Genomic DNA, 115,343 nt, shown 5'->3' with positions numbered 1-115,343 from the left:
ATCGGACTCAAAATGATTTTAAGTAATCTATCTGGAAAAAATAAAGAATAAAAGTAATCAGATGAGTTTGCTTTTTTATTCAGAACACATTGCTTGGATATATTTATTCAAGTGGTGTGTTTTTTGTGTTATTAAAAGTGTAAGCTGACTAAAAGCCAATTATTACTTGCTTCTAAGAGTTAAAAAAAGTAAGATAAACAAAATACTCACTCAAGAAGGAGCTGGATGAATGTCAGAAATAAAAACAAATCATCAGACCTTAGCAGAAATTACAGCTGATCGAATTTTCGATTACATTATCAAAAACAACTATGAAGTTGGCAGTAAACTGCCAAATGAATTTATCTTAGCCAAGGAATTAGAGGTTGGTCGTAGTACTTTACGAGAAGCGATTAAAGGTTTAGCTTCACAGGATGTAATTGAAGTGAAACATGGGTCTGGGACCTATGTAAAAAATTTAGTTTCTATGCAAGAAGATCCCTTTGGCTTTAGTAAAGTAGAAGATACACTGAAGTTAACCAAAGATTTATTTGAGATGCGTTTTTTAATTGAACCGAGAATGGCTTCTTTAGCGGCGATTAATGCAACTGAAACAGAAATCTCAGTGATTAATCAAATTGTAAAAGCAATCGAAAAAGAAATTGAGCGCGATGATGCGATGCATTTTCATTTAGATATTCAATTACACAGTGCCATTGCAGAAGCAAGTCGTAATATTGCCATGCAACATTTGCTGCCAATTATTATCGAGTCGATTCAACTGTATAATGATTATTTTACAAGTAAAGAAACCAAAATAGCGACAATTAAATCACATCGCGAAATTGCACTAGCGATTAAAAATCGAGATAGTTGGGCGGCCTATGATGCGATGGCAGTACATATTTCTCAAAATAGATCTGTATTAAATCAAGTTCATTTAGAAAAGAATGATGATTGAGACGGATTGAATAAATCTTTCCAATTCTTCCCACGTATGTTTACTATTTGAACGCATAAAAACTCCCCCAAAAGTAGTTTTACTTTTTCAGCGTCTACTTTAGGGGGAGCATATCAGTGAATCATGCTGGCTTTTTTGTTTCTTTGTCAAATATGATTGATGAATAAAATTAAATACAAAGATATGAATTTATTCTGAAAGGGTATGCTAAAATAGCTATGATGCTTCTTCAGCTTGTTTTAATCTGTCAAGAATTGATAGAGCTATTGAATTAAAAGTGGTCTCAGAAGTCATATTAGAAGGGAGTGATTGATCAATTAGAGTGAAGAAGCGTTATTTTAATAATTATCAATTCTTAAAAAAATCATTTTGTTGTTACTGAATGCACAAAGACATCTGATGTATTCCCTTTTGCATTTGAAGTTTATTAAAGGTGAATGTTAAGGGAAATTTAGTTAAAAAACACAAATATAGAATTATGTAAAGGTTTTACTTGACATTGGGATACTGAAATAAGATAATGAAGTCATCAGATGACTTGTGTCGTATTTTGTAACATAAATATAATAGGAGGCTAATAATTGTGTTAGAAACAATGAAAGTAAATTATATTTTTGCTGTCATTAGAGGGAAAGACGAAGAAGATGGCTACCAAATTTCAAAAGGCGCTATCAAAGGTGGAATTAAGAATATTGAAGTAGCATACACAACTCCAAATGCAACACAAGTTATTAAACGACTTGTAGAAGAATTTGCTGATGACAAGAGTGTTGTGATTGGTGCTGGGACAGTGATGGACGCACAAATGGCAACGAATTCAATTGATGCAGGTGCTAAATTTGTAGTTAGTCCCCACTATTCTCAAGAAGTGATGGATGTTGCTAAAGCTAATAATGTTTATTATTTACCAGGTTGTGGAACTGTAACGGAAATTGTTAATGCCGTTAATCAAGGTGCTCCGATCGTTAAATTATTCCCTGGTGGTTTGTTTGGACCTGGCTTTATCAAAGATATACATGGGCCACTACCAGAAATTGATTTAATGCCTTCAGGTGGTGTATCTCTTGAAAATATTCGTGAATGGCGTGATAAAGGTGCAGTAGCAGTTGGAGTAGGGAGTGCATTAAGCAAAACTGTTTCTGAAAAGGGCTATGATGGTGTGGCGGAAGAAGCGCAAAAATTCGTTCAAGCATTACAGGGGTAATGAAGAATGACTTTTATAGATAAAAACTTTTTGCTGACTAATGAACCGGCAAAAGAACTTTATCCTTATGCTGCGAAAATGCCAATTTTTGATTATCACTGTCATTTAATTCCAAAAGAAATCTATGAGAATAAACCATTTGATAATATCGTATCAGTTTGGTTAGGTGGCGATCATTATAAGTGGCGTTTAATGCGGGCAAACGGTATTCCAGAGCGTTTGGTGACTGGTGATGGTGAGTCTAAAGAAAAGTTTGAAGCTTGGGCTAAAACATTAAGTAAAGCTTTTGGGAATGCATTGTATCATTGGAGTCATTTGGAAATGTAACAAATTTTTGGAATCGATGAAGCTTTAACGATGGATACTTGGGAAGAACTTTATGATGAAATGAATCGTCAAATAAATGAACGCCAATTAAGTCCAAGAGATTTAATTGAAGCTGCGAATGTTAAATTTATTGGTACAACCGATCATCCTTTAGATAGTTTGGAATGGCATAAAAAAATGGCAGAGGATGAGTCAATCTCGTTTGTAGTCGCACCATCCTTTAGACATGATGAAGCTTTTATATCACATGCTAATTTTGCTAGTTTTGTAGAACGCTTAATGGAAGTGACTGGAAGAGATGTTCACGATTTTGCTAGCTTTATTGACGCTATGGGAGATAGAATCCGTTATTTTTGCGAAAATGGTTGTCGTGCTTCAGACCACAGTGTAAGTGAAATTGTTTATGTGCCTGCTGATACTACTGAATTGGATGAGATATTTAGTAAAGCGATGAGAAGAGAAGTTTTAAATCAAAAGGAAATCGATGCTTGGCAAACTGAACTGTTAGCAGAACTGGCTGGTTTATATAAAGAAAATGATATGGTAGCTCAAATTCACTTTGAGCTCGTCGAAATACGAATAGTAAAAAGTTCAATCGTGTGGGTTCTGATGCAGGCTTTGATTCTATTGGCGACCAGAAGGATTTGGCAGCCCATTTAAATCAATTTTTGGATTACTTAAACACCAATGGAAAATTACCAAAGATGATTTTCTATAATTTAAATCCAGCTTATAACCGCTTGGTTGCTAATGCCTTGCAAAATTTCCAAGCAAACGAAGAGAGGATAGAAAATAGATTGCAATTTGGTGCTGCATGGTGGTTTGGTGATACAGAATCCGGAATGTTAGATCAAATGCAAAAGTTGAGTGAAGAAGACTTACTTGCAAATTTCTTAGGCATGTTAACCGATTCCCGTTCGTTTTTATCCTATCAACGCCATGATTATTTCCGTCGTATTTTAGCCAATATGATTGGGCAATGGGTTGTTGATGGCAAAGTTCCTAATGATAAAGCATTGTTAGGTAAATTAATGGAAGATATCGCATTTAATAATGCAAATAAATATTTTGGAGGAATTGTATAATGGAAATGACGTTTAGATGGTATGGACATGATGACCCAGTTACTTTAGAAAATATTCGCCAAATTCCTGGTATGCGTGGTATTGTTTCTGCAATCTATGATATCCCTGTTGGTGAGGCGTGGTCAAGAGAACGTATTCGTCAGTTGAAAGATGATATTGAAAGTAAAGGGCTAAAATTATCAGTTATCGAGAGTGTTCCGGTTCACGAAGATATTAAACTAGGTAAACCTAGTCGCGATCGTTTGATTGAAAATTATGCTGAAACTATTCGTAACTTAGGTGCTGAAGGTGTTAATGTTGTATGTTATAACTTCATGCCTGTATTTGACTGGACACGTACAGACTTAGCTTTTGAATTACCAGATGGCTCAAATGCACTAATTTTTGATGAAGAAGTTGCTGCTAAAATGGATCCTGTAACAGGTGAACTATCGCTTCCAGGTTGGGATTCATCTTATACAAAAGAAGAAATGAAAAATATTATGGATGAGTATGCCCAAATTGATAAAGAGCAATTATGGGATAACTTGAAATATTTCATTGACCGTGTAATTCCGGTAGCTGAAGAAGCAGATGTGAAAATGGCAATTCACCCAGATGATCCTCCTTACGATATCTTTGGATTACCAAGAATTATCACGGGACAAGAATCGGTTGAACGTTTCTTAGACTTATACGATAGTCCAAATAATGGTGTGACATTATGTGTTGGCTCATACGCATCTGATCCTGCTAACGATACAATTGCTATTTTACGTTATGCACTTGGAAGAGAACGTGTAAACTTTATGCATGCACGTAATATTTTATTAACCGGTGAAGGAAAGTCATTCCAAGAGAGTGCACACCCATCAGAATATGGTTCAATCGATATGTACGAAGTAGTCAAAGCACTTGTTGATCATGATTGGGATGGACCAATCCGTCCAGACCACGGTCGTATGATTTGGGGCGAGACAGGTCGTGCTGGTTATGGATTATTTGACCGCGCGTTAGGAGCAACTTATTTACACGGATTGCATGAAGCTATTACGAAAGAAAATAAATAATTACGAAATTATATAGGAGGAATTCCATGACTCAACCTTTTGATTTTACCGATAAAGTTGTTGTCGTAACTGGAGCTGGTGGCGTTATTTGTGGGGAATTAGCAAGAGAATTTGCTAAAAAAGGTGCTAAAGTAGCCCTGCTAGATTTAAATAAAGATGCAGCTCAAAAATATGTTGATGAAATTGAAGCGTTAGGTGGTACAGCTAAAGCTTATGCAACAAACGTTCTAGATAAAGCTGTTTTAGAATCTGTTAGAGAAGAAGTATTTGCTGACTTTGGTCCAACTGATATTTTAATTAATGGTGCAGGTGGAAACAACCCGCGTGCAACAACAGATAATGAATTCCATGAGTTAGATTTAGCAGAAGACACAAAAACATTCTTTGATTTAGATGAAAAAGGAATTGAGTTTGTATTTAACTTAAACTACTTAGGAACATTATTACCTACACAAGTTTTTGCAAAAGATATGGTTGGTCGTGAAGGTGCTAATATTATTAATATTTCATCAATGAACGCATTCACACCATTAACTAAAATTCCTGCTTATTCAGGTGCTAAGTCAGCAGTAAGTAACTTTACGCAATGGTTAGCGGTTCACTTCTCTCACGTAGGAATTCGTTGTAATGCGATCGCGCCTGGTTTCTTAGTAACCAATCAAAACCGTGATTTATTATTTGCTCAAGATGGAACACCAACTGCACGTGCGGAAAAAATCTTACGTAACACCCCTCAAGGCCGTTTTGGAGAATCAGAAGAGTTAGTCGGTGGCGTCTTCTTCTTTGCTGATTCTAATCTTTCAAGTTTTGTTAACGGTGTTGTTATGCCAATTGACGGTGGATTCGCTGCTTATTCAGGTGTTTAAAAATTATTTATTCAAGACAAGAAGCTATTTCGTTTCTTGTCTTTTTTAGAATAAAGATCAATTACTTTATCTAATACAATTGTTGATATGTTTTGTTAAATATTTATGATAAAATAAAGCTGTATGTAATGTTACTCTCGCCAAACGGAAAAAACTAAGTCAACTGTCTATCTAAGAGTTAGTGGATTCTATCGCTAACAAGCAACCATTCGTCCTATTACTTTTAATGTATGTTGTTCATTAATTATTGGAGGTTTTAGAAGTATGAAAAAAAGCTTAGGTACATTTCTATCGTTAGTATTGGCATCTGGGACATTGGCTTCTTATCAAAGTGTTAGCGCACAAGTTAAGCCAGAGGCTTTATTTCCATTTCCAAATATAGAATTAACAAAAGTTCTTGAAGGTCGAGATTTAGAAAAAGATGAGTTTGAGTTTGAATTAACTTTAGTAGCCTATGGTACAGCCGATATGCCAGATCCTATTCCGTTAACTACAGTTATGAATGATGAAGAAGGAAATATCTTGTTTGATTTCTCAGAACTTGAAACGGATTTAGTTGAACATTTAGAAGATGTTGAGTTAGCTGAAGAAGATGTTGTTGAGTTTGAAGTTCGTGAAATCGCAGGTGAAGATGATACGGTTGTATACGATGATCAAGTTATCAATATCGAATTCAAAATTCCAGAAGGGGATTTAGAAGCTTTAACGGATAAAGATTGGGAAGAATTCACAACCGTTTCATCTGAAGAATTTGTGAATGAATTATCTGACGATGCTGTTGTACCGCCTGTAGAATCCGTTGATGAATCCGAAAGTGAGTCGGAATCTGTGGACGAGTCTGAGAGTGAGTCAGAAGCAGAATCTGAAAGCTCGGAAGAATCCGAAAGTGAATCAGAATCCGAAGCAGAATCTGAAAGTGAATCAGAGTCAGAAGCAGAATCTGAAAGCTCGGAAGAATCCGAAAGTGAATCAGAATCCGAAGCAGAATCTGAAAGTGAATCAGAGTCAGAAGCAGAATCTGAAAGCTCAGAAGAATCCGAAAGTGAATCAGAATCAGAAGGCGAATCCGAGAGTGAATCCGAGTCAGAAGCGGAATCCGAAAGTGAGCCAGAGTCAGAAGTAGAATCTGAAAGTGAATCGGAATCTGAAGCAGAATCCGAAAGTGAATCAGAGTCAGAAGAGGAATCTGAAAGTGAGTTAGAGTCCGAAGAAGAATCAGAGAGTGCAGAGGAATCAGAAGACGAGTCTGAAAGCGAAGAAGAATCCGTAGACGAATCCGAAAGTGCCGAAGAATCCGAAGAAACATCGGAAAGTGAATCTGACTCTGAAGAGGCGTCTGAAAGCGAAGAGGAATCCGAAGAAGTTTCAGAGAGCGCAGAAGAGTCTGAAGAAGCAGAATCTGAGAGTGAATCAGAGTCAGAAGCCGAGTCTGAGAGTGAGTCAGAATCAGAAGCCGAATCTGAAAGTGCTGAGGAATCTGAGGTAGAATCCGAGAGTGAGTCAGAGTCAGAAACTGAGTCCGAGAGTGAATCAGAATCAGAAGAGGAATCTGAAAGTGAGTTAGAGTCCGAAGAAGAATCCGAGAGTGAATCAGAGTCTGAAGCAGAATCTGAAAGCACCGAAGAATCCGAATCGGAATCTGAAGAAGAATCCGAGAGCGCAGACGAATCAGAAGAAGAGTCTGAAACTGAATCCGAAGAGGAATCCGAAAGCGAAGTAGCTTCTGAAGAAGAATCTTCAAGTGCATCTGCTTCTGTTTCGGTATCTGTAAGTGAAACAACTGAAGAAAACTTACCAGAAACAGGTGAAGAAAATAATACATGGTTATATGTATTAGGCGTTGCTTTGTTAGCTGCTGGTGGTTGGTTAATCTACAGAAGAAGAAAATAAGCTAAATTATTAATTTAATAAGCATAAGCATTGAGTATCTATTTAATGCCTATGCTTTTTTTATTTATTAAATATCCCTGCAGATGCTCTTAATTAGACGTAAATCCATCTCCCAACCGTCTATTCCCCATCTAAATTGTACTGCACCCCAAACAATCAACAATTTTCGATTTATTTATTTTCCCAGTAACACTTCCCCCAACTATTCAACCAATCCTTTCATTGTTATACTACTTTTATAATATATTTAAGGAGAAATATAAATTGATGCGTGATTTTACTTATCAAGACACTTTAAGAGCCAGTTACTTAGGCTATGTAACGCAAGCTATTGTTAATAATTTCGCCCCGCTATTATTTTTGATTTTTCAAGATCAGTTTAATGTTCCCTTGGAACAAATTACATTATTAATTACAATAAACTTTTTAGTTCAATTAGTGGTTGATTTTTTAGCGATTTATTTTGTAGACCGTATTGGATACAAAACTTCTATTGTTGCTGCACAAATTTTTGCAGCGATTGGTTTGGCATCTTTAGCTATTTTACCTCCATTATTCGAAGAAGGAATTTATGGGCTTGTTATAGCAGTGGTACTATATGCTATTGGAGGGGGTTTATTAGAAGTTTTAGTTAGTCCGATTGTTGAAGCGACACCTACAGAAAACAAAGCAGGGAATATGAGTTTACTGCATTCATTTTATTGTTGGGGTACCATGGCCGTTATTATTATTTCAACATTATTTTTATATGTATTTGGTGAAAACCATTGGCCAATAATGGCGGTTATCTGGTCTGTTTTTGCTTTGCTAAATGGATTTTACTATTATAATGTACCGATTAATGTATTGGTCGAAGAAGATAATCGTCTATCTTTTTCAAAACTTGTCACTTTTAAATCTTTTTGGTTGTTTTGTATTTTAATGTTAACTGCAGGAGCCTCTGAACATGCAGTCATGCAGTGGGCTTCTACATTTGCAGAAAGTGGTCTAGGAATTAGTAAAGCGCTAGGCGACTTATTTGGTCCGACGATGTTTGCATTATTTATGGGAATTGCCCGTTTACTGTATGCCAAGTATAGTGACCGCATTGATATCACCTTCGCCATGATTTGGAGCGCTAGCTTATGTGTGCTTGCTTATCTGTTGATTGTTTTTGCACCACATCCTTCAATTGCGCTACTCGCTTGTGCTTTGACAGGATTTTCCGTTGGGATTTTATGGCCGGGAGTTTTTTCAATGGCGTCGATCCCATTTAGGCAGGCTGGCACGACCATTTTTGCTATTCTTGCCCTATTTGGAGATTTAGGTGCTTCAGCTGGCCCTACACTTGTTGGTTTTGTTTCTTCTTATTACAATAACCAATTAAAATATGGGTTTTTAGTTGCAAGCATCATTCCGCTAACGCTCGCTATATTGAGCGTTATTTATTATAGAAGAAAGACCGCCTAACACCCTATAAATAAATAATTAATATATTATCTAAAAAAATTACAACTAATACTTAAAATTTCATGATTATTTCTGAATCCGTTTACGTTACAATATAAGATAGAAGCTTTTTCGCTAGACCTTTTAAGGTAGAGAAAAAATTTATTTGAAGGTGGGATTAGTTTGACAAAGAAAAAAGGCCGTGTGACGTTACCAAGTGAAAATAATTTTTTATATGAAACAAAAGAATTATTAGAGCGATGGGGTGCCGATGCCATTCGGGATTCTGATGGAACGAAGTTAGATGAAGATGTTAAAGATTTAGATGCAAAAATTTATACAACTTATTTTGTTGCACGAAATCATAATGATTTTATCGAAGAACACATGGAAGAAGTACAACAATTATACTTAATGTCACAGTTTAATACAGCGACATCAAGTGAACTAACCATTGATTTTATGCAAGGTTATTTTACCGAGCAGATAAAACCCGATTATATTCATGATCCAAAAGAATGGTGGGAAGTGATTGATCGAACAACCGCAACTGTCGTTGATCCTAAAGATTGGGAAGTCAACCAAGAAAATGATACGGTAACCATTCATAATGCGGTTGCTTTCCATGAATATACGGTTTCTTTCCTAGTATATAAAATATGGGATCCGACCCAAATGTATAACCATATTACAAATAACTGGGGTGACTCGGTTGCGCATGATATTCCTTTTGATGTGCGTCAACCACACTCCAATAAATTTATGGAAGATACGCTAAGAGAATTTTGTGAAAATAACCCTAAAACAGATGTGGTTCGTTTTACAACCTTCTTCTATCACTTTACTCTAGTTTTTAATGATTTAGCCAAAGAAAAATTTGTTGATTGGTTTGGTTACGGTGCGTCTGTTTCACCTGCAGCTTTAATTGCTTTTGAAAAAGAAAAAGGTTACCGTCTACGTCCAGAAGATATTGTCGATCAAGGTTATTACAATACTGCTTTTCGTGTGCCGACAAAAGCCTATCTAGACTATGTTGATTTTATTAGTAAGTTTGTGGCTCAAGAAGCTAAGAAACTTGTCGATATTGTCCATGAATATGGAAAAGAAGCCATGATGTTCTTAGGTGATAACTGGATTGGGACAGAACCTTATGGAAAATACTTCCATGAAATTGGTTTAGATGCGGTTGTTGGTTCAGTTGGTGGCGGGGCTACATTAAGAATGATTGCAGATATTCCTCATGTGAAGTATACCGAAGGACGTTTTCTACCTTACTTTTTCCCAGATACCTTTTATGAAGGCAATGATCCAACGATCGAAGCCATTGAAAATTGGACAACTGCTCGACGCGCTATTATGCGAAATCCGGTTGATAGAATTGGTTATGGTGGTTATTTAAGTTTGGCATATAAATTCCCTAAATTTGTTGATTATATTGAACAAGTAACCGAAGAGTATCGAACCATATACGATATTGTCAAAGGAACAAAAGCTTATACCGGCTTAAAAGTCGCTATTTTAAACGCTTGGGGTAAGCTGCGTACATGGCAAACACATATGGTAGCTCATGCCTTGCCATACAAACAAATTTATTCTTATCTAGGGACTTTAGAAATTTTAAGTGGGGCTGCCGTTGATGTAGAATTTATTAGTTTTGATGATGTCATCCAAGAGGGAATTCCATCTGATATTGATGTCATTATTAATGCAGGAGATGCAGATACAGCCTTTTCTGGCGGGGAACATTGGAAAAATCCAGCTTTAGTCGCTGCTATTCGACAATTTGTTTATGAAGGCGGTGGCTTTGTCGGCGTAGGTGATCCGTCAGCTTATCAACATCAAGGCCGTTATTTCCAATTAGCGGATGTGCTTGGTGTAGATAAGGAACGGGGTTTTGCTTTATCAACGGATAAATATTTCACACAAGCGGTTGAAACCCACTTTATTACCGAAGATATTAACAATCCAAATGACATTGACTTTGGTGAGTCCATGCAAAATGTTTATGCCTTGAATGAAAAAACAGAAATTATCGAGTATTCAAATGGGGAAATTCATTTATCAGCCCATCCTTATGGTAAAGGTAGAGGTATTTATTTAGCGGGGATTCCTTATTCTGCTGAAAATAGTCGTCTGCTGATGCGTGCTTTATATTATGCTACAGGTAAGGAAGCGGATTTTAATACATGGCAAAGTTCTAATATTAATGTTGAGGTCCATGTTTATCCAGAAAAAGAGCTTTATGCTTTAGTAAATAATACGAATGAACGTCAAGAAACCACTATTTTTGATGGTGATCAAAATGCGCAACAAGTGACCTTGGCAGCAAATGAAATTCGTTGGGAAAAAATTTAAGGAAAGGTTGATTAAATGATGAATGATCAAGCGGTTGTGGCGATTGGTGTGGATATTGGTGGCACAAAAATTGCTGCTGCCTTAATTGATACCTTGGGAAATATTTCTCATCGACAACATCAACCAACACCAACCACTTCAGCAGAAATATTATTAGAGACTGTCGCTGACATGATCCAAGCGATTTTAAAGGATGCCCAATTAAATTTAGCTGATATTACAGGGATTGGCTTAGGAGTACCAGGTAAAGTGGATGCAGAGAACGGTCTTGCGATATATCAAAATAATTTGCCGTGGGCGAATTTCCCTGTAGTTGAAAAATTACAAGCCATCTTCCCAAATACTAAAATTGCGATTGATAATGATGTGAAAGTAGCCGCTTTAGCTGAATATCGCGATGCGGTCTTGAAGCAAGATGAGATATTTACTTATTTGACTATTTCAACGGGGATTGCTAGTACCACCTTGATTAATAACAAAATTTTACGAGGGGCAGGTTTTTCGGGCGAAGTCGGTTTTTTCCCGACGGGGCAAGCAGAACCTTTTAATACCCTTGAAAAATTAGCCGCTGGTCCAGGGATTCAACGCAAAGCTCGTTTAGACTATCAAAATGATACAATAACAACCGCAGAAGTATTTGCGGACTGGCAACAACAAACGGAACCTGGCTTTACAATTGTTGAATCATCGATTAAAGAGCTGGCTCAGGCCATTTATCATATGGTATGCTACTTGGATCCCACAGCCATAACTTTGGGCGGAAGTGTTGTGCTTAAAAACCCTCACTATTTAAATTCCTTAAATAAATATCTCCAGCAATGGTTGCACCCTGAACAAGAACATATTTTAGAGAGAATCGCTCTGTCTAAAATTGGAAGTGACAATGGGCTTCTTGGGTCCGCTTGGCTGGTGATTGATTAATTAATAGGATAATTCTAACATTTACTTAATTCTTCTCCCTCTTTTTCCTAAAAGAGGTAGAATTTGCTATAATAGAGCAAATGAAAATCAAATTAAGTGAGGTGACGGATGACGAAACAAGAGCGAAATAAGCCATTCTGGCTTAAATTTTTGATGATATTTATTTTGTTGGCTTTTATAGGAGAAACCAATGTTAACGCGCAGTTTTTAAGTAAGAGTAATATTGAGCAAGAACTTGAAAATCCGGCATCAGAAGCGAATTTACCACAGAATGAATTAGAGTATCTTGTGAGTAAATTAAGGAAATTAAGTCAACTTGAGCATTACCGGATTGATTATATGTTAATGAATAATCGGAACAATAAACGTATGACTCATATCATTTGGTATGGCGATGCAGAGGAAAATGTTGAAGCGACTTTTAATTTTTATAATAGTAATTTTTATCCTGATCATTATCAATTAAATTTACTCGGCTACAATAATTTTGAATTGGCTTATACTGATCAATTTGCCTTCTTAGATTCCATGGCATTTTTTGATAAGCCCCATTTTTCTTTCGACTTTGATAAGCACATCAATCCATACTTAGACTATTATCTTGAAATAGATACCATTAATCGTAATAATCTGAGCGAACCTTTGTTGGAACAGTTGCTATTATTGCCTGATTTAGAACGGTTGCTTCAAATATCACCTGCAAAAGTTCACCGGATTAAAGATAATTATTTTATTAGTCTTGAACGTTTGGAAATTCCTGATTTGTTAATGCGTCGCAATGATTTGTTAAGGCAAGTCATTACGTCTTCTATTTCAATGAATCCGAGTACGGTTGATCCGGATGTGTTTGAAGTAAACTTAACGAATAGCATAGATTTGAATGTGCATAATCGTGGTTTAGATTTTGAATTGAATTACCAATCCATTCTAGCCGATGAATTATTGCCGAATTACTATAATGCAGAAGAGTATAATGCTATTAACCGCGTTAATTCAGAATTGTATGTTAAAACCTCAGATATTATCGATAAAATAACTAATGTTAGAATTGCCTATAACGATACGACGGGACGTTTTCATATTACACTTTTAGGTATTACAGAAAATTTTCAGTTGAATTTATTTACGTCCAATACAGCTAATTTCAAATCCTATGAGTTTCAAATCGATTTCAGTATTCAACCGACGGACAAAGAGGTTGTCAAATTAGATGATATCCAACGGATGAGTGAAAAAGAATTTAATTATATTATGACAGAATTAATTAATGCCAAATAAATAAAACCGAATTTTTAAATGACATTTTTCGTTAGTCATTTAGAAATTCGGTTTTTTGATTATTTCTCATCTAAATTTGCTTTTAAATAGTTAGCAGGTATGGCTTGTAGATGGCTAGCATCTAGGTCATGAATGGTAAATCGCATGCATAAGTTTGCAATGTCACTGGCTAGTAAATTAAAATCACTGTCGATCCACTCCGTTAGGATATTAAACACACAACCTAACATTGCACGCGTTGAATACCGTAATTGAATGTCGGTGATATGATCACAGAAAGTTTCATTTAAAATATCTAATAGGAAAGTATTATGGGTTGAGCGAATTAGCGTGATGATGACCTTATCATTGTATAAGTATTCAAAGAGAAAATTCCAAAAATTATAAAAATCACCTGTTACTAAGTATTTACCGCCTTTTTCAAAAACTTGCATAAAATATTGATCGAAGACTTCACGGTGTAAATGGTCTAAGGATTCATAATTACGGTAATAAGCCATCCGTGATACACCGGCTTCTTTAGTCAGTTGAGTCACACTTAAGTCTTCGATCGAATGATTTTTTAGTAACTTCAGCAAGGCAAGTTGTAATGCTTCTTTTGTTAATAAATTGGCTTCTTGATTGTAGGAATTCTTAACCAATTTAAACACTCCTTATCAAATAGATGTATCAAACTTTACGATTTTGTCACAGCCTCAAGTTTTTATTTGAATATCTTGAGTTTAGGTGTTACTATTGTAACACTGCATAAATAAAATGCAAGTAGACGACAAAAAGGAAGCTAAAAACATGCCCCAATTATATATCACGGATAAAACGAAAAACCAAATTGAACACGGAAGATATTTACTTAAAGAAGACAATTTTATGCATGAAAATAAGTTGAAGCAAGTCAGTGATGGTACGCAGATGGATTTATTTACCTCAGACCATACATTTGTTGCCAAAGCTTTATTCAGCCGTCAAAATAAAGGAATCGGCTGGGTATTTACGCGCGATGAAGCAGAACAATTTGACGAAGAATGGATTGAATCGAGTATACGGGCTGCCCTTTTACTACGTCAAGATCTATTTAATGAAATAAATACCACTGCCTTTCGTTTGATAAATGGTGAAGGTGATGGCCTGGCAGGCTTAACCGTAGATTGGTATGACCAGTATGTTCAATTCAATTGGTATTCAAAAGGGATTTATAGTTTTAGACAAGCTATATTGGATGAATTAATTCATCAATTACCTCATATCAAAGCTGTATATGAAACAAAACGTTTTAAAGTAGAAGCCGATGAAGAAGCAATCGAATTGACTTACGGTCAAGAAGCACCACAACCGCTTATCATTAAAGAAAATGCCGTCGAATATGCTGTCTATCTTGGATCTGATTGGATGACAGGGATTTTTCTTGATCAGCGCGAAGTGCGACAATATATTAAAACACAAAGTCAGTCTTTAAGAGTGTTGAATTTATTTTCGTATACGGCTGCATTTTCTGTTGCTGCAGCTGTCGGTGGAGCAGAACAAACCGTTAGTGTGGATGTTGCTAAACGTTCTTTAGAAAAATCGCAAGAACAATTTCAGCTAAATGGTATTGAAGCAGTCCAACCACAACATGAAATTCGTGTGATGGATGTGTTTGATTATATCCAATATGCTAAACGTCATGAGCTGCAATTTGATTTGATTGTCTGTGATCCTCCGAGCTTTGCCCGAACGAAAAAGACCCAATTTAAAGTTGAAAATGACTATAAAAATTTAGCTAAGGATTTATTTGCGCTGACGAAGCCAGGTGGTTTATGTATTTTAAGTACAAATCATAGTACATATTTTAAAAATAGTTTTCAACAAGATATTAATCGTGCCATTGAAGAAAATAAGATGAATATTCAATTGATACAACAATTTGGCTTGCCTGAGGATTTTCCAACAACAGCTGATTTGGAAAGTCAATATCTAAAAGTGTTTGTCTACTATCGTAATTAATAAATAATAATGAAGGGAGAAGATGACAATAGCTTACATTGAATTAAATGATGTAGTAAAAGAATACCGTAATGGCGAAGTTGTAACACGTGCTAATGATGGAATTAATTTTGAAATTGAAGAAGGTGAGTTTGTTGTTATTTTAGGCCCTTCAGGTGCTGGGAAATCAACCACTTTAAATATCATTGGCGGGATGGATCAAGCAACTTCCGGAGAAGTGATTTTAGATGGAGAAAATATTGCTGATTATAATGAAAAAGAATTAACCACTTTTAGAAGGAACTCCGTAGGATTTGTTTTCCAAAACTACAACTTAGTTCCTAATTTAACGGCTAGAGAAAATGTCGAATTAATGATTCAAATATCCAATAGTGGTGCTGATGCTGTAGAAGTTTTAGATTCTTGTGGGTTGTCAGAACGCTTAGATAACTTTCCGGCTCAATTATCAGGCGGTGAGCAGCAACGAGTGTCGATTGCAAGAGCAATTGCTGGAAAACCAAAGTTGCTTTTATGTGATGAGCCAACGGGAGCTCTAGACCAAGGTACAGGTCGACAAATTTTAGCTTTATTACAAAAGGAATGTAAAGAAAATAATACAACGGTTGTTGTTATCACCCATAATTCAAATATCGCGGAAATGGCTGATCGGGTCATTAATATTCGAAACGGAAAAGTAGGTTCGGTTGATATCCATGATACACCTAAAAAAGTAGATGAGATCTCATGGTAGAGAGTCTGTTAAAAAGATTAGGCGATGCGTATGAATAAGGTTATATGGAAAGATAATTTAAGAGAAATAAGGAAGTCCTTCCCACGTTTTCTATCAATATTTGCAATCATCGCATTAGGGGTTGCTTTTTTTGTGGGAATTCGTGCGACAGGTCCTTCGATGTTAAATACCGCGAGAATCCATTTTGAAAGCTATCGCTTACCGGATGGGCAGATCTTATCAACATTGGGCTTAGAAGATGAAGATATCGATATATTAATGCAAGAAGAAGGCATTACTGTTTTACCCATGCAGTCGGTACAGGCGACGATTCAACCCAGTAATCAATATGGAAAAATCTTAACTTATAATGGAGAAGAAAAAACGAACTTTTACAAGGTGGTTGAAGGGCGCCTACCAGAAGCTGATAATGAAATTGCCTTAGACCGAAAGTATTTAGATGGGCAAATTGATGTAATGGTTGAAATTGGAGACACGGTTAACTTAGAAGCGGATGAATCGAATTCTGAAGATGATACAACTGCCCCTCATTTCAAAAACTCTAGCTTTGAAGTAGTCGGCTATGTGGAAACACCGATTTATTTTGAAAGAATTTCACGTGGACAAGGCGGTAATAATGTCTTTGCTGTGGTTACTGATACGGCTGTAGCCGGAGATATTTACACAGAGGCTTATTATTGGGTGGATGCTGCGTCTCAATTTGATGCTTATACCGATGAATATAATCAAGAGGTGAATTCTGTACATGAATCATTAGAAGTGGCGTTTGATGGCAGGCCCGAAGTGCGTTTTGCTAGCTTGCAAAATGAAATAAATGAGGCGATTGCTGATGGACAAGCTGAAATCGATGATGGCTATCGACAATTATCTGATGGAGCAGCAGCTTTAACAGAAGCGGAAAAAGAACTGCAACAAGGCTGGCAGGATTATTATGCTGGCTTGGATGAATTAGCCAAAGGAGAAGCTGATTTTAAAGAAGGTTTGATTGCTTATCAAGAAGGTGTAGATGACTATAAGGCTGGCTTAGCAGATCTTGAATCAGCGGAAGCTTTATTAGTAGAAAACCAAGCAAGCTATGATGCGGGTTTTGCTGAATACCAAAATGGATTACAAGCCTATTATAACGGCATTGCCTTAGGCGAAGAAACCTTAATAAATAATCAAGCTCTATTAAATCAAGTGCAGGCTGAACTGGCTTCTGGTTACCAAGAATTAGTGGCTGGGCAAGAAGCACTTGACTTAGGAAGGCAAGAATTAATCAGTGGGCGTCAACAATTTATGAATGAAATCATTGGGTCTGTCTCAAATGGTGACATGACCAGTGAAGAATTAATTGGAGCCATTAGCAGTCAAAGAGAGCAAATTCAAGCGGCACAAGCTGCTTTGCAAACGCAAATTGAGCAAAGTGATAATGCTGAGCTCATTAATCAATTAACACAAGCCCAAAATCAATTAGCTGAACTCGATCAATTTATGGGCCAGTCTGAAGGTCTGTTAACACAGCTTTTAGCAGGTGAAATTTCACTTGAACAAGCCCAGGAAGAATTAGTTGCAGAAAATGAAGAGCTAAAAGCGTTGCTAGAAGGACTCGGTTTATCAACGGATATTTCATTAGCGGATTTATTAGCAGAACTAGGCAGCCAACGTGAAACGATTGTAGCTGAAATTGACCGCTTAGAAAAAGAATTAGCAACTCTTCCGGAACAAATTCAGACTTTAGAGGGAAAAATTGCCAGTTTAGATGCTGAAATCAGTCAACTTGAAATATTAACACTTGATAATCAAACAGCCGTAGATGCGCAACAACAACTAGTGCAAACGGCCGAGTCAGATTGGTATTATCAACAAGAAATTTTGGCAAGTCAACAAAATCAATTGAATGACCAACAAGTTTACCTGGATTCCTTATACAGTCAAAGAGCTGCTTTGTTGGCTGATCCTGAAAACAATCAGGCTCAAATTGATAGTTTAAATGCAGAGATTTCACAAGCGGAAATTGAGTTTGCGAATAGTCAAGCGGCAGTGGAAGCACAAACTAATGTGACTTATCAAGCAGAAAGTAATTTTCAACAAGCATCAGTAGCTTTGGAAAACTTACAGGCTGAAAAAGCAAATAATCAAAGTCGCTTAGAAGATTTACGTGCTGAACGTGATCAAAAGCAGGCTGAATTAAATCAGTTAAGAGAAATCGACCGTAATCTCGATTATGATGCACTACAAGCACAGCTAGATGAATTGCGTGCTCAAGAAAAAGAACTAAATGAACAAATGACACTCTTAACAGAAGCTGTAGACCAATTGAATCAAGCAGAAGCAGAAATCACGCAAGGCCAAGCAGCATTGGATCAAGGTTGGGAAAGTTATTATTCTGGTTTGGCGCAATACCAAGCAGGTCAAGCGGCATTGGACAATGGCTGGTCCGTCTTTGAGACAGAAAGAGCTCAAGGCCTTGCGGCACTCAATCAGGCAGCCAAAGAATTAGAGTCTGGTCGTCAACAACTAGAAGCTGGTTGGGAAGAATTTTACGCGGGTCAAGCAGAACTTGAAGCAGGTTATGAAGAATTACTCGAAGCAAAAGAAGAAATCATTGATGGCTACGCGTCGTTACAGGCTGGTCGCGATGAAGCCATGGATGGTCGGATGGCACTAGAAATCGGCCAAGAAAATCTAAGAGCCAGTCAAATTGCTTTTAACAAAGAAGCCAATAAAGCAATGGTCGATTTACGACAAGGGCAAATCGATCTAAATGATGCGAAAATTGCCTTAGAGGATCTCACGGCACCTATTTATTTTGTTAATCAAAGAGATAGTTTTGACGCCTATCAATCCGTATACGAAAATGCCCAACAAATTACGGTGATCAGTAATATCTTCCCGGTCTTCTTTTTTGGTATTGCGATTCTAGTAACCTTTACGACAATCAAACGAATGGCAAGTGAACAAAGAAATTATATGGGAACCATGAAGCAAATGGGTTATCCTAACCACGTCATTCTATCTAAATTCATTTCTTATGCCGGTTTAGCGAGCATTCTTGGCGTTATTGTGGGAATTATATTAGGCTATGTTATTTTTCCACCAGTGATTGTTAATGCCTATAATTTATTATTCTACTTTGATACACCAATTGTTGAAATTTCAATCCTATTAAATATCTCTGTCGCTATCATTGGGATTGGTTGTGCGCTTATACCCGCAATTACGACTCCTTATGGTATTTTAAAAACCCAAGCGGCACTCTTACTGCAGCCGGAACCACCTAAAGCAGGTAAGAAGACCTTAATCGAGCGTGCTACTTTCTTATGGCGTCGCCTAAGTTACAAAACACAGATGACGATTCGGAACTTATTAAGATACAAAGGCCGAAATTCAATGACCGTCATCGGTGTCGCGGGCTGTACCATGTTAATTGTCACCGGATTTGGTATTTCAACAACCATTTCAAATATTGTTAGTGCACAATTTGATGACTTACATGGTTATGATAGTATCCTAATGTTAGAAGACGACTTAAGCGAATCAGAATTAAGTGACTTCCAAGCCTTGGTCGATCAAAAAGCAGATATTGAATTATACAACCAAGCTTATACTGTTAATTATGACACCAATACGCAAGAAGCAAGTCAATCGGTCAGTGTCATCGTCCCAATGGATGATAACTTTACAGAGATAATAACTATCCGTGAACGAGATGCTGAATCAACACTGGATTTATTCACAACAGGTCCTGTCATCACCGAACGCTTAGCTGAATACTTAAACATCGGTGTAGGGGATACTTTTCATCTACAGGATTCGAAGAATCAACCTTATGAAATAAAAGTAGGCGCCATTACTGAAAACTATATTGGTCATTATCTCTATATGACGCAGGCAGACTTTGAAGAAATATTCGAAGACGAACCAATCACGAATAGTTATTATTTAGCCTATCAAGCCGATACTGACCAAGCTTTATTTGAAGAAGAAATTTCAGAGGAAGCATCTGTTTTAGCCGTTGTGAATGTTGAAACCATTAGTAGTAGTGCGAAAAACTCAATGGAAAGTTTAGACTTAATTACAATTGTTTTGATTATATCAGCGGCCGGTTTAGCCTTTGTTGTTTTATATAATCTAACCAACATTAATGTGGCAGAGCGGATGCGAGAATTATCAACCATTAAAGTCTTAGGTTTTTATAATCGAGAAGTAACGATGTATATTGCATCCGAGGTACTTGTTTTAACCTTCATCGGATCATTGATCGGACTCGGTTTAGGAACAGTTTTAAATCATTATATTATGAAAACCATGCAATTGAATAATCTCCTATTTTATCCAAGGATTACCATAATGGATTATATTTTATCGGTGATTATTACCTTTGTTTTTGCATCCATCGTTATGCTGGCGATGCATTTTAAACTGAAGAAAATCGATATGGTTGAAGCTCTAAAAGCCGTAGAATAAATATCACTGTCAATAAAAAAGTGTAAGGAAAAGTTTCTTGCACTTTTTTTATCTAAAAAAATAGCTTAATAATGTAGGTAATCATATTGTAACTGTAAAATAGAAGTAAATTGTGCTACAATTCAGGAAGTAACATACAAATTTAATTTTGTATTTAAATGACATTTAGGAGGAAATTGCATGCAGTGTCCTAACTGTGGTAGAGAAGTTAGAAGTAAAAATCAATGTGCATATTGTGGACATGTCTTTTCAGAGAAAGAAGTTACTAAAAACCAAAAAGAAGTGCAAGAAGTTGTACCAAGAACAAGAAAAAAGCGTAATGTTGGTGGTTTTGTATGGAATTTAGTAAAAATTTTGCTAGCTGTAGCTGTACTATTTTTACTAATCATGTATGGACCAGGGTTAGCTAGCAGTTTATGGGACCAATTAGGATTTGGTAATGATAATCAAACCCATGTTGTTGAAAGTATCAGTGAAGAATCTGAAAGTTCTAGCGAAGGTGAAAGTACTTCAGTAGCCGTTACAGATTCAGTTGATTCAGAATCAACTGACGATTCTAATACTGAAGAAGATTCTGCTGAAAGTTTGGAATCAACTTCAGAAAGTGAAGAAACTGAAGTTGCAGAAATAACAATTGATAATTCAATGGTCAATACCGATGATTATCCAATCATTAATGTAGAGTTAGAATTCAACAAGCCATTAGGGAATTTAACAGCTGGTGATTTTGAATTTGCTATTAATTCCAATGGTTCAACGACTGACATTGAGGATTTCTCCTTACTACACAAAGATCAAACAATTACAATTTCGTATAATGATCCTAGCTTGCAAGTAGTAGCGGTGGATAACCAAGAACAAGTTTTACAAGTGAAGTCACAAAGACTAGGAATTGATCAAACGGTTGACATTGAACTACCAGATTCAGGCATTAATGCAGAACAGTTTGAACAATTCAATGATACCATCAATACACACTTGAATGATCTAGGTGAAATTTCAGCGGTATTTAATGATACGACAGCCGATGTGCCTTTCGTTTATGATAACCATAGTGTGGAAGCTTCAAACTTGATTTCATGGTTTGTCCTACAAGCAACATATGAAGCGATAGAAGACGGTGACTTTACGCTAGATTCATCCATTACCATTTTAGATGATTTGAAAGCAGGGAACCAAGAAACGCCTGTAGCACAAGCTGAAGATGGGTCACAATTATTAGTGAGCGAAATCATTTTAGCTGTTGTGCAAGATCATGATGTTTCGGCAGTTAATCACCTAATTCAAGCAACCGGTGGTCCAAATAGCTTTAATATGTGGGCTGCACAAGAAGGCTATTTCTCAACTAAAATCAATCAATTATTATCCGTATCAGATAATGGAGCGATTTCTGGTTCGTTTACAAGTGCACAAGATATTGCTTTATTACTTGACCAACTAGCAAATGATGAATTAATTTCGCCAGAAATGGATGAAGCCTTTAAAGAAGTCTTGTTACAAACCCCATTAACAGAAAAATATCCAGTGGGTAATGAACAAGTAACCAGACGCTATGAATTAGCAACATTAGATACAGATACATCAAATCAATATTATTCAGGAATTTTAGAAACCGAAGATGCTGCTTATATTGTGGTAAGTCTAGTAACAGACTTTAGCGATTCTGAAGCGGTAGTAGTTGCTACAGCCGATACGGTTTTAGAGTTAGTTACTTACTTTGAAACAGGTGAAATTGCAGAAGAGACCGAAGAAGAATCAGAATTAGAATCTGAATCAGAGTCGGAATCAGAGTCAGCCGAACAAGTGACGATTATTGATGAAACTGAATCTGAAGAAGTTCCTGTAAGCCAAGAGTCTGAACAAACAGAATCAACACCGACAACAGGTGCTGGATCAGGTGAGTATTATATTCAATATGTTGAGAATACAAATGAGAATATTTATTTACCAGACCGTAGTATTGTGAATGCAAATGGTCAACGTGTTGAACCTACATGGTGGTATGACGAAAGTACACAAACTTATCGCTACCGCTTTGACTAGACAATATTTAATAAAAGTGTAATTAAAGCAATAAAAACCGCACAATCAATTATAGTAATTCACACATGGCGACGATGTCATGGCAACTATAAAGATTGTTCGGTTTTTTATGTAATAAATTGAGGTCATCCTAGTTGCAAATTAACCTAACAGGTGTATAATTAAGTAAAAAATACACGTGGAAGGTGATATAAATGAACTCAGCATTAATTCAAATTGTTGTGTCCGTTATAAAGGAAAAGTATGTGAGTGAAAAAGCCTTTTATTCAGAAAAATTGGGTATTTCACCACAAAGTTGGGATCGTTGGAAAAAAGGGGAACAGGGCTTAAAATATGAAAACATTAAGATTTTAAGTACTTTGTTTACCGATTATGAATGGATGTTAGTTCAAAAAGTTGTCCGTAATGCCGAAATTATTCCAGAAATAATGGCTGATCCAGTGACGGAATATAAATATCTCAAATATCAAATAGCCAAAACATGGGTTAACCATGGAATGGTTCGCCTAGAATGGCATCATTCGGATTTAAATGAAGAAGATAGTAACCGTAAATCGAATATGACAATCTTACAATTGATCGCTGACTATAATTTCTGGGGCTATAATGATATCATTGAGATTCGTTTACCAGGTGTTTTAAGACAACAAATTGCCTATGATGAGGTAAAACTCCTACAATGGTTTGATGACGAAAGTGAGAAATTAAAGGATACTAATAATTAAGCGGTAGTTTTACCGCTTAATATCTCTTAAGTGGTGAAATTATGGCAAGAAATAAGCAAGTTAAAAGAAAAACAAGCAAGTATAAGAAAAAAACGAAATCTTCCTCCTTCCTAAAAACCTTAAAGTCATATTATCATTCGCTGACGAAACGGGTGGGGCAGATGACGATTTTTTTAACCATTCTTGGTATTTTGTTTGTATTGTTAGCAATACAAGTTCGGAATCAAACAGGCTTACAATTTACAGAATTTACATCATTTGAAGATGATAGCCGAATCGAATTTGTCGAGTCAATTGCACCAAAAGCCCAGCAATTACAATCGGAGTATGGGATTTTTGCTTCTGTTTCAATGGCACAGGCCATGCTTGAATCTGAATTTGGTCAAAGTGAATTAGCCAGTGCCCATAATAATTTGTTCGGTGTTAAAACCTCAGCAGCTGACCCCGAGGGAGTCGATTATCTAACCTCAGAGTATGTAGATGATGAATGGATTGAAATTGTTGATCGCTTTAAGGTCTATCCTAGCCGTGAAGCGTCTATGCAGGCTCATGCTGAATTATTATATTATGGAACGAGTTGGGATAGTGACTTTTATGACCCTGTTGTTAATGCCGAAACAGCCTTTGAACAAGCTGAAGGCTTACAAAAAGCTGGCTATGCCACTGACCCAAATTATGCCGATAAGATCATTAATTTAATCAATCAATATGATTTACAGCAATATGATTTAGTAGAATAAACAACTTCAACCCCGACTGCCATTACAAATGATTCGACCGAGTTAGAAACAGAATAAGTCTTAGTTACCGAACTGTAATATACAAAAGCTGAAAAACATTTGAAATAAGAGGCTCAATCGCCTATAGTAACGTTATAGTAGTATTTATTAAGTTTATAAGGAGATGGCTGAATGCCCCAGAGACATTATCCTGGTGAAACAATAGGAATTATTGGCAATTCTATGGCTTCGGCACTACTGGCTCAATCTGCAGGGAAACTAGGTTATCGAGTTGCTAGTTTGGTTACTAATGAAATCAATCCTGTGAGGCAATTTTCGAGTTGGCAAACGGTCACTCAGAGGTTGACGGATGAAGTCTTGCAACAATTTGGTAGTCGTGTCGATCTTGTTGTGACTGAGAAAAGTTTATTAACCAATCGAGATTATTTATTATTAAATGAAGTAACGGATATGCCTTTGTCAGAAGATTTAATTGCGATTACGACAGATCGATTAATTGAAAAGGCCTATTTAGATTCGATTAAAGCTTTAGTTGCACCATTTTCTATGGTGACCAATTTATCAGACATTAAAGAAGCGATTGAATATATTGGGTTTCCATGTATTTTAAAGACAACTCAAAGACATACTAATCACGCGCATGACCATATTGTTTTATATAGTGAAGAAGATTTCCCAGAAGCTGAATTAAAAGTTGAAGAATCAACTTGTATTTTAGAAGCATGGATTCCAGCTGAAAAAAGAGCGTCGTTAACAGTCATTCGTAATGAGCGTGGTGAAATGTTGGTTTATCCTGTTTTTGAAGTGATCCAGACAGAAAATATTGGCACACAGGTTCGCTATCCAGCATCTATTCAACCAATGATCGAGCAAGAACTTAATCGATTAGGCCTGATGATTGCTGAAAGTCTGAATTTAATTGGCCCTTTAACCATTCAATTTCTCATCACCTCAGCCGGAGTTATTTATATTAATAATGCCAGCATTGGATTAAATGAAGAAGCAATATTTACGATTGGTTCAATGTCCGATTCACATTTTGATGTGTCTCTAAGGGCATTAGTTGGTCTGCCTTTACCGGATTTAAGACCTCTTAGCCAAGCGGCCATTGCTATTCCACTGGCTTCATTAAACATTGAAAAAGTTCTAACCCAATATATGTTACGGACAGATTGGAGTTTTGTGCTCTTCAATCCTCTAGGAAATCAACCACAAGATTTAATCGGTCATGTCATTATAAATGGGGATTCAATAGCGAATTGTAAGCGTCAAATTGAATTAACTGAAATTAATCATTTTGATTAATTTTTTATAGCAGTAGGCATTGCTGTTTAGCATCGCTTACTGTTATTTTTTGTTATAATATACAAGGAAATAAAAGTGTGAAATGAATGCTATATAACGGACAAGTTGTCCGTTTTTCACATGATTGGAGGAATGTTTGTGTCGACACAATTAATGAACCAAATAAATACCTTAAATGATCAACAAAAGAAGGCTGTTTTAACGACAGAAGGCCCTTTGTTAATTGCTGCTGGAGCCGGAAGTGGGAAGACCCGTGTCCTAACTTACCGGATGGCTTACCTGATTGCTGAAAAACAAGTCAATCCTTGGAATATATTAGCTATCACCTTTACGAATAAGGCAGCTAATGAAATGAAGGAAAGAATTTCGGCACTCGTACAAGATGCTGCCGATTCTATCTGGGTTTCTACCTTTCACGCCATGTGCGCCCGTATTTTAAGACGTGAAGCAGAGCATGTTGGTTATGAACGTAATTTTACGATCATTGACCAGGACGAGCAAAAGACGCTAATGAAACAAGTTTTAAAAGAGTTAAATTTAGATACCAATCGTTTTAATCCAAAAGATATGCTGTGGATGATTGATGAAGCTAAAAATAATAATCAATTACCTAAAGACTATAAAATGACCCATTCAGGATACATTGACGAGATTAACGGAAATGTCTATTCACTTTACCAAAAGAAACTAAAAGCGGCGAATGCGATGGATTTTAATGATTTAATTTTGCTAACTGTGCGACTCTTGCAAAATAATGAAACAGTTCGCTCTTTTTACCAACACAAGTTTCAATATATTCACGTGGATGAATATCAAGATACTAACCAAAGTCAATATCAGCTTGTTCAGCTATTAGCAGGTATGTTAAAAAATATCTGTGTTGTAGGAGATGCTGATCAAAGTATTTATGGTTGGCGTGGGGCTAATATGGAAAATATTATGAATTTCGAGAAAGATTATCCTAATGCCACCGTAATTTTATTGGAACAAAATTACCGTTCAACGCAAAATATTTTAAATGCTGCGAATAGTGTGATTGAAAACAATATTAACCGTAAAGATAAAAAACTTTGGACGCAAGCAGAAGAAGGAAGCAAAGTTAAATATTATAAAGCTAGTACGGACATTGAAGAGGCTTCTTTTGTTATCCAACAAATCTTATCGGCTAAACAAGACTATCAACTTAAAAATCATGATTTTGCCGTTCTTTATCGTACCCAAGCCCAGTCACGTAACTTAGAAGACCAATTTTTAAAGGCTAATTTGCCTTATAAAATTGTTGGAGGTTTAAGATTCTACTCTAGAAAGGAAATTCAAGACACCTTAGCTTATTTACGTTTAATTGATAATCCCAATGATAATATTAGCTTTAATCGAATTGTGAATGTACCTAAAAGAGGGATTGGCCCCACAACCGTTGAACGTTTGGCAGATTTTGCTGATAGTATGAATCTTTCATGGTTTAATGCCATTGAAGAACTCCCTCATTCTAATTTACCTAAGGCTGCCATTCAAAAGCTATCATCATTTAGACGTTTGATTAAAGCTCTACAACAACAGGCAGAATTTCTAAATATTACAGAGCTTGTGCAACAAGTTTGGGAGCAAACAGGTTATGTCATGGCATTACAAGAAGAAGGATCGCTAGAAGCGCAAAATCGAATTGAAAACTTAGATGAATTTGCGTCGGTTACCCAGCAATTTGATGAATCAGAAACAGTGACGATTCAAGAAACAGATCCTGATTTTATTGAACAAGATGCTGAAAATGATGGCCAAGAAGAAGAAAATATCGCTGCTTTAACCCAATTTCTGACCGATATTTCTTTAGTTAGCGATGTAGCTGATGATACCGAAAGCTCGTCTCAAGTTACTTTAATGACGATGCATGCGGCAAAAGGTTTGGAATTTCCATATGTATTTATTGTGGGGATGGAAGAGGGTCTTTTCCCTCTACGTCGAGCAGCAGAAAGTGATGATGAGTTAGAAGAAGAGCGCCGACTTGCTTATGTTGCGATGACGCGGGCAGAAAAAGTTCTTTATATTCTTTCTGCGCAAAGCCGCTTATTTTATGGACGTTATCAGCAAAATTTACCGAGTCGCTTTATTGAAGAAATTGATCCCCAATATTTAGAGCGCATTGGTCTAAGCTTCCAACATCGATTACAGTCTAATCGTGTGACTGTCACAAGCCGGAATTCTCGACAATCAAGTTCCGCTTCGAATAAAGTGAATTTAAGTAAAAATCGCCCTATCAAAACAACGATCCATCAAAGCGCTGAAAAAATTGATTGGAAAGTGGGCGACACCGTTGAACATAAGGCCTGGGGCTTAGGCACCATTGTGCAAGTGAAAGAAAATAAGCAAGACACGACTTTAAGTATTGCCTTTAAATCTCAAGGAATTAAAGAATTATTAGCCGGTTTTGCTCCAATCAAAAAAGTTTAAAATAATGCGTGGCACAAGCTGATTAGTGCTTATTTAAGCAAACATTAAATGTCGATAATTAGTACGCATATTTAACAGTTTTTTGATATACTAGGATGGATAATGTTCTAATTTTGATGCAAAGGAGTTCGGTTATGGAAGCATCTGAACAATCAAATAGTCTGCAAAGACAAAGACTAGAAGATTTAAAAACACAACTAAATGATTATGCCTATCAATATTATGTACTCGATAAACCTACCATTTCTGATGAACAATATGATCAACTATATCGAGAATTAGAAACGATTGAAAACCAACACCCTGAATGGATTACAACAGATTCACCTACACAAAGAGTGGGCGATGAATTAAGTGAAGGTTTTCAAAAAGTAAGGCATGCCGCTCCTATGTATAGTATGGGAAATGCCTTTAATATGGATGAAGTAGCCGCTTTTATCGAACGTGTAACACGGCAGGTCGGGACAAACGTTAGCTTTATGTGTGAATGTAAAATCGATGGTTTGGCCATCAATTTGACCTATGAAGAAGGTCGCTTTGTTCGTGGCGCTACGCGTGGTGATGGGGAAATTGGCGAGGATATTACGTCGAATCTAAGAACTATCCGTTCGCTACCTTTAAGACTCACGCAAGATATTTCGACAGAAATTCGTGGGGAAGCTTATATGGCAAAAGATGTCTTTGTTAAATTAAACGAAGAACGTGATGAAGCCGGGCAAACACCTTTTGCCAATCCTAGGAATGCTGCTGCAGGTGGTTTAAGACAAATTAATCCTAAAGAAGCAGCCAGTCGACAGCTCAATATCTTTTTATATAGCGCAGTATATAATGATAGTTTTAGACCTGCGTCTCAAGCAGAGTTATTTACTGGATTGGAAGAAGCGGGTTTGAGGACGAACCCACTCCGTAAAGTCTGCCAAAATATTGAAGAAGTTGAAGCCTATATCAAAGAGGTTGAAGCCAGTCGTCAAGACCTTCCTTATGAAATTGATGGGGTTGTCATCAAAGTGAATGAAGTTGCGCATCAAGAGGCGCTAGGTTATACGATTAAAGTGCCACGTTGGGCGATTGCATATAAATTCCAGGCTGAAGTAGCTCAAACCCGTGTGATTGATGTGGATTGGACTGTGGGAAGGACAGGCGTTATTACTCCGACTGCAGTGATGGAGCCGACACAGTTAGCAGGTACGATTGTCCAAAGAGCTAGCTTACATAATATTGATTTGATTAAAGAATTAGATGTCCGTTTAAATGATCAAGTGATGATTCATAAAGCGGGAGATATTATTCCGGAAGTCATAAGTGTTCTGATCGATGAACGTGATGAAAGCAGTGAACCGCTGAAAATACCTAGTCACTGTCCTGAATGTGGTTCGTCTTTAGAACGTTTTGAAGGGGAAGTGGCCTTAAGATGTGTGAATCCTCTATGTCCAGCACAGCGTCTAGCTCAAATGAGTCATTTTGTCTCAAGAAATGCGATGAATATTGTTGGTCTTGGTAGTCAAAAAATTAAAAATATGCTAGCCATTGATTTGGTTAAGGATGTAGCTGATTTATACTATCTCACGATGGATGATTTACTGAAGTTGGATAATACGAAAGAACAATCTGCCAACAAATTATTAAATGCGATTGAAGCCAGCAAAACAAATGAACTTGAACGTTTATTGTTTGGTTTAGGTATCCGACATGTCGGTTTGAATGCTGCTCAATTAATTGCTAGACGATTTAAATCGATGTCAGCGATTATGGCTGCAACTGAAGATGAATTGGAGACAATTGATGGAATTGGCCCAATGATTAGCCAATCAATTGTTTCTTATTTTGAACAAGCAGAAAGCCATACCTTAATTCAAAGATTAGTTGAAGCTGGTATTAATATGGAAAACGAAGACGATGATGAGATAGCGCAAGCAGCTTTAGAAGATTCGTTTTGGCTAGATAAAACTGTTGTTTTGACGGGTAAAATGGAACGTTATTCTCGCCCAGAAGCCAAAGCTATTTTGGAACGTTATGGAGCTAAAGTAACGGGAAGTGTCTCTAAAAAAACTGATATTTTAATCGCAGGTGAGGATGCCGGTAGCAAATTAAGCCAGGCAGAATCTTTAGAGGTGGAAATTTGGGATGAAGCCCAATTTTTAGCTCATATAGAAGAAGGGGAAGAATAAGATGAACAAGTGGTTTAAACCATTAACGCTAGTCATAAGCGCTAGTTTGTTACTTTCGGGGTGTTTGACGAATTTGGATGAAGAAATTTCATCCCAAGAGCCAGTATCTTTAAATCAAGTAACTGTCCAAACAACATCCAATCAAATTTCTGATGACTATTACCGGGCGGTCATTCGTGATGGGCGCTATCAATTAAGTGATGCAGCCAACGCCTCCTATAGTTTATCTTCTAGCGGGAATATGGAAGCATTTGAAGCGGGATTGGTAAGGGTCAGTCAGGATATTTTTCCAACTGATCAATATTTCTTACAAGAAGGTCAACTTATTGACTTAAGTACCATGACTGCTTGGGTGGATAGAGAATCAGCCGACAATCCTGAAGGCTTAAATCCGGCTTTACCAGAAAGCACAGAAGTCGTAGAATCCGTTGAGGAGAGCTCTTCAATTGATCCATCAGAAACCCCTGAAGATCCTACAGCAGAAGAGTCTACTCCAGAAGAAGACCAAGTCATCGTTAATGCCAATGCAACACCCATTTATTTAACGCAAATTATGGAAAAGAATATTATGGTTGAGACTGAAGAAGGCTTTAATATGGCCGGTATCGTTATTGGCCTAGCGATGAACAGTGTTTACCAATATACAGATGCGGATGGCAATCAGTATGAGCAAGAAATATCCATGGGTGAAATGCGTGAGCGGGGTAAAGCTTATGCCAATATTATTGTTGGCCGATTAAGAAATACACCAGAATTAAGAAATATTCCAATCGTAGTGGGGATATTCCGTCAATCACCTAACAATGATATTTCTGGTGGAACTTATGTTGCAGATGGTATTTCGCGTGAAGGTAACTATGTCACTGACTGGACTGATCGTAATGAATATCGGGTAGCCTTACCACAATTAGGTGGTGGGACGAATGATCAATATATGTATTTTGATTTATTCTCAGAAGATATTGTAGGCTTCTTCCCGCATCTCAATGGGATAACTGGAGAAGCTTTGTATATTGATGGTGGCTTAGCTAGCTTAAACATCAATATAATGACTCAGTTTTACTTACAAACAGAAATAGCAGCACTCACACAATATGTGACGGATGTGGCTTATAGCCGCTTACCGGAAGGCATACCCATTGAAATTAAAATTGAATCAATCGCTGGAGTTGAAGCGGTGGTTTCCCGTTCAGCTGTGAGTAGTGAATTTAGTGGATATATTTTCCGTCAATAAGCATAAATAAAATTGGAGGTTGACATAATGATATTTAATAAAGAAGAGGTTGCTCGTGTAGCCAGCTTAGCTAAATTACGTTTTGCAGATGCGGAAATTGATGCATTTGCTGACGGTTTTAATGATATTATTGAGTTTGTTGAGCATTTACAAGAAGTGGATACCGAAGATGTTAAGCCAACTTATCATGGGAATGATTTATTTAATGTTTTCCGTGAAGATGTGGCGGTTCGAGATAATAAAATGCATGCATACTTAGCGAATGCTCCAACAGTCCATGAGACATTTATTCAAGTTCCAGCAATTATTGAAAGTGAGGCGCCATCAGCATGAGTAAATTTCCAGAAACAATCACTGCTATGAAAGAAGGTTTAGCTCAAGGGCTATTTACTTCAGTTGAATTAGTTAATGCAATTTTTGATCGAATTGAAGCAACCGATGAAACCATAGGGGCTTATTTAAGCTTAAACAAAGAAGCGGCGCTAGAAGCAGCGAAAGAAGCCGACCGTATTGGTTATGGCTCGGATGCTCCACGTTTAAATGGTATCCCAATCGCTGTTAAAGATAATATTTTAACTGAAAATCTAGTGACAACAGCAGCTAGTAAGATGCTAGAAAACTTTGTTCCAACTTATGATGCGACCGTTGTAGCTAAATTAAAAGCTGCCGGTGCTGTTATTGTTGGTAAAGTAAATATGGATGAATTTGCTATGGGATCAACCACTGAACGTTCAGCCTTTAAAATAACACGCAACCCGTGGGATACAGAAAGTGTTCCTGGAGGTTCTTCAGGTGGTTCTGCTGCGACAGTTGCTGCCCGTCAAGTTCCTGCATCTTTAGGAACAGATACAGGTGGAAGTATCCGCCAACCTGCAGCTTTTAATGGGCTTGTAGGCTTAAAACCAACCTATGGTTTAGTGTCACGTTATGGTGTTGTTGCTTTTGGTTCTAGTTTTGACCAAGTGGGTCCTTTAACACTTACTGTTGAAGATAATGCTTTGTTACTTGAAGTGATTGCTGGTCATGACAACCATGATTCAACCAGTATTCCTGACCAACCTGAGACATTCTCTGAAAAAATCGGCCAATCCATTGAAGGAATGCGTATTGCTTTTCCTAAAGAATTTAAATCAGATATTGTAAGTGAAGATATTCGTCAAGCTGTCAAAGATGTAGCGGATTTCTTTGAAAGTAAAGGTGCGATTATAGAAGAAGTATCTTTACCACATACACAATATGGTGCCAATGTGTATTATATTATCGCTTCAGCGGAAGCTTCATCAAACTTGCAACGTTTTGATGGTATTCGTTATGGTTATCGCTCGACAGACGCAACTAATCTAGAAGAGATTTATGTTAATTCTAGAAGTGAAGCCTTTGGTGATGAAGTGAAAAAGCGGATCATGTTAGGAACTTATAGTTTAAGTTCAGGTTCGTTTGACAAATACTTCAAAAAGGCTGCTCAAGTTAGAACGGTCATTATTCAAGACTTTAAAAAACTATTTGAAGACTATGATGTTATCTTAGGCCCAACTACTACAAGTACTGCTTATAAAATTGGCGGTAAGATTGAGAATCCAGTTGAAATGTATGTTGCGGATATTCTAACGGTAACAGCTAACCTAGCAGGTATTCCAGCCATTTCATTCCCAGCTGGTTTTGACAAAAACAATATGCCGATTGGGGTTCAACTGCATGCAAATATTTTAAATGAAGCAACTTTATATCAGTTTGCAGCGGCTTTTGAAGCAGAACATGACTTCCATTTACAAAAACCAGCAATTGAGGAGGCAAAATAAATGAATTTTGAAACAGTTATTGGACTTGAAGTCCATGTGGAATTAAAAACAAAATCAAAAATATTTAGTAGTTCTCCGGTACAATACGGTTCAGAGCCTAATGTAAATACAAATGAAAAAGACTGGGGATATCCAGGAGCTTTACCAGTTTTAAATCGTCAAGTAGTAGAGTACGGTATGCGTGCAGCTTTAGCCTTAAACTGTGAGATTACCCAACATATGCGATTCGACCGTAAAAATTATTTTTACCCAGATAATCCTTCAGCTTACCAAATTTCGCAAGCGGACTATCCAATTGGCCGCAATGGCTATATTGATATTGAAGTAGATGGGCAAACACGCCGTATCCGCATTGAACGTATTCACTTAGAAGAAGATGCAGGTAAAAACACCCACGGTACGGATAACTTCTCTTATGTTGATTTAAACCGTCAAGGGACACCTCTTATTGAGATTGTTACTGAAGCAGACATCCGTTCACCGGAGGAAGCTTATGTGTTTCTAGAAGTTTTACGTGAAAAAATTATGTATACCGGGATTTCTGACGTGAAAATGGAAGAAGGATCGCTACGTTGTGACGGTAATATTTCTATACGACCTTATGGTCAAGAAGCCTTTGGTACAAAAACAGAAATTAAAAACTTAAATAGTTTTAACTATGTGCGTAAAGGCTTAGAATTTGAAGAAAAACGTCAAGCAAACATCTTACGTTCAGGTGGTCGTATCCAACAAGAAACGCGCCGTTACGATGAAACCACCGCTTCAACCCAATTGATGCGGGTGAAAGAAGGGGCAGCAGACTACCGCTACTTCCCAGAACCAGATTTACCTCCAGTTTTCATTAGTGATGAGTGGATTGAATCGGTTAAAACGACGATTCCTGAAATGCCAGATGTACGTCGTCATCGTTACGTCAATGAATATGAATTGCCGGAATACGACGCCATGGTCTTAACCTTAAATAAAGAAACATCAGACTTCTTCCAAGATACCGTAGCGGCTGGAGCAGATCCAAAACAAGCTTCTAACTGGTTGATGGGTGAAGTATCTGCCTATTTAAATAACCAAAAAGTCTCTATAAGCGATACAGCATTAACAGCAGAAAACCTAGCTGAAATGATTGCCTTGATTGACAATGGAACCATCTCTTCGAAAATTGCGAAGCAACTCTTCAAGATTTTAATTACTGAAGGTGGCGATGCAAAAGCCATCGTTGAAGAAAAAGGCATGGCTCAATTAAGTGATCCTGCAAAACTTCAACCAATCATTGATGAGGTCATTGCGAAAAACCAACAATCAGTCGAAGACTTCAAAAACGGTAAAGACCGTGCTATTGGCTTCTTCGTTGGTCAAATTATGAAAGCGACGCGCGGACAAGCCAACCCACAAATCGTCAACGAATTATTATTAGAAACCCTTAAAACCCTCTAATAAATATCACTAAATAAACCACTTTTTTCTTGTCAGTGATTGATTAAGAAAAGAGTGGTTTTTTTGATTATTATTTATTTTCTTAAGATAGTCCTTATAAATTTAATAAAATCCCTTGTTGAAGTGAATAAATTATGATAGATTAGAATCAATATACCTACTGTAGGAGGATATTTATTGAAAAAAATAATCAAAGCTATTTTAGGCTCAATCTTCGTTGTTTTGGCGCTTTATGTCGTCGGCTTAGCTTACTATTCAGACAAATTTGTTGCCAATACACATTTTGGCTCGGTTGACATCAGCCATTTGAGCTTAGAAGACGCCCAAAAGAAAATTGAAGAAGACTTAAGTAACCGCAAAATTAGTTTAACTGAAAAAGGCGACGTTGTTGCGACATTACAATTGTCAGACTTGCAACCAAAATTTTCATTTGAATCGAATTTGAACCAATACTTTAATCATCAAGATCCTTTGTTCTGGTTTTCGAACTTAGTGGAAGCCAATGAATATCAAAATGTCTTGAGTAATCAAATACAGATTGATAGACAAGAATTGGTGAATACTTTAGAAGAGCAAGGAATTGTGAATGCGGACAGAACGCAATCCGAAAATGCGCATATTGCTTATAAAGAAAATGAAGGTTTTTATATCAATAGTAGTACTGTTGGTGAACAAGTTGATTTTGATCACCTGGCTGAAGATCTCGTTAATCATCTGGACACAGGTGATATTCAGTTAGAAATTGAAGATAGTTATTTACAACCGGAAATGGAAGATGACTCAAAAAGAGTTGTTGATATGTTCTCCAAAATTAAAACAGCAAGTAGTTTCGAATATATTCTAGAAGTCGGTGGCGATGAGTTAATAATCACACCTTCTCAAATTGAGGCATGGATTTATTTTGACGCTAACAATCAAATTGTATTTGACCGTGAATCCATTACTGAATTTGTCTATGACTTAAATGAAAAATATTCAACCTATAATAAAGAACGCCAATTTGAAAGTACCTTGCAAGGGACCATTACGATTCCAGCAGGCATTTTAGGTTGGGCCATTGATATCGAACCAACCGTTGATTTAATGATTGAAGATTTAATCGCTGGCGTCGATGTTCGTCGCGAGCCTGTTGTCTACAACACCGGTGGTGTGCCAAATTCAGCTAACGACATCGGTACAAGCTATGTTGAAATAGACTTAGCCAATCAAATGCTTTATTTATATAATGAAGGTGAACTCATTTTATCAACCAATATTGTGAGTGGACAAACGGGAACAGAGACTGTGCCTGGGGCTAATGCGGTTATCGAGATGTTACGCGATACGAAACTAACAGGCTACTCACCTCGTACCGAAGATGACTACGAAGTTCCAGTCTCCTACTGGATTCGTTTTGATTACATCGATCAAGGAATCCATGATGCCACTTGGCAATGGGCCTTTGGCGGCGATGTCTATACCTACAGTGGGTCCCTCGGCTGTATCAATACGCCGCTAGAATACATGGGCACCATTTACGAATATGTGAATTACGGTACCCCCGTTATTGTATACTAATCAAAAAATCGTAAGCAACTTGCATTTAGAGTCGCTTACGATTTTTTTAATAAATATCTCTGCTATTGGTGAAAGGTGGGGGCTAGTGTGTTGCGGTTTGCTAAACGCGTGCCCCTCAAATGGCTTTAGTTCCCTGCGTTTAGTGAACGCGTCCCCCTCAAACGGATTTAGTTCCCTGCGTTTAGTGAACGCGTGCCCCTCAAACGGCTTTAGTTCCCTGCGTTTAGTGAACGCGTGCCCCTCAAACGCATTTAGTTCCCTGCGTATGCTGAACGGGTGCCCTTCAAATGGCTTTAGTTCCCTGCGTTTAGTGAACGCGTGCCCCTCAACTCAAATTACTTCCCTGCGATTACCAAACGGCAGTGTGGCGACTTCCCACGCTCCACCGTTTGCCAAATGACAGCTTAGCGACTTCGCACTCTCCACCAACCCAAGCAGAGTTATTTACTTTCATTAAGTGTTTCAAGGACTCTTTTGGCGGTTGTTTGCGGAATACCAAGTTTACGGTATTCTTCGATATCGGCTTCTTTCATTCGCTGCAAGGATTTAAAATGTTTTAGTAACTTATTCCGTGTCTTAGGGCCAACACCTGGGATTTGATCCAATTCGGAGGCGAAATGCGACTTGCTACGCACTTGGCGGTGGTAACTAATCGCATAGCGATGCACTTCTTCTTGGATACGCTGAATGAGCATGAAGGCTTGGTTGCGCGGGTCTAGGTCGAGGACTTCTTCACTGTAGCCATCCATTAAAGAAGCCGTCTTGTGGCGGTCGTTTTTAACCATGCCTGCAATTGGAATCATTAGACCGAGTTCATTTTCCAAGACGTCTCGAGCAGCACGGACTTGAATTTTTCCGCCGTCCATTAAAATCAAATCTGGTAAAGGTTTTTCTTCCCTCAACAAACGCGTATAGCGCCGACGGATAACTTCTTGAGTATGGGCAAACTCATTGGCACCTTCAACGGTTTTAATTTTATACTTGCGATAGCTTTTACGTTCAGGCTTGCCATCAACGTAAACCACCATACCGGATACAGAGTCGGTTCCTTGGATATTGGAATGGTCAAAGGCTTCAATATAATTGGCCTGTTCAATATTCAAGGCTTCGGCTAATTCTTCAATAGCACCAATTGTTTTTCGTTGATTATTTTCATCGAGACGGAATTTCTCATCGAGGGCAAGCTTGCTATTCTTCTCGCATAGCTCGAGCATACTGCGTTTCTTACCACGCAAAGGCGTATGCACCGAAATTTCCAAAACTTCTTCTAAAGTATCATGGTCAACATCGCTTTGTACCAATATTCCTTTAGGTTTAATATGATTTTGTTCATGATAAAAGCGGGCGATGAAAGTTGTTACTTCTTCCTCAGGTTCAGTGTAACAAGGGAAGATGGCTGCTTTACGCTTTAAAATCGAACCTTGACGCAGCATAAACACTTGAATCGACAACCAACCACGGTCAAAGGTATAACCAAAGACATCCATATTATCATAGTCTTCACTCATCACCGTCTGGCGTTCAAGGGTTGTATCAATATAATCAAGCTGATCACGGTAATCAGCTGCTAATTCAAACTCCAACTTTTCAGATGCATGCGCCATTTTAGTCTTCAAATCATTTTTAATTTCACTCACATCGCCATTGAAAAAGCGTTTAATGTGATTAATTTGTTCTTGATATTCTTCGACGCTAACTTCATGGTCACATGGCCCAATGCACTGGTGAAGATGGTAGTAAAAACATGCCCGCTTCTCATTTTTAGGGCAACGACGCAAAGGATATACTCGATGCAACAATTGCTGTGTATTCGTTGCGGCATAAACATTCGGAAACGGCCCAAAATAAATACCTCCGTCTTTTTTCACCACATTAGTAATGATCAACTCAGGATCACGTTCATTTGTGATTTTCAAATACGGGTACATCGTTCCATCTTTTAAACGAATATTGTACAAAGGTTTGTATTTTTGAATTAAATTAATTTCCAATATCAAGGCTTCTTTATTACTGTTCGTAATAATCGTTTCAAAGTGATGGATTTCAGAAACCAATTTGGTTGTTTTCGCATCGTGTGCGCCTCTAAAATAGGAGCGGACACGATTTTTTAAATTTTTAGCTTTACCTACATAAATGATTTCGTCATCACGATTCTTCATAAGGTAACAGCCAGGTAAATCCGGTAATAACTTTAATTTTTGTTCAATTTTATCGCGGATTTCAGCTTGTGTTTCTTGAATATCGTTGACGGATGGCTTATCTGTAGACAAATGAATTCCTCCTATAAAGAATCGTCAGGATGACGTTGTTTCGGGTATTTTAAATGACTGGAGTATGGATTTTCTTGCTGCGATTTAACGAGATATTTACTTACGATAAATTGATTCTGTTGGTTGTTATAGCCATACAAGCTGATTTGATCGTCTGGAAAGACATCTTCAATAAAACCTAAGGCATTTTTCACCACAATGGCTGTTTTAACTTCATCTTCAACTTGAAATTTAATGAGAATCATAATAGGATCAGTCGTTTTAATAAATTTATGCGAAATAAAGCGACCGCTCATTGAATAATAATGGCGTTCAGTATTTTTTTGAGTCATTTCCTCCACCTTATCCCCTTTACTCTATTATACAACATTAAGTCAAGTCCTTACGGTTAATGTTCTAATAAATATCTCCAATATGGTATAATTAGAATTATTTTATAGAAAGTAGTGATCGAATGCAATTTAATGATATGCCTTATCAACGCCCTGATTTAGATGAAGTCTTAGAGGAAGCGCGTGACTATGTTGAACAAATTCGCCGAGCAGAATCAGCTGCGGAAGGCTATGAAGCGATTCAAAAATTCCAAAGCCTGCAAAATAACATCGATACACAAGCAACTTTATCTTCTATTCGTCATTCAATCAATACGAAAGATGAATTTTATGAAGCTGAAAATGATTTTTGGGATGAAAATGAACCTTTCATTTCTGAAGTAACAACGACTTATTATCAAGCTGTTTTAGACAGTCCATTTCGTCAAGATTTTGAAGAGAAATTACCTAAAACATTCTTTATGATCGCTGAGAACAATTTAAAAGTATTTGATGCGAAAATTATTCCTTTACTTCAAAAGGAAAATAAACTTTCAAGTGAATATGGTAAATTAATCGCTTCAGCAGAAATAGAGTATAGAGGGGAAACTTATAACTTAAGTGGATTAAGTGCCTTTGCACAATCAACGGATCGAAAAGAACGTCAAGATGTGACGGGATTGATTAGTAACTTTTTCTCTAGCAATCAAGATGAGTTTGATCGTATTTATGATGAGTTAGTAAAAACACGTGATGAAATGGCTAAAGAACTTGGCTTTAAAGACTTTGTTGAGATGGGCTATATTCGTATGAACCGTTTTGACTATAATCGTGAAGATGTTAAAGTTTTCCGTCAAGAAGTTTTAAAACATGTGGTGCCAGTGGCCAATAAATTATATCAACGCCAAGCAGACCGCCTTGAAATTGAAGACTTAAAACACTATGACTTACCGATTACTTTCAAGGATGGTAATGCAAAGCCTAAAGGGACACCGGAAGAAATTGTTAAAAGTGGTGTGAAAATGTATCACGAACTTTCGCCTGAAACTGGAGAATTCATTGATTTTATGACGGCTAATGATTTAATGGATTTAGTCACAAAACCTGGTAAACAAGGTGGCGGTTACTGTACTTATATTCCGAATTACCAATCACCATTTATTTTCTCGAACTTTAATGGGACTTCAGGAGACATTGATGTCTTAACACATGAGGCTGGGCATGCTTTCCAAATTTATCAATCACGTTGGATTACAACTGCTGAATCAATTTGGCCAACTTACGAAAGCTGTGAAATTCATTCTATGTCGATGGAGTTCTTTGCTTGGCCATGGATGGAATTATTCTTTGAAGAACAAACGCCTAAATATAAATATAGTCATTTAGCAGATGCTCTAACTTTCTTGCCATATGGCGTTTTAGTGGACCATTACCAACATGAAGTGTATGAAAAACCGCAAATGACACCAGAAGAGCGTCGAGCAACATGGAGACGCCTAGAAAAAGAATATAACCCATGGAAAGACTATGATGGCAATCCGTTTTATGAAAATGGTGGTTTATGGTTCCGTCAAGGCCATATTTTCGGTTCCCCATTCTACTATATTGACTACACCTTAGCTCAAGTTTGTGCCTTCCAATTTTGGAAGAGAAGCCAAGCGGACAACGATCCAACCGCTTGGGCAGACTACTTAGCTATTTGTGAAGTCGGTGGAACACTACCATTTGGGGAAATTGTTAAAAAAGCGAATTTAAAATCACCATTTGGTGAAAACAACCTCCAAGAAGTGATTCAAGAAATTGATGATTACTTAAGTCAAATTTCTGATGAAAGTTTAGTCGGATAATAAAAACGAAATGAGTAAGTAACAAGCTGTTTCTAGCACGTTACTTACTCATTTTATTTGAAAGTTTTTCTTCTACTAACTATAACAAATTAATCAGAATAGTTAGGCTTATGGAGAGATATTTGTTAAAATAAAGATAATAACTTATAGGGGGCCTTATCATGATAAACGTTGGAACCATTGGTACCTCAAGCATTACCGAACAATTCATTAAAGCATTAAAACTTACACGAAAATATCATCTTAAAGCAGTTTACTCAAGAAGCAATGCCAGCGCAAAAGACATTGCTACAATTTATAAAGCTGACTACTATACTTCTACACTCAATCAATTATTATTTGACCCAGAAATTGACCTTATTTATATTGCTAGTCCTAATAGTCTGCATGCAGAACAAGCTATTGCCGCTATTCGAGCAGGCAAACATGTCATTGTAGAAAAACCTGCTTTTAGCAATGTAGCAGAATGGCATCAAGTTTTTAATGAAGCAAGCAAAAATAATGTGCTAGTCTTCGAAGCAGCACTACATTATCACAATCGTAATTACCGCCGTCTGAATCAATTAGTCAATAATTTGAAAAAAGGGCATTCGCTTCCTTTCCTAGGAGCGAACTTTAATCTTGGCCAGTATTCATCTCGCTACGAAGATTATAATGAAGCAATGAAAGCCAATAAGGATGGACCGAATATTTTCAATCCACAATTTTCTGGCGGATCACTCATGGACCTAGGGGTCTATCCAATTTATGTAGCAGTAGATTTATTTGGCCTACCCGACGACGTATCTTACCATACCGTCAAAGGTGTCAATGGCATCGATTTATTTGGAAATATGATGTTAAAATATAAAAATTCACAAATAAATATCTTCGTTTCAAAAGGCGTTCATTCTGCCTTAGACAGCGAAATTTATTTTGATGATGAAACGGTTGTCATAAAAAACATCTCAAAAATATCGGCTGTGAAATTAATTAATCGATCAGGACAAGCAGCGAATGTGATTAGTTATGTGCCTGAAAATCCAATGTATGATGAGCTTATTGCCTTTTCAGAAGTATTATTAGATAAAGATAATATTCATCAAAAAGTACGCTATGAAAATTGGAAGCAATTATCACTACAAGTAGCAACTGTGATGCAATTATTACGCAAGTCTGCTGACTTAGACTTTTAGAAAAGGTGAAAGAAATGAATTTGAATGAAACACTCAAAGAATATTGGCAGTTGAAAGGATTTGATGAAGCGACCCCGATTCAAGCAGCGATGTTTGAGCCGATGACAAATAAACAATCCTTCGTAGCGATTTCACCGACTGGTACAGGGAAAACGCTGGGATATTTATTACCTTTGCTTCAAAAAATTGAAGCTAATTCAATCCTGCAAGTGATTGTTTTGGCCCCATCTCAAGAATTAGTCAAGCAAATAGGTGAAGTTGCGCAAGATTGGTCAAAACCTTTAGGAATTAAAGTACAAACGATTTTAGGTGGCGCCAATATTAAACGCCAAATAGAGGAATTAAAAGAAAAACCTGAATTAATTGTGGCAACACCCGGTCGTTTTTTAGAATTATTAAACCAAAGTCGAAAATTAAAAGTCCATCTTGTTGAGACCATTGTTTACGACGAAGCTGACTTTTTATGGCAAGATGAACACCGTCAATCCTTAAATGAAATTGAAAAAAGACTAGATAATCAAGTCCAAAAAGTATGGGTGAGTGCTACTCTTGGCGCGCCGTTATTAGAATTAGTTCAAGCGCCAACGACGATTCCATTAATTCAAATGACTTCACAAGATAATCGTCTACCAATCGATCACCATTATATACTGACGAATGATCGTCAAAAATTAATGCAGTTAAGAAGATTAGCGCAAGTCGAAAATATGCATGCGATTGTGTTTTTTGAACAAGTAAATGAACTCGATCAAGTAGCCAGCAAATTATTACATGATGGCATAAAAGTTGCTACTTTACATAGTCAAGTGAATAAATTAGAGCGTCAATATGCGATTGAATCATTCAGAGCAGCTGAAGTGACATATTTATTAACGACTGATTTAGCCAGTCGTGGGATGGATATTCCAGCTTTACCTTTTGCGATTCACTATAATCGCGTGAGAGATTTGGATACGTATTTCCACCGCTCAGGTCGTGTTGGACGAATGGGGCACAAGGGAATTGTGATTTCCTTAGTGAATGAGCAAGAACTTCGTGATTTACAAAACATCTTGGACGCGCGTTCGATTCAGTTAACAGAAAAAATTGTTTATCAGCAAAACATTGTGGATCTAGAAGTTCGTGAGTTAGCAAGAGACGCTAAAGTGGAAGACTCAGAAAGTAATTCAAGCGCCAGACCAATGCAAGCTCGAAAGCCAAAATCAGCTTCAGCCACGCAAAACTCGCCGGCAACAAAAGCTAAAAAGAACAAGAATAGACATAGAAAGCAAAAGAATAAAGGGAAACCTCAACGTTTTTCTGAAAAATAAAGTGATTTAATAAGGTGGTTTACATAAAATTTACATTAATTTTGCAGTAAATCAAAATTGGTATGATAGTGTATAAATATAAGAGCTGATGATTGAAGAATAGGATTAATTGATAAGGAGTCCGAAAATGCGTATAGCGATTGTTACTGAAACTTTTGTTCCAGCCACTGATGGTATTTGTACTCGTTTTGCAAAGATGGTTGTTGAAATGAAAAAATTAGGGCATGAAGTGATTGTTATTTCGCCTGACTTAGGAATTGATGAATATGAAGGTGTCCCTGTTTTCAGAATTGAAACACTCACATTTCCTCTTTACGGCTCACGACCTTGGGGAATACCTAGTCGAAAAATTAAATATATTCTGAAAGCATTCAAACCCGATATTATTCATGCGGTCAATCCATTTTTTATGGGGACATCTGCCGTTCGTTATGCGAAACAACTCAACATACCTTTATTAACGTCTTACCATACACACATGCCAAATTACCTTGATCACTATAAAATGCCTTTGTTAAAACCAATTTTATGGGAATACATTCGTTATTGGTATCAATTCTCTGAATTAAATATCACTGTTTCCAAGACCCTGTTAGGAGAGTTGAACGAGCAACAAATTGAAACGGTTGGTGTATTACCAAGCGGAATCGATTTAGAACAACGTCATCCAGACTTTTTTGATGAGGAATTATATCAGCGTTTAACCTTTAATCAAGCGGATAAAAAGTTATTAGTCTATGTCGGCCGCTTAGCAGCTGAAAAAGATCTAGATCAGTTAAGAGTCATGTTTAATCACCGCGTTGATATTTGTTTAGCGTTTGTTGGTGATGGTCCTGAACGTGAAAACTTAGAAGAATTGTTTAAAGACACACCAACAACTTTCCTAGGGTTTCTTCATGGAGAAGACCTTTCAACAGCTTTTGCGACAGGGGATGCGTTTATATTCCCATCTATTTCTGAAACCTTTGGTTTAGTCATCTCGGAAGCCATGGCATCTGGTTTACCTGTGATCGCAGCAGAAAATGGACCAACTTTAGAACAAGTTACAGACAATGAAACAGGCTTTATTTTTGAATCTCGTAATACTAATAGCTTAATGGCCGCATTAAAAAATCTAGATAATCCATTATTAATGGAAAAAATTCGACTAGCTGCCCGTAGAGAAGCAGAAAAACATTCATGGAACCGTGCAACTAGAGAACTACTTGATTATTATGACCAAACAATCGAAGTGTTTGAACGTCAACATCGTCTGGCTTATCAAGATATAGCTAACTATTAAAGCAAGATGCTCGGTTACGAGTGGAAATTTTGTTAGAGATATTAAATAAATCCGAACTTTTAAATGATAGTGAAACAGTTTGTTGAGTACCGTAATATGGTATTCGCTGTTCATGAGACTATCGTTTAAAAGTTTGTTTTTTGTATGATGAAGGTTGATCATTGGATGTTTTCTCGTTATAAAGAGAGGTAAACTGGCAAGTATAAACTCGACAGTTCTAAATGAGACTAAAGAAAAAATTAACATGTTTTTTCGAAGCTAATATTCTCATGAGGTGCGTCCAAACGAACCGCTCATAAGGCATATAATTTGGATTATGTGTCGAACTGATAGCTGATTAAGCATATAATCTGAATTTTATGCCGATAGGTCCAATCAATCGGCATATGCGCCGAGTTATATGCCGAATTCTAATACTTATTCCCATCAATCCCAGAATGGAAATTTAAAAACCGTTCTTAATTTTATATTAGGTGCAGTCGCTATAGTCTGATATAATAAGGAATAGTGAGGATGCAAGTGTAGACTGCATCAAATTATTGATTAAAGAGAGGTAATAGGATGATTGGAGCATTAGAAGCTGGTGGAACAAAAATGGTATGTGCGATTTTTTCAAATGAAGGTGAACTCATTGAACGAGTGAGTTATCCCACTGAAACGCCAAAAGATGTTATGCCAAAAATCATTGATTTCTTTAAAGGCTTTCCTGAGTTGAAAGCGATTGGTGTTGGATCATTTGGACCGATTGGCGTCAATAAAGACATAGGTACATTCGGCTATATTACAACAACGCCAAAGCTAGCTTGGCAACATTTTAATTTATATGGGACTTTAAAAGATGCCCTAAATTTACCTATCGCTTGGACAACAGATGTTAATGCTGCAGCATATGGCGAGCTAAGACAAGGAGCCGCTCAAGATGTGAAGAATTGTATTTATTTAACAGTTGGAACAGGCGTTGGTGGTGGAGTCGTTGTGAATGAAAATGTCGTTGAAGGATTTGCTCACCCAGAAACGGGCCACATGTTATTAAGAAAGCATGAAGACGATTATTATGAAGGATTTTGTCCATTCCATGATAACTGTGTTGAATCACTTGCAGCAGGCCCAGCGATTGAAGGTAGATGGGGCAAAAAAGCCATTGAATTGGCTGACCAAGCTGAAGTTTGGGAACTTGAAGCGGATTATTTGGCCCAAGCACTGTATAACTACTATGTCACCCTAAGTAGCGAACGCTTTATTTTAGGTGGTGGCGTGATGAAACAAAGTCAATTATTCCCATTGATACGTGAGAAATTCGAACAATTAAATAATGGCTATCTTGAACTACCGGCCTTAGACAGCTTTATTGTTCCACCTCTTTTAGGGGATAATGCTGGAATTACAGGCTGCTATGAATTAGCAAAAGATTTATTAGAGGAAGCTGTTGAAAATTAAATGGGAAAACCGTTATCCGCGTTCTAAGTGGCCGAAAAAATGGCATGGATTGTCTATGGCAGCAATGAAACCTTATCAAAAATATGTTAATCGGATTAAACCAGGGATTTGTGGAAGCTATGCCAGTGCAGCCTTAATCCATTATTTTGTCCAAGAAAAATATGGATACCAAGTAGATATGGATAAACTAATCAAAGTATTAAAACCGCTCATTGAAGATCGGTATCCCTACCGAGGGACATTTCCATGGGACTTAAAGAGTGGTATCAATGATTTTATTCCTAAACCACTATCTGTTAAGACTCGCTATCATCTTATTTCAAATCCGATTGTATTAGACCAACTAAATAAAGAAAATCCTTTACCAGTTATTGTTGGCACATCGCGGATTTTAGGGAATAGTTATGGGAATCACTGGGTATTGGTTTATGCATGTGGATATAATGAAGAAGGACAACTATTTTATCGAGCTTATGATAACCATGGCCGTATTGGAGCAGTTATTCCTGCTAGTCAAACACTGGCGGCTGTGTGGATTGAAGAAAAAACTTGATGAAGATGCATTGGAAGGAGAAATTATTTCATGAGAGAATTTGATTTAATTGTATTAGGTGGCGGTAGTGGTGGTATTGCAACAGCAAACCGAGCTGCTGAATATGGAGCAAAGGTCGCTGTCATTGAAAATAGCTACTTAGGTGGAACGTGTGTGAACTTAGGTTGTGTGCCTAAAAAGGTGAGTTGGTATGCAGCGTCGATCAATTCCGCTATTAATAAATATGGACCAGGCTATGGTTTTACTGCAGAAAATGTTAACTTTGATTATACAACCTTTTTAAAAGCTCGTGATGGATATGTTGAGCGTTCAAGAGCAGGTTATACCAATCGTTTTAATAGCAATGGTGTTGAACATATTAACGGTTATGGTGTGTTAAAAAATAACCATGAAATTGAAGTAAATAATGAAACGATAAGAGGTAAATATATCCTTCTAGCAACAGGGGGGCATCCTGTTTTACCAGATGTAAAAGGATCAGAATATTTAGATAATTCCGATGACTTTTTCGCTTGGGAAGATTTACCTGAGTCGGTAGCGGTAGTGGGTGCAGGTTATATAGCTGTAGAGTTAGCTGGTTTACTTCATGATTTAGGGGTTAAATCACATCTAGTTGTTCGTTACGATCGTCCATTACGTACATTTGATCGCATGCTAAGTGATGGTTTAGTAGAAGCTTTTGAAAAAGACGGTCCTAAACTGGTAACAAATACATCATTTGATGAATATAATAAGAATGATCAAGGTAAAATTGAGTGTTACCAAAATGGTGAACTCATTTTAACCGTTGACCGAGTGATTGCAGCCATTGGACGTGTACCAAATACAGATAAAATTGGGATTGAAAATACACAAATCAAACTATCAGCGAAAGGTCATATTATTGTTGATGATGCGCATAGAACTGCTGAAGAAAATGTTTTTGCAGTTGGAGATGTCATTGGAAAAATCGATTTAACGCCTGTGGCAATTAAAGCAGGTCGTCAAGTAGCAGAATATTTATTTAATCAGAATAAAACATCTGCTATCGATTATACTAATGTACCTACGGTAGTTTTCACTCACCCAGCCATTGGGACAGTAGGGCTAACTGAAGAAGAGGCTATTGCAGCTCATGGGGAAGATCGAATAAAAATTTATACAAATAAATTTTATTCGATGTATGCATCTGCAGGCTGGCATCGTGAACCATGTTACTTTAAATTGGTGTGTTTAGGTGACGAAGAGAAAATTATTGGTCTACATGGTATTGGCGAAGGCGTCGATGAAATGATTCAAGGTTTTGCGGTTGCAATCAAGATGGGAGCAACAAAAGAGCAATTTGATAGTGTGGTGGCAATCCATCCGACAGGTGCAGAAGAATTTGTAACAATGCGCTAATATTTTTTAATTATTGAAGTCATATTACTTGCTATCTTGGCTGAGTGTTGTATACTTAACTTAGCATAAAAATGCTACAATATTAAGACAAGAGAGGTGAAAAGAATGGGTTGGTTATGGTCATTAATCGTCGGTGGTGTTATCGGATGGTTAGCAGGAGTCGTTATGGGAAGAGATATTCCCGGAGGAGTTATTGGTAACATTGTTGCAGGTCTAATTGGTTCATGGGTTGGTGGTTTATTATTCCCTGACTTTGGCCCAATCGTTGGAGGCTTTGCAATCGTCCCAGCATTAATCGGTGCCATCATTCTTATCGCAGTTGTAAGTTTTATTTTACGTCGTTCAAGATAAAACAACTTCGAAAGAACAATTGTATAGCTTTAGTGAAAGTAATCCGAATGCCCTTGGCATTCGGTTTTTTTCGTGAAAAATATTGTAGCTTTTCCCCACAAAGTTTTCATTTAATAGTATAATAGTATTAATGTTCAAAAATCAACGAGAGGGGGACAACACCGTTGGACGATAGTAAATATAAAACATTTAGTCAGACCTATCGTATTACAGATGATTATTTTTTGAGTGATTATGCGAACATCTTCGATATCGGAAAGTTGATTGAGCATACGCTTTATCTTTCTGGTGAGCACGATCAATTTCTTCAAAAAGAAGCAAATGTTAAAATTATTTCAGATGAAGAGACCTGGGTCATTACTCAATATTATATTAAGCAGTTACAGATGCCTGCTTTAAATGATCAAATTACCGTTCGAACAAGAGTGGTGGACGCAAATCGATTTTTTATTACTAGATACTTTGATATTTATAACGATGAACAGCTATTATTTGAAGTATTTACACAATATACAGTAATAAATTGGCAAACACGTAAAATGGTCCGAATGGATGTTGAACCATTAGAACGGCTGGATTTAGTGGATAAAGAGTTAACGATACCTTTTAAACGTTTTGTAAAACCGGATGAATTTGAAAGTTATTTATTTAGTGAAAGAGATATTCACGACAGTGATATCGATGAAAATAACCATGTCAATAACTTAGTGTATATCAATTGGGCTTTTTCATCGTTGCCAAAAGATTTCATCACCCAGCATACGATTGATACAATTGAAGTGAAGTATGGGAAAGAGCTTTTCAAAGACAATCAGGTGGGCATTGATTCTTACCGCTTAAAACCGCACTTAAACCAAACAGAAACATATCAAATAATTAAGGATAAGGCTACCGATAAAGATGCTTCTTATGTTAGAATCAATTGGAAGCCTGTGGAAAATTAAAAATGAGGAGAAAAAGACGAACATTGATAACTTTAAAATCAGAAAGAGAAATACAAGCAATGAAAGAGTCAGGAAAAATCCTGGCGGGAATCCATAAAGAATTAAGAGATTTTATTAAAGTAGGCGTTACAACTTTAGAAATCGATCAGTTTGTACATGAGAAGATTGAAGCAGCAGGAGCGGTTGCTGCACAAATTGGTTATGATGGCTATGAATTTGCTACTTGTACCAGTATTAACGATGAAATCTGCCATGGTTTTCCTTCCAACTATACGCTAAAAAATGGCGACATCGTTAAAGTAGATTTTTGTGTTGATTTAAATGGAGCCATTTCAGATTCTTGCTGGTGTTATGCAGTCGGCGATATAACGCCAGAGCACCAACGATTGATGGATGTAACCAAAAAAGCTTTATATTTAGGAATTGAACAAGCTGTTGTTGGAAATCGCATTGGTGATATTGGTCATGCCATTCAAACTTATGCTGAAGCTGAAGGCTTTGGTGTTGTTCGTGACTTTATCGGCCATGGTATTGGCCCAACAATCCATGAAGAGCCGGCTGTTCCACATTATGGTTTGCCTGGTAAAGGTCTGCGCCTAAAAGAGGGCATGACGATTACTATTGAACCAATGATTACAACAGGAACTTGGCAAATGAAAATGGATGCCAATCGTTGGACAGCTCGAACACGTGATGGTGGTTACTGTGCTCAATATGAACATTCACTCGTCATTACCAAAGATGGCCCTATTTTACTGACAGACCAAGAAGATAATAATTTATAAAAGAAAAGATCCGTGCACTTAAATCAATGCACGGATCTTTTTTTGCCAATTATTCTTTTTCTTCTTTAAGTTTTGTTCCTAACTCAATCAAATACTCACGTAATTCGTCTTTAATTTCAGGGTGACGTAAGCCATAGTCAATACTCATTTCCATAAATCCAAGCTTATTCCCAATATCATAACGTTTGCCATCAAAGCGTTTGGCAAAAACCCGCTGGGTTAAATTCAATGTATCGATGGCATCGGTTAATTGAATTTCATTCCCCGCACCAGGCGCTTGTGTTTCTAGAATATTAAATATCTCTGGTGTTAATAAATAACGTCCTACAATCGCCAAATTACTTGGAGCATCTTCTGGTTTTGGTTTTTCCACAAAATTAAGAACATTATAAATACCATCGGCGTATTCACGTTCAGGCGCAATGATTCCATATTTTGATGTTTCTTCGTGAGGAACTTCCATCACAGCAATATTCGATGCATGTGTTTGATTATAAACATCAATTAATTGTTTGGTTAGAGGAACATCATCTTCCATAATATCGTCTCCTAGCATAACAACAAATGGCTCATCACCAACAAATGCTTTTGCTTGAAGAACCGCATGTCCTAAACCTTTTGGATAAGATTGGCGGACAAAGAAAAGACTAATATCACTTGTTTTTTGAATCAACTCAAGTAAATCGTCACGACCTTTTTTCTCTAACTGTTGTTCTAATTCAATGTTTGAATCAAAGTGGTCTTCAATTGAACGTTTACTTTTACCAGTAACAATCAATATTTCTTCAATTCCAGATTCTATCGCTTCTTCTACAATAAATTGAATCGTTGGTTTATCAACAATAGGAAGCATCTCTTTAGCCATTGCTTTTGTAGCAGGTAAAAAACGTGTACCTAAACCAGCAGCTGGAATAACGGCTTTTCTAACTTTCTTCATATATGATTACTCCTTTTCAGTCAGTAGCTTATGATAAATAGCCAGATATTTTTGCGATACACTTTGCCAATTGAAAACATCGATGCTAGCAGTGGCATTGTGTGATACGCGTTGATAGTTTTTTATCAGATAGTCGACTGCTTTTATGAAGCCACGTGTGTCATTTTTTTCAACACTGACGCCAATCAGATGATTGTCAAAGAAACTATCAAAACCTTCTTTTTTTGTATAGATAACGGGCAAACCTTGACTCATGGCTTCCGGATAAACCAAACCAAAGGTCTCAGGAGAAGACAAGAGAGCAAAGATATCCATTTGACGATATAGTTGGATTAACTCGTCTTTTCCTTTTGACCCATGATATACCACTTGTGGCATTTCTACTAATCGATCGGTTACTTTTTGATCCCAAGCTGGCCCAACAATATGTAATTCAGTTGGATAAAAATGGTTGTACTCATTCACCATTTCAGCGAGTGTTTCAAAGCGTTTCCCAGCATATATTTTACCAACACTTACTATACGAAGCGGCTTGTCAATGACATGATTTTTACGGTAGTAACGATTGGTTAACCAAAAATCATCTATACCGTTCGCAATAATTTGCGTCTTAGCTTTTAAACTCTCGACTAATTTTTGCGGCACATATTGGTCATAAACTTCGTTATAGGTATTTTTTGAAATGAAAATAATTTGGCTGGCATGTTTTAAAATATCGATTCCCATCGGTCTTAACCAGGGCATACGTTGGAAAAATGTTCTGAGGTCGGCATTACGAACAGCTACAATATATGGAATATTAAATTTCTTATGAATCTGCCTTGCTAGCCAACCATTTGAGAAAAGTGAATGCGCATGTAACATATCGAATGCTTCAAAGTCATAACTAGTGAGCAAATCTTTTAAAATTTTATGGTGTTTAAGGTGGAAAATATAGCGATCCAATTGATGGAAAGTTCGATGAACTTTCGTATAATCCCCAGAAGTAGCAAGACGATCTTCAGGGTATTCATGAGAAATAGGGACATAAACATCAATATCTATTCCCATTTGTACCTGTCGGCTATATAACTGACTAAACAATCCCGAAGTTGAAAAATAGGAATTGATATGAAGAATTTTCATCTAGTTGCTCCTTTAACTGGTGATATTTATTAGTCATTGCTTGGAAGGTCGATTTGATTTTCTAAAAATTCAATGCGTGATTCCAAACTTTCAATGCGATCGATTAATGGCTGTTGGACTTCGGTAATGTCAATTCTTTCATCTGAAGGTATTTGAAAAAAAGTTATCAATACATAAATCCCAATAAACAGAAGAAGGATGACAATAATCATGTAAAACCAACCACCTCGATCAATGCGACGGTCGATTTCATCCATTTGCTTGCTTAATTCTTGTTCAATTGTTTTATTCGTTTTGTTATTTTTTTTCATACCTTACTCCTTATTGATGATTTAGAAGGCCCATTCACCATTTCTAAAGACTGGAACGACCTCTCCGTCGTGTGTAATACCATCGATATTCATTTCAGCACTACCAACCATGAAATCTACGTGAGTTGTCGAACGGTTTAAGCCAGCTTCTTTTAATTCATCTTGCGTCATTTTTGTTCCGTTTTGAACAGAAGTCGCATAAGCAGAACCTAAGGCTAAGTGGTTCGAAGCATTTTCATCAAATAATGTATTATAGAAAATAATTCCTGATTGTGAAATAGGTGACTGATGTGCAACAAGTGCAACTTCACCTAAAGAACGTGCGCCATCATTACTATCGAGTAATTGTAGTAGCGTTTCTTCACCTTCGGCAGCAGAAGCTTTAACTACTTGACCATCTTTGAATTCGAAGACCATATCTTCGATTAAAACGCCGCCGTAGCTTAATGGTTTCGTACTTGAAATAACACCATCAATGTGACGGAAATCAGGAGCTGTAAAGACTTCTTCAGTTGGCATATTGGCAACGAAAACTTCGCCTTTTTCATTAAGGCTTCCGGCACTTTCCCAAATATGATTTAAAGGTAAACCGATGGTAATGTCTGTCCCTGGTGCTGTGTAATGTAATGCTTTAAATTGTTTTTCGTTAAGGAAACTAGCTTTTTCTTGTAAGCGGCTTTCATGCTCATCCCAAGCTGCAACAGGGTCTTCTTCGTAAACACGTGTTGTTTTGAAGATTTGATCCCAAAGTGCATCGACTTTTTCTTCTGTTGTTTCTAAGTCTGAGAACACAAGTTTTGCCCATTCTTCACCCGCACCAGCAGCCACTAACCAACTCACAACATTAGCTTGTGTAGCAATTCTAACATCATGCATGGCTTCAGCACTTGCTTTTTGAGCGGCACTAATTTTTGAAGCGTCAATGCCTTTTAAGGCGTTAGGGTTAGAAGAACGTAAAGCAATGCGCTTAGCACGTTTAGTAATCATATCGTTTGCTTCATCAATTTTATATTGTGGGATATCCGTTAAGGTATCAACAGATTGGTATTCATAACCTAAGCGAGATAATTGATCGTCTGTCCAATTAACAAATACTTTTTTAGCTCCAGCTTCGTAAGCTTCTTTAATTAAGATACGAACTAATGGTGCTTGTTCAAGGTCTGTATTAATTTGAACATAATCATCTTTTTGAACATTAATTCCTTTTTGTATAAGTAATCTTGCGTACTTCGTTAGTAATTGATTAAAATTTTCTAAAACCATCTATTTAAAACCCTCTCTAGTAATTAATTAATAAATTTCTCTGCAATAGAATTTGCAAGTGCCTCAAGTCGGATGACATCTTCTTCTTCGGCATCTAGATTGACTTTAACACTCGGTCCACCTAAAGTTGCTCCGGCTTTTAGAAATTGTTCTTCAAAAAAGTCAACAGCTGCACAGAATACTTCATAAAAATCATCACCTGACCCAAATACGCCAAAAACTTTATCAGATAAATCAAGTTCACCTAATTCTTCATGAAAATCAATCATTTCATCGGGTAACACACCATCAACGCCATAGGTATATGATCCAATGAGACAAATCTCATAATCAAGAAAATCTTGTGCGTCTGCTTGCATGCAGTCCAAGATTTCGACTGTAATACCACGCTTTTCTAATGCATTGGCAACGATATGCGCCATATGCTCTGTGTTTCCTGTAAGACTAGCGAAAACAATGAGTGCTTCTGGCAATAGTTAGAACCTCCTTAAAAATCATCTTTTTACTAATAGCTAAGATTAAACAAATTTTCATTTGTTTATAAAAACACTTGTTATTATTATAGCAAATTTATAAGCTTTCTGATATGTTAATTTGTTTTTGCAACTTATCTTTAACCATTATAAAGTTTATCGTACAAACTAAAGCAGCACCCGCCCATGCAAGTCCATCACCTAAGGTAACCCCATCAAAGCCCATAAATTGGAAAAGAATAAGAGCTGCAATGATGCGCATTGCGACTTCTGTTAGGCCTGCTAATGAAGGAAATAGGGTATAGCCCATACCTTGTAAGCTATAACGATAAATATACAATAAACTCAGTGTCCAATAAAACGGGATATGGAAAAGGAAATAGCGACTACCATAGCCGACTACGGCTGAGTCAAACTCAGCGCCTGATACAAACTGTACGAGATGCGGACCAGTAAACACAAAAATAAGCGAAAAAACAAGGGCGATCGAAACAGATAAAATGATGGCCACTTTAACTCCATCTAAAATACGTTGATATTCCTTAGCACCTAGGTTTTGTGCAGTATAGGTTGCCATTGCTAATCCAATTGACGATAAAAAAATAACTGAGAACATATCAATCCGTGCCCCGATTCCTTGAGCAGCGACTGCATCTGGACCAATGGTATTTAATGAACGTTGAACAAAGAAAGCACCTAATGAGATGATGATGGATTGGATACCAATCGGTAAGGAATTTTTAATATGACTAATAAATTCTGATAACTGAAAGGATCTTTCTTTTAAGTTAACAAATAAAATTGGCCATTTTTTCCGAATAGCAAACAGACAAAGAATAACACCAATTAAATTAGAAATTAAAAAAGCGATTGCAATTCCTCGAATGCCTGTTTTAAATAATGCAACCATGACGAAGTCTAAGGTGATATTTATTAGGGCAACTAAAATAATAAATGTCGACGGTGTTCTGGCATCGCCCAGGCTTCTGAACATATAGGTAATGTGGACGAAAATTGTTTGTGCCATAAAAGCCCAAAACATGATGCGTAAAAAGTCATAGGCATATTGATAGGATGAAGGAGCAATATTTAGAACTTGCAACATTTCATCGATAAAGAAATAGCCAAATGCTGTAACGAGTATCACTAATATAAAAATGTAAAAATAATTAATAAAAATACTTCTTTTTAGGCGATGAAAATCTCTAGCCCCATAAGCATTAGCTAAATGAATGGTTAAACCTAGTGTTAATCCTACAGCTAAGTTACTAAATAAATAATAAATCGTGAGCGATGCAGAATAACCTGCTAGGGCATCGACACCTAAAGTCCATCCAATTAACATATTTTCAATGAGAAGATGTAATTGAACGATAAAGTTACTAATAATTAATGGAATGGCTAATTGTAAAATTGTTGCTAAAGGTGAACGCTTTTTGATAAGTTCCATTGCTTGCCTCCGTTACTTGAATAATTGCTCTATACAGTAAGATACCTTATTTCATAGGATTTTGAAAGCCAATGAAGCAATTTATTAACTTTTTTTCAAAGATGTGTCAATCAGCAAATATTGATTTTTTTAAAGTAAGAATATGCTATACTATTACAAGAATATAAAACGATGTATTTTTTTAAAAATGGAAAGGAAGCATATCAAATGGCGATTCTAATTACAGGTGGTACTGGCTATATCGGAAGTCATACAGTTGTAGAGTTATTGAATTTAGGGACTGAAGTTGTTATTGTCGATAATTACTATAACAGTAAGCCAGAAGTTTTAAATCGAATTAAAGAAATTACAGGTATCGAGCCTACTTTTTATGAAGTTGATATTTTAGATAAAGAAGCTTTAGCAGAAGTTTTTAACAAACACCGTATTCAATCGGTGATTCATTTTGCTGGTTATAAAGCAGTAGGTGAATCTGTCGGCAAACCTTTAATGTATTATAAAAACAATATTGCTGGGACAATTGCTTTACTAGAAGTAATGGAAGAAGCAGGAGTAAAAGATATTGTCTTCAGTTCATCTGCAACGGTATATGGCTTAGACAATCCATCGCCTCTAAAAGAAAATATGCCAACCATGGATGCTAATAGCCCATATGGCTATACCAAAGTTGTGATTGAACAAATGCTTCGTGATTTAGCTCATTCAGATGAAGAATGGTCTATTACGATTTTACGCTACTTTAATCCAATTGGTGCGCACCAATCTGCTAGAATTGGTGAAGATCCTCAAGGTATTCCGAATAACCTCATGCCTTATATTACGCAAGTGGCTATTGGTAAAAGAGAAAAATTAAGTGTTTTTGGTAATGACTATGATACTCATGATGGTACAGGTGTTCGCGATTATATCCATGTGGTTGATTTAGCTATTGGGCATATTCGTGCAATTGAAAAGAACACTGAAAAACGTGGCGTTAAAACCTACAACCTAGGGACAGGTATTGGATACAGCGTCTTGGATTTAGTTAAAGCATTTGAAGAAGCGAATGATATAACGATTAATTATGAAATTACCGACAGACGTCCGGGTGATATTGATACTTGTTACGCTGATGTAACCTTAGCGAATGAAGAATTGAATTGGCGTACAGAAAAAACCTTAATGGATATGTGTCGTGATTCTTGGAATTGGCAACAAAACAACCCAAGTGGTTATGATAATTTAGACGCAGTCACTGAGTAAGGTCAACTATGAGAAAGCCATCGACTGAATATCAAAATCCATATTTACCTAATCGTAAAAAAAGAGGGCGTGAATTTTTATCTAAATTTATGTGGCTAATATTTATAATGTTTGTGATTGCTGCAGTAGGTTTTGTTTTATATCGATTTCAATGGTTTAGAATTCGTAATAGCTATGAATCACAGATGCGAAACAATTATGCGCCCACTAGTTCTCAATCCATTTCAGCAGTTGAACAATATAAACCTATTCAAGTCATGCTCATTGGCTATAATCAAAATACGAATTTAATTCATCAACCTGTTGAAAACCATCTTGTTCAAACGATTGGTATAAATCCACAAACCCAAGAACTACTCAGAATTAAATTTTCGCCTCATTTAAGGTTAAATCTAGGAGAAGGACAGGCAATCTCTTTAATTAGTGGTTTAGTGCATAGTGATTATGATGGCATGAAATCAGAACTTGAAGGACTAGTAGCTTATCCCATTGATTTCTATTTATCAGTCAATTTCTCAGCTCTAAAAGACTTAGTTGACCATCTTGGAGGTATAAAACTAACGCCAATTGATGACATTAAAGTTAACCAACTAGAATTAGAAGCCAATAAAACTTATGAACTAACCGGTACTGAGGTTGAAGCCTTATTGAAAATAAACCCAAATGAAACGACCTCAGAAGTACTGATGAAAGAAGAATTAATTCTTGATGCGTTGAGCCAAGCCTTATTTAATAAAAATCATTTTTTTGACGGACCGCGTATGATAGAATTAGCCAGCCAAAGCATCCAAACAAATCTCCCCTTTGAATTTTGGCAACAAATATTCAGGGGAGATCTTATGATTGAAAATTTTACAAACCAAACCTTATCTTTTGAAGGGATAAGTATGATAGAAAATAATATAACTTTTGAAATTATTGATGAAAATAATCAAAGAGAAATCCAAAATCAAGTGAGTCGATTTTTAAGTCATGAATAAGACTAAAATCGTTTAGGAAGTGTTTTTAATGAAGAAATTGTTTAAAAAGAAAAGTGGAAAAATAAGTTTTTTGAAGATTTTTGGATGGTTAGTTCTCTTCACTCTAATCATAGTTGGTGGCTTTGCGATAAAAGTCTATCAGGATATTCAAGCTGTTCGACAATCGATTACGGTTGAAACAGTAGAAGTTGAAAATTTAAGAGAAGATGAAGTGTCAATTGAAGAAGGGGAACCTTTAAATATACTTCTTATTGGGACTGACGATGATGAATTAGCAAGAAATGTCAGGGATGGTTATGTTGGTCGTTCAGATACCTTAATGATGATTACCTTAAACCCACAAAATAGAACAACCAAGTTTTTAAGCATCCCACGTGATGCCCTTGCCATGGTGGAAGGTAGTCCGGATAAAATTAACCATGCCTATGCTTATGGTGGAGCTGAATTAACGATTGAAACCGTCCAAGACTTTCTAGGCGTGCCAATTGACTACTACGCTGTAGTTAATATGTCAGGTTTGATGTCCTTGATTGATGCTGTTGGAGGGATTGAAGTAACCAGTCCTTTAACGTTTGAGTATCGTGGAACTGGCTTTGTTAAAGGCGAAACTCGTGAAGTTAATGGTGTAAAAGCGATGAACTTTGCTCGGATGCGTTATGATGATCCCGAAGGTGAAATCGGACGTCAAAATCGACAAAAAATAGTTGTTAAAGCAGTCATCGATAAATTGTTATCATTTGATACGATTACAACTTATCCCGAAGTGCTTAAAGTAGTCAGTCAAAATGTCCGAACCAACTTTGATATTGCAACCGCCTTAAATATTTATCAAAATTATTTACCAGCTTTAGAGAATATTTCAGCGATTCAATTTAGTGGAATGGAAGAAACATATATTAATGAAGTCTTTTACTTCCATATCCCGATTTCAAGTCGTTTACAAATAGGGAATGAGATTAGACAGCAGCTCTCATTAAGTCCACTTGTGGCTAGTGATTTGTTTGATCCATTAGATTCAGACCAAGAAATACCGACGACGAAAGTTGCCATTATTTTCAACCAATACCCTACAGGCGTTTCGCAAGAAGAGACGGACCGAATATTGGCTATACAACAAGAAGCGCAACAATTGCGTGAATACAATGAAACAGAACCTGAAGTTGTTCCTGATTACTTAGAAACTTACCGACCACCTGTTTCACAGCCAACATATCCACCTGAATCGTATAATCCACCGGAATCATCATATAATCCACCGGAGACGAGTCAGCCGCCAGTAGAACAACCTTCAGAACCAGAATTACCACCGGTATCAGAACCAGAGCCACCGGTATCAGAACCAGAGCCACCGGTGTCAGAACCAGAACCACCGGCATCTTCAGTGCCCGTTGAAGAATCACTGCCAATGATAGAAGAAAGTGTCCAATAATATTTGCTAGATTAGGAGAGTAAGCATGAAAATAACCGTTGTAGGTGCAGGCTATGTTGGATTATCAGTGTCCATCTTACTTGCACAGCATCATGAAGTGGTGACTTTAGAAGTAAATGAAAATATTGTCACAATGTTAAATAACAAACAATCACATATAAAAGATACAGAAATTGAATTATATTTGAAGGAAAAACCACTGCAGTTAACTGCAACAACCAATAAAGACGAAGCATATAAAAATACTGATTTTGTCGTTATTGCTACTCCTACTAACTATAATGAAGAAACAAACTTTTTTGATACGTCAAATGTTGAATTAGTGATTGATGATGCCATGTTATATAACGCCTCAACACCTATTATCATTAAATCGACGATTCCAGTAGGCTATACTGAGCGCATCCGTGAATTAAAAGGAAAAGAAAATATTATTTTCTCACCTGAGTTTCTTCAAGAAGGAAAAGCTTTACGAGACAATTTGTACCCTTCACGCATTATTGTGGGAGATACAAGTGAAGAAGCAAAAGTTTTTGCTGAACTATTATCTGAAGGGGCAATCAAACAAAATATTGATGTCCTATTTATGAATTCAACTGAAGCGGAAGCCGTAAAGCTTTTTGCCAATACCTATCTGGCTATGCGCGTATCATTCTTTAATGAATTGGATACCTATGCTGAAGTTCGTGGCTTAGATCCGCAGTCAATTATTGAAGGTGTTGGACTCGATCCAAGAATCGGCACGCATTATAATAATCCATCTTTCGGTTATGGAGGCTATTGTTTGCCCAAAGACACCAAACAATTATTAGCGAATTATGAAGATGTACCGAATAATTTAATTACAGCCATCGTTTCGACCAATGCGACTCGTAAGCAATTTATTGCAGATTCAATTATGAAACGCAATCCAAAAGTAGTCGGTGTTTTCCGCTTAGCTATGAAAACTGGTTCAGATAACTTTAGAGAATCTTCCATCCAAGGCGTCATGTCAATCTTGGCGGAAAACGGCATTGAATTAATTATTTATGAGCCGACTTTACACGAAGAAACTTATCATCATTATGCTGTGATAGAAAATTTAGCCGAATTTAAACAAAAAGCAGATTTAATTATCACCAATCGTCATTCAGACGAATTAGATGATGTGGTTGATAAAGTATATACAAGAGATTTATTTAATAACAATTAATTTATTTTCAAAAAGCTGAAGCTTTTAAATAATAGTAGTAAGCCGTATTACTATTATAAAAGCTTCGCTTTTTTCTTTTTTACAAATAAATATCACAAAATATAACCATTAAAGTAGATTGCGTCCTGGAGGCTGTGCGAAGTAATTGAGTTAAAGTAAGCGAGGAGTAGTCATCTGTTTTTTACGAGTACCCAAGGCGGCCCTTGTTTTTGAAACGAGCACATAAAAGTACATTCGTTTTATCGACGAGTCAAAAACATTAGCCACGTTCATTCAACAAGTATTTATTGCAACTCAAAATAACCGGTTTTCAGACAAATTACAATTGAAAACTGACCACTATAATATTGTAGACTTCATACTAAAATGCGCTGCTTAAATAGTATTTAATTCCAATAGTTTAGACTATCAATGACTTAAGGAAGACAATGAGTAAATGTGTTATACTGTTAGCTGAATTAACAGATTTAGAAGGAGAAACCTATGGTAAAACAGGGAGTAGATAATAAGCCGCTTCGAATATTACACATAATGAGTGGGTTCGGTGGTGGTATTTCTTCATTCGTAAAAAATAAGGCTGAAGGTTTAGTGGACCAATCCATTACTTTCGATGTCGTCACCTATGATGAATGTTCGCCAGCATTTGTTGAAGCAATTGAAGCGACTGGTGGATCTGTTTATCAGCTCATCAATCCTAAAAAAGAAGGATGGGGCGCTTTTCGACAATCATTTATTAGGGTACTTAAGCAACATCACTACGATGCCGTCCATTGTCACATTAGTGGTTATCGGGCCATTCCTTATCGAATTTTATTGCAGAGATTTAATATCCCAGCTTTTTATATCCATGCCCATCTAACTTTGATGAGGGGTAAACAGTCCTTCATCAATCGTATTCAAACGTATTTATACCAACGTCTTAACCGTCATTTAAGTGATGCGAATGTTGGTTGTAGTAAAGAAGCCATTTATTCAACGGTTGGTTATGATTTGGCTGATGATCAAATGATGGTCATCCCCAACAGTATTGATCGTTTTTCTTTTATTGAAGCAGGTGAAAACGCCGATGAACTAAGAGCCAAGCATCGACAAAAATTTAATATAGATGAAAATGAACTGCTAATTGGACAAATCGCGCGTCTAGAAACAGTGAAAAACCATGAGTTTACACTGAGATTAGCTCAATATATGAATGAACATCAATTGCCTGGGAAAATTATTTTATTAGGCGATGGGAATTTAAAAGAGGAGATTCAAAGAAAAATTGAAGCTCTTGGACTTTCGCAAAGAGTTTTAGTAGCCGGACGTGTTCAACCAATTACAGAATTTTTTCCAATGATGGATGTTTTATTTTTGCCATCTTTAAGGGAAGGTTTACCCACTGTTGTCGTTGAAGCCCAGGCAAGTGGAATTCCTACAGTCATGGCAGATACCATAACGACAGAAGTAGACTTAGGCTTAGGAATGGTTCAAGCTGTCTCCTTAGATAATCCATTATCCGCTTGGTATCAAGCGATTGTGACGGCTAGTAAAACACAGCCTCCTACGATGCAGAAAAGACTCAATTGCATTAAAGCAGAAAACTTTACCAATGAGACGTCTGCTAGATTATATGAACAGTTTTTAAGAGGAAAAGTAAAGTCATATTTAATTGGAGAAAAGAGAGGAGGGCGACAATGAAGCATTTTCTAAAAAGATTAGTTGGATTCTCTTTAGGTCCTATTTTAGGCGCTTTAATATCAATCATTCAAGTGCCGATTTTAAACCGACTCCTTGGTGTGAGTGAAGTAGGAAAGGCATATTTATTTCAATCGTTAATTGTCATTATCCCTACTTATATTTATTTAGGATTAGACCAAGCTTATACGCGTGAATATCACCTTTATGAAAATAAGCGAAAGTTAATGCAAATGGCGACGCTTATCCCAATGTTGGCAGGTGTGCTTTTATTTGGGATTGCGATTGGATTTGATCAACAAATTTCCATGTGGTTATTCGATGAACCTCAATACGACTATATTGTATGGTACGGCGGGGTTTGGGTATTAGCGACTGTGCTGGAACGTTTTCTACTTTTAACGATTAGGATGGATGAAAAAGCCATTGAGTATTCTATGTTTAACCTACTGTTAAAATTAGGAACATTTATCGTTTCGATTGGCTTAGCCCTTCTTGGCTGGCGTGACTTTAAGGTTATCGTTTATGGTTTGATTTTTGGGCAGCTACTTGGAGATTTCTTGTTGTTCTATCGTTATCGTTCTTTCTTAGATTTAAGAGGGTTCTCAATTGATTGGTCATTACTAAAAAACATGTTAACCTTTGGCTTACCTTTAATGGTGGCGACATCCTTGACTTCGTCACTAACAGCCATCGATAATATCTTTATTAAAGAATATACAACAAGTGCCGAGGTAGGAATTTATAATTCTGCCATCAAGATAATTAATATTATTGGTATTATTAAAACAGCGTTTACGAGTTTCTGGATTCCAACCGCCTATCGTTGGTATGAGCAAAAAAAATCCATGAAGCACTATAAATTTATTAGTGATATTGTTTTACTTGGCTTGACCTTTATTTTTTATGGTATCTTAATTTTTAAACCATTGATGGTATTCTTAGCGGGTGGACCGGAATATTCCGACGTTCAATACATTATCGGATTACTTGCCTTTCCACACATGATGTACACACTGTCTGAAACAACCACACTAGGGATTGTTTTTTCACGCCGTACATACTTTAATATTTTAGTAAGTGTCGCAGCCTTTATCCCGAGCATTTTAATAAATATCACCTTAACACCTTCATTAGGTTACCGAGGTGCAGCAATGGCTTCCTTTGCTTCTTATATTATGTTTTATTTAGCAAGGACCTATTTTTCTAAACGCTCAGGCTTTTACTTTGGTCAACGCAAACAACTGTTATCCATTGCTTTGATGGGATTTGTTGCTGTATTAAATGCTTTTCCCATCCAACATATCGCTTGGATTAATATTATTTTTGTTATCGTAACATTAGCAGTACAAATACCGACGATTAAAGACGCTATCGCTATCAGAAATACTCCGACAGAATGGAATTTTGACTAAAATTAGATAATATATTAGGAGGGATTATACTTGAAGACCTATTTTTTACTGCTGGTGATGAGTGTCTTTTTGGGGACAGAAATCTTAGCAGTAGATTTAAGTGTTGCACAATTAACGCTTTACCGTTTGTTGGCTTTAGGGGTAATCCCTTTGTTGTTCTATCAAGTGACTTTAAAAAACAGACGTTTAATCCTTATGGCGAATAGCCATGCAACGTATGCTTTAATGGCGTATGTCATATGGTGGTCTTGGGCAGTCCTATCCCTTATTTGGGCCGAGAGTTTGATGGGCTGGATTCAAGCAATATTTTTGATGACGATTGGGATTTCAAGTATCGTCGGCTTGTATTTTTTTGTTTTAAACTTTCGACAATGGCAACGACTGCTACAAGGAATGTGGCTCATGGTTTCAGGTCTTGTCATCTGGGGATATTTTGAAATTATAACGAATATTTATTTTCTAGCAGATCTAAATAAGCTAGATAAATATCGCACTTTTAACTCACAGCCGTGGACAAGAATTCCTATTACCATTTTTTCCAATCAAAATGATTATGCAACATTATTGTTAGCTTATTTGCCTCTATGCCTGATTTTATATCAAACTTCCCGAACAAGCTGGCAACGTAACGTGTACTTGCTGATGTTAATGGCGGGTATGTTTCTTGTTTACCAATCTGGATCACGGATGGCCTTATTATGTTTAATCTTATTTTTTGTCATTTACGGTCTCTTATACTTAAAATGGGATTTTAAAGCCCAACACTATAAATGGCTCGTTGTAGGAGCAGGGATATCGGCAGCAGCTTTATTGTTGTTACAACCTAATTTGATCATGCATTTATTTGAAACATTAAGAACCACTAGAGTAGTAGGAATTGTTACTGGGGACGAAGCAAGAATTAATTTATGGCATAATGGTTTAATTTTCTTTGTTCAAAGTCTAGGCTTAGGCGTAGGGGCTGGTAATATTGAACATTGGATGGGAAACTATGGGCCGTTTTATACCAACGAATTAGTCAATATCCATAATTGGTGGCTTGAGATATTAGTTGGTTATGGCTGGGTTTCATTCCTTTTATATGTTTCAGCCTATGGCTTAATAATTTACAAATTAATTCAAATCATGAAAACTAAGAATTTGTTTTATCAATCCGTTGCTAGAGGCTTTGTCAGCTTTATGTTGATATTTATTTTTGCGAGTATTACATCGTCTACCAATATGTTCATTGAATGGCATTGGGTCTATTTTGGTTTGATTATTAGTTTTATTAAATTAGTAGAAATGAATGAATCGCGAAACAATAGAGATTTGACAACGTCCCATACAAAATCAAGAATAAAGAGAGAAATCGAGGTGCTATCATGAGTTTAGTTACATTAATCAGTGAGCTTTGGCGTTTTTTTAAAGATTATTTAATTAAAATACTTTTTGGTGCGATTATCACAGCTTTATTAGTCGTAGGTTTGAGATATTTATTAACTCCAGATATCGATGAGGAAGTTGTTTCGCATTATGATTACTTACAAAATGTTTATAGTCAGGAAGCAGCAGAGTTTCAAGCGATTGTCGTAAACGAGGATGGCACAATATTTAATAATTCGTTTGTTTTTGATGAGTATTTTAGCCGTCCAGAAGTGATTGAACAAATTGAAGCGGAAACAGATGTAGCGTTGATGCCGTGGTATGAAGCAGAAATGGCCTTGGAATTATTTAAAACCAGTCAATTTAGAGGTGGGCTTGCTAATATTCGTAATACATCGACGGATATTATGACATTTCGCTTTTTAGTCGCTCCAACTGCAGAAGAAAATTTAAAAGTAGCGCAAGCTTATGCTGATTTACTTGTATCTACTGATATTCCGTTTATAACAAACCATAAAATATCGCTGATTCAAGAGCCAGTGATTAATGAATTTTTAGATTTAGAAAATATTGACAGTGTCCCTACCGAAACGACTTTAAGTAAGTATGCAAAACCAAGTTTAATTTCAACTATTTTATATGCAGTGATTGGTTTTGTACTGGGGATATTTATTATGATTGTCAGTTTATTGTTTTTACGCGTGTTTAAAAAGCGGATTAATTATGGATTTGATTACACTTGGCAGTTAGAAGACCAGCATCTTTTGTTGAGTCATGAGCGCTTAAATCAAGGTATCGATTTAGATGCATTTTTAAAAATACCTAAAGTAACGCAAAGAGTGATTTTATCGCAAACGAATCAGCAGTTTCCTGTTGATTTTGATTGGATGAGTCAAGAAGGAACCATCTATTTGAATAGGATCCAAGATGCAGTAGAATCGGACTTGGTTGTTGAACCTGATGAGATTATTATTTTGATTTATGCTCAGCAAACCGAACGGGCATGGTATCAAAATCAGGCAGACTTAGCCCATTTATTCAATGTACCTGTGAAGATTATTCATGTCATTTAGTTGTAATGAGGAGTAGATAATTTGAGGAATAATGAAATAAAAGCTGATATTAGCATTGTGACGCCCGTGTATAATGCCTCGCGTTTTTTAGCTGAAACCATTGAGAGTGTTCAAAACCAGTCGTTTCGAAATTGGGAATATATCTTAGTTGACGACTGTAGCCAAGATGATAGTGTTGCGATCATTAAGGGTTATCAAGAAAAAGATAAGCGGATTAAATTAATTCAACTGGAAAAAAATAGTGGGGCAGCGGTCGCGCGTAATACGGGACTTGAAGAAGCGCAAGGTCGTTATATTGCCTTTATTGATAGTGATGACCGTTGGGCAGAAGATAAATTAGCTGATCAATTAACGCTCATGCAAACGGAGAATTATGCCTTTACTTACACTAATTTTGCATTGATCAGTGAGCAAGGATCGATTATAAAAGAAAAGGTTAAGTTACCTGCTAAATTAGACTATTATGGTCTACTAAAAAACACTGCCATTGCTTGTTCAACCGTTATGATTGACCGCCAAGTAGTAGGCGATTTTCGGATGCCACTCGTCCGCAAAGGGCAAGACACAGCGACTTGGTTGCAAATTATGCGGACAACCGGCGTGACAGCCTACGGTTTAGAACAGGTATTAAATTATTACCGCCAAGTTGAAGGCTCTATTTCGAGTGATAAAATAGGGGCTTTAAAGCGGACTTGGAATACTTATCGCAATTTAGAGCAACTATCGCTGCCTAAAAGTATTTATTATTATAGTCATTATGTACTCCAAGCCGTTTTAAGAAGATTATAAGTCGATGACTTCGTAGCCATTCCATTGTAAGTTTTTAATGAGTTGGTCGACTTTGATGCCAATGATTTTACAGCCTTGCTTAAGGCTGGTTGCTTTTGTCACGGTATTTCGCATAACAGGATTTTTTAAGGGTGTAAAACCTAAATCGATTAAAATATCGAGTAATTCTGGATGCTTTTCAAGAGTATTAAAAACAGAAGTGTTCAAGTCAATTTTGTTATCCATAGTATAGTAGCTCCTTTTTTAAATAAATATCACACCCTGAAAAAGCTTGGCTAATCTGGGTGTGATTTTTTTTACTTTGGTTGACGCCAGTAGCGATTCAAATCTTTTTTATCATTTAATTGTATTTGGATGAGTTCGTCAAGTAAATCATAATTGAATTTAGCATCCCATGGAACTTTATATGACATAGCCGTTGTAGCATAACCTGCAGCTTCAACTTTATCGTTAACTTGCGCCATTAAACCCTTTTCACTTGTGACAGATAAATGATGTTTATTGGCTGTAAAGCCGATAATAAAACTGTTATTAAACTCAAATAGCGGTTGACTCCATTTGATCGCCATATTGAATTTTGGATAATTTTCCTGCACCCATGCAATCACTGCTTCAAAATATTCACGATGCTTTTCATTAGCTATCTTGTCTAAAACTTCTTCGTAAGTTGCCATGATATTTATTCCTCACTTTCATTGAAAGTAAATTTTTTTTGATCCATATGTCGTTTCATTTCCAAGACAGAGTCTACAATAAATACCGCTAAGGCAATCATACCGGCAATCGTTAAGGCTTCAAAGAAGTAATATCCACCTAATTCAGTGTCCCCATTAATATAATTGAAGACCGTCCGATAAATGGCAACTCCTGGTACAAGTGGGAAAAAGGATGGAATATAAAATATGGTGACAGGTGCTTTAAAAATCCGTGCAAACTGTTGGCTAATAATAGAAATAACCACACAGCCGATAAAAGTAGCTAGAGCAGTGCCTAAATGAGGTAAGACAATCAGGTAAATAGCGTAACCTACAGCTCCGATAATTCCAACTTTATACTGTAGAAAGCGGGGTGCTTCAACAACAACAGCTGCTGAAACAGTTGCGATATAAGCACCGACTACTTGAATTAAATACTGGATAAAAATAAGATCACCCCTCCTGATATGGATAAGCCTAAAACCACTCCAAGTGCTAAACTCAAGGCAATAACTAAGGCATCTGCAATCCGAGCTAAACCTGAATTATAATCCCCTTTTAAGGTATCACGAACCCCATTCATAAAAGCCGTTCCGGGATATAAAGGCATTAGACCGGAAATAATGATAATGTCACTAGAAATTTGGTAAGGAATAAAATAAATAACTATAGGAAAAATCAGGGCAACTAAGGCGGTTGTCATCATGCCATAAATAAATTCATTCATCCCAAAGAAATCTTTGATGGTTGTTGAATAGCCGATGACCGCTCCTGCAAAAATTGATACAATCACTTCACCAAAATTTCCTCCTAATAAAATAGCAAAGGCGACCACTAAAATAATATTGGCGATATTTTTTTGTCTAGGCGTATATTCTAACTGGTCCACTAGCTGTAATTGCTGGTAGGCTTCTTCAATGGATATTTGTTTGGCTGTGAGGGCTCGACTAATATTATTAACACGGTAAATTTTACGTAGGTGATTACCGCGACTCGTTATGCGACGAACAATTGTGATCGTTTCAATATCAGGGTTTGTATCGTCTAAAGTAATATAAAGACCTGTCGTTGTTGATACAACTTCAGTTATATTTAAGCCACTTGTGGCAAGCATTCGTCGGACAGTATCTTCAACACGATAACTTTCAGCATGTGATTCCAACATAATAACACCAGCTAAAGCAGCTGTTTCGGCAATTCTTTTGTGTGCAGAATACATCAATATCGAACTCCTTTAACTGATAATTTTTATACAATGGTTTTCAAGAATATGGTACCATTAAGAGTGTAAATTCAAAATAAGTTGATACAAAACAATAAATACTTTTTACAATTTTTAATGCTTATTTTAACTACTAGCATATCATAAAGTATTCAAGGAATTAACTACAGAAAAATTTTTAATAGATATTTTAAAGAAGGGATGGCTTATGAAAATAACGAAAATAGCCCGGCAAACAAAAAATAAAGAACGCTATTCGATTTTTATTGATGAAGATTTTGCTTTTGGTGTCAGTGAACAGGTTCTCATTAAGTTTGCGTTGACTAAAAATCAAAGTTTAACACAAGAGGAAATTGATGCCATTAAAGCAGCTGAAGCAACAGAATATCTATTTAATAAGGCATTAAATTATTTATCTTATGGTTTACGGACCAAAAAAGAAATGACGCAATATTTAATCAAGCAATTGAAAGACAATGGTTTAAATGACCATGAGATTGAAGACCAAAAAGAAGATATTGATAAAACAATCCTAAGGCTCGTCGATTTAAACTTAATGGACGATTTAAGTTATGCCGAAGCTTATGTCCGGACTAAGGCTAACATAAACCGTAAAGGGCCACAGGTCATTCAACAAGAATTAATGACTAAGGGGATTACTAAAGAAACCGTAGAAAAAGCACTGGAACAGTATAGTATAGAAGAACAAAGCGACAATATTGAACATTTGGCAGAAAAATTTATCCGGTCTAATCAAAAATATCCCCTTAAAGCGTTGAAACTACGCCTACAACAACATTTAATGCTTAAAGGCTTTGACCATGAATTGGTCATGGAATGGATGAATGCCTTTTCCTTTGATTGTTTGGATAACGATGAGGATGCCTTAATTAAAAATGAAGCAGAAAAAATAATGCGCAGACGACAAGCCAAATTTCAGGGCAGAGAGCTAGAACAAAAAGTAAAAGAAGGCCTATATCGAAAAGGGTTTGATTTTGAAACCATTCAGGCATGGATTAATGAGCATAAAGAAAAATTCGACGTGTTATAGGAATAGAAAGAGGATTAGCGATTGAATGAAATAGCAAAAGACTATTTGAATAAATACCACTGGGATAAACAAAAAATTAGTGCATTTAGAAAAGTGCTTTTAGATTGGTATGACCAAAACCGCCGTGACTTACCTTGGCGAAAAACCAATAATCCCTATTTTATATGGGTCAGTGAAATTATGTTGCAGCAAACGCAAGTGCAAACAGTAATTCCCTATTATCTACGTTTTATTAGCGAATTGCCAACAGTTGCAGCACTAGCCAAAGTGGATAGAGAAAAACTTTATCATTTATGGCAAGGCTTAGGTTATTATTCGCGTGTCAATAATATGCAGATAGCTGCTCAACAAATAATGACAGATTTTGATGGCGTACTGCCAAATGATTACAAGCTATTATTATCTTTAAAAGGGATAGGACCTTATACAGCCGCCGCTATTGGCAGCATCGCATTTGGGATACCTAGGGCAGCTGTCGATGGTAATCTAATGCGTATTACCGCGCGTTTGTTTGAAATGGATTTGGACATTGGGGAACAACGAACGAGGAAAATTATCGAAGAAATATTAGATGTCATTATCGATCCTGATAGGCCAGGCGATTTTAATCAAGCCTTGATGGACGTAGGGGCAACCATTATGACGCCATCGAATCTAACCCCTGAATTGAATCCCTTAAAAGATTTTGATGCTTCCTATCAAAATGGAACAGCCCATTTATATCCGGTTAAAAAGAAGAAGGTTAAGCAAAGCCATCATTACTTTTTAGCTTATTATATCCAAAATGAGGATGGTCAAGTCATGATGCGTCAGCATTCACAACAAGAATTGTTAAGTCGCTTATGGCATCTTCCAATGCTAGAAGTGAGTCAAATAAATGAAGGTCAAACTGAGAGTGACTTGCTTCAGCTTTTAGATGAATGGATTATGACAGAATTAGCCAACATTTTGGAAGAAGCGGATTCAATTCAAGAAGTAGACCAAGTCGAAGCAACGACTTATCAACTTAGTATTCAAAAAACACAAAATGAGCGTTATTTATTTAATCAATTTCCTGTGATTAAGCATGTCTTTAGTCATCGGGTATGGCATGTTCAAATTATACCGGTCTATTTAAAAGCAAAATCAGTGCCATTTGCTTTGGCCGATAGCATTAAATGGGTCGACAAAGAGAATGAATTAGCTGTTTCAACTTTACAGGAAAAAATGATGCAAAATATTAGAGAATACAAGGGTGAAGGTGAAAAATGAAACGATTATTAAAGTATTTTGATGGTTATAAACTGCCGAGCTTTTTAGGGCCAATATTTAAATTAGTTGAAGCTTTATTAGAGTTACTTGTTCCATCGATTGTCGCTATTGTCATCGATGTAGCAATTCCGTCTGGTAACCGAAATAATGTCATTCAATATATCGTCATCATGTTTGCTTTGGCTTTTGTTGGCTTAATATTTTCAATCAGTGCGCAGTATTTTTCAGCTAAAGCGGCAATTGGCTTTGCTGAAAACTTAAATCATGACTTATTTGAAAAAATAACGTATTTATCAAAAGAATCCGTCGATCGCATATCACCGTCGAGTCTGGTGACGCGTAATACAAGTGATACTTTTCAAATCCAATCAGGCTTGAATACATTTTTTCGCTTGTTTTTAAGATCGCCTTTTATCGTAGTCGGTTCCTTAATCATGGCAATGAATATTGATTTACGAATGACAAGCTATTTCTTAGCCATGATTGTTATTTTATTTTTAATCATTGGATCGATTACTTACTTTTCAGCCCCATTGTATGCCAAAGCTAGGAAGACTTTGGATCGCTTGGTGACTATCACTTCCGAGCAAATCCAAGGTATCCGCGTTATCCGTGCATTTAGGCAAGGTGATCGGGAATTTACGCAATTTAAAAATGAAAATGACCAATTAACCAAAGACCAAATCAAGGTAGGTTTTATTAGTGTTTTAACGAACCCTTTAACCTATTTAGTAGTGAATGTCACTTTAATTTTAGTCATTTGGCAGGGCGGAAACTTCATCAATGAAGGGACTTTAACCCAAGGGCAACTGGTTGCTTTAGTAAATTATTTATTGGCGATTTTAGTTGAATTAATTAAATTAGCCATGGTTGTTATGGTGTTAAACCGTTCGCTTGTTAGTGCGCAACGGGTAGTAGAAGTGCTTGAAATTGCTGATGAAGAACAACACTTTGACAATGATGCTCCTGGTACTACGCCTATTAAAGCAAACACACAAATTGTCTTTGAAGATGTCATCTTTACTTATCCAAATAACCGCCGACCAGTATTGGAAGGCTTGAATTTTACAGTCAACCAAGGTGAGATGATTGGTGTGATTGGAGGAACTGGGGCAGGGAAATCCGCACTGATTTCCTTGTTAACGAAAACCTATGACCCAGAAGCAGGTTCTATTTGGTTTAACGATCAATTATTGGATGTTAGTACTCGGAACGATATTCGAAAACAAATCAGTATTGTTCCGCAAAAAGCGACATTATTTCAAGGGACAATTCGGTCGAATCTTTTAGTTGGGAATCCAGAGGCTACAGAAGAAGAATTATGGCAGGCCTTGGATGCAGCCCAAGCAACGGAGTTTATCCGCCAAAAGGAAAATGGACTAGACGAGAGGGTTGAAGCTTTTGGTCGAAACTTTTCAGGTGGACAAAGGCAACGTTTAACCATCGCTCGAGCTCTTGTAAAATCTGCACCTATTTTAATCTTTGACGACTCAACTTCTGCAATTGATTTTCTGACCGAAAATCAATTTCGTATCGCTTTGAATAAATACTATTCTGATCGAACAATCTTTATGATTTCACAACGGACTAGAAGTATTGAAGCGGCGGACAATATTTTAGTTTTAGATTCAGGTAAACAACTTGGTTTTGGTAAACATGAAGACTTATTAAAATCCGTTGATGTTTATCAAGAAATTCATCAATCACAACAGGTCAAGGAGGTTACGAATAATGAGTAAGCAAAATACAAATTCGTTTACAACCATGCGACGTGTGTTTAATTTATTATGGGATCAAAAGTTGTTATTTATTTTATCGATTATTGGAACAGTGGCTCAAGTTGCTTTAACGATTTATTTACCGATTCTGATTGGTTTGGCGATTGACCAAACGATCACGGTTAATCAGGTTAACTTTGATGTATTAAGTCGTATTTTAATACAAATTGCCATTGTTGTTTTAATTAATGTGTTTCTACAGTGGTCCAATCCCGTTATTTATAATCAGATGACCTATAAAGCGGTTGGCATCTTACGTGAGAAAAGCATAGAAAAAGTTCATAAAATGCCGTTAAGCTTTTTAGACCGTCAATCGACAGGGGACTTGGTCAGTCGTATATCGACAGATGCGGAGCAATTAGCAGATGGGATTATTATGATCATTAACCAACTATTCGCAGGGGTCTTAACGATTCTTATTACGATTTTTACGATGGGACAAATTGACTTATTAATGATGTTAATTGTCGTTGTCCTTACACCAATATCCTTGTTCTTTGCCCGTTTTATTGCAGGGCGTTCCTACCAATATTTCCAAAAACAAACGCAGTATCGCGGTATGCATACACAAATGATAGAAGAGCACGTTCAACAAAATGAGATTGTTCGCTTATTTAATTACCAATCAGAAGTCATCGAACAGTTTGGTCCAATCAACCACCAATATGCGGATTATTCTCAAAAGGCTATCTTTTATTCGTCCACGATTAATCCGACCACCCGTTTTATCAATGCTTTAATTTACGCATCCTTAACATTTTTTGGTGCCATTCGAATTATGCAAGGAACGTTTACCGTTGGTTCTCTGACAACATTTTTAAATTATGCCAATCAATATACGAAGCCCTTTAATGAGATTTCAAACGTCTTGGCCGAATTACAAAGTGCGATTGCCTGTGCGGAACGTTTGTATGACTTGATTGACCGTGAACCTGAGCAAGAAACAGGCCTGCGAATTTTAGATTCAAAAGATATTGAAGGAAAAGTTACCTTTAATCAAGCAAGCTTTTCGTATGTCCCTAATCAAAAATTAATTGAGAATTTAACCTTATCTGTTCCAAGGGGCCAAAAAGTTGCGATTGTCGGTCCAACTGGTGCGGGTAAATCAACGTTAATTAACTTGCTCATGCGTTTTTATGATCTAAAGAGTGGACAGATTTTAATTGATAATCAGCCAATTACAGACTTTACAAGGGACTCTATACGAGCCCAGTTTGGGATGGTTCTACAAGAAACCTGGTTAAAAACCGCAACCATCCATGATAATATAGCCTATGGCTATCCTGATACAAGCCGTGAACAAGTTATTGAAGCAGCAAAAGCTGCACGGGCGCATCATTTTATTGAACAATTACCACAAGGCTACGATACCTATCTATCCGATGCCGGCGCATCCTTATCCCAAGGCCAACGCCAATTATTAACGATTGCACGTATATTTGTAGAGCTACCACAGTTATTAATCCTAGACGAAGCCACCTCATCCATCGATACACGGACAGAAATTTTGATTCAAGAAGCTTTACAAACATTAATGGAAGGTCGAACAAGCTTTATTATCGCCCATCGACTTTCAACCATTCAACAATCCGATATCATTCTCGTTATGAATCAAGGTCAAATTGTTGAACAAGGCAATCACGACAGCCTGATGCGGATGAAAGGCTTATATTATCGCATGCAAACAACTACAACCCAAACAGATGATTACTAATACACCATAAAGGAGCAAAACTATGCTAAAAGACTATGTACTGAATGAAAAATCGAAAAACCGCCTAATAAATATCGCTGCTTTAACCAATATCCCTTCACCAACCGGCTATACGCAAAATATTATTGCCCAAATCCAAAATGAATTAGAAGCCTCGGGGGTAAAAGTTGAGCATACTCCAAAAGGTGGCTTACTTGTTTCACTAGAAGGAAAAGATACCAACAAACATCGTTTTGTGACTGCTCACGTCGATACCTTAGGAGCAATTGTCCGTGCGATAAAGCCTAATGGGCGCATCAAAATTGATTTAATTGGTGGCTTTACGTATAACTCAATCGAAGGTACTTATTGTACAATTCATTCTTCAATGTCTGACAAAATGTTCACCGGGACGATTTTAATGCATCAAACCAGTGTTCATGTGTATAAAGATGCTCGTACGGCAGAACGCAATCAAGATAATATGGAAATCCGTCTCGATGAGTTGGTTAATTCAGAAGCCGATGTCCGTGAGTTAGGGATTGAAGTAGGAGATTTTATTAGTTTTGAATCGCGTGTAGAGATTACCGATAATGGTTATATTAAATCACGACATTTGGACGATAAAGTCAGTGTGTCTTTATTATTAGAGATTATTCAGGCAGTTTCAAAAAATGAAATTAAACTAGCCCACAGCACTCATTTCTATATTTCAACCAATGAAGAAATTGGTTATGGTGGTAATTCAAATATTTCGGATGAAGTAGTTGAGTATCTAGCCGTTGATATGGGGGCATTGGGGGATGACCAGCAGTCAGATGAATATACAGTTTCCATTTGTGTGAAAGATGGCAGCGGACCTTATCATCTTGGTTTACGTAACCAATTAGTTAAATTGTCACAAGAAAATAATATCCCTTATAAACTTGATATTTATCCATATTACGGAAGTGATGCATCAGCGGCAATGAAAGCTGGGGCTGATGTCCGTCATGGCTTATTGGGAGCAGGCATTGATGCAAGTCATGCCTTTGAACGTACTCATGCTCAATCGGTTGATGCTACCTATAATCTTTTAGTGGCTTATCTAGAGTCGGCTATGATTGACTAATCATATTATTATCATTTAATTCTCTGATTAAGTATAATATGTACATGTATTTCAATAAGTGAAATACAATCAATTGTAAAAAGGAGAACTATTAATGAAGAAATTTCTGAAAGTTACTGTTGCTGGATTACTAGCGAGTCAGCTATCCTATTCAACAACTGCTTTTCTAGCTCAAGAAAGTTCGTCGGAAGACTCCAGTCAAGTTGAAGAGGTAAGCTCTGAAGAAACAGATGCGAACGAAGAAGAGGGTACAAGCTTTGATCCTTCTGAGATTATTGCGAATGTTGAGGCGTTGGTCACGGAAGAAGCGGGTACGCCAGCGACAACTCAAGCGAAAAAATATTATATTGACTTTCTAAATCAGTTCCAAGTTGGAGATATTTATTATGGTTATGATCTTGGACCGTCAATGGAAGAAATTGCTGTAAACTTTGATGGTGGGGTAGAACCTCAGGCCTATGAGTTATCAGAAACTGAAACGATTTTAGAGTATGTGTACAATGGTGAAGAAGATATTAGTCAAGCGATGTTAGAAGAAGAAAGTGAAGCGGCAAGTGATGAAGAGTCAACTGAAGAGTTAACCGATGGTGATACTGTTGTGACGGAAGAGCCCGAAGAAAAATTAGCTACTTTATATGTGTACTTCTATGAAGATGAGGCAATTTTAGTAGGACTTGTCAATAACTACCATGATATCGACTATGATACTTTTATGGCAGCCGAACGTGTCAATGAATTACTTGAAAGTAATGCAACCGTTGAAGAATTAGCTGCTGAGAATCCGGTCTTTACTGGTCATGCGATGATGTTCCATGATGAAAAACCTGTAGAAGTTTTTACGACCTTTAGTGGAACGAATTATGACGATACCTTAATCGAGTTTTTCTTCTTTGAAGATGGAAAAATCACTCAAGTTTATGATGAGCCTTTAGGTGCTGGTGGCGCTGGCTTTGACTACTTAATGTACTATAAGCTTTCTGCTTACGCGGATGGTATGACAAATGAAGAAGCTCGCATTCCTACTGCTGACGATGCTGAAGCAATTGAAGAAGTGACTGAACCTGCTGAAGAAGAACCAGCAGAGGAAGAAACAACCGAAGAATCAGCAGATGAAGAAACTGAAAGTTCTGAAGAGTCCGCAGCTGAAGAGTCAACCGATGAAAGTTCAGAAGAATCTGTTGAAGAATCAGAATCAACGACAGATGAATCTGACTCTACTGAAGAGTAATGGAATAGATTAAAAAAGTAGCTTGTAAAATCCCATCGTTAGGTAATTGCTCCTAACGATGGGGTTTTTGGTTTTCATTAGTGCTCATTGCTTACTCCAGGAGATATTTATTTAGATAATCAAGTTGATAGGGGCTGACTGATGTTTGCTGAACGCCTCCCTTTGCCTGTCTATGGTAAACGCGTTCCCATCCGGTGATTTTAGTTCCCTGCGTTTAGCAAACGCGTACCCCTCAAACGGATTTAGTTCCCTGCGTTTAGCAAACGCGTACCCCTCAAACGGATTTAGTTCCCTGCGTTCAGCAAACGCGTACCCCTCAAACGGATTTAGTTCCCTGCGTTTAGCAAACGCGTACCTCTCAAACGGATTTAGTTCCCTGCGTTCAGCAAACGCGTACCCCTCAAACGGATTTAGTTCCCTGCGTTTGCCAAACAGGTTCCCTTCCCACTGTTTTACTTCCCTGCGTTTCCCTGCTTCGCATTTATTTTTCAAAAACTTGGGTACTACTTCCTACTTTTCCTAAGGAGATATTTATTAAAATAATGGGGGTGAAAGTTTTAAAATAAAAACAGCTAAAAAGTCACCAGACTTCTTCCTCTTATGTTATAATGCAAAAGGATAGATTTATGATGTAAATCATAAAATGAACGCAAACAGAAAGAGGATAAGTGATGAAGCAGCCCAGAGAAGGTGAATTCATCACTATTAAAAGTTATAAACATGACGGTTCATTGCATCGGACTTGGCGCGATAATATGGTGCTAAAAACAAGTGATCAATCAATCATTGGATGTAATGATCATACTTTAGTAACTGAAGCAGATGGGAGAAGATGGGTTACAAGGGAAGTCGCTCTAATGTATTTTCATAAACACTTTTGGTTTAATATTGTGGCCATGATACGTAAAAGAGGCGTGACATATTATTGTAATTTAGCATCTCCTTATTTAATCGATAATGAAGCTTTAAAATATATCGATTATGATTTAGATATTAAAGTGTTTCCTGATGGAGAAAAACGTTTGTTGGATGTTGACGAATATGAAATACATACGAAAAAATACAATTATCCTGATGAAATAGACCCTATTTTAAAATATAATATTCAAGAACTTGTTCGTTGGATTGATGAGAAAAAAGGTCCATTCTCTCCGGAGTTTGTTAATATCTGGTACGAACGCTATATACAATTAACCCATCGAAAAAAACATCGACATAACTAACAATAGTAATGAATTCACTGTTTGACGTTAAACACAACTTGCTTGAGTTGTGTTTTTTTTTATTTGCATGTAAAGTAGAGTTACTAAAAAGAAAAATGGGAGATTAAAATGAAAAGATATAGTAAACTACCTGATCCCACGAATGAATTAAGACAAAAACAAATAAAAGATGCCTTACGATTGATGACACGCGATGCTGTTTTTGTTTCTCGGAATTATTACACCGGAAATCTTGGTGCGATCTATACACCTGAATACACTGAGTTTAAATTGTGGGCACCAACTGCTTCACAAGTTGAAATTATGATTTACGATGGCTATTACGGTAGTCTAAAGAAAACCATTCTCATGTCACGGTCAGCCGATAATCGGATTTTTGAAAAAAGAATTGATGGTGACCAGCATGGTTTGACTTACCGTTATCGCTTAACTTTTTTAGATTCTAGCGTTAAAATGACTGTTGATCCTTATGCAAAGGCTGTTACGGTTAATGGACACCGTTCGGTTGTTGTCGATTTAAAACGAACAAACCCTGAAGGTTGGGGCGAGAGAATGCCAGCTTTTGAAGACAAAAGTAAGGCTATTATTTATGAACTCCATGTTCGTGATTTTTCTGTTGATGATAATGGTGGCATAAGTCATCGAGGAAAATTTTTGGCTTTTACTGAAAAAGGAACCAAAAATAAAGTTGGATCACCAACGGGGATTGACTATTTGAAAAAATTAGGGGTAACTCATGTTGAGTTTTTACCAATCTTTGATTATGCCACGGTCGATGAAACGGTTGAAGAACCAGTGGAATACAATTGGGGTTATGATCCTTATAATTTCAATGCGCCAGAAGGATCTTATTCAACAAATCCTTACGATCCGTTTTTACGGATTACGGAATTAAAGCAAATGATAAAAGCGTTACATGATGCAGGAATTCGAGTCATTATGGATGTTGTTTATAACCATGTCTATGAAGTAGAACATCAAAGTTTCCATAAAACTGTTCCGGGATATTTTTATCGCTATGATGAGGCGGGCAGATTGTCTAATGGGACAGGTGTAGGGAATGATACGGCTTCAGAACGTTATATGATGCGTAAGTATATTTTAGATAGTGTTAAATATTGGGTAGAGGAATATCATATTGATGGGTTCCGTTTTGATTTAATGGGGATTCATGACATTACCACGATGAATGAAGTGCGTAAGACTTTAGATGCGATTGATCCATCCATCCTGTTATTTGGTGAAGGCTGGGATTTAGCTACAGCATTAGACAGTGATAAAAAAGCGTCACATAATAATGCCAGTTTTATGCCAAGAATTGGGCAATTTAATGATGGACTGCGTGAAGCTTTAAAAGGGAATGATTTTGATGCCAAAGCCCGTGGCTTTATTAATGGTGCTTGGTATATGGAACAAAAACTAGCTAAAAACTTTATGGCGGGTGTTGATTTTGGAAATTATGATGACCCTAAACAGTTGATACAGTATGTAGAAGCACATGATAATTACACACTTTATGACCGCTTAACAGCCGCCGACCCCAATCTAGATAAAGATACCTTGATTAAACGACATGAAATGGCAACGACTATTGTATTATTATCTCAAGGCATTTCCTTTATTCATGCAGGTCAAGAATTTTTACGGACTAAAAATGGGGTGAGAGATAGTTATAATAGTTTGGATGCTATCAATCAAATTGATTGGATGCGTCAAGAAACTTACCGGCATTCCGTTGAGTTGACGCGCAAATTGATAGCTTTACGTCAGTCTGAACCTTTATTGACTTTAAGTACCTACGATGAAATCAAAGAGACCATGACCTTGTTGCGGGCAGACTATCAGATTGTGGCTTTTGAATACAAAAAGGATAATCAACGCTTAATTGTCGTCTTTAATGCACAAAATAACCGAGTTAATTATCCACTAGATGAAGGCGAGTATATAGTTAAGTTAATTGACGGTACAGTTCATCTCGATGATCACACTGTTACCCCAATGATCAATACGATTGCGATTGAACCTTATACTTCCATTGTCTTAAAGCAATACCTTTCCTAAAACAAAAAATAAATATTAATTAATTGAAGCAATTAAGTAGGCGTTTGTAGCGTAGATTTAATTGCTTTTTATATATAAATAGTGATGTTTACTTGAGATAAAGGGATTATGGGCTATTGACAACTACAAGAAAATAGTGTAATTTATTTTAGTGCTTTTAGAGAAAAAAATGAGAGGACAAAATGGATAGCGCCAGGCCTTAAAAATTTTAAGGTGACGAGGATTGAGTTTATCGAAAGATTCGGCGGATGACTCAAGGTTGTGCAACCTAAAGAAGAGGGCTAAAACTTATATGCGAATATAAAACAGAACCTGATTCAGCACCTAGAAGCGACATTAAAACACGAAATGAGGAAATGGAATTATGTGTGGAATTGTCGGAATTATAGGAAAGAAAAATGTCCAAGAAGGATTAATAAATGGATTAGAGCGATTAGAATACCGAGGCTATGACTCAGCAGGGATTTTTTTGTTGAACAAGGAAGCGAGTGAATTTCAATTAGTCAAAGAAGCTGGCCGCATTAAAGGCTTAAAAGCAAAAGTTGATTTTGATTTTCCTGCAGACTTAGGGATTGGCCATACGCGCTGGGCAACACATGGACCAGCAACGATAGAAAATGCTCATCCACATTTATCGCCGAATGGCCGTTATGCCTTGGTACACAACGGTGTCATTGAAAATTACAAAGAACTGCGTGAAGAATATTTAAAAGAGACGCATTTTCGATCCAATACGGATACAGAAATTATTGTTGCTTTAATTGAATATTTCGCAGAGACAAACACATTAAGCACACAAGCAGCATTTCAAAAAGTCTTATTTTTAATTGAAGGATCTTATGCTTTTGGCTTGATTGACAAACAAAATTCGGACATTTTGTATGCAGCCAAAAATAAAAGTCCATTGTTGGTTGGAAAAGGGGACGGCTTTAATACGATTAGCTCTGATGCCATGGCAACAATTGATTTAACTCGTGAATACATTGAATTAAAAGACAAAGAAATCATTGTTTTACACAAAGACTCTGTAAAAATAACAGATTTAAACGGCACGCCCGTGCATCGTGATTCATTTATGGCTGATATCGATACGAATGACCTTAGCAGAGGAACCTACCCGCACTATATGATTAAAGAAATTGATGAGCAACCTACGGTTATCCGTCGCCTCATTCAAAAGTATCAAAATGAAGCAGGTACATTTTCAGTCGAAGTCGGTTTAAAGGAGACTCTCCAAAACAGTGATCGAATCTATATTATTGCATGTGGTACTTCCTACCATGCCGGCTGGATAGGTAAAAACCTCTTCGAAAAAAATATCTCTGTTGCAACCGAAGTGCATTTAGCCAGTGAGTTTGCTTATAACCCACCTTTGTTAAGTGAAAAACCTTTCTTTATTTTTCTTTCCCAAAGTGGCGAAACAGCAGACAGTCGGCAAGCTTTGGTAGTTGTCAATGAATTAGGCCATCCTTCTTTAACGATTAGCAATGTTAAAGGGTCAACCTTGTCACGTGAGTCCAGCTACACCATGCTCTTATATGCAGGACCTGAAATTGCAGTAGCCTCAACAAAGGCTTACACTGCACAAATTACTGTAATGGCAATCTTAGCGACTGCGTTGTCCCAAAACAACAAACTAAATCTTGCCCATGAATTGAGTTTAGTCGCAACCAACATGGAAACCATTTTAGCTGAAAAAGATTTAGTTAAATCATGGGTCGATGACAATTTGCTTGAAACGCCCAATGCTTTCTACATTGGACGCTTTCTAGATTACTATGTTGCCATGGAAGCAGCCTTAAAATTAAAAGAAATATCTTATATTCAAACAGAAGCCTTTGCTGCTGGTGAATTAAAACATGGAACAATCGCCCTGATAGAAGAAGAGACACCAGTTATTGCTATTATTAGCCAGGATAAAGTGGACAAACATACTCGTAGTAACTTAGAAGAAGTCAAAGCACGCGGTGCCAAAACATGTGTCATAAGTACACAAAATCTAGCCCAGCAATCGGATCAGTTTATCTTGCCAAAAACGCATGCACAATTAACTCCCTTAGTTGTAGCTGTTGTTATCCAGCTCATTGCCTACTACACCTCACTAGGCCGTGGATTAGACGTTGACAAACCCCGTAACTTAGCCAAATCTGTTACCGTTGAATAAATAAAATAAGAAGCTCTAAACTGACTTACCACATTGAGTCAACTTAGAGCTTCTTTCAATTTATTTTCGATCGGGGATTTTAAAAAATAAAAACAAACCGAAAATCAATCCACATAAAGCAATAAATATTCTAACTGCTTTAAGTGGAACGATAAACATTGAAATAAGCATAATGGTATAGGTCGATAGTAAAATCCGCCATTTTTTGTTTCTAGGAACGGCACGATCTTTTTCATAGTCACCGACATAATAGTCATATAATTTTGTTCCTCTAAGCCAAAGATTAAAGCGCTCAGAAGACTGAGTAAAAGCCCAAGCGGATAATAAAAGGAAAGGTGTGGTCGGTAAAACTGGAATGACAGCACCTATAGCCCCTAAGCCAAATGAAATAAATCCTATCGTTAATAAAATTATTTTTTTCATGACATCTCCTAAAAATATAAGTCTAAATAATAGTATTAGTATAACAGTTTTTAAATGTTTGGCGCAAAAAAATTAGAGCAGAAAATAACTTTAAAAAATAAAAACGTTTTTATTGACAATGAAATCGTTTTATATTATACTTCTTTCAAGAAGAAGCAGTTCGGCTATTTCGTTAGTTAAAATTCATAAATAAATGTTTACTTAGTAAAAAGTTGATTTACTAAGGTTTTCAATGTGGTTTTAATGTTAAGACAATATCATGTTGTGACAATATAACAAAGAAATTATTTTAAAACTAACCCAAAAGACGAGAGTTAAGCAGATTCATTTTATTTTTTTACAGAAAATAAAAACGTTTTTATTTTTTAGAAAAGGTGGTACAAACGTGGAGCAGAGTGAATTATTAGAATTATTAGAGCAAATGACATTAGAAGAAAAAGTAGGGCAACTTGTCCAACTCACACCAATGTTTTTCTCACAACAAGGTGAGGTAACAGGTCCTATGACCGAATTAGAAATGACAAAGGAAGAACTTTTTCAAATTGGTTCAGTTTTAGGGACGCATACTAAAGAAAATGTTATCCAAATCCAAGAAACATATTTAGCTAATAGTCGTCTTAAAGTTCCATTGTTGTTTATGGCGGATGTTATCCATGGTTATGAAACAATTTTCCCTATTCCTTTAGGCTTGGCAAGTTCTTTTAATCCTGAATTAGTAAAAGAAACAGCCCAATTATCTGCCTTGGAAGCGACACGTGCTGGAATCCATCTAACTTTTTCACCGATGGCTGACTTAGTTAGAGATTCAAGATGGGGTCGTGTATTAGAAAGTAATGGTGAAGATCCTTATCTAAGTAGTCAAATGACACGCGCTTATGTGGAAGGCTATCAAGGTGACTCTTTAAATGATAAAGATACATTAGCAGCTTGTGTTAAACACTTTGTCGGCTATGGTGAAGCAGAAGCTGGTCGTGACTATAACACAGTTGACATGTCAGACTTAAACCTTTACCAAAATCATTTACCTGCCTTTAGAGCTGCAATTGATGCCGGTGTAAAACTCGTTATGTCTTCGTTCAACGTTTGGCGTGGGATTCCCGCTACTGCCAATAAATATCTCTTAAAAGATGTTTTACGCGATGAAATGAATTTTGAAGGATTAGTAATTGCTGACTACGCTGCAGTGAATGAATTAATGAATCACCGTGTAGCTGCCGATAAAAGAGAAGCAACATACCGCGCCTTTGATGCAGGTGTAGAAATAGACATGGTCACCGATTTTTACCAACACGCTTTACCAGAATTAGTAGCATCTGGATTGGTTGAAATAGAAAAGCTTGATCATTCTGTTTTAAAAATGTTGGAACTAAAAAATGAACTTGGACTTTTTGAAGATCCTTACCGTGGCTTAAAAGATGAAAACTTAGACCGTGATATGACGCCAATACGCCAAAAAACACGAGAAGTTGCTGGCGAGAGTATGGTTTTATTAAAAAATGATGCGATTCTACCAATTGATGTCAATACTGAAAGAATTGGACTAGTAGGACCTAAAGCAGCGTCCAATGATTTATTAGGGGCATGGTCTTGGATTGGTGATCCCTCAAAAACAATTACAATCCATGAAGGATTACAAAACGCTGGTATTGAACCAAATTTAGTTGAGCGTGAGATTGACTATGTCCAACTTAAATATTGTGATAAAGTAATCGTTGCCTTAGGTGAAATATCCGATGAGGGTGGAGAAGGGGCAAGTAAAACGTCGATTGCCTTATCTAAAGCGCAAATTGAATTAGTTAAAGATGTTTATCATTGGAATCAAAATATTGTTGTAGTTTTAATCAACAGTCGTCCAATGGATTTATCAGCTATTATTCCATATACAAAAGCTATTTTAGTAAGCTGGTTCCCGGGTTCAGAAGCTGGTAATGCGATTGCGGATGTCCTATCAGGAAAAGTCAATCCTTCAGCCAAATTACCAATGACCTTCCCACAATCAACCGGTCAATTGCCAATGTCATACAATTACTTATCAACAGGTAGAGGGATTAATCCTTACAACCATGCTCAAAAATATGTCTCACGTTATTTAGATTCGGATAACGCACCGTTGTTCCCATTTGGTTTTGGATTAAACTACAGTCAAATTGAACTTGACCAAGTAGAAATCCAGCAAGTAGATTCAACAACCATCGAGATTTCATATCAATTGACCAACAACTCTGATGTTGCTGGAGCGGAAGTCTTACAAGTTTATATCCAAGATAAAGTGACTGAAGTCGCACGCCCAGAGCGCGAATTAAAATATTTCAAGAAAATAAATATCGCTGCTAATGAAACAATCCAAGGTAAATTGACCTTAGGTAAAGAAGAGTTTTCATACTGGCATGCGGACTTAAGTTTCAGTATGGATCCAGGTAAATTTGATATATTTGTTGGTTTTGACAGTTTAGCACCATTAGCAGGAACTTGGACATACACAGAATAATATAGAGATATTTATTGAAAGGAGTGGTTTTTATTGAGGAAAACAACGATTCATGACGTTGCTGAAAAAGCGGGTGTTTCGATAGCAACAGTGTCAAAAGCATTGAACAATAGCCCCGTTGTGACACCGAAAACGAAAAAACGTGTCATTGATGCAGCGCAGTCGTTAAATTATGTGCCTAACCGAATTAGTAAGCAATTAAAGTCAGGCCAAACTGATACGATCAGTTTTTATACCATAAGTATAGCCGCTCCTTATTTTGCGAATTTAGCGGATGTGATGGCTCGGGAAATAGGAAAAAGAGGATATAGTTTTAATATTTTCCTGTTTTCCGACCGCCAGCATCTCATTAATAATATTTTAGGTAATTCGATGGATGGTTTGATTGGTTTTGTCGATTTAATTGATCAAGAAATTATCCAGATGTTAAAGGATTATCGTGTTAAAACGGTATTTATCGACCGGGCAATTGAAGCAGAAACAATCGGAAGTGTGATATTTGATTCATATCAAAAAGGAAAGGAGATGACGCAGTTTTTAATTGCTTCTGGACATCGGAAAATAGCATTTGTTAAAAGTTTTGATGGTGTCTACGATAGTGATGAGCGTTTGCGAGGGCACTTGGATGCACTCACGGAAGCTGGCATTGAAATTGACCAAAGTTTAATTATTCAAGGAAATTTCATACAAAATATTTCCTATATTGAGACCAGGAATTTTCTTAAACGAAAGCAAAATGACTTACCTACAGCCATATTTGCCGGTAATGATTTAAGTGCTATTGGTGTGATTCAAGCAATACAAGAAAGTGGAAGAAGCGTTCCTGGAGATATTAGTGTTGTGGGATTCGACGATATGGAACATCTACAATATTTTAAACCAGGCTTAACCACGATTTATAATCCAGTTAATTTGCAAGGTGAGCTAGTAGTGGATCATCTAATCAAATTAATTGAAGGTAAGACACAAGGGCAAACCATTGAGTTGCCTGGAAAATTAATTGTAAGAGAGTCTTCAAGGAGTATCATTTAAACCCTAACGGAAAGGACAGACTGATGGCAGAACAAACAATTAAAAAACGGCGATCCAGCTGGGATAAAATAAAAAATCAAAGTATTTACCAATTAATGGTATGGCCTGGGATTATCTTAATGATAATTTTCAATTTTATTCCGATGTATGGTATTATTATCGCTTTTAAAGATTATTCAGTATTGAGATCGATCGGAGATGCACCATGGGTAGGCTTGGATTGGTTTAGAGAATTCTTAAGAGATCCGATGTTTTACAATGTTATGAAAAATACGCTCGGGATTAGTTTTTTGAAATTAATTATAGGATTTCCGGGAGCAATCTTATTAGCAGTTTTGATAAATGAAATCGTTTTTTTACGAATGAAAAAAGTGGTTCAAACTGTTTCTTACTTACCTCACTTCTTATCTTGGGTTATTTTAGGTGGGATGTTCATTACTTGGTTATCTGAAAATGGCTTAGTGAATAGCTTATTAATGGACTTAAATCTAATCGACCAACCGATTCGTTTTTTAACTGACCCAAATAAATATTGGGCCATTGCTGTTATTTCAGATATTTGGAAAGAAATTGGCTGGAACACGATTTTATATATCGCTGCTATGACAGGTATAAACCCAGCTTTATATGAAGCCGCAAAAATTGATGGTGCGACTAAATGGGATGAAATTATTCATATTACGATTCCTTCAATTAGACATATTATCGCCTTAACACTTATTTTATCAGTTGGTGGCTTGTTAGGATCTAATTTGGATCAAACACTCGTTCTACAAAACCCGGTTAACTTCCAAGCATCAGAAGTTATCAATTCCTATGTTTACCGAATGGGTATTCGTCTAGGTGACTTCTCTTATGCAACGGCGATTGGATTGTTTGTCTCAGTTATTTCATTGATTTTAATTGTCTTGGCGAATTATTTAACCAAGAAAATCAGTGATGAGTCTGTATTTTAGAGGGGGATTAATATGAAACGTAGATTCAAAGATAATAAAATATTCAACCTCTTAAATATAGTATTTATGATTTTCTTCGTAGCGATTATTGCCATTCCACTTTGGAATATTGTGGCATTGTCCTTTAATGATGCAACCGATGCGGTAAGAGGTGGTATTTATTTTTGGCCGAGAGAATTTTCATTAGAAAGTTATTATACGGTTTTTGAAGATCCAGCGATTTACCGTGCCTTTGTTATTTCGATTGCTAAAACGCTGATTGGAGTGATTGTGCATACGGCTGTTACAGCCATCGTCGCTTACGGTATGTCGAAGCGTGATTTAACAGGGCGTAGACTATATATTAATATGGGAATTATTGCCATGTACGTTAATGGTGGGATGATTCCAAACTTCCTATTATTTAAAGAAATTGGTCTATTAAATAATTTCTGGGTATATATTTTACCCGTAGCATTTTCATTTTACGATATGGTTATTATGATGAACTTCTTTAGAAGTATACCTGATTCACTTGAAGAATCAGCCATGATGGATGGAGCGAATCCCCTAGTGATTTTCTATAAGATTATTCTCCCTCTATCTCTGCCAGTTTTAGCTACAATCGCCTTATTCCACGGCGTCTATCAGTGGAATGATTACATGGTTGCTAATATCTATGTGGATAATCGTGAACTTTATCCACTGCAAATGTTGCTATTTCGCATTGTTTCCGAGAATCTGTCGCCAAACGTTGCCTTAGGTACGAATGTTGTCCGTAATACAACATCACAATCCTTGCAACTTGCCACTATGGTTGTTACTACTGTTCCCGTGGTTATTATCTATCCGTTCTTACAAAAGTATTTTGTTCAAGGTTTAACTTTAGGTTCAATCAAGGAATAATATTTATATAAAGGAGTTTAATAAAAAATGGCATTTAAAAAAGTGAAAATGTTATCGGCAGCATTATTAGCTGCGGCATCATTAGGTTTAGGCTCATTTGTACCTGCTGTATCAGCTCAAGATTATGATTTACCAGAGGCACGTTTTGAACCAGATCCAACGGTACCAAGTTGGCAAAGTGATACAGACTATCCAGCTGAATTGACATGGTATGTGAACTTTGATTGGTATGCACGTTCTGATTGGGGTATTGATGTTGTTAGCCGTAAAATTAAAGAAGATATGAATATTGATGTTACATTCATTCCAGGGAATGATGAAAATCTTAACACCATGTTAGCTGGTGGAGATTTGCCAGACCTGATGACTTTTGACAAAAACTTGCCAGTTGCTGCCGAAGCTTCTGCTTATGCAATCCCATTAAATATCTTAGCTGAAAAATATGATCCTTACTTCTTAGAAGAAGCAGCTAAATCAGAAACAATTAACTGGTATACCCTTGAAGATGGAAATATTTATGGTTATCCAAGTTTCTCTACAACTGTAGAAGACTATGAAGCAGGTAATGTTCAAGCAGACCAGGTATTTATTGTACGTCAAGATATTTACGAAGCAATCGGTAGTCCAGATATGACAACGCCAGAAGGATTCTTACAAGCTTTACGTGATGCAGTTGAATATATGCCAACATCTGATGATGGAACGCCATTAGTTGCATTCGCAAGTACAGCTTTAGATATGTCTGGTGGTGGTGACGGTGCTTTAGGTGGTATTTTACAAGACTTCCTTCGCATTCCAACAACTGTAGACGGACAATATTATGACCGTGATAGTGATGAAGAATATATCACCTGGTTAGAAACATTCCGCCAAGCTTATAGCGAAGGCTTAATGAGTCCTGACCAATTCTCTGACAATGACAATACAATGAAAGAAAAAATGACACAAGGTCGCTACTTTGCATACTTACATACAAACACTAAAGGTTTGAATGAATTTATGTCAACTAATAATGCACGTAATGCAGAACAAACATATATTGCGATTGACGGACCTAGAAATTCAAATGGTGACGATCCAGTCTTTAATGGTGGCGGTATCGGTGGTTGGACTCAAACATTCATTACAACAAGCACGGATGAACCACAAAAAGCGATGGAGTTATTAACTTATTTAACAAGTGAATATGGTACAATGGTTGCAACCTTTGGTATTGAAGGCGAAACATATGAATTAATTGATGGACAAGCAGTCTTTACTGAAGAGACAGAAGCATTACGTAACTCTGATATTGCTACTTTTGACCAAGAAGTAGGGGTAGGTAACTACTGGTTTACATTGAACGATAATTATGCGATGGAAATGGGACAAGTCCCAGCAACTTCAATTCGTCAAATGGTTGAGCATTATAATCCATATACAGCTCCACGTTTCGAATTAGAAGACTTAGATCCAAAAACAGGTTCTGAACAACGTAATCTAGTTCAATTAAATACCGCTAGAGTACAAGCATTAGCTGCATTCCTTCAAGCTGGTTCAGCTGAAGAAGGACGTGTTGTTTGGGATAACTATTTAGCAAGTCGTGACAACTACGGTTATTCACAACTTGTAGAATTCCGTAATAATAAAATTGCTGAAAACTTAGAACGTTTAGGTGACAGCTATTCTATCAGCGAATAAGTTGAATTAAATTTTAATAAAACAACGATTCTATTTTTTGAATCGTTGTTTTAGTTTATAGCTAAGGAGAGTTTACATGTTCAGTCAAGATTCAAAATTTTACCAATTTTGTGTAGGTTTATATCGTTTGATGCTACTTAATCTATTTACCATCATTGGTAGTCTACCGATTGTAACGATTGGTCCAGCAATAACCGCTTTGGTTAAAGTTATTTATTATAAAGATGTGCATGTATTTAAAGCTTATAAACATTATTATAAAGATGCGCTTTTTAATAGCATTCCGTTCTTATTCTTTAATATTATTTCCATCTTTTTTGTCCAAACGATTAGTCAGCTAAATATTGGTTCATCGATGGTTACTTATTATTTAATCTGGTTATTTATTTTATTTCTGTTTACTTATAATATTAATTGTTATGTTGCCTTTATCTTTTATCCTGACATCAATCTTTTAAAAGTCTTTCAATTAGCTTTTTATTTTAATGTTTGGACGTTATATAAAACTTTTTGGATTCCTGTTTTGATGTATCTCTTAATTATGTATACTTACCAATTTTTAGGTTTAGTTATTTTATTAGTATTGGTTAGTTTTCCCGTTTGGTTGCATATTACGATGATGCGGAAGAATATTGAGATGTTTATTGATGAGGAAGTTGAATCATTATAAATCACGGACATTTTTTGTTACATTGAAGGTAGAAAAATATAAAGGTGTGATAAAGATGGGAGATGTAAGAAAAGAAATTCATGCGTTGGAGATGGAGAGGTTTCGTAATTACGAAAAGTTAAGTCAATTACGTGCGCAAATTCCTGATGAAGTCGTAGACAATTAACTGTTTAAAATATTTGATAATCAGCCTGTCACATACTAGATTTATTTGGAGACCATAAGGCATTAATCGTCATTCATAATATGGGTAAACACTGTCAATATTGTACCGCTTGGGCAGATGGCTTAAATGGTGTAGCTCCTGTTGTTCAACGTCATGCTAGTATCGTCCTATCAACACCTGATGTTCCTGAAGTTCAAACTGAATTTAGAAAGCAACGTGGTTGGACCATGCCAATGGTTTCGGTTAGTGAAAATAGCTTTGCTGACGATATGGACTTTCTTAAAAATAATACCGACTACCAACCTGGTCTATCTGTCTTTGTTCGCGATGAACAAGATCAGATAATTCGTGTAAATAGTGCCGATTTTGGGCCTAGTGATAATTTTGGCATTTTATGGCATCTCTTTGATTTATTACCCACCAATCCCATTGATTCAGATAATTGGTAAATCGATTATTTCTTGCATGCTAAGAGGAATTGCGCTAAAATTATTCCGTTACGCACCTGTAGCTCAACGGGATAGAGCACCGGCCTCCTAAGCTGAAGATGATGGTTCGAGTCCGTCCTGGTGTATTAAAAAGTAAACATGGAAGCCGCTATAAGTGTTGTTTTACGACGCTTATAACGGCTTTTTGCTTGTAATAGACATTTCCACCGCTGTCGTTCGTCTATTTAGGTGGTAATTAGACAAATAGAGACTTGTCAACTGTCTATTTAGCTGGCAATTAGACGGATTAGCCCGCCACTTTCGTCTAATCAGCTGTCAATCAGACGAATTAGCCCGCCACTTTCGTCTAATCAGCTGTCAATCAGACGAATTAGCCCGCCACTTTCGTCTAATCAGCTGACAATCAGACGAATTAGCCCGCCACTTTCGTCTAATCAGCTGGCAATTAGACGGATTAGCCCGTCACTTTCGTCTAATCAGCTGGCAATGAGACGGATTAGCCCGTCACTTTCGTCTAATCAGTTGGCAATCAGACGGATTAGATTGTCACTTTCGTCTAACCAGTTGGCAATCAGACGAATTAGCCCGCCACTTTCGTCTAATCAGCTGTCAATCAGACGAATTAGCCCGCCACTTTCGTCTAATCAGCTGGCAATCAGACGAATTAGCCCGCCACTTTCGTCTAATCAAATGGCAATTAGACGGATTAGCACGTCACTTTCGTCTAATCAGCTGGCAATGAGACGGATTAGCAGGTCACTTTCGTCTAATCAGCTGGCAATCAGACAGTTTGCTCGTGATTAGCCCGCCACTTTCGTCTAATCAGCTGGCAATCGGACGGATTAGCAGGTCACTTTCGTCTAATCAGCTGGCAATCGGACGGATTAGCAGGTCACTTTCGTCTAATCAGCTGACAATCAGACGAATTAGCCCACCACTTTCGTCTATTTAGGTACTAAACTGACATTAAACACTCCGCCAACTATCTAATTAAGTGCTAATCAGACTATAAATGGCTATCCCATCATTAAAAACACTCACCGCTACAATCTTTGCTCCAAAAATTTAACATCTTCTTTAGGTGGTCTTCCAAACAAGCGTGCATACTCACGGCTAAATTGTGATGGGCTTTCATAGCCCACACGGTATGCTACATCAGCCGCATTGACTGCTTCCGTCAACAACAAACCACGGGCTTCATGCAGACGCATTTGTTTTTGAAATTGGATAGGGCTCATGGTGGTTACTTCTTTGAAATACCTATATAAGGTCGACACACTTAAATTAGCTTCATTAGCCAAACTTTCAATTTTAAGAGGCTGATCATAATTTTGCATAATATGCTGAATAACCTGAGTAATTTGCTCTGTAGCGCTTCCTTCTACGGCTAATTGTTTCAACCGATCGCCATTTTCCGCCTGCAATAACCGATAAATGATTTCTTTTTTTATTAAAGGACCTAATAAAAGGATATCTTCTGGTGTATCCAATAAACGAACATAACGATTAACAGCGTCAAGTAAAGGATTTTGAAGTGGACTTACAAACAAACCTCTATTCTTGACCGATTTTTGCTTTGTTACATCCGGCATTTCACGCAACAAATCGAAAATCTCTTGCGGCTGAATTTCAATAACCACACCTAAATAGGGTTGTTTAATGGAAGCTTTTGTTACTTGAACCACAGCAGGTAAGTCAACCGATGCCACCAAATAATTATCTGAGTTATAGCGATAGGTATCTGTACCCAACAGAACTTCTTTTTCGCCTTGGACAATCACACATAAGGACGTTTTGTAGACCCCATGCGTGGGAACTGTTATTTGAGACACACGCGTCAACGACAGAGAAGGAATGGCAGTCGAAAATGACCCATCAGTTCCAGTTCTATTCTCCACCAACACCGCGATTTGTTTTTGCAAAGTCATCTTTTAACCCCCTCTAATAAATATCCCCTCTATATTATAATGCACTATTTATTCAAGTAAATAAATTTGAGAAGATTAGGCAAGGAATTGAATGGAATGGGCTACCATACAAGTAAGCTTTTGCTTCATAATAGATAATGGTTAAACAATATAATGGAGGTAATCTAACGATGCAATATGTAACTTTAAACAATGGCGTTGAAATGCCAATTTTAGGTTTTGGGGTATTTCAAATACCTGATGGCGAAGAGACTTATCAGGCAGTACGTCAGGCAATTGATTCCGGTTATCGCTTAATTGATACGGCTGCGTCTTATCAAAATGAAGAGTCCGTTGGTCGTGCCATTAAAGATAGTGGTGTTGATAGAGCAGAGATATTTATTACGACGAAGCTTTGGGTTCAAGATACAGGTTATGATAAAACAAAAGCAGCCTTTGCAAAAGCGCTCAAACGTCTGCAATTGGATTATCTTGATTTGTATTTGATTCATCAGCCATACGGAGATGTGCATGGTTCGTGGCGGGCGATAGAGGATTTGTACCGCGAAGGGAAAGTTAGAGCCATAGGGGTCAGCAATTTCCAAGAGGACCGTTTAATGGATTTAATTGTTCATAATGAAGTCGTGCCAGCGGTCAACCAAGTTGAGACACATCCGTTCCATCAGCAAGTGGCTAATGCAGCTTTTATGCAAGAGCAGGGTGTGCAAATTGAATCGTGGGGTCCATTTGCAGAAGGAAAAAATAACTTATTCCAAAATGAAACTTTGGCAGCGATTGGTCAGCAATATAACAAAACAGTTGCTCAAGTTGTTTTACGTTGGTTAATTCAACGAGGCATAGTTGTTATTCCAAAATCTGTTCGCAAGGAAAGAATGGAAGAAAACTTTAATGTTTTTGACTTTGAACTTAGTGAAAATGATCTAGCAGAAATTGCCAAATTAGATGAAAAAGAAAGTCTTTTCTTCTCTCATCGTGACCCTGAAATGGTAAAAACATTGGGAACAAGAAAACTAGATATTTAATTTGATACGAAGCCACCTTTATCCAACTTTTTGTTGGGTAAGGGTGGTTTTTTGCCTATATATTTAAAAGTTGCCACCCATGACATTTATCATATAAAGTCATGTTAGTTGTGTCTGTTTGAACGCTCTCAATAGATATAGAATATAGCTAAAGGAGTGATAAAAATGAGTCAAGCGATGATAAAAGTTCAAAATATTGAAAAGTCCTTTAAAAAGAAAGCAGTCCTTAAAGGGGTAGATTTTGAAGTCAATGAAGGAGAAATTATTGCTCTTTTAGGTGAGAATGGGGCAGGGAAATCTACTTTAATCAACATTATTAACGACATCATCACACCAAGTAATGGGAAAGTTGAGTTATTTAATAATCAATATAACAAGCGTGACGAGAAAAACCGGACAGGTATAATGTTGCAAAATAATATTATTATTGCTCGTTTAAGCGTCAAGGAAGTCATTGAGTTAAGTCGGAGCTATTATAAAAACCCTCTCAGCTATAAAGAAATAATGGAAATTGCCCAACTATCAGAACAAGAAAACTTACGGATGTCTAAGCTTTCAGGTGGGCAACAAAGACGGCTAAGTTTTGCGTTAGCTTTAGTTGGCAATCCCGATATTATCTTTTTAGATGAACCGACGGCCAATATGGATAGTCGGGCGAGATATCGCTTGTGGCAAACAATTGCGAACTTGAAGGATAGTGGCAAAACCATCATCATCACTAGCCATCAGCTAGCCGATTTAGAAGATATTGCGACACGAATTTTGATTCTTCAAGACGGTCTGATTGCATTCGATGGCAGTATGAATGATTTAAGAAAAATTCAAGGTGAAGGGACACTAGAATTTAGAAGTTCATTACCGATTGATCATTTCCAAAGCATTCAACCTGTAGTGCAGCTGTATCAACAAGCTAACTACTACACCATTATCACCCAAGAAGTGAATCAAGTGGTGAAGCAGCTCGTGCCTCTTTTAGATGATATTCAAGACCTACAAATTCAACAAACACCGTTAGAAATTTTATTCAGACATTTCAGTCGAAAGGATGATCATTATGAACCCCTTTAAAGTTCAACTTCAAATAAATATCAAGCGACTCTTACTGCGGAATAAACGGTCAGTGATATTTACTTTGATTTTTCCGATATTTTTCTATGTTTTATATTCAAGTGTTTTTACGACGCCGATGCCGGCGGAGCTGTTAGTGGTATGGCAGAAGGATTATCTGATTTCGATGTTGGTTTACGGTGTGTTAATGACGTCGATTCTTACGGTGGCTAATGCTTTATTGGTCGATCATATGAATCATTTTGATTTGTTTGTTGAGCTGAGTCCGACTCCAAAGTGGCAATATACGGTCAGTGTTATCTTGGTGTATATTCCATTCATTTTGATTCTGATGTTGTTATTGGGAATCACGGCTTTGATGGTTAATCAAGTTAGTTTAACACCAGCCCAATGGCTGGGGACGCTATTGATCAATTTGATTGGGATGTTGCCTTTTGGCTTAATTGGGGTTTTAGTATCCTATGGTGGTTCACCTACGGCAGTGAATATCATTGGGAATATTATCACTTTTCCCTTAGCTATTTTAGGGGGCTTGTGGTGGCCGCTTGAATTTATGCCTGGCATTTTACAAACTTTTGGACGAGGTTTGTTATCGTATCATATTGCGCAAATGAATCGACAATGGATTCATGAACAAGTTATTGCTTGGGATATGTTATTAGGTGTACTAATTTGGACTATAGTACTTGCTGCCATCGTCTTTGTGTTACAATTAGTCTTGAAAAAAGAAGCACAGTTAATATAGTGTGAGTAGGAATTGAGGTGACACATGCTGAATCTATATAGACGGTTTAAAAATAGTGAGTTTGGTCAAAATGTAGGGCTTATCCCGTTTGTTTTTCTAATTTACTTAATTCCTCTGTTAATGGCGATGTATCCTTTTGCAAAACCTTTAGATTGGTTGATGTTGGTTTTATTGGCGTTATTTATTCGGTGGTATTTATTAGGGTTTTATGAAGAAAGACAAACGAAAGTAACGTTTTATAGTCTATTGGCGATAGGGTGTGCCTTTACGATATACAATGGCTATGCTAGTTTGTTCATTTATCCGGCTTGGTTGTTTAGTTTTTGGACGATAAGTAAAAAGACTTTTCTGCAATATTTGACGATCTATTATGTGCTGGTTACGGTCAGTTCCGCTATTTCACTTATAACGAATTTAAATGAAATCGCTGATATTTGGCTTACGATTGTTATAGGTCTGGCTTTTGTGTACTTTTCACCGATTATGGCGCGGACGATTTATAATGAGCAGATGCGTGTCGAACAATTGGATGCAGATAATAAGCGGTTAATGACGATTATTAAGCAAGGTGAGCGTGATCGGATTGCACAGGATTTGCACGATACGATGGGTCAGTCTTATTCAACGATGGCCGTAAAAGCTGAACTTGCAGCGAAGTTGGTTGATAAGCAACCCGAAGCTGCAATGCAAGAGCTTAAGGATATTGCCGAAATGTCCCGTGCAAATTTGAATCTAGTTCGTGAAATTATAGCTAATTTAAATGAACGGACGATTGCGACGGCTTTAATTGAAGCCTCGCATGTGTTGAAGGCGAAGGACATTGCGATTGTCATTAATGGTGAAGCAGAATCAGTCAATTGGCCGATTGAGATACAATATATTATTGCGGCTGTTATTAAAGAGGGGACCACAAATATTATCCGTCACAGTCAAGCAAGTAAAGCGACCTATCGTTTCGAGAAGTTTTCTAGTTACTATCAATTTATGCTACAAGATAATGGTGTCGGTTTGAAAAATCAAAGGCATCAAGGTTTTGGTATACATGGGATTGAAAATCGTGTGCGTTCCGCCAGTGGTGAATTTATTTTATCCAGGCACCATGGAACTACGATTACGATTCAGTTGCCAATTACTAGAAATGATTAAAACGAAGAATACATATTTATGTAAGTAGGTAGTATAAGGCAGTGACAGCTTTTAGTTATATCTGTTAGATTAGCCATGGGGAGAGCACCTTGGGTGAGTGGGAAGTTACGGGACGGCTTTTCGTTTCCTGCTCACCTAATTAGACATATTGCAGGCGTTAGTATGTCTGATTATGATAGAAATAGACATATTAGGAGTGTTAGTATGTCTGATTAAGATTTATTCGTAAGTGGAAATTGAGGGGATGTCCTGTCACTTTCGCTTTACCCCTCAGTGCCCGAATGGAGCTAATCGGTCATGTGGAAAAATCTCGGTGCCCGAATAGGGCTAATCGGTCATGTGGAAAAATCACAGTGTCCGAATAGAGCTAATCGGTCACGGGGAAAAGCCTCGGTGCCCGAATAGAGTCAATCGGGCAAGGGTGTAGATGTTAACTTAAAACTGAGCCACTATGACAATTGAAAACTGAGCCACTTTTGATAGAAAATATCCTTAGTGAGAAATGAGGCCCCACTTATATTTAATAGACATTGGCCTAAGTGGCACATATGATGACACAACTAGATAAAAATACACTTTAATCTGGATGTGATTAAAATAAATATCTTTTAGGAGTTTTTACAATGATAAAAATATTCATTGCTGAAGATCAGGAAATGTTAAACACTGCTTTAACATCCATTTTAAATTTAGAAGATGATTTAGAAGTGATTGGTTCAGCCTTAGATGGTGAGACAGCTTTTCAACAAATCAAACTATTAAAACCCGATCTGGTTATCTTGGATATTGAAATGCCAGGCATGACGGGTATCGAAATTGCTGAAGGTTTACGTAGTATTCAATTCGAGGGTAAAATAATTATTTTAACGACCTTTGCTAGGCAGGAATATTTTGAACGGGCTGTTAAAGTTGAAGTAGATGGCTATCTACTTAAAGACAATCCGACGGATCGGCTTATTCAATCGACTCACAATATTTTTGAAGGGGATACGATTTATGCGGCTGAATTGGTTCGGCATATGTTGCGACCAGAAGTTAATCCACTGACTGAACGGGAAATTACCGTGTTGGAAGAAATAGCGAATGGTTTAAGTACCCAAGCCATTTCAGAAAAATTATTTTTAACGGCTGGTACTGTTAGAAATTATATCTCGTCCATATTGAGTAAGACGGGAGCGCAGTCTAGAATTGATGCGGTGAATATTGCGAAAAGTCATCAGTGGTTAAACTGAATAATTTTGATACAATAAGTGTAACATTGAGATAAAGTAGGTAAGACGATGAAACTATATATTATTGCACCTTATTCCGCCATGGAAGTACCCATTAAACAAACAATCAAAAAATTTCCGCAACTTCATATTGATTATGCAGTTGGTGACTTAGAACAAGGAGCTAAAATAGGTGTTGAAGCTGAAAAAGCAGGATATGATATCGTAATTAGCCGTGGAAGGACAGCTCAACAAATTGAAAAAGTCGTTTCAATTCCTGTCATCGATATGGGATTATCAAGTTTTGATTTTATACAATCCATGTCCATTGCTCAAGACCGTAAACAAAAGACAACACTAATAGGTTTTTCGAATATTATTAAAGGTGCTAAAGCAATCATTGATTTATTAGACTGGGATATAGATCTATTTATGATTGATAGCAAAGAAGAAGTCCAGTTATTACTAAAAAATTTAAAGGAATAAGGCTATCAGTATATTATAGGAGATGTGATTACGAATAAAATTGCTTTGGATTTTGATTTTAATACTATATTGCTACAATCTGGAGAAGAGACAGTGTATCAAGCTGTGGAGAGGGCAATTCAATTGTGGCAATATCTATCAAATAATAAAACACAAGAATCCGTATTTGCAAAAACTTTTAAAAGTATCAACCAAGATTTTATCCTTTGTACACCGATATTAACTAACTACATTGCAAAGCGTAATGAAGAAAAAAAACGAAATGAGATGAACAACAATTCAAAAGTAGTCGAAAAAAAATAAAATAAATATAAAAAGTGAGTCACTCAATAATAAAGTGACTCATTTTTTTTATCAAAAAACGCCAAATAGTGCAAAACACTATTCAGCGGTTAGAATAAATAAATTATTTAATTAAACGAACTTTTTCTTCACCTGCAATGACTTCTTTTTCAGCTGCAGGTTGAACGATTGATCCGAATGGAATTTGAGCAATCATTTCAAATGAATTCGGTAAGTCAAACATTTCACGAACAGCACTATCAAATCCTTGTTCGTAACCAATGTTAAAGTGTTGTAGTGATCCACCTAAGTTCATTTCTGCTAGCGCTAACCAAGTAGCGTATTGAGCATTAGCTGAGTTATTTTGTTTGTAAGCTTCAGTACGTTGACCTTGAGTTGGCATTGTCGCAACAGCTTCACGATCTTCAAAGAATAATACCGTACCAAGACCTTCTTTAGCACCAACGATAACTGGTGACATATAATCCCACATATCTTGGCTGAGTACATCTTTTTGAACGGTATAAATTAATTCCCAGAATTTCTCATTTGCTTCACCAGATAAAACCACTAAACGTGAAGTTTGTGAGTTAAAAGCTGTTGGCACGTGATTTTGTACTTCACGAAGTCTTTCAACGATTTGTTCAATCGAATATTCGCTTTCTTTACCGATTGCATAGATTGAACGACGATTTTTAACAACATCAATAAATTTTTTCATTGATAATCTCCTTTAGAAAAATAATAATAATAGCGTACTTTTAAATTATAATGAAGGTTTGAATGTAAGTAAAGTTCAAATTCGAAATAAATGATAATAATTCGCTTTCATAATAAAACTATATAACAAAAAACCAATCACATACGTGATTGGCAGGAAGTGTGTTAATTTGTTTGGGATAAAAGGAGCAACGATAATCTATTTCTTATTCGATTTAGTATTTTTCTTCGGTATAATCAAAGTGGCTTCAGTATATAGGAAACGAGAGTCACGACGGTAAAGACCATGCCAGTTTTCAATAATTGCAGTTTGCGCATTTTCATTTATATTTGATGGTTTTGATAAGATTTCTACAGCTACCATGCTAATACCCCCTTTATTTATCTTACATATAAAATATAACATGTAAGCCCTTTTATGTCTTGAAAATACGGTAAGAATCTGTATATGGGACCGTGAGAAAAAATTGATAATTATTTGAAAAGTTCTAATTAGTTTTAATGTCTTTTGTTTTATCTTTAATTTGTAAACTATGATAGAATATCTATATTGTAGCTAAAATAAGGAGGAAATTATGACTTTCAAATTAATTGATACACATGAATTTAAAGATATTCAGTCAAATGGCGAAATATATGAGCATTTAGAAACTGGGGCGAAAGTTTTATTTATTGAAAATGACGATCCTAATAAGGCTTTTACAATCGCTTTTAGAACACCACCTTACAATGATAACGGGATTGCCCATATTATTGAACATTCAGTCTTGAACGGTTCAAATAAATATCCCAGCAAAGAACCTTTTGTGGAAGTGATTAAAGGCTCATTAAATACCTTTGCGAACGCGATGACTTATCCCGATCAAACCATGTATCCAGTGGCTTCAACAAATCATACTGATTTTCAAAATTTAGTCAGTGTTTATTTAGATGCTGTTTTCCAGCCGAATTTACTGGAAAATCCACAAATTTTAGCTCAAGAAGGATGGCATTATCACTTAGAGCATATTGAAGACGACTTGATTTATAAAGGGGTTGTCTATAATGAAATGAAAGGTGCAATGGGTTCACCTGAACGTGCTGTCTTTAACCATATGAAACAGCAATTATACCGTGATAGTTTTTATGAAAATGAATCTGGTGGTCTACCTTCTGCAATACCTACATTAACTCAAGAAGAATTTATTGAATTTCATAATAAATACTACCATCCAAGCAATTCATTAACTGTATTTTACGGAGACTTCAATCAAGATTTAGCATTCAATGCTTTAGCTGAATATTTTGATAAGAAAGAAAAGGCTTCAGAAGAAATTTCATTAAAGATCGAGATTAAAAAACCTGAAGTGACCGAAATAAATGACACTTATTCGATTGCTGATGGAGATGATCCTAGCGGTAAAGATTATTTATCTTTAGCATGGCATGTGACAACCGTTGAAGATGATTTAGATAATTTTGGTCTGGAAGTTTTATCTGAAATCTTATTTGGGAACAATCAAGCGCCATTGAAGAAAGCCTTATTAGAAGCAGAAATTGGTGAAGCTATTTCAGGTGGTTTTTCAGAAATTGGATATCCGAATGCTTTTGTGATGAATGCAAAAAATACCAATGTGGATCGCTTGAATGACTTTAAAGAAGTTGTGGTATCAACTTTAAGTGACTTAGTAAAAAATGGTATCCCAAAAGAGTTAATTGAAGCTTCATTAAATTCAGTTGCTTTTGAATTACGTGAAAGTACCATTACAGAGAGTGAACCACGTGGTGTAATTAATGCGATTAAAGCATTTTCTACTTGGTCATATGGCTTATCTCCTTATTCATTAATCGATTTTTCCGACCGCATTGAAAAAATACGTTCGTTAGCTGTAAATGGCTATTTTGAAAAATTAATTGAAGAAAAATTAATCAATAATGATTACCGAATTAGTATTGCATTATCGGCAGAGCCAGGTAAAAACGACCGTTTAGAAAGTGAATTAAATGCTAAATTACAATCATATAAAAATACTTTGAGTGAAAAAGATTTGCTTAATTTAGTTAAAGATACACAAACATTAATTAAACGCCAAGAAACACCGGATACGGCTGAGAATTTAGCTAAAATACCAACTTTAACACGAAAAGATCTCTCTGCTGAAGTTCACCAGCAACCAATTGCTTCAGTTGAAAAAGAGGGTGGAATAACCTTCTATCATGCGGATGAGTTTACGTCTGGAATTGATTATTTAAATTATTATTTGGATCTATCAGATTTGCCAGCTGAATCGTTTGCGAACTTATCTGTGTTGAGTCATTTGTTAGGTAATTTGGATACAGAAAACTACTCTGCTGCAGAACTACAAACAGAAATTGATACGCATACAGGTGGTATAAATGGACATGTATCTATTTTTGAAACAAAAGATGGGGAAGTAAAACCATTCTTTGTCCTAAAAGGAAAAGCGCTAGAAAATTCATTTGAAAAATTGATTGAATTAATGTCAGAAATTTTATGGAATACAAAATTAGATGATGAAAATGAAATCTTGAAGTTGGTTCAAAGCTATATTGCAGGTTTCCAACGTAGAATAGAGCGTTCTTCTCATGCACTAGCGAGCCAACGTGCTTTAAGTCAGTTATCAGCAACAGTTAAATTAAGTGAGCAAACCTCAGGAATTGATTACTATAACTACTTGAAACAAGTCCGTCAATGGATGCGTGAAGACAAAGCAGAGGTATTTATTGGGGAATTGAAGCAAAATCTTGCGTCATTAGCAAACGCTGAACGCTTTAATGTGTTGATGATTGGCTCGAAGGAACGTTACCAAGTCAATAAAGGCTTGCTTGTAGAAGCTTTTAACGGTTTAGAACATGTTGAGTTAGCCCAAAAAGTTGCCTATAAACCAGGAACAAAACAAAAAGAAGCATTTACAACTGCGCAAGATGTGAACTATGTTGGATTAGCTGCGAAGACTGACGGTCGGATAGCTTATGAAGGTTCAACCAATGTCATCACAACATTATTACGCTACGATTATTTATGGAATACCATTCGTGTAATGGGTGGGGCATACGGGGCGCAACATAGTTTATCGCGAACAGGTAATTTTAGTCTGAGTTCCTATCGTGATCCAAATATTGGTAAAACAATCGATAGTTTCTTAAAAACACCTGATTTCCTATCGAATATCGATTTAACGGACCATGAGTTGACTAAAATCGTTATCGGAACGATTAACGAGCTCGATCAACCTCTGTCTGCTTATGACAAAGGTTATATCGCATTCTTAAGAGAGATGACAGGTCAAACGATTGAAGACTTACAACGTTTGAAAGAAGAAGTTATTGCTACTTCAATGGAGGAAATTAATGCGAAAGCATCTGATTACCAAGCTGTTTTAGAAGACAGTACAATTGCGGTGATTGGAAATAAAGCTCAAATTGATGCTGAATCTGACCGCTTCGATGTGGTTTACGAATTGAATTAAGCTTAGTCAGTCGATTTAGTGTTTTTATACAAATAAAACAAGCATAAGAATCTCTATTTTCGAGTTTCTTATGCTTGTTTGTTTTTGCAGCGTTATTTATTTTTAGGGAGTTTAAAGTCTGAAACGGTGGAGATCATTTGAACGGTGCTTTTTTCCATATGATTTTTAGCATTGAAGGCTGTTTTTATGGTCTCTTCAATGATTTCTTCTTGTGTATCCAAGGTTTCAGGGAATAAATGTGGGAAAAGGCGCTTTCGGTAACATGCCAAGGCAGCATCATAAATGACTGTATTCAATGAAATGTCGCGTGGGTAGTAAAGTCGGTCTCTAAAAGCTAAGTCCAAGTCGGTTAGCCCATCTTGAATAGCTAGCGCCATCAAGTTAGTGTAAGCTAGGATATTGGCGCGTGAACGGAATTGTGCACCTAAAATAAGTCCAGAGTCTTTTTCAACGATCATTTTTAAAATGACGGGAGTCTCGTCGTCCAAAGTGTAGGGCACTTGAACAGTGATTTCCACAGGATTAAACCGCTCTTTAGCTTGCTGGAAAGTATAGCCTACACTGGATATATAATGATTAAATACTTGAGTTCCCATAACGCGGACTGAATGTGATTGCTTCACATTTTTTTCTTGTAGATTAAATGCCGCAATTTGACCTGAACGCACAGCGTTATTAATCAAAGCAACAAATTCTGTATGGTCTCCTTTGCTAAAAGGTGTTTGAATCAAATCTCCAACTGCGAAAATCCCTTCAACGGAAGTTTCTAAGTACGCATCAACTTTAATCGTACCATCTTCGTTTAATTCAACGATATCTTTTACTAATTCCGAATTAGGGATTAGACTTGTTGCAAGTAAAATCGCATCCGGAAAAAATTCCTGCTTATCAGTCGTGACTTTCAATGGGTTTGCTTCAATCGCTTGAACTTCTTCGTCTAAATAAATCTCGGTGCCTGTAAACTCGATGATGCTTTGGATATCTTGGACAAAATCGGCATCAAAATAGTTATGTAATAACTGGTCACGCATTTCGATAATGGTTACTTGCTTGTTAACGCCAACTAAAGCATCTGTGGTTTCAACGGCAATTTGTCCACCACCAATAATGGCAAGATTTTGCGCAGATTCAACAACACGACGCGCATGGGCAGAACTTACATAGTCTTTAGTCGTAATAATTTGTGTGCTGTTGAGTGTACATGATAATTGGTCGGCTTGCCTTGAACCCATCGCTAGAATTAAAACATCATAATTAACGGATCGTTGGTAGCGCATATGGGCTGTAACTAACTTTTTCTCATGAGTAAAAACACTAATAACTCGAGTTCCTAGCTGGAGTTGAATATCTTGTTCATATAAAAATTCTTCACTCATAAAAAATGATTCATCTAAACTGGGTAAATCACCATTTAAAAGCATATTTAAGCCACTCGGAATATAGCCAATTTTGTCTTGAGCTTCGATTAGCGTTATCTCAGCTTCTGGATATAAGTTTCGCGCTTCAATCGCTGCGCTCACACCAGCAAACGAAGCACCGATAATAACGATTTTCATTGAACCAATCCTTTCTCTTAATAAAAACATGTGAAATCCATAACATTATTATAAAGGTTATTTATACGATAAGCTAGTTTAATAATAATGAAATATCTACCCCACACTCAAATATTACAAATCTCCTTAAAGGTGCTATAATTAAATTGCAATATAATCGTTTTTTTAACCGAATGTAATCGCAAACAAATTCTAAGTGAAAGTGGAGGGTTTTTATGAAACTGAAAAAAAAGAAGCAACATCAACAAATCGGAACATACCTTCGTTCTTTACGGCTTGAAAAGAATTTATCGGAAAAAGATGTGTCTGAAGCGCTGGGGTTAACCGAACGGGTTGTTCACCAATGGGAAAATGGCGTGCACTTACCACAAGTGACGATCCTGCAACCCCTAGCTAATTTATATAATGTTTCGGCGGAAGATATTATTAATGGTTCTAATCAATCTGAAACAGCTGAACGTGTTATAACTGATCCACTGTTTTTTGAATATGCAACCACGAGTTCAATCGAACAAGTTGACCTCTCACGTAAAAAATCCCTATCCTTAGTGTCACTGATTTTACTCGTCGTCGTATTAGCAAGCGTCCTAATCGACTTTTTAACCATTGGACATCTTACTTGGTCGGCCATTGTATTAATTTCTGTTGGTTTTGCCTGGGGATCCATCATCCCAATTTTTCTTGTAAAAAACCAACCGGTCTTAACAAGCATGGTAACATTATCCATTCTCACCATTCCGTATTTATATTTATTAGATAAAGTCCTACGTTTAGATGGTATCTTAATACGAATAGCCATCCCCGTTGCCGTTGCTGCTTATATTTATTTATGGGGGATTTATATCGCTTACCGTTATTTAGACTTCACGTGGATCCGCATTGGGATGGTGGCTGCATTTGGGGCAGTAGCTTTATCCACCGTCATTAATTTGATTTTGAGAATGAACATCGAAACGCCATTTTTTACATTTTGGAATATCTTTACGATTGTAATTTTTGCTGCGATTGGAGCTGGACTCGTCTACTATGAAAGGAGAGGACAAACCCCAAAAGAACCTCTTGAATAAATATCACTGCTAAGACTAATTAATTTATGCTCTGAGCAAATAAGTGTATAATATAACTATTAATTATTGGAGGGAAGAAAATGCGTCTATTAACAGAAACATTTACTTTATCAAATGGTATTGGAATTCCTAAAGTTGGTTTAGGGACTTGGCAAATGTCACCAGAGGAAGCCTACAAAAGTACTAAGTTCGCTTTAGAAAATGGCTACCGTCATATTGATACAGCTGTGAGTTATCAAAATCAACAAAGTGTAGGAGAAGCTTTAAAAGATAGTGGTGTTAATCGTGAAGAAGTCTTTATTACGACTAAGATCCCTGGGGAAGTGAAAACCTATGAAGAAGCTAAAGAGAAAATTGAACAATCACTGCGTGAAATTGATGTGGATTATATTGATTTAATGTTAATTCATGCACCCCGTCCATGGAATGTGATGTCGGAACGTCCGATTCAAAATCATTATTACGATGAAAATGCCGATGTATGGCGTGCAATGGTTGAAGCCTTTGAAGCTGGTCAATTGAAATCAATTGGGGTATCGAACTTTAGTATTGATGACTTAGAACACTTAATGGAAACAACTCAAGTTGCGCCACATGTAAACCAAGTAATTTATCACATTGGTAAAACTGATGAAGAATTGTTAGCTTTTTGTCAACAACATAATATTTTACTTGAAGGTTATTCGCCAATCGCCACAGGTCGCTTATTAGGAAATGAAGAAATTGAAAAAATCGCTAATAAATATGGGAAATCTATCCCTCAAATCAGTATCCGTTATTTATTAGAAAAAGATATTTTACCATTACCTAAATCCGTGCACGAAGAGTATATTTTACAAAATGCCGATCTGGACTTCACGATTGAAGCAGAAGACATGGCTTATCTCGATAGCTTATAAAAATTAAAAATATATGAGAAAGTTAAAAAATGTAGTTGACATTCAATAATATTGCTCGTATAATCACTTTAACATTTAAATCAACTTACGTCATTGATAGAGAGAGTAGAATAATTACCTAATCACAGCGAGATGAGACAGAGTGGAAGCTCATCGTTTAGTTATTATTTGAAGCGCACTCTTGAGACAAAGTGGAGAATAAAGTATCCACTTTCGCAGTTCTATGCGTTAAAAAATGAGCGGATCGGGACAAGTGTCCCCGTCAAGTAGAGTGGTACCGCGGGAATCCCGTCTCTTTTACCTATTTTAGGGAGAGAGACGGGATTTTTTTATTCTCAGCTCATGGTTGATTCGATGAAAATAAATATTAAGGGGTTTTACAAATGAAAAAATACTTTTTAGCAACGATTAAGACAATTATGTTAGCAAGCTTAGCCATTGGATTATTGAATACAACTTCATTCGCAACAATTCAAGCTCAAGAAAGTGACAGTCCTGTTTTAAATAAAATTAAGGCCGATGGCAAATTAGTTTTGGGTACGTCAGCTGACTTTCCTCCATTTGAGTGGCATTTATTAGAAAATGGAAAAGATACAATTGTTGGTTTTGATGTGGATATCGCACAAGCGATTGCGGATTCTTTAGGTGTTGAATTAGTTGTGGAAGACATGAACTTTGATAGTTTAGTAGCGGCTGTTAAAACAGGTCGTGTGGATATGATCATGGCTGGTATGAATCCAACGGAAGAAAGACAAAAAGAAGTTGATTTTAGTGATATTTACCATGAAACAGGCTTTGTGGCCTTAGTACCAGCTAGCAAAGTAGACGAGTATACTGAGTTTGAACAATTAGCTAATTTAAAAATCGGGGTTCAAAAAGGAACGGCTCAAGAATCTTTTGTAACTGAAGCCATGACGGAAGCAGCTATTACTTCAATGCCAAAAAACGATGCTTTGATCGCTGCGATGATGACCAATCGTTTGGATGCGATAATTATTGATCAAATTGTGGCGGAACAATTTGCGTCCGTTAATCCAAATATCGCTATTGCTAATTTAAAAGTACCACACGAAGAAGATGGAACTGCGATTGCTATTGCAAAAGGTAATGAAGCTTTCTTGGAAGAAATCCAAGCCGTTATTGCAGAATTAGAAGAATCTGGCCAACTTGAGGAGTTATTTATTAAAAATATTGACTTAATGGCTGGCTCAGTGGAATAGAAATTTTTGAGGAATTTGAAAGGGAGTTTAGACATTGATTGATTTACTGATTGAATATTGGCCGGTATTTCTAGAAGGGACGGTTAATACTGTATTAATTTCATTTTTTGCGGTCTTAATTGGTTTGGCTTTTGGATCTTTACTGGCACTCGGACGGCTTTCGCAAAATAAATGGTTAAATTTTTTAACGAAAGCTTATATTCAAATTGTCCGTGGCACACCACTTTTAGTCCAATTGTTTATTATTTACTTTGGCTTAACGTCTTTGAGTTTATCAAGTTTTACGTCAGGCGTGATTGCAGTCGGATTTAACGCAACAGCTTATGTAGCGGAAATCATTAGAAGTGGGATTCAATCAGTGGATAAAGGACAGATGGAAGCGTCTATGGCAATCGGTATGTCACGTCAATTGGCTATGCGGAAAATTATTTTCCCACAAGCCATTAAAAATATCCTGCCTGCGATTGGTAATGAATTTGCTGCTTTAATCAAAGAAACTTCGATTGTGTCATATTTGGGCATTCGTGATATTATGCTTGCTTCGGATATTGTAAGAGGAGCAACCTTTCAAATTTTCCCTCCATTGTTTATGGCAGCGATAATTTATTTTATTTTAACCTCAGTGATTGCATTTGGGGTAGGACGTTTAGAAATGAGGTTAAAAGCAAGTGATTAAAGTTGAAAATTTATATAAATCATTTGGTGATAAGGAAGTTTTAACGAATATTAATAAAGAAGTAGTCGAAGGTGAAGTATTAGTTATCATTGGTCCTTCTGGATCGGGTAAGTCGACTTTACTACGTTGTTTAAATTTATTAGAAGTTCCAACATCAGGAAATATTTATTTTAAAGGAATGGATATAACGGCGCCTGATACAAATTTAGAAAGTGTCCGTCAGCGCATGGGGATGGTTTTTCAAAACTTTAATTTGTTTCCTCATCTGACCGTATTAGAAAATATCACTTTTGGTCCGATGCATTTAAAAGGCTTAGACTCAGTCGCAACCAAGTCATTAGCGGAAGATTTATTAGCTAAAATGGGCTTAAGTGATAAAATCAATGTGTATCCTTCTTCCTTATCAGGGGGACAAAAACAAAGAGTGGCTATTGCTAGAGCATTAGCAATGCAACCAGATGTGATGTTGTTTGATGAGCCGACATCTGCTTTGGATCCTGAAATGGTTTCAGAAGTTTTAGCGGTAATGAAGCAGTTAGCTAAAGAAGGTATGACTATGGTTGTTGTGACACATGAGTTGGGCTTTGCCCGTGAAGTAGCCTCACGTATTGTGTTTATGGATGCAGGCCAATTGGTAGAAACCGCTCCGCCACATGAATTATTGAATCATCCAAAGGAAGAAAGAACAAAACTCTTCTTATCAAAAGTGTTATAAGTATCTGAAAACACCCAATGACAGTTTGTGACTGTGGTTGGGTGTTTTTTTGATTGATATTAGAATTTATTGCTAATGTCAGTATTTTCTTAACAGATTTTGTATATAATAGAAGGTGAAGATAAAATACATGTTAGAAATGGAAAGTCGATATGAAAATATTTATTGATGCGGATGGTTCACCCGTAAAAGATGAAGTCGTTGAACTGGCTGGTAAATATCAACTTGAAGTTGTTATGGTAACAGCTATTGAACATTATACCAATAAAATCTATCCTGAATTTGTTCGCTTTGTTTATGTTGACAAAGGACCAGATGCGGTTGATTTTAAAATTGTTTCGTTGATAAATGAAGGAGATATTTTGGTGACCCAAGATTATGGCTTAGCTTCATTAGTCATTAACAAAGCGTATGTGATTAACCAAACGGGGATGATTTATGATCAAGATAATATTAATCAACTTCTATGGCAACGTCATATTAGCCAGCAAATGCGAAAGCAAGGTTTACGTACAAAGCAAGCAGGAAAATATATGGATGAGCAGCGTAAAACATTTAAGCAATCCATGGAACAGTTAATCAAGAGCATATGAATGAAAACAAATAAAGGGAAAGGATGATGTTTTTTCAATGAGTATTTATTTAGAAATACCTGAATTTAATTCGAATTTTCAAATTCGTTCCTTCACCAATGACGGTATGACCATTGTTTATCCCCATTGGCACAAAGAGATTGAAATTATTCATGCAGATAAAGGGCATCTCAATATTGGGGTGAATGATCGTGTTATCACGGTGCAAGAAGGGGAGACGATTATTTTCGCAAGTGGTGAACCACATTATTTTTTATCATCTCCCAATAGTGAGCGAATTGTTCTGCAATTTGATTTAAGTATGCTGCGAGAGAGCAGTTTTTCGCAAAAAAACGATCGCTCATTGATAGAAATCTTTAGCCAAGGTGAGCGCCACAGTGCGAATTGGCCAACTGAGACAGCCAATAAAGTTGAAGCCATTGTTCATGAAATACATGACACCATTAATAGTGAACTAGAAGGCAAACGATATATCGTGTTGGCAAACTTGTATCAACTCATTGGCTTGTTTTACCATGAAATTCCTCTTCAAGATTCCGTGCCGCTATATTCTAAATCAACTAATCATTCCAAGGAAGTATTGGACCGCGTGAATGAGGTAGTGGAGTATATAGAAGAGCATTATTTTGAGCAAATTACCTTAAAAGATGTGGCAGAGGCCGTTGGTTTTAGTCCCTACTATTTTACCCGCTTTTTCAAGAAAAATATGGGGATGACTTTTATTGAGTTTTTGCAGGAATATCGACTGAATCAAGCGATATTTATTTTGGCGAATGAAGATTTGCCGATGGTTGAAGTGGCAGAACGCGCTGGCTTTGGGAGTGTGAAAACTTTTCATCATGTTTTTAAGGAGAAAATGGGGACCTCGCCTTTGCAATATCAAAAAAGAATCCGTAAAAAAATTCAATCAGAGAGCCTAAATTAAGAATAATTTAGGCTTTTTTTATAAAATCACCCAACCCTCCCTAATAAATAACACTATATTGAAAATTGTTTTATGCTAAAAAAACCGCTTGCTAATTGGTGTTATGAGCTTTCAGAAAAAAATAATAAAAAATTTAAATATGAGAATTGGTGACGGCAATATTCGGGAATATCTTCAATCAATTTAGGAAGAAATTTGTCTGCAAATCCTATATTATAGGAAGTGATAGAAAACGTTAACAGGAGGATTTTTATGACACTTAAAGTTGGAGTTATTGGTTGCGGGGGAATTGGTACAAAAAAACATTTACCTGCATTAGCAAAAATTGAGGAAGTCGAAATTGTAGCATTTTGTGATATTATCGTTGAGCGTGCAGTTGATGCAAAAAAAGAATTTGGTACAGAAGATTCACAAGTTTTTGCTGATTATAAAGAAATGCTTGAAACAATGGAATTAGATGTTGTGCACGTTTGTACACCAAATGATACACACGCTGAACTTTCTATTGCAGCAATGGAAGCTGATGCTCACGTTATGTGTGAAAAACCAATGGCTAAAACAGCTGAACAAGCACGTGCTATGGTTGAAGCTGCGAAACGTACAGGTAAAAAATTAACAATTGGTTACCAAAACCGTTTTAGAACTGACTCACAACATTTACATAAAATTGTTGAAGAGGGCGGTTTAGGAGATATTTACTTTGCGAAAGCACATGCAATCCGTCGTCGTGCTGTACCAACTTGGGGTGTATTCTTAGACGAAGAAGCTCAAGGTGGTGGTCCATTAATCGATATCGGTACACATGCGCTAGACTTAACTTTATGGTTAATGAATAACTACAAACCTAAATTTGTTGTAGGGAATGCTTACCATAAATTAGCAGAACACAAAAATGCTGCGAATGCTTGGGGACCATGGGATCCAGCTAAATTTACAGTTGAAGATTCTGCTTTTGGTTATGTTGTTATGGAAAATGGCGCATCTATTTTCTTAGAATCAAGCTGGGCTTTAAATACCTTAGATGTTAAAGAAGCTAAAACAACTTTAATGGGTGATAAAGCAGGGGCAGATATGAACGACGGCTTAACCATTAACGGTGAAGAGCACGGTTTAATGTATGAGAAAAATGTTAACTTATCAACTGGTGGCGTTGCTTTCTACGATGGAGAAGAAAGTGATCCTGAATTAATTGAAGCACGTCAATGGATTGATGCGATTTTAAACGATACAACACCAACTGTTTTACCAGAACAAGCTTTAGTTGTAACAGAAATTTTAGAAGCTATTTATAAATCTTCTAAGACAGGTCAACCTGTGTTCTTCAATGAAGAAGGAGAAGAATAATGAGTATTCCAAAAATTGCTTTACAGTTGTGGAGTATTAAAGAACATATTCAAGAAAATCTAGAAGCGTCTTTAAAAGCTGTTTCAGAAATGGGCTATGATGGAGTGGAGTTCGCAGGTTATTTTGATAATAGTGCGGACGATGTAAAATCTTGGTTAGAAAAATATAACTTAGAAGTTGCGGCTTCACACACTCCATTTGAAGCTTTACAAGATAACTTAGAAGCGGAAATTGAATTTGCTAAAACGATTAATAACAAATTTATGATTGTTCCTTATGCAAGCTTTGACAGTTTATCCGGATGGGAAAATTTCTGGAAAGAAATGGAAAAGATTGCTAGACGTCTAAATGAAGAAGGCATTACCTTAGGCTATCACAATCACAATCATGAATTAGATAGTTCTAAAGGCTATGAAATTTTAGATTTAGCAGCTAAATTAGCACCATCAATTTTATTAGAAATTGATACTTATTGGGTTAATTTTGCAGATGTTGATCCGGTTAACTGGATTAAAAACCATACTGACAGTGTTGGTATGTTACATATTAAAGACTTTGATGAAATCAATAAAGAAAGTATCCAAATTGGTCATGGAAGTTTACCAATTAATGACTATGTCAAAGTTGCTTCACAATTAGAGCACCCATGGTTAGTCATTGAACAAGAAGCTTTCCGCACAGCTAGTCCACTAGAAGCGGCTGCTGCCAATGTGAAAACTTTACGTAAAATTGTTGAGGAGGTAGCCAAATGATTCGTGTAACTGTTTGGAATGAATTTAGACATGAAAAATCAGATGATGAAGTAAAGGCTATTTACCCTGATGGGATTCACCAACAAATTGCATCTTTTTTAAAAGATGATTTCGAAGTAAAAACAGCAACCTTAGATGAGCCAGAGCATGGCTTAACTGAAGAAGTTTTAAACAATACCGATGTTCTTCTTTGGTGGGGACACATGGCTCACGATGAAGTTTCGGATGAAATTGTTGATCGTGTGCAACAAAAAGTTCTAGAAGGTATGGGCTTGATTGTACTCCATTCAGGTCACTTCTCTAAAATTTTCCAACGTTTAATGGGAACAAGTTGTAATTTGAAATGGCGTGAAGATGGCAAACATACCCGTATTTGGAACGTGAACCCATCGCATCCAATTTCAGCCGGTGTAGGTGAGCACTTTGAAATTGAACAGGAAGAAATGTATGGCGAGCACTTTGATATTCCAGCTCCAGACGAATTAGTATTTGTTAGCTGGTTCCCAGGCGGGGAAGTATTCCGTTCTGGATGTACGTTCCGCCGTGGTCAAGGTAAAATCTTCTATTTCCAACCTGGTCACGAAACCTACCCAACTTATTTCCAACCAATGGTACAAAAAGTTATTCGTAATGCTGTCAATTGGGCTAACCCATCAGAACAAGAACGTGTTTACTACGGCCATTACGAAGCCCTTGAAAACAAATAATACCTACAAAAATCTTATAGGAGGTTAATTTAATGAAATTAGGCGTTTTTACACCAGTATTTAACAACTTAAGTTTTGAAGAAATGATTGACAAAGTAGCAGAAGCTGGCTTACAAACGGTTGAAATCGGAACAGGTGGTTCTCCAGGTGATGCTCACTTAAATTTACAAAAATTACTTAACAGTGAGCAAGAGCGTAAAGAGTATTTAGCAAAATTAGCAGATAAAGGTTTAAGTATCTCTGCTTTAAGTGCGCATAATAATCCTATTTCACCTAATCCAAAAGAAGCAGCAGAAGCCGATCAATTATTACGTGATACAATTAAATTAGCGTCATTAATGAATGTTCCTGTTGTTAATGGATTCTCAGGTGTTTCTGGCGGTAATGAAACAGATACACAAGTGAACTGGCCAGTATTACCGTGGCCAACGGAGTATAGTGATAATTATGAATACCAATGGGAGAAAAAATTAATCCCTTACTGGAAAGGTATCAACCAAGATGCTACTGCAGCTGGGGTTAAAATCGGGATTGAATTACACGGTGGTTTCTTAGCTCATACACCTTACACGATGTTGAAATTACGCAATGCAACAGGTGATGCTATTGGATGTAACTTTGACCCAAGTCACTTATGGTGGCAAGGAATTGATCCTGTGGCAGCCATTAAAATTCTTGGTAAAGAAAATGCGATTCATCATTTCCACGCCAAAGATACTTACTTAGATCAAGATAATATCAATATGTATGGTTTAACCGATATGCAACCATATGGAAATGTACAAACTCGTGCTTGGACTTTCCGTTCTGTTGGTTGTGGTCATGATTTACAAACTTGGTCTGATATGATTTCAGCCTTACGTATCTATGGTTATGATTATGTTTTAAGTATTGAGCATGAAGATCCACTCATGTCAGTCGACGAAGGGTTTGCTCGTGCCGTAACGAACTTAAAACAAGTAATGATTAATGATCAACCAGGAGAAATGTGGTGGGTATAATCCCATTGTAGTTTTTGAATAAATATAGGTAGAGACAGGGATATTTATTAACATCTGTCTCTACTTTGAATTTTAATGATGACTTATGGAGGGTGATAGTTGAATGGAAAAATTAGGATTAGCAATTGTTGGTTATGGCGGTATGGGGACTTATCATGCAAGTACATTGATTCCTGAAGAATATTATGATATTAAAGGGATTTTTGATATTGCTAAAAAACAACAAGCTGTAGCAGAAGAAAATGGTTTAAATGTGTATGAAGATTTAGATGCTGTGTTAAGTGATAAAGATGTTGAGGTTGTTTTAATCGCAACGCCAAATGATTCGCATAAAGAGATTGCCATTAAATCATTAGAAGCTGGAAAAAATGTGATTTGTGAAAAACCAGTGATGATGTCTTCTAGCGAATTGGATGAAGTTCTTAAAGTTGCAGAAAAAACTGACCGTGTCTTTATGGTTCACCAAAACCGTCGTTGGGATCCTGACTTCTTAGTGATTCGTGAATTATGGGATAACAAGCAAATTGGCGAAATTTTCCAAATTGAATCCCGTGTTCATGGGGCGAATGGGATTCCTGGTGACTGGCGTCATGTGAAATCTCAAGGTGGCGGTATGGTCTTAGACTGGGGCGTTCACTTGTTGGATCAAATTCACACGCTAGTTGGCAGCCCAATTAAATCATTAACAGCTGATTTAAGTTTTGTTTTAGGTAATGAAGTTGATGATGGTTTTACGGTGACTATTCTACATGAAAATGGAATTAAATCAGTTGTTGAAGTTGGGACAACAAACTTTGTGAAGTTACCTCGTTGGTATGTCAAAGGTACTAAAGGTACCGCGATTATCCATGATTGGGACTTAAGTGGTACAGCGATTGTTGCGACAGGTAATGATGCTGCAACGCCGGCTCCAATTCAAGCGGGTGTTGGTTTAACGAAAACAATGGCTCCACCGTCAGAAGAAGCGACAGAAGAATTACCATTGCCAACTCCACACATGATGAACGAAAGTTTCTACTTTAACTTCTTCCGTGTTGTGCGTGAAGGCGCAGAACCATTTGTTAAAAATGAAGAAGTTCGTGACGTAATGTTATTAATGGAACGAATTTTCGAAGAAGCTGACATTGTTAAATAAATAATTAAAGAACTTCACTGAATGTGATATGCTCCCCCTAAAGTAGACGCTGAAAAAGTAAAACTACTTTTGGGGGAGTTTTTATGCGTTCAAATAGTAAACATACGTGGGAAGAATTGGAAAGATTTATT

The 115,343-nt window shown here is 36.7% G+C and carries 97 protein-coding genes, 2 pseudogenes and 1 other annotated feature (1 of these 100 running past the window's edge); of the genes and pseudogenes, 80 read left to right on the top strand and 19 right to left on the bottom strand.

Annotated elements, in window-relative coordinates; genetic code table 11:
• From ACTQ54_RS08255 to ACTQ54_RS08205, 11 genes and pseudogenes are all read left to right on the top strand, one after another.
• A protein-coding gene (locus ACTQ54_RS08255; protein WP_441755858.1) for a SpaA isopeptide-forming pilin-related protein crosses the window boundary here: on the top strand, nt 1–51 show its final stretch. Its footprint begins 4,578 nt before the window's first position; only the last 51 of its 4,629 coding nucleotides appear in the window; its start codon lies beyond the left edge, outside the window; the stop codon is at nt 49–51.
• A gap of 178 nt (nt 52–229) precedes the next feature.
• Entirely contained in the window at nt 230–940 is a 711-nt protein-coding gene (locus ACTQ54_RS08250) for a FadR/GntR family transcriptional regulator (RefSeq protein WP_441755856.1), read from the top strand.
• A gap of 583 nt (nt 941–1,523) precedes the next feature.
• Entirely contained in the window at nt 1,524–2,144 is a 621-nt protein-coding gene (locus ACTQ54_RS08245) for a bifunctional 4-hydroxy-2-oxoglutarate aldolase/2-dehydro-3-deoxy-phosphogluconate aldolase (RefSeq protein ID WP_441755854.1), read from the top strand.
• A gap of 6 nt (nt 2,145–2,150) precedes the next feature.
• Nucleotides 2,151–3,556: pseudogene (uxaC, locus tag ACTQ54_RS08240) on the top strand (glucuronate isomerase).
• The gene (gene uxuA, locus ACTQ54_RS08235; protein ID WP_441755852.1) at nt 3,556–4,605 is read left to right on the top strand and encodes a mannonate dehydratase; all 1,050 of its coding nucleotides are present in this window, start codon (nt 3,556–3,558) and stop codon (nt 4,603–4,605) included. Before uxaC ends, uxuA begins: the two are co-directional and overlap by 1 nt.
• Before the next feature lie 26 nt (nt 4,606–4,631).
• A complete protein-coding gene (locus tag ACTQ54_RS08230; RefSeq protein WP_441755850.1) occupies nt 4,632–5,471 on the top strand; it encodes an SDR family oxidoreductase in 840 nt (279 codons plus the stop codon).
• 264 nt (nt 5,472–5,735) lie between these two features.
• Complete coding sequence (locus tag ACTQ54_RS08225; RefSeq protein WP_441755848.1) at nt 5,736–7,361, top strand: LPXTG cell wall anchor domain-containing protein; 1,626 nt, start codon at nt 5,736–5,738, stop codon at nt 7,359–7,361.
• Between the two features lie 267 nt (nt 7,362–7,628).
• Nucleotides 7,629–8,810: an MFS transporter gene (locus ACTQ54_RS08220; RefSeq protein ID WP_441755846.1), complete on the top strand. Its 1,182-nt coding sequence runs from the start codon at nt 7,629–7,631 to the stop codon at nt 8,808–8,810.
• Between the two features lie 162 nt (nt 8,811–8,972).
• Nucleotides 8,973–11,144, top strand: coding sequence for a 1,3-beta-galactosyl-N-acetylhexosamine phosphorylase (gnpA, locus tag ACTQ54_RS08215; protein ID WP_441755844.1), 2,172 nt, complete (start codon nt 8,973–8,975; stop codon nt 11,142–11,144).
• A gap of 15 nt (nt 11,145–11,159) precedes the next feature.
• On the top strand, nt 11,160–12,065 hold the full coding sequence (locus ACTQ54_RS08210; protein WP_441755843.1) for an ROK family protein: 906 nt from the start codon (nt 11,160–11,162) through the stop codon (nt 12,063–12,065).
• Nucleotides 12,066–12,173: 108 nt separating this feature from the next.
• On the top strand, nt 12,174–13,343 hold the full coding sequence (locus ACTQ54_RS08205) for a hypothetical protein (RefSeq protein ID WP_441755841.1): 1,170 nt from the start codon (nt 12,174–12,176) through the stop codon (nt 13,341–13,343).
• A gap of 59 nt (nt 13,344–13,402) precedes the next feature.
• On the opposite strand, the gene ACTQ54_RS08200 is transcribed toward ACTQ54_RS08205, so the two are convergent.
• A complete protein-coding gene (locus ACTQ54_RS08200) occupies nt 13,403–13,984 on the bottom strand; it encodes a TetR/AcrR family transcriptional regulator (RefSeq protein ID WP_441755839.1) in 582 nt (193 codons plus the stop codon).
• A gap of 148 nt (nt 13,985–14,132) precedes the next feature.
• Between ACTQ54_RS08200 and ACTQ54_RS08195 the strand changes: the two genes are divergently transcribed.
• The 14 genes from ACTQ54_RS08195 (at nt 14,133) to ACTQ54_RS08130 (ending at nt 35,952) form a co-directional block, all read left to right on the top strand.
• Nucleotides 14,133–15,323, top strand: a complete 1,191-nt coding sequence (locus ACTQ54_RS08195; protein WP_441755838.1) for a class I SAM-dependent rRNA methyltransferase — start codon at nt 14,133–14,135, stop codon at nt 15,321–15,323.
• 28 nt (nt 15,324–15,351) lie between these two features.
• Nucleotides 15,352–16,053 carry an ABC transporter ATP-binding protein gene (locus tag ACTQ54_RS08190; protein ID WP_441755921.1) on the top strand — a complete coding sequence of 234 codons (702 nt, stop codon included), beginning with the start codon at nt 15,352–15,354 and terminating at the stop codon, nt 16,051–16,053.
• Between the two features lie 30 nt (nt 16,054–16,083).
• Nucleotides 16,084–20,502, top strand: coding sequence for an FtsX-like permease family protein (locus ACTQ54_RS08185; protein WP_441755836.1), 4,419 nt, complete (start codon nt 16,084–16,086; stop codon nt 20,500–20,502).
• A gap of 180 nt (nt 20,503–20,682) precedes the next feature.
• Nucleotides 20,683–22,545 carry a serine hydrolase gene (locus ACTQ54_RS08180; RefSeq protein WP_441755834.1) on the top strand — a complete coding sequence of 621 codons (1,863 nt, stop codon included), beginning with the start codon at nt 20,683–20,685 and terminating at the stop codon, nt 22,543–22,545.
• Nucleotides 22,546–22,739: 194 nt separating this feature from the next.
• A complete protein-coding gene (locus ACTQ54_RS08175) occupies nt 22,740–23,270 on the top strand; it encodes a hypothetical protein (RefSeq protein WP_441755832.1) in 531 nt (176 codons plus the stop codon).
• A gap of 41 nt (nt 23,271–23,311) precedes the next feature.
• Complete coding sequence (locus tag ACTQ54_RS08170) at nt 23,312–24,010, top strand: glycoside hydrolase family 73 protein (RefSeq protein ID WP_441755830.1); 699 nt, start codon at nt 23,312–23,314, stop codon at nt 24,008–24,010.
• 171 nt (nt 24,011–24,181) lie between these two features.
• Nucleotides 24,182–25,315, top strand: a complete 1,134-nt coding sequence (locus ACTQ54_RS08165; protein WP_441755828.1) for an ATP-grasp domain-containing protein — start codon at nt 24,182–24,184, stop codon at nt 25,313–25,315.
• A 132-nt stretch (nt 25,316–25,447) separates the two neighbouring features.
• Nucleotides 25,448–27,763 carry a DNA helicase PcrA gene (pcrA, locus tag ACTQ54_RS08160; RefSeq protein ID WP_441755827.1) on the top strand — a complete coding sequence of 772 codons (2,316 nt, stop codon included), beginning with the start codon at nt 25,448–25,450 and terminating at the stop codon, nt 27,761–27,763.
• A 134-nt stretch (nt 27,764–27,897) separates the two neighbouring features.
• On the top strand, nt 27,898–29,931 hold the full coding sequence (gene ligA / locus ACTQ54_RS08155; protein WP_441755825.1) for an NAD-dependent DNA ligase LigA: 2,034 nt from the start codon (nt 27,898–27,900) through the stop codon (nt 29,929–29,931).
• A 1-nt stretch (nt 29,932) separates the two neighbouring features.
• On the top strand, nt 29,933–31,165 hold the full coding sequence (locus ACTQ54_RS08150; RefSeq protein WP_441755824.1) for a CamS family sex pheromone protein: 1,233 nt from the start codon (nt 29,933–29,935) through the stop codon (nt 31,163–31,165).
• 27 nt (nt 31,166–31,192) lie between these two features.
• Nucleotides 31,193–31,498: an Asp-tRNA(Asn)/Glu-tRNA(Gln) amidotransferase subunit GatC gene (gatC, locus tag ACTQ54_RS08145; protein ID WP_441755822.1), complete on the top strand. Its 306-nt coding sequence runs from the start codon at nt 31,193–31,195 to the stop codon at nt 31,496–31,498.
• On the top strand, nt 31,495–32,964 hold the full coding sequence (gene gatA / locus ACTQ54_RS08140; protein WP_441755820.1) for an Asp-tRNA(Asn)/Glu-tRNA(Gln) amidotransferase subunit GatA: 1,470 nt from the start codon (nt 31,495–31,497) through the stop codon (nt 32,962–32,964). Before gatC ends, gatA begins: the two co-directional genes overlap by 4 nt.
• Nucleotides 32,965–34,395 carry an Asp-tRNA(Asn)/Glu-tRNA(Gln) amidotransferase subunit GatB gene (gene gatB / locus ACTQ54_RS08135; protein WP_441755818.1) on the top strand — a complete coding sequence of 477 codons (1,431 nt, stop codon included), beginning with the start codon at nt 32,965–32,967 and terminating at the stop codon, nt 34,393–34,395.
• Nucleotides 34,396–34,572: 177 nt separating this feature from the next.
• Nucleotides 34,573–35,952, top strand: coding sequence for a L,D-transpeptidase family protein (locus ACTQ54_RS08130; RefSeq protein ID WP_441755816.1), 1,380 nt, complete (start codon nt 34,573–34,575; stop codon nt 35,950–35,952).
• 440 nt (nt 35,953–36,392) lie between these two features.
• Here the strand turns inward: ACTQ54_RS08130 and uvrC are convergent, their stop codons facing one another.
• Nucleotides 36,393–38,222 (bottom strand): excinuclease ABC subunit UvrC, encoded by a 1,830-nt coding sequence (uvrC, locus tag ACTQ54_RS08125; protein WP_441755814.1) that lies wholly within the window; start codon nt 38,220–38,222, stop codon nt 36,393–36,395.
• Between the two features lie 11 nt (nt 38,223–38,233).
• A complete protein-coding gene (locus tag ACTQ54_RS08120) occupies nt 38,234–38,554 on the bottom strand; it encodes a hypothetical protein (RefSeq protein ID WP_441755812.1) in 321 nt (106 codons plus the stop codon).
• A 122-nt stretch (nt 38,555–38,676) separates the two neighbouring features.
• Here ACTQ54_RS08120 and ACTQ54_RS08115 point away from each other — a divergent pair, with 122 nt between their 5' ends.
• The 10 genes from ACTQ54_RS08115 to map all read left to right on the top strand — a co-directional run bounded on the left by ACTQ54_RS08115 (nt 38,677) and on the right by map (nt 49,597).
• On the top strand, nt 38,677–40,380 hold the full coding sequence (locus ACTQ54_RS08115) for a M3 family oligoendopeptidase (protein WP_441755810.1): 1,704 nt from the start codon (nt 38,677–38,679) through the stop codon (nt 40,378–40,380).
• 161 nt (nt 40,381–40,541) lie between these two features.
• Entirely contained in the window at nt 40,542–41,555 is a 1,014-nt protein-coding gene (locus ACTQ54_RS08110) for a Gfo/Idh/MocA family protein (RefSeq protein ID WP_441755808.1), read from the top strand.
• 14 nt (nt 41,556–41,569) lie between these two features.
• Nucleotides 41,570–42,865 carry a DEAD/DEAH box helicase gene (locus tag ACTQ54_RS08105; protein WP_441755806.1) on the top strand — a complete coding sequence of 432 codons (1,296 nt, stop codon included), beginning with the start codon at nt 41,570–41,572 and terminating at the stop codon, nt 42,863–42,865.
• A 127-nt stretch (nt 42,866–42,992) separates the two neighbouring features.
• Nucleotides 42,993–44,147 (top strand): glycosyltransferase family 4 protein, encoded by a 1,155-nt coding sequence (locus ACTQ54_RS08100; RefSeq protein ID WP_441755804.1) that lies wholly within the window; start codon nt 42,993–42,995, stop codon nt 44,145–44,147.
• 561 nt (nt 44,148–44,708) lie between these two features.
• A complete protein-coding gene (locus ACTQ54_RS08095) occupies nt 44,709–45,584 on the top strand; it encodes an ROK family protein (protein WP_441755802.1) in 876 nt (291 codons plus the stop codon).
• Nucleotides 45,574–46,137: a dihydrolipoamide dehydrogenase gene (locus ACTQ54_RS08090; RefSeq protein ID WP_441755800.1), complete on the top strand. Its 564-nt coding sequence runs from the start codon at nt 45,574–45,576 to the stop codon at nt 46,135–46,137. The genes ACTQ54_RS08095 and ACTQ54_RS08090 overlap by 11 nt, the downstream gene beginning before the upstream one ends.
• 30 nt (nt 46,138–46,167) lie before the next feature.
• Complete coding sequence (gene gorA, locus ACTQ54_RS08085; RefSeq protein WP_441755798.1) at nt 46,168–47,517, top strand: glutathione-disulfide reductase; 1,350 nt, start codon at nt 46,168–46,170, stop codon at nt 47,515–47,517.
• 105 nt (nt 47,518–47,622) lie between these two features.
• On the top strand, nt 47,623–47,868 hold the full coding sequence (locus ACTQ54_RS08080) for a GlsB/YeaQ/YmgE family stress response membrane protein (protein ID WP_441755796.1): 246 nt from the start codon (nt 47,623–47,625) through the stop codon (nt 47,866–47,868).
• Nucleotides 47,869–48,032: 164 nt separating this feature from the next.
• Nucleotides 48,033–48,812: an acyl-ACP thioesterase domain-containing protein gene (locus ACTQ54_RS08075; protein WP_441755794.1), complete on the top strand. Its 780-nt coding sequence runs from the start codon at nt 48,033–48,035 to the stop codon at nt 48,810–48,812.
• A gap of 23 nt (nt 48,813–48,835) precedes the next feature.
• Nucleotides 48,836–49,597: a type I methionyl aminopeptidase gene (gene map, locus ACTQ54_RS08070; protein ID WP_441755792.1), complete on the top strand. Its 762-nt coding sequence runs from the start codon at nt 48,836–48,838 to the stop codon at nt 49,595–49,597.
• A gap of 49 nt (nt 49,598–49,646) precedes the next feature.
• Here map and galU read toward each other — a convergent pair whose 3' ends face one another.
• The 6 genes from galU to ACTQ54_RS08040 all read right to left on the bottom strand — a co-directional run bounded on the left by galU (nt 49,647) and on the right by ACTQ54_RS08040 (nt 55,156).
• Entirely contained in the window at nt 49,647–50,534 is an 888-nt protein-coding gene (galU, locus tag ACTQ54_RS08065; protein WP_441755790.1) for a UTP--glucose-1-phosphate uridylyltransferase GalU, read from the bottom strand.
• Between the two features lie 6 nt (nt 50,535–50,540).
• The gene (locus ACTQ54_RS08060; protein ID WP_441755788.1) at nt 50,541–51,659 is read right to left on the bottom strand and encodes a glycosyltransferase family 4 protein; all 1,119 of its coding nucleotides are present in this window, start codon (nt 51,657–51,659) and stop codon (nt 50,541–50,543) included.
• Between the two features lie 29 nt (nt 51,660–51,688).
• On the bottom strand, nt 51,689–51,970 hold the full coding sequence (locus ACTQ54_RS08055; protein ID WP_441755786.1) for a hypothetical protein: 282 nt from the start codon (nt 51,968–51,970) through the stop codon (nt 51,689–51,691).
• Between the two features lie 21 nt (nt 51,971–51,991).
• Nucleotides 51,992–53,233 (bottom strand): aminopeptidase, encoded by a 1,242-nt coding sequence (locus ACTQ54_RS08050; RefSeq protein WP_441755784.1) that lies wholly within the window; start codon nt 53,231–53,233, stop codon nt 51,992–51,994.
• Nucleotides 53,234–53,256: 23 nt separating this feature from the next.
• Nucleotides 53,257–53,706 (bottom strand): flavodoxin, encoded by a 450-nt coding sequence (locus ACTQ54_RS08045; RefSeq protein ID WP_441755782.1) that lies wholly within the window; start codon nt 53,704–53,706, stop codon nt 53,257–53,259.
• A gap of 97 nt (nt 53,707–53,803) precedes the next feature.
• The gene (locus tag ACTQ54_RS08040; RefSeq protein ID WP_441755781.1) at nt 53,804–55,156 is read right to left on the bottom strand and encodes an MATE family efflux transporter; all 1,353 of its coding nucleotides are present in this window, start codon (nt 55,154–55,156) and stop codon (nt 53,804–53,806) included.
• 207 nt (nt 55,157–55,363) lie between these two features.
• Here ACTQ54_RS08040 and galE point away from each other — a divergent pair, with 207 nt between their 5' ends.
• From galE to ACTQ54_RS07995, 9 genes are all read left to right on the top strand, one after another.
• Nucleotides 55,364–56,398 (top strand): UDP-glucose 4-epimerase GalE, encoded by a 1,035-nt coding sequence (galE, locus tag ACTQ54_RS08035; protein ID WP_441755779.1) that lies wholly within the window; start codon nt 55,364–55,366, stop codon nt 56,396–56,398.
• A gap of 8 nt (nt 56,399–56,406) precedes the next feature.
• A complete protein-coding gene (locus ACTQ54_RS08030; RefSeq protein WP_441755777.1) occupies nt 56,407–57,378 on the top strand; it encodes an LCP family glycopolymer transferase in 972 nt (323 codons plus the stop codon).
• Between the two features lie 28 nt (nt 57,379–57,406).
• A complete protein-coding gene (locus tag ACTQ54_RS08025) occupies nt 57,407–58,807 on the top strand; it encodes an LCP family glycopolymer transferase (protein ID WP_441755775.1) in 1,401 nt (466 codons plus the stop codon).
• A gap of 25 nt (nt 58,808–58,832) precedes the next feature.
• Nucleotides 58,833–59,999, top strand: coding sequence for a nucleotide sugar dehydrogenase (locus ACTQ54_RS08020; RefSeq protein ID WP_441755773.1), 1,167 nt, complete (start codon nt 58,833–58,835; stop codon nt 59,997–59,999).
• A gap of 483 nt (nt 60,000–60,482) precedes the next feature.
• Nucleotides 60,483–61,679, top strand: a complete 1,197-nt coding sequence (locus ACTQ54_RS08015) for a glycosyltransferase (protein ID WP_441755771.1) — start codon at nt 60,483–60,485, stop codon at nt 61,677–61,679.
• Entirely contained in the window at nt 61,676–63,091 is a 1,416-nt protein-coding gene (locus ACTQ54_RS08010) for a lipopolysaccharide biosynthesis protein (protein WP_441755769.1), read from the top strand. Before ACTQ54_RS08015 ends, ACTQ54_RS08010 begins: the two co-directional genes overlap by 4 nt.
• Before the next feature lie 30 nt (nt 63,092–63,121).
• The gene (locus tag ACTQ54_RS08005; protein WP_441755767.1) at nt 63,122–64,459 is read left to right on the top strand and encodes an O-antigen ligase family protein; all 1,338 of its coding nucleotides are present in this window, start codon (nt 63,122–63,124) and stop codon (nt 64,457–64,459) included.
• On the top strand, nt 64,456–65,529 hold the full coding sequence (locus ACTQ54_RS08000; RefSeq protein WP_441755765.1) for a hypothetical protein: 1,074 nt from the start codon (nt 64,456–64,458) through the stop codon (nt 65,527–65,529). The genes ACTQ54_RS08005 and ACTQ54_RS08000 overlap by 4 nt, the downstream gene beginning before the upstream one ends.
• 21 nt (nt 65,530–65,550) lie before the next feature.
• Entirely contained in the window at nt 65,551–66,318 is a 768-nt protein-coding gene (locus ACTQ54_RS07995; protein ID WP_441755763.1) for a glycosyltransferase family 2 protein, read from the top strand.
• Here ACTQ54_RS07995 and ACTQ54_RS07990 read toward each other — a convergent pair.
• From ACTQ54_RS07990 to ACTQ54_RS07975, 4 genes are all read right to left on the bottom strand, one after another.
• Nucleotides 66,313–66,543, bottom strand: a complete 231-nt coding sequence (locus ACTQ54_RS07990; protein WP_441755761.1) for a DUF1858 domain-containing protein — start codon at nt 66,541–66,543, stop codon at nt 66,313–66,315. The two genes, ACTQ54_RS07995 and ACTQ54_RS07990, sit on opposite strands and share 6 nt — an antisense overlap.
• Before the next feature lie 71 nt (nt 66,544–66,614).
• Nucleotides 66,615–66,992, bottom strand: coding sequence for an iron chaperone (locus tag ACTQ54_RS07985; protein WP_441755760.1), 378 nt, complete (start codon nt 66,990–66,992; stop codon nt 66,615–66,617).
• A 5-nt stretch (nt 66,993–66,997) separates the two neighbouring features.
• A complete protein-coding gene (locus tag ACTQ54_RS07980; protein ID WP_441755919.1) occupies nt 66,998–67,444 on the bottom strand; it encodes a threonine/serine exporter family protein in 447 nt (148 codons plus the stop codon).
• Nucleotides 67,444–68,232 (bottom strand): threonine/serine ThrE exporter family protein, encoded by a 789-nt coding sequence (locus ACTQ54_RS07975; RefSeq protein ID WP_441755917.1) that lies wholly within the window; start codon nt 68,230–68,232, stop codon nt 67,444–67,446. The genes ACTQ54_RS07980 and ACTQ54_RS07975 overlap by 1 nt, the downstream gene beginning before the upstream one ends.
• Nucleotides 68,233–68,443: 211 nt before the next feature.
• Here ACTQ54_RS07975 and recX point away from each other — a divergent pair, with 211 nt between their 5' ends.
• The 6 genes from recX to ACTQ54_RS07945 all read left to right on the top strand — a co-directional run bounded on the left by recX (nt 68,444) and on the right by ACTQ54_RS07945 (nt 76,347).
• Nucleotides 68,444–69,286 (top strand): recombination regulator RecX, encoded by an 843-nt coding sequence (recX, locus tag ACTQ54_RS07970; RefSeq protein ID WP_441755758.1) that lies wholly within the window; start codon nt 68,444–68,446, stop codon nt 69,284–69,286.
• Between the two features lie 21 nt (nt 69,287–69,307).
• Entirely contained in the window at nt 69,308–70,537 is a 1,230-nt protein-coding gene (mutY, locus tag ACTQ54_RS07965; RefSeq protein WP_441755756.1) for an A/G-specific adenine glycosylase, read from the top strand.
• Nucleotides 70,534–72,276, top strand: coding sequence for an ABC transporter ATP-binding protein (locus ACTQ54_RS07960; protein WP_441755754.1), 1,743 nt, complete (start codon nt 70,534–70,536; stop codon nt 72,274–72,276). The genes mutY and ACTQ54_RS07960 overlap by 4 nt, the downstream gene beginning before the upstream one ends.
• Complete coding sequence (locus ACTQ54_RS07955; protein WP_441755752.1) at nt 72,269–74,029, top strand: ABC transporter ATP-binding protein; 1,761 nt, start codon at nt 72,269–72,271, stop codon at nt 74,027–74,029. Before ACTQ54_RS07960 ends, ACTQ54_RS07955 begins: the two co-directional genes overlap by 8 nt.
• A gap of 22 nt (nt 74,030–74,051) precedes the next feature.
• On the top strand, nt 74,052–75,119 hold the full coding sequence (locus ACTQ54_RS07950) for a M42 family metallopeptidase (RefSeq protein WP_441755750.1): 1,068 nt from the start codon (nt 74,052–74,054) through the stop codon (nt 75,117–75,119).
• Between the two features lie 94 nt (nt 75,120–75,213).
• Entirely contained in the window at nt 75,214–76,347 is a 1,134-nt protein-coding gene (locus tag ACTQ54_RS07945; protein WP_441755749.1) for a hypothetical protein, read from the top strand.
• A 111-nt stretch (nt 76,348–76,458) separates the two neighbouring features.
• Here ACTQ54_RS07945 and ACTQ54_RS07940 read toward each other — a convergent pair whose 3' ends face one another.
• Nucleotides 76,459–76,839, bottom strand: coding sequence for a hypothetical protein (locus ACTQ54_RS07940; RefSeq protein ID WP_441755747.1), 381 nt, complete (start codon nt 76,837–76,839; stop codon nt 76,459–76,461).
• A gap of 179 nt (nt 76,840–77,018) precedes the next feature.
• Here ACTQ54_RS07940 and ntdP point away from each other — a divergent pair, with 179 nt between their 5' ends.
• The 3 genes from ntdP to glmS all read left to right on the top strand — a co-directional run bounded on the left by ntdP (nt 77,019) and on the right by glmS (nt 81,795).
• The gene (ntdP, locus tag ACTQ54_RS07935) at nt 77,019–77,570 is read left to right on the top strand and encodes a nucleoside tri-diphosphate phosphatase (RefSeq protein ID WP_441755745.1); all 552 of its coding nucleotides are present in this window, start codon (nt 77,019–77,021) and stop codon (nt 77,568–77,570) included.
• Between the two features lie 108 nt (nt 77,571–77,678).
• Complete coding sequence (gene pulA / locus ACTQ54_RS07930) at nt 77,679–79,631, top strand: type I pullulanase (protein WP_441755743.1); 1,953 nt, start codon at nt 77,679–77,681, stop codon at nt 79,629–79,631.
• A gap of 364 nt (nt 79,632–79,995) precedes the next feature.
• On the top strand, nt 79,996–81,795 hold the full coding sequence (glmS, locus tag ACTQ54_RS07925) for a glutamine--fructose-6-phosphate transaminase (isomerizing) (protein WP_441755741.1): 1,800 nt from the start codon (nt 79,996–79,998) through the stop codon (nt 81,793–81,795).
• 60 nt (nt 81,796–81,855) lie between these two features.
• Here the strand turns inward: glmS and ACTQ54_RS07920 are convergent, their stop codons facing one another.
• Nucleotides 81,856–82,218, bottom strand: a complete 363-nt coding sequence (locus ACTQ54_RS07920) for a YbaN family protein (RefSeq protein ID WP_441755739.1) — start codon at nt 82,216–82,218, stop codon at nt 81,856–81,858.
• Between the two features lie 385 nt (nt 82,219–82,603).
• On the opposite strand from ACTQ54_RS07920, the gene ACTQ54_RS07915 reads away from it, so the two are divergent.
• The 8 genes from ACTQ54_RS07915 to ACTQ54_RS07880 all read left to right on the top strand — a co-directional run bounded on the left by ACTQ54_RS07915 (nt 82,604) and on the right by ACTQ54_RS07880 (nt 91,348).
• Nucleotides 82,604–84,706: a glycoside hydrolase family 3 N-terminal domain-containing protein gene (locus ACTQ54_RS07915; protein ID WP_441755737.1), complete on the top strand. Its 2,103-nt coding sequence runs from the start codon at nt 82,604–82,606 to the stop codon at nt 84,704–84,706.
• A 33-nt stretch (nt 84,707–84,739) separates the two neighbouring features.
• Nucleotides 84,740–85,738, top strand: a complete 999-nt coding sequence (locus tag ACTQ54_RS07910) for a LacI family DNA-binding transcriptional regulator (protein WP_441755736.1) — start codon at nt 84,740–84,742, stop codon at nt 85,736–85,738.
• Nucleotides 85,739–85,761: 23 nt separating this feature from the next.
• Nucleotides 85,762–86,694, top strand: coding sequence for an ABC transporter permease (locus tag ACTQ54_RS07905; protein WP_441755734.1), 933 nt, complete (start codon nt 85,762–85,764; stop codon nt 86,692–86,694).
• A gap of 12 nt (nt 86,695–86,706) precedes the next feature.
• Nucleotides 86,707–87,579: a carbohydrate ABC transporter permease gene (locus ACTQ54_RS07900; RefSeq protein WP_441755732.1), complete on the top strand. Its 873-nt coding sequence runs from the start codon at nt 86,707–86,709 to the stop codon at nt 87,577–87,579.
• A 27-nt stretch (nt 87,580–87,606) separates the two neighbouring features.
• On the top strand, nt 87,607–89,259 hold the full coding sequence (locus tag ACTQ54_RS07895; protein WP_441755730.1) for an ABC transporter: 1,653 nt from the start codon (nt 87,607–87,609) through the stop codon (nt 89,257–89,259).
• Between the two features lie 76 nt (nt 89,260–89,335).
• Complete coding sequence (locus ACTQ54_RS07890) at nt 89,336–89,929, top strand: DUF624 domain-containing protein (protein ID WP_441755728.1); 594 nt, start codon at nt 89,336–89,338, stop codon at nt 89,927–89,929.
• 198 nt (nt 89,930–90,127) lie between these two features.
• Complete coding sequence (locus ACTQ54_RS07885) at nt 90,128–90,544, top strand: DUF899 family protein (protein ID WP_441755915.1); 417 nt, start codon at nt 90,128–90,130, stop codon at nt 90,542–90,544.
• Between the two features lie 486 nt (nt 90,545–91,030).
• Nucleotides 91,031–91,348 carry a hypothetical protein gene (locus ACTQ54_RS07880; RefSeq protein ID WP_441755727.1) on the top strand — a complete coding sequence of 106 codons (318 nt, stop codon included), beginning with the start codon at nt 91,031–91,033 and terminating at the stop codon, nt 91,346–91,348.
• A gap of 239 nt (nt 91,349–91,587) precedes the next feature.
• Here the strand turns inward: ACTQ54_RS07880 and ACTQ54_RS07875 are convergent, their stop codons facing one another.
• Nucleotides 91,588–92,472: an AraC family transcriptional regulator N-terminal domain-containing protein gene (locus ACTQ54_RS07875; protein WP_441755725.1), complete on the bottom strand. Its 885-nt coding sequence runs from the start codon at nt 92,470–92,472 to the stop codon at nt 91,588–91,590.
• Nucleotides 92,473–92,642: 170 nt separating this feature from the next.
• On the opposite strand from ACTQ54_RS07875, the gene ACTQ54_RS07870 reads away from it, so the two are divergent.
• From ACTQ54_RS07870 to ACTQ54_RS07845, 6 genes and pseudogenes are all read left to right on the top strand, one after another.
• Nucleotides 92,643–93,494 (top strand): aldo/keto reductase, encoded by an 852-nt coding sequence (locus ACTQ54_RS07870; RefSeq protein ID WP_441755723.1) that lies wholly within the window; start codon nt 92,643–92,645, stop codon nt 93,492–93,494.
• 165 nt (nt 93,495–93,659) lie between these two features.
• Nucleotides 93,660–94,562: an ABC transporter ATP-binding protein gene (locus ACTQ54_RS07865; protein ID WP_441755721.1), complete on the top strand. Its 903-nt coding sequence runs from the start codon at nt 93,660–93,662 to the stop codon at nt 94,560–94,562.
• Nucleotides 94,549–95,307: an ABC transporter permease gene (locus ACTQ54_RS07860; RefSeq protein ID WP_441755719.1), complete on the top strand. Its 759-nt coding sequence runs from the start codon at nt 94,549–94,551 to the stop codon at nt 95,305–95,307. Before ACTQ54_RS07865 ends, ACTQ54_RS07860 begins: the two co-directional genes overlap by 14 nt.
• A gap of 24 nt (nt 95,308–95,331) precedes the next feature.
• Nucleotides 95,332–96,453, top strand: a complete 1,122-nt coding sequence (locus ACTQ54_RS07855; RefSeq protein ID WP_441755717.1) for a sensor histidine kinase — start codon at nt 95,332–95,334, stop codon at nt 96,451–96,453.
• A gap of 623 nt (nt 96,454–97,076) precedes the next feature.
• The gene (locus tag ACTQ54_RS07850; protein ID WP_441755715.1) at nt 97,077–97,685 is read left to right on the top strand and encodes a response regulator transcription factor; all 609 of its coding nucleotides are present in this window, start codon (nt 97,077–97,079) and stop codon (nt 97,683–97,685) included.
• Between the two features lie 48 nt (nt 97,686–97,733).
• Nucleotides 97,734–98,453, top strand: a pseudogene (locus tag ACTQ54_RS07845) (PrpR N-terminal domain-containing protein).
• 103 nt (nt 98,454–98,556) lie between these two features.
• Here ACTQ54_RS07845 and ACTQ54_RS07840 read toward each other — a convergent pair.
• Together ACTQ54_RS07840 and ACTQ54_RS07835 are read right to left on the bottom strand one after the other, a co-directional pair.
• Nucleotides 98,557–99,153 carry a nitroreductase family protein gene (locus tag ACTQ54_RS07840; protein WP_441755713.1) on the bottom strand — a complete coding sequence of 199 codons (597 nt, stop codon included), beginning with the start codon at nt 99,151–99,153 and terminating at the stop codon, nt 98,557–98,559.
• A 198-nt stretch (nt 99,154–99,351) separates the two neighbouring features.
• On the bottom strand, nt 99,352–99,516 hold the full coding sequence (locus tag ACTQ54_RS07835) for a hypothetical protein (RefSeq protein ID WP_441755711.1): 165 nt from the start codon (nt 99,514–99,516) through the stop codon (nt 99,352–99,354).
• A 211-nt stretch (nt 99,517–99,727) separates the two neighbouring features.
• Here ACTQ54_RS07835 and ACTQ54_RS07830 point away from each other — a divergent pair, with 211 nt between their 5' ends.
• Nucleotides 99,728–102,622, top strand: coding sequence for an insulinase family protein (locus ACTQ54_RS07830; RefSeq protein ID WP_441755709.1), 2,895 nt, complete (start codon nt 99,728–99,730; stop codon nt 102,620–102,622).
• A gap of 92 nt (nt 102,623–102,714) precedes the next feature.
• Here the strand turns inward: ACTQ54_RS07830 and ACTQ54_RS07825 are convergent, their stop codons facing one another.
• Nucleotides 102,715–104,178 (bottom strand): FAD-dependent oxidoreductase, encoded by a 1,464-nt coding sequence (locus tag ACTQ54_RS07825; RefSeq protein WP_441755707.1) that lies wholly within the window; start codon nt 104,176–104,178, stop codon nt 102,715–102,717.
• A 215-nt stretch (nt 104,179–104,393) separates the two neighbouring features.
• Between ACTQ54_RS07825 and ACTQ54_RS07820 the strand changes: the two genes are divergently transcribed.
• From ACTQ54_RS07820 to ACTQ54_RS07765, 12 genes are all read left to right on the top strand, one after another.
• On the top strand, nt 104,394–105,245 hold the full coding sequence (locus ACTQ54_RS07820; RefSeq protein WP_441755705.1) for a helix-turn-helix domain-containing protein: 852 nt from the start codon (nt 104,394–104,396) through the stop codon (nt 105,243–105,245).
• 80 nt (nt 105,246–105,325) lie between these two features.
• Entirely contained in the window at nt 105,326–106,144 is an 819-nt protein-coding gene (locus ACTQ54_RS07815; protein WP_441755703.1) for an aldo/keto reductase, read from the top strand.
• A gap of 84 nt (nt 106,145–106,228) precedes the next feature.
• Nucleotides 106,229–106,443: a binding site (T-box leader), on the top strand.
• A gap of 84 nt (nt 106,444–106,527) precedes the next feature.
• Nucleotides 106,528–107,364 (top strand): transporter substrate-binding domain-containing protein, encoded by an 837-nt coding sequence (locus ACTQ54_RS07810; protein WP_441755701.1) that lies wholly within the window; start codon nt 106,528–106,530, stop codon nt 107,362–107,364.
• Nucleotides 107,365–107,398: 34 nt separating this feature from the next.
• On the top strand, nt 107,399–108,040 hold the full coding sequence (locus tag ACTQ54_RS07805) for an amino acid ABC transporter permease (RefSeq protein WP_441755699.1): 642 nt from the start codon (nt 107,399–107,401) through the stop codon (nt 108,038–108,040).
• Nucleotides 108,033–108,755 carry an amino acid ABC transporter ATP-binding protein gene (locus ACTQ54_RS07800; RefSeq protein ID WP_441755697.1) on the top strand — a complete coding sequence of 241 codons (723 nt, stop codon included), beginning with the start codon at nt 108,033–108,035 and terminating at the stop codon, nt 108,753–108,755. The genes ACTQ54_RS07805 and ACTQ54_RS07800 overlap by 8 nt, the downstream gene beginning before the upstream one ends.
• Nucleotides 108,756–108,907: 152 nt before the next feature.
• Nucleotides 108,908–109,348 carry a YaiI/YqxD family protein gene (locus tag ACTQ54_RS07795; protein WP_441755695.1) on the top strand — a complete coding sequence of 147 codons (441 nt, stop codon included), beginning with the start codon at nt 108,908–108,910 and terminating at the stop codon, nt 109,346–109,348.
• Between the two features lie 37 nt (nt 109,349–109,385).
• Entirely contained in the window at nt 109,386–110,273 is an 888-nt protein-coding gene (locus ACTQ54_RS07790) for an AraC family transcriptional regulator (RefSeq protein ID WP_441755693.1), read from the top strand.
• A gap of 252 nt (nt 110,274–110,525) precedes the next feature.
• Nucleotides 110,526–111,617: a Gfo/Idh/MocA family protein gene (locus tag ACTQ54_RS07785; RefSeq protein WP_441755691.1), complete on the top strand. Its 1,092-nt coding sequence runs from the start codon at nt 110,526–110,528 to the stop codon at nt 111,615–111,617.
• Nucleotides 111,617–112,369, top strand: coding sequence for a sugar phosphate isomerase/epimerase family protein (locus ACTQ54_RS07780; protein WP_441755689.1), 753 nt, complete (start codon nt 111,617–111,619; stop codon nt 112,367–112,369). The genes ACTQ54_RS07785 and ACTQ54_RS07780 overlap by 1 nt, the downstream gene beginning before the upstream one ends.
• On the top strand, nt 112,366–113,076 hold the full coding sequence (locus ACTQ54_RS07775) for a ThuA domain-containing protein (RefSeq protein ID WP_441755688.1): 711 nt from the start codon (nt 112,366–112,368) through the stop codon (nt 113,074–113,076). Before ACTQ54_RS07780 ends, ACTQ54_RS07775 begins: the two co-directional genes overlap by 4 nt.
• A 32-nt stretch (nt 113,077–113,108) precedes the next feature.
• On the top strand, nt 113,109–114,077 hold the full coding sequence (locus ACTQ54_RS07770) for a sugar phosphate isomerase/epimerase family protein (protein ID WP_441755686.1): 969 nt from the start codon (nt 113,109–113,111) through the stop codon (nt 114,075–114,077).
• A 103-nt stretch (nt 114,078–114,180) separates the two neighbouring features.
• Nucleotides 114,181–115,212, top strand: coding sequence for a Gfo/Idh/MocA family protein (locus tag ACTQ54_RS07765; RefSeq protein ID WP_441755684.1), 1,032 nt, complete (start codon nt 114,181–114,183; stop codon nt 115,210–115,212).
• The last annotated feature ends 131 nt before the right edge of the window (nt 115,213–115,343 follow it).

This window comes from Fundicoccus sp. Sow4_H7 (assembly GCF_052115865.1).
Taxonomy (GTDB): Bacteria; Bacillota; Bacilli; order Lactobacillales; family Aerococcaceae; genus Fundicoccus_A.
This window is presented reverse-complemented; position numbering and strand designations above follow the sequence as displayed.

What these genes read in the sequence shown, in the direction of transcription:
- ACTQ54_RS08250 (WP_441755856.1), top strand. Translation starts at nt 230, where the DNA reads ATGTCAGAAATAAAAACAAATCATCAGACCTTAGCAGAAATTACAGCT.
- uxuA (WP_441755852.1), top strand. Translation starts at nt 3,556, where the DNA reads ATGGAAATGACGTTTAGATGGTATGGACATGATGACCCAGTTACTTTA.
- ACTQ54_RS08230 (WP_441755850.1), top strand. Translation starts at nt 4,632, where the DNA reads ATGACTCAACCTTTTGATTTTACCGATAAAGTTGTTGTCGTAACTGGA.
- ACTQ54_RS08225 (WP_441755848.1), top strand. Translation starts at nt 5,736, where the DNA reads ATGAAAAAAAGCTTAGGTACATTTCTATCGTTAGTATTGGCATCTGGG.
- ACTQ54_RS08220 (WP_441755846.1), top strand. Translation starts at nt 7,629, where the DNA reads ATGCGTGATTTTACTTATCAAGACACTTTAAGAGCCAGTTACTTAGGC.
- ACTQ54_RS08210 (WP_441755843.1), top strand. Translation starts at nt 11,160, where the DNA reads ATGATGAATGATCAAGCGGTTGTGGCGATTGGTGTGGATATTGGTGGC.
- ACTQ54_RS08205 (WP_441755841.1), top strand. Translation starts at nt 12,174, where the DNA reads ATGACGAAACAAGAGCGAAATAAGCCATTCTGGCTTAAATTTTTGATG.
- ACTQ54_RS08195 (WP_441755838.1), top strand. Translation starts at nt 14,133, where the DNA reads ATGCCCCAATTATATATCACGGATAAAACGAAAAACCAAATTGAACAC.
- ACTQ54_RS08185 (WP_441755836.1), top strand. Translation starts at nt 16,084, where the DNA reads ATGAATAAGGTTATATGGAAAGATAATTTAAGAGAAATAAGGAAGTCC.
- ACTQ54_RS08180 (WP_441755834.1), top strand. Translation starts at nt 20,683, where the DNA reads ATGCAGTGTCCTAACTGTGGTAGAGAAGTTAGAAGTAAAAATCAATGT.
- ACTQ54_RS08175 (WP_441755832.1), top strand. Translation starts at nt 22,740, where the DNA reads ATGAACTCAGCATTAATTCAAATTGTTGTGTCCGTTATAAAGGAAAAG.
- ACTQ54_RS08170 (WP_441755830.1), top strand. Translation starts at nt 23,312, where the DNA reads ATGGCAAGAAATAAGCAAGTTAAAAGAAAAACAAGCAAGTATAAGAAA.
- ACTQ54_RS08165 (WP_441755828.1), top strand. Translation starts at nt 24,182, where the DNA reads ATGCCCCAGAGACATTATCCTGGTGAAACAATAGGAATTATTGGCAAT.
- pcrA (WP_441755827.1), top strand. Translation starts at nt 25,448, where the DNA reads ATGTTTGTGTCGACACAATTAATGAACCAAATAAATACCTTAAATGAT.
- ligA (WP_441755825.1), top strand. Translation starts at nt 27,898, where the DNA reads ATGGAAGCATCTGAACAATCAAATAGTCTGCAAAGACAAAGACTAGAA.
- ACTQ54_RS08150 (WP_441755824.1), top strand. Translation starts at nt 29,933, where the DNA reads ATGAACAAGTGGTTTAAACCATTAACGCTAGTCATAAGCGCTAGTTTG.
- gatC (WP_441755822.1), top strand. Translation starts at nt 31,193, where the DNA reads ATGATATTTAATAAAGAAGAGGTTGCTCGTGTAGCCAGCTTAGCTAAA.
- gatA (WP_441755820.1), top strand. Translation starts at nt 31,495, where the DNA reads ATGAGTAAATTTCCAGAAACAATCACTGCTATGAAAGAAGGTTTAGCT.
- gatB (WP_441755818.1), top strand. Translation starts at nt 32,965, where the DNA reads ATGAATTTTGAAACAGTTATTGGACTTGAAGTCCATGTGGAATTAAAA.
- ACTQ54_RS08120 (WP_441755812.1), bottom strand. Translation starts at nt 38,554, where the DNA reads ATGACTCAAAAAAATACTGAACGCCATTATTATTCAATGAGCGGTCGC.
- ACTQ54_RS08115 (WP_441755810.1), top strand. Translation starts at nt 38,677, where the DNA reads ATGCAATTTAATGATATGCCTTATCAACGCCCTGATTTAGATGAAGTC.
- ACTQ54_RS08110 (WP_441755808.1), top strand. Translation starts at nt 40,542, where the DNA reads ATGATAAACGTTGGAACCATTGGTACCTCAAGCATTACCGAACAATTC.
- ACTQ54_RS08105 (WP_441755806.1), top strand. Translation starts at nt 41,570, where the DNA reads ATGAATTTGAATGAAACACTCAAAGAATATTGGCAGTTGAAAGGATTT.
- ACTQ54_RS08100 (WP_441755804.1), top strand. Translation starts at nt 42,993, where the DNA reads ATGCGTATAGCGATTGTTACTGAAACTTTTGTTCCAGCCACTGATGGT.
- ACTQ54_RS08095 (WP_441755802.1), top strand. Translation starts at nt 44,709, where the DNA reads ATGATTGGAGCATTAGAAGCTGGTGGAACAAAAATGGTATGTGCGATT.
- gorA (WP_441755798.1), top strand. Translation starts at nt 46,168, where the DNA reads ATGAGAGAATTTGATTTAATTGTATTAGGTGGCGGTAGTGGTGGTATT.
- ACTQ54_RS08080 (WP_441755796.1), top strand. Translation starts at nt 47,623, where the DNA reads ATGGGTTGGTTATGGTCATTAATCGTCGGTGGTGTTATCGGATGGTTA.
- galU (WP_441755790.1), bottom strand. Translation starts at nt 50,534, where the DNA reads ATGAAGAAAGTTAGAAAAGCCGTTATTCCAGCTGCTGGTTTAGGTACA.
- ACTQ54_RS08060 (WP_441755788.1), bottom strand. Translation starts at nt 51,659, where the DNA reads ATGAAAATTCTTCATATCAATTCCTATTTTTCAACTTCGGGATTGTTT.
- ACTQ54_RS08055 (WP_441755786.1), bottom strand. Translation starts at nt 51,970, where the DNA reads ATGAAAAAAAATAACAAAACGAATAAAACAATTGAACAAGAATTAAGC.
- ACTQ54_RS08050 (WP_441755784.1), bottom strand. Translation starts at nt 53,233, where the DNA reads ATGGTTTTAGAAAATTTTAATCAATTACTAACGAAGTACGCAAGATTA.
- ACTQ54_RS08040 (WP_441755781.1), bottom strand. Translation starts at nt 55,156, where the DNA reads ATGGAACTTATCAAAAAGCGTTCACCTTTAGCAACAATTTTACAATTA.
- galE (WP_441755779.1), top strand. Translation starts at nt 55,364, where the DNA reads ATGGCGATTCTAATTACAGGTGGTACTGGCTATATCGGAAGTCATACA.
- ACTQ54_RS08030 (WP_441755777.1), top strand. Translation starts at nt 56,407, where the DNA reads ATGAGAAAGCCATCGACTGAATATCAAAATCCATATTTACCTAATCGT.
- ACTQ54_RS08025 (WP_441755775.1), top strand. Translation starts at nt 57,407, where the DNA reads ATGAAGAAATTGTTTAAAAAGAAAAGTGGAAAAATAAGTTTTTTGAAG.
- ACTQ54_RS08020 (WP_441755773.1), top strand. Translation starts at nt 58,833, where the DNA reads ATGAAAATAACCGTTGTAGGTGCAGGCTATGTTGGATTATCAGTGTCC.
- ACTQ54_RS08015 (WP_441755771.1), top strand. Translation starts at nt 60,483, where the DNA reads ATGGTAAAACAGGGAGTAGATAATAAGCCGCTTCGAATATTACACATA.
- ACTQ54_RS08010 (WP_441755769.1), top strand. Translation starts at nt 61,676, where the DNA reads ATGAAGCATTTTCTAAAAAGATTAGTTGGATTCTCTTTAGGTCCTATT.
- ACTQ54_RS08000 (WP_441755765.1), top strand. Translation starts at nt 64,456, where the DNA reads ATGAGTTTAGTTACATTAATCAGTGAGCTTTGGCGTTTTTTTAAAGAT.
- ACTQ54_RS07990 (WP_441755761.1), bottom strand. Translation starts at nt 66,543, where the DNA reads ATGGATAACAAAATTGACTTGAACACTTCTGTTTTTAATACTCTTGAA.
- ACTQ54_RS07985 (WP_441755760.1), bottom strand. Translation starts at nt 66,992, where the DNA reads ATGGCAACTTACGAAGAAGTTTTAGACAAGATAGCTAATGAAAAGCAT.
- ACTQ54_RS07975 (WP_441755917.1), bottom strand. Translation starts at nt 68,232, where the DNA reads ATGTATTCTGCACACAAAAGAATTGCCGAAACAGCTGCTTTAGCTGGT.
- recX (WP_441755758.1), top strand. Translation starts at nt 68,444, where the DNA reads ATGAAAATAACGAAAATAGCCCGGCAAACAAAAAATAAAGAACGCTAT.
- ACTQ54_RS07960 (WP_441755754.1), top strand. Translation starts at nt 70,534, where the DNA reads ATGAAACGATTATTAAAGTATTTTGATGGTTATAAACTGCCGAGCTTT.
- ACTQ54_RS07955 (WP_441755752.1), top strand. Translation starts at nt 72,269, where the DNA reads ATGAGTAAGCAAAATACAAATTCGTTTACAACCATGCGACGTGTGTTT.
- ACTQ54_RS07950 (WP_441755750.1), top strand. Translation starts at nt 74,052, where the DNA reads ATGCTAAAAGACTATGTACTGAATGAAAAATCGAAAAACCGCCTAATA.
- ACTQ54_RS07945 (WP_441755749.1), top strand. Translation starts at nt 75,214, where the DNA reads ATGAAGAAATTTCTGAAAGTTACTGTTGCTGGATTACTAGCGAGTCAG.
- ntdP (WP_441755745.1), top strand. Translation starts at nt 77,019, where the DNA reads ATGAAGCAGCCCAGAGAAGGTGAATTCATCACTATTAAAAGTTATAAA.
- pulA (WP_441755743.1), top strand. Translation starts at nt 77,679, where the DNA reads ATGAAAAGATATAGTAAACTACCTGATCCCACGAATGAATTAAGACAA.
- glmS (WP_441755741.1), top strand. Translation starts at nt 79,996, where the DNA reads ATGTGTGGAATTGTCGGAATTATAGGAAAGAAAAATGTCCAAGAAGGA.
- ACTQ54_RS07920 (WP_441755739.1), bottom strand. Translation starts at nt 82,218, where the DNA reads ATGAAAAAAATAATTTTATTAACGATAGGATTTATTTCATTTGGCTTA.
- ACTQ54_RS07905 (WP_441755734.1), top strand. Translation starts at nt 85,762, where the DNA reads ATGGCAGAACAAACAATTAAAAAACGGCGATCCAGCTGGGATAAAATA.
- ACTQ54_RS07900 (WP_441755732.1), top strand. Translation starts at nt 86,707, where the DNA reads ATGAAACGTAGATTCAAAGATAATAAAATATTCAACCTCTTAAATATA.
- ACTQ54_RS07895 (WP_441755730.1), top strand. Translation starts at nt 87,607, where the DNA reads ATGGCATTTAAAAAAGTGAAAATGTTATCGGCAGCATTATTAGCTGCG.
- ACTQ54_RS07890 (WP_441755728.1), top strand. Translation starts at nt 89,336, where the DNA reads ATGTTCAGTCAAGATTCAAAATTTTACCAATTTTGTGTAGGTTTATAT.
- ACTQ54_RS07880 (WP_441755727.1), top strand. Translation starts at nt 91,031, where the DNA reads ATGAGACGGATTAGCCCGTCACTTTCGTCTAATCAGTTGGCAATCAGA.
- ACTQ54_RS07875 (WP_441755725.1), bottom strand. Translation starts at nt 92,472, where the DNA reads ATGACTTTGCAAAAACAAATCGCGGTGTTGGTGGAGAATAGAACTGGA.
- ACTQ54_RS07870 (WP_441755723.1), top strand. Translation starts at nt 92,643, where the DNA reads ATGCAATATGTAACTTTAAACAATGGCGTTGAAATGCCAATTTTAGGT.
- ACTQ54_RS07865 (WP_441755721.1), top strand. Translation starts at nt 93,660, where the DNA reads ATGAGTCAAGCGATGATAAAAGTTCAAAATATTGAAAAGTCCTTTAAA.
- ACTQ54_RS07860 (WP_441755719.1), top strand. Translation starts at nt 94,549, where the DNA reads ATGAACCCCTTTAAAGTTCAACTTCAAATAAATATCAAGCGACTCTTA.
- ACTQ54_RS07855 (WP_441755717.1), top strand. Translation starts at nt 95,332, where the DNA reads ATGCTGAATCTATATAGACGGTTTAAAAATAGTGAGTTTGGTCAAAAT.
- ACTQ54_RS07850 (WP_441755715.1), top strand. Translation starts at nt 97,077, where the DNA reads ATGATAAAAATATTCATTGCTGAAGATCAGGAAATGTTAAACACTGCT.
- ACTQ54_RS07840 (WP_441755713.1), bottom strand. Translation starts at nt 99,153, where the DNA reads ATGAAAAAATTTATTGATGTTGTTAAAAATCGTCGTTCAATCTATGCA.
- ACTQ54_RS07835 (WP_441755711.1), bottom strand. Translation starts at nt 99,516, where the DNA reads ATGGTAGCTGTAGAAATCTTATCAAAACCATCAAATATAAATGAAAAT.
- ACTQ54_RS07830 (WP_441755709.1), top strand. Translation starts at nt 99,728, where the DNA reads ATGACTTTCAAATTAATTGATACACATGAATTTAAAGATATTCAGTCA.
- ACTQ54_RS07825 (WP_441755707.1), bottom strand. Translation starts at nt 104,178, where the DNA reads ATGAAAATCGTTATTATCGGTGCTTCGTTTGCTGGTGTGAGCGCAGCG.
- ACTQ54_RS07820 (WP_441755705.1), top strand. Translation starts at nt 104,394, where the DNA reads ATGAAACTGAAAAAAAAGAAGCAACATCAACAAATCGGAACATACCTT.
- ACTQ54_RS07815 (WP_441755703.1), top strand. Translation starts at nt 105,326, where the DNA reads ATGCGTCTATTAACAGAAACATTTACTTTATCAAATGGTATTGGAATT.
- ACTQ54_RS07810 (WP_441755701.1), top strand. Translation starts at nt 106,528, where the DNA reads ATGAAAAAATACTTTTTAGCAACGATTAAGACAATTATGTTAGCAAGC.
- ACTQ54_RS07795 (WP_441755695.1), top strand. Translation starts at nt 108,908, where the DNA reads ATGAAAATATTTATTGATGCGGATGGTTCACCCGTAAAAGATGAAGTC.
- ACTQ54_RS07790 (WP_441755693.1), top strand. Translation starts at nt 109,386, where the DNA reads ATGAGTATTTATTTAGAAATACCTGAATTTAATTCGAATTTTCAAATT.
- ACTQ54_RS07785 (WP_441755691.1), top strand. Translation starts at nt 110,526, where the DNA reads ATGACACTTAAAGTTGGAGTTATTGGTTGCGGGGGAATTGGTACAAAA.
- ACTQ54_RS07780 (WP_441755689.1), top strand. Translation starts at nt 111,617, where the DNA reads ATGAGTATTCCAAAAATTGCTTTACAGTTGTGGAGTATTAAAGAACAT.
- ACTQ54_RS07775 (WP_441755688.1), top strand. Translation starts at nt 112,366, where the DNA reads ATGATTCGTGTAACTGTTTGGAATGAATTTAGACATGAAAAATCAGAT.
- ACTQ54_RS07770 (WP_441755686.1), top strand. Translation starts at nt 113,109, where the DNA reads ATGAAATTAGGCGTTTTTACACCAGTATTTAACAACTTAAGTTTTGAA.
- ACTQ54_RS07765 (WP_441755684.1), top strand. Translation starts at nt 114,181, where the DNA reads ATGGAAAAATTAGGATTAGCAATTGTTGGTTATGGCGGTATGGGGACT.